Source organism: Bacillus sp. JNUCC-21, assembly GCF_041222765.1.
In the GTDB taxonomy this organism is placed as follows: Bacteria; Bacillota; Bacilli; order Bacillales; family Bacillaceae; genus Bacillus; species Bacillus velezensis.
Window position 1 is genome coordinate 3,357,744 of sequence record NZ_CP166019.1, and the last position, 113,168, is coordinate 3,470,911.

118 protein-coding genes, 1 pseudogene and 2 riboswitches (2 of these 121 cut by a window edge) are annotated in these 113,168 nt (G+C 47.4%); of the genes and pseudogenes, 41 read left to right on the forward strand and 78 right to left on the reverse strand.

Going from position 1 to position 113,168, the window contains the following annotated elements:
* Positions 1–301, reverse strand: the beginning of a protein-coding gene (locus tag JNUCC21_RS17035; protein WP_122504183.1) for an ABC transporter ATP-binding protein. The gene continues 806 nt to the left of window position 1, outside the view; 301 of the gene's 1,107 nt are visible here — the first part of the coding sequence; it begins with the start codon at positions 299–301; its stop codon lies beyond the left edge, outside the window.
* Between the two features lie 155 nt (positions 302–456).
* Here JNUCC21_RS17035 and JNUCC21_RS17040 point away from each other — a divergent pair, with 155 nt between their 5' ends.
* Positions 457–1,185: a GntR family transcriptional regulator gene (locus JNUCC21_RS17040; protein WP_053574106.1), complete on the forward strand. Its 729-nt coding sequence runs from the start codon at positions 457–459 to the stop codon at positions 1,183–1,185.
* Positions 1,186–1,209: 24 nt separating this feature from the next.
* Here JNUCC21_RS17040 and JNUCC21_RS17045 read toward each other — a convergent pair whose 3' ends face one another.
* The 5 genes from JNUCC21_RS17045 to JNUCC21_RS17065 all read right to left on the reverse strand — a co-directional run bounded on the left by JNUCC21_RS17045 (position 1,210) and on the right by JNUCC21_RS17065 (position 6,206).
* Complete coding sequence (locus tag JNUCC21_RS17045) at positions 1,210–2,064, reverse strand: PfkB family carbohydrate kinase (RefSeq protein WP_032867112.1); 855 nt, start codon at positions 2,062–2,064, stop codon at positions 1,210–1,212.
* A 13-nt stretch (positions 2,065–2,077) separates the two neighbouring features.
* Complete coding sequence (locus JNUCC21_RS17050) at positions 2,078–2,962, reverse strand: carbohydrate ABC transporter permease (protein ID WP_043020728.1); 885 nt, start codon at positions 2,960–2,962, stop codon at positions 2,078–2,080.
* A 3-nt stretch (positions 2,963–2,965) separates the two neighbouring features.
* Positions 2,966–3,856 carry a carbohydrate ABC transporter permease gene (locus JNUCC21_RS17055; protein WP_012118373.1) on the reverse strand — a complete coding sequence of 297 codons (891 nt, stop codon included), beginning with the start codon at positions 3,854–3,856 and terminating at the stop codon, positions 2,966–2,968.
* 24 nt (positions 3,857–3,880) lie between these two features.
* On the reverse strand, positions 3,881–5,146 hold the full coding sequence (locus tag JNUCC21_RS17060) for an ABC transporter substrate-binding protein (RefSeq protein ID WP_150941580.1): 1,266 nt from the start codon (positions 5,144–5,146) through the stop codon (positions 3,881–3,883).
* 73 nt (positions 5,147–5,219) lie between these two features.
* On the reverse strand, positions 5,220–6,206 hold the full coding sequence (locus JNUCC21_RS17065; RefSeq protein ID WP_032867108.1) for an SIS domain-containing protein: 987 nt from the start codon (positions 6,204–6,206) through the stop codon (positions 5,220–5,222).
* Positions 6,207–6,401: 195 nt separating this feature from the next.
* Between JNUCC21_RS17065 and JNUCC21_RS17070 the strand changes: the two genes are divergently transcribed.
* Entirely contained in the window at positions 6,402–7,328 is a 927-nt protein-coding gene (locus JNUCC21_RS17070) for a MerR family transcriptional regulator (RefSeq protein ID WP_040238906.1), read from the forward strand.
* Positions 7,329–7,361: 33 nt separating this feature from the next.
* Here the strand turns inward: JNUCC21_RS17070 and JNUCC21_RS17075 are convergent, their stop codons facing one another.
* Genes JNUCC21_RS17075 through JNUCC21_RS17085 form a run of 3 tightly spaced genes read right to left on the reverse strand, consistent with a single transcriptional unit; the run spans position 7,362 to position 9,416 of the window.
* Positions 7,362–7,952: a sporulation delaying protein family toxin gene (locus JNUCC21_RS17075; protein WP_007410098.1), complete on the reverse strand. Its 591-nt coding sequence runs from the start codon at positions 7,950–7,952 to the stop codon at positions 7,362–7,364.
* Positions 7,945–8,889, reverse strand: coding sequence for a sporulation-delaying protein SdpB family protein (locus JNUCC21_RS17080; protein WP_053104626.1), 945 nt, complete (start codon positions 8,887–8,889; stop codon positions 7,945–7,947). Before JNUCC21_RS17080 ends, JNUCC21_RS17075 begins: the two co-directional genes overlap by 8 nt.
* Positions 8,886–9,416: an SdpA family antimicrobial peptide system protein gene (locus JNUCC21_RS17085; RefSeq protein WP_025285231.1), complete on the reverse strand. Its 531-nt coding sequence runs from the start codon at positions 9,414–9,416 to the stop codon at positions 8,886–8,888. The genes JNUCC21_RS17080 and JNUCC21_RS17085 overlap by 4 nt, the downstream gene beginning before the upstream one ends.
* A 124-nt stretch (positions 9,417–9,540) precedes the next feature.
* On the opposite strand from JNUCC21_RS17085, the gene JNUCC21_RS17090 reads away from it, so the two are divergent.
* On the forward strand, positions 9,541–9,813 hold the full coding sequence (locus JNUCC21_RS17090) for a DUF1648 domain-containing protein (protein ID WP_015240532.1): 273 nt from the start codon (positions 9,541–9,543) through the stop codon (positions 9,811–9,813).
* A gap of 38 nt (positions 9,814–9,851) precedes the next feature.
* Here the strand turns inward: JNUCC21_RS17090 and JNUCC21_RS17095 are convergent, their stop codons facing one another.
* The 3 genes from JNUCC21_RS17095 to JNUCC21_RS17105 all read right to left on the reverse strand — a co-directional run bounded on the left by JNUCC21_RS17095 (position 9,852) and on the right by JNUCC21_RS17105 (position 12,146).
* Positions 9,852–10,226 carry a nucleotide excision repair endonuclease gene (locus tag JNUCC21_RS17095; RefSeq protein WP_007410094.1) on the reverse strand — a complete coding sequence of 125 codons (375 nt, stop codon included), beginning with the start codon at positions 10,224–10,226 and terminating at the stop codon, positions 9,852–9,854.
* A gap of 65 nt (positions 10,227–10,291) precedes the next feature.
* A complete protein-coding gene (locus JNUCC21_RS17100; RefSeq protein ID WP_069007328.1) occupies positions 10,292–11,407 on the reverse strand; it encodes an FAD-binding oxidoreductase in 1,116 nt (371 codons plus the stop codon).
* 37 nt (positions 11,408–11,444) lie between these two features.
* Positions 11,445–12,146: a class I SAM-dependent methyltransferase gene (locus JNUCC21_RS17105; protein WP_136396588.1), complete on the reverse strand. Its 702-nt coding sequence runs from the start codon at positions 12,144–12,146 to the stop codon at positions 11,445–11,447.
* 77 nt (positions 12,147–12,223) lie between these two features.
* On the opposite strand from JNUCC21_RS17105, the gene JNUCC21_RS17110 reads away from it, so the two are divergent.
* Positions 12,224–12,685 carry a DUF2691 family protein gene (locus JNUCC21_RS17110; protein WP_020956308.1) on the forward strand — a complete coding sequence of 154 codons (462 nt, stop codon included), beginning with the start codon at positions 12,224–12,226 and terminating at the stop codon, positions 12,683–12,685.
* Positions 12,686–12,821: 136 nt separating this feature from the next.
* A complete protein-coding gene (csn, locus tag JNUCC21_RS17115) occupies positions 12,822–13,658 on the forward strand; it encodes a chitosanase (RefSeq protein WP_003151879.1) in 837 nt (278 codons plus the stop codon).
* Positions 13,659–13,693: 35 nt separating this feature from the next.
* Here csn and sufB read toward each other — a convergent pair whose 3' ends face one another.
* From sufB to JNUCC21_RS17210, 19 genes are all read right to left on the reverse strand, one after another.
* Complete coding sequence (sufB, locus tag JNUCC21_RS17120; RefSeq protein WP_007410090.1) at positions 13,694–15,091, reverse strand: Fe-S cluster assembly protein SufB; 1,398 nt, start codon at positions 15,089–15,091, stop codon at positions 13,694–13,696.
* 19 nt (positions 15,092–15,110) lie between these two features.
* On the reverse strand, positions 15,111–15,554 hold the full coding sequence (gene sufU / locus JNUCC21_RS17125) for a Fe-S cluster assembly sulfur transfer protein SufU (RefSeq protein ID WP_003151877.1): 444 nt from the start codon (positions 15,552–15,554) through the stop codon (positions 15,111–15,113).
* Complete coding sequence (gene sufS / locus JNUCC21_RS17130; protein WP_007410089.1) at positions 15,544–16,764, reverse strand: cysteine desulfurase SufS; 1,221 nt, start codon at positions 16,762–16,764, stop codon at positions 15,544–15,546. Before sufS ends, sufU begins: the two co-directional genes overlap by 11 nt.
* Positions 16,764–18,077 (reverse strand): Fe-S cluster assembly protein SufD, encoded by a 1,314-nt coding sequence (gene sufD, locus JNUCC21_RS17135; RefSeq protein ID WP_076424492.1) that lies wholly within the window; start codon positions 18,075–18,077, stop codon positions 16,764–16,766. Before sufD ends, sufS begins: the two co-directional genes overlap by 1 nt.
* A gap of 17 nt (positions 18,078–18,094) precedes the next feature.
* The gene (gene sufC, locus JNUCC21_RS17140; protein ID WP_003151872.1) at positions 18,095–18,880 is read right to left on the reverse strand and encodes a Fe-S cluster assembly ATPase SufC; all 786 of its coding nucleotides are present in this window, start codon (positions 18,878–18,880) and stop codon (positions 18,095–18,097) included.
* A 176-nt stretch (positions 18,881–19,056) separates the two neighbouring features.
* On the reverse strand, positions 19,057–19,209 hold the full coding sequence (locus tag JNUCC21_RS17145; RefSeq protein ID WP_003151857.1) for a hypothetical protein: 153 nt from the start codon (positions 19,207–19,209) through the stop codon (positions 19,057–19,059).
* 192 nt (positions 19,210–19,401) lie between these two features.
* Entirely contained in the window at positions 19,402–19,779 is a 378-nt protein-coding gene (locus tag JNUCC21_RS17150; RefSeq protein ID WP_369878835.1) for a carboxymuconolactone decarboxylase family protein, read from the reverse strand.
* A 93-nt stretch (positions 19,780–19,872) separates the two neighbouring features.
* Entirely contained in the window at positions 19,873–20,688 is an 816-nt protein-coding gene (gene metQ / locus JNUCC21_RS17155) for a methionine ABC transporter substrate-binding lipoprotein MetQ (protein ID WP_012118382.1), read from the reverse strand.
* 13 nt (positions 20,689–20,701) lie between these two features.
* Positions 20,702–21,370 (reverse strand): methionine ABC transporter permease, encoded by a 669-nt coding sequence (locus JNUCC21_RS17160; RefSeq protein ID WP_012118383.1) that lies wholly within the window; start codon positions 21,368–21,370, stop codon positions 20,702–20,704.
* Entirely contained in the window at positions 21,363–22,388 is a 1,026-nt protein-coding gene (gene metN, locus JNUCC21_RS17165; RefSeq protein WP_003151850.1) for a methionine ABC transporter ATP-binding protein MetN, read from the reverse strand. The genes JNUCC21_RS17160 and metN overlap by 8 nt, the downstream gene beginning before the upstream one ends.
* Positions 22,389–22,493: 105 nt before the next feature.
* A riboswitch (SAM riboswitch) is annotated at positions 22,494–22,600 on the reverse strand.
* Positions 22,601–22,710: 110 nt separating this feature from the next.
* Positions 22,711–23,061, reverse strand: coding sequence for an SCP2 sterol-binding domain-containing protein (locus JNUCC21_RS17170; protein WP_007410085.1), 351 nt, complete (start codon positions 23,059–23,061; stop codon positions 22,711–22,713).
* Positions 23,062–23,157: 96 nt separating this feature from the next.
* Entirely contained in the window at positions 23,158–23,478 is a 321-nt protein-coding gene (locus JNUCC21_RS17175; protein ID WP_003151847.1) for a thioredoxin family protein, read from the reverse strand.
* 2 nt (positions 23,479–23,480) lie between these two features.
* Positions 23,481–23,846, reverse strand: coding sequence for a toprim domain-containing protein (locus tag JNUCC21_RS17180; RefSeq protein ID WP_032869737.1), 366 nt, complete (start codon positions 23,844–23,846; stop codon positions 23,481–23,483).
* A gap of 69 nt (positions 23,847–23,915) precedes the next feature.
* Positions 23,916–24,152: a YusG family protein gene (locus tag JNUCC21_RS17185; RefSeq protein WP_003151845.1), complete on the reverse strand. Its 237-nt coding sequence runs from the start codon at positions 24,150–24,152 to the stop codon at positions 23,916–23,918.
* A gap of 54 nt (positions 24,153–24,206) precedes the next feature.
* Positions 24,207–24,590 carry a glycine cleavage system protein GcvH gene (gene gcvH / locus JNUCC21_RS17190; RefSeq protein ID WP_003151844.1) on the reverse strand — a complete coding sequence of 128 codons (384 nt, stop codon included), beginning with the start codon at positions 24,588–24,590 and terminating at the stop codon, positions 24,207–24,209.
* 59 nt (positions 24,591–24,649) lie between these two features.
* Positions 24,650–25,006, reverse strand: a complete 357-nt coding sequence (locus JNUCC21_RS17195) for an arsenate reductase family protein (RefSeq protein ID WP_003151843.1) — start codon at positions 25,004–25,006, stop codon at positions 24,650–24,652.
* A 113-nt stretch (positions 25,007–25,119) separates the two neighbouring features.
* On the reverse strand, positions 25,120–26,904 hold the full coding sequence (locus JNUCC21_RS17200) for an acyl-CoA dehydrogenase family protein (protein ID WP_021494004.1): 1,785 nt from the start codon (positions 26,902–26,904) through the stop codon (positions 25,120–25,122).
* Positions 26,905–26,922: 18 nt separating this feature from the next.
* Positions 26,923–28,098, reverse strand: coding sequence for an acetyl-CoA C-acetyltransferase (locus tag JNUCC21_RS17205; protein ID WP_003151841.1), 1,176 nt, complete (start codon positions 28,096–28,098; stop codon positions 26,923–26,925).
* 10 nt (positions 28,099–28,108) lie between these two features.
* A complete protein-coding gene (locus tag JNUCC21_RS17210; protein WP_369878357.1) occupies positions 28,109–30,478 on the reverse strand; it encodes a 3-hydroxyacyl-CoA dehydrogenase NAD-binding domain-containing protein in 2,370 nt (789 codons plus the stop codon).
* Between the two features lie 190 nt (positions 30,479–30,668).
* On the opposite strand from JNUCC21_RS17210, the gene JNUCC21_RS17215 reads away from it, so the two are divergent.
* Positions 30,669–30,809, forward strand: a complete 141-nt coding sequence (locus tag JNUCC21_RS17215; RefSeq protein WP_003151836.1) for a YuzL family protein — start codon at positions 30,669–30,671, stop codon at positions 30,807–30,809.
* Positions 30,810–30,838: 29 nt separating this feature from the next.
* On the opposite strand, the gene JNUCC21_RS17220 is transcribed toward JNUCC21_RS17215, so the two are convergent.
* Positions 30,839–31,747, reverse strand: a complete 909-nt coding sequence (locus tag JNUCC21_RS17220) for a proline dehydrogenase family protein (protein WP_080130059.1) — start codon at positions 31,745–31,747, stop codon at positions 30,839–30,841.
* An 88-nt stretch (positions 31,748–31,835) separates the two neighbouring features.
* On the opposite strand from JNUCC21_RS17220, the gene JNUCC21_RS17225 reads away from it, so the two are divergent.
* From JNUCC21_RS17225 to JNUCC21_RS17240, 4 genes are all read left to right on the forward strand, one after another.
* Complete coding sequence (locus tag JNUCC21_RS17225; protein ID WP_150941397.1) at positions 31,836–32,093, forward strand: hypothetical protein; 258 nt, start codon at positions 31,836–31,838, stop codon at positions 32,091–32,093.
* 11 nt (positions 32,094–32,104) lie between these two features.
* A complete protein-coding gene (locus JNUCC21_RS17230) occupies positions 32,105–32,437 on the forward strand; it encodes a spore coat protein (RefSeq protein WP_007613617.1) in 333 nt (110 codons plus the stop codon).
* 138 nt (positions 32,438–32,575) lie between these two features.
* Positions 32,576–33,037, forward strand: coding sequence for a MarR family winged helix-turn-helix transcriptional regulator (locus JNUCC21_RS17235; protein ID WP_015418172.1), 462 nt, complete (start codon positions 32,576–32,578; stop codon positions 33,035–33,037).
* A 20-nt stretch (positions 33,038–33,057) separates the two neighbouring features.
* The gene (locus JNUCC21_RS17240) at positions 33,058–34,653 is read left to right on the forward strand and encodes an MDR family MFS transporter (RefSeq protein ID WP_007410079.1); all 1,596 of its coding nucleotides are present in this window, start codon (positions 33,058–33,060) and stop codon (positions 34,651–34,653) included.
* A 113-nt stretch (positions 34,654–34,766) separates the two neighbouring features.
* Here the strand turns inward: JNUCC21_RS17240 and JNUCC21_RS17245 are convergent, their stop codons facing one another.
* Complete coding sequence (locus JNUCC21_RS17245) at positions 34,767–35,654, reverse strand: LysR family transcriptional regulator (RefSeq protein WP_031378373.1); 888 nt, start codon at positions 35,652–35,654, stop codon at positions 34,767–34,769.
* A 143-nt stretch (positions 35,655–35,797) separates the two neighbouring features.
* Between JNUCC21_RS17245 and JNUCC21_RS17250 the strand changes: the two genes are divergently transcribed.
* Both JNUCC21_RS17250 and JNUCC21_RS17255 read left to right on the forward strand, forming a co-directional pair.
* Positions 35,798–36,544 (forward strand): acetoacetate decarboxylase, encoded by a 747-nt coding sequence (locus tag JNUCC21_RS17250; RefSeq protein ID WP_150941401.1) that lies wholly within the window; start codon positions 35,798–35,800, stop codon positions 36,542–36,544.
* Between the two features lie 12 nt (positions 36,545–36,556).
* Positions 36,557–37,597, forward strand: coding sequence for a ketopantoate reductase family protein (locus tag JNUCC21_RS17255; RefSeq protein WP_150941402.1), 1,041 nt, complete (start codon positions 36,557–36,559; stop codon positions 37,595–37,597).
* A 191-nt stretch (positions 37,598–37,788) separates the two neighbouring features.
* Here the strand turns inward: JNUCC21_RS17255 and JNUCC21_RS17260 are convergent.
* The 4 genes and pseudogenes from JNUCC21_RS17260 to JNUCC21_RS17275 form a co-directional block, all read right to left on the reverse strand.
* A pseudogene (locus tag JNUCC21_RS17260) lies at positions 37,789–38,101 on the reverse strand (YusU family protein).
* Entirely contained in the window at positions 38,059–38,883 is an 825-nt protein-coding gene (locus JNUCC21_RS17265) for an ABC transporter ATP-binding protein (RefSeq protein ID WP_012118397.1), read from the reverse strand. The pseudogene JNUCC21_RS17260 and the gene JNUCC21_RS17265 overlap by 43 nt, the downstream one beginning before the upstream one ends.
* A 155-nt stretch (positions 38,884–39,038) precedes the next feature.
* The gene (locus JNUCC21_RS17270; protein WP_076851275.1) at positions 39,039–39,476 is read right to left on the reverse strand and encodes a YusW family protein; all 438 of its coding nucleotides are present in this window, start codon (positions 39,474–39,476) and stop codon (positions 39,039–39,041) included.
* A 118-nt stretch (positions 39,477–39,594) separates the two neighbouring features.
* Positions 39,595–41,376: a M3 family oligoendopeptidase gene (locus JNUCC21_RS17275; protein ID WP_150941403.1), complete on the reverse strand. Its 1,782-nt coding sequence runs from the start codon at positions 41,374–41,376 to the stop codon at positions 39,595–39,597.
* 132 nt (positions 41,377–41,508) lie between these two features.
* Here JNUCC21_RS17275 and JNUCC21_RS17280 point away from each other — a divergent pair, with 132 nt between their 5' ends.
* Both JNUCC21_RS17280 and JNUCC21_RS17285 read left to right on the forward strand, forming a co-directional pair.
* Positions 41,509–42,351: an oxidoreductase gene (locus JNUCC21_RS17280; RefSeq protein WP_150941404.1), complete on the forward strand. Its 843-nt coding sequence runs from the start codon at positions 41,509–41,511 to the stop codon at positions 42,349–42,351.
* Positions 42,352–42,439: 88 nt separating this feature from the next.
* Positions 42,440–42,904 (forward strand): Dps family protein, encoded by a 465-nt coding sequence (locus tag JNUCC21_RS17285; RefSeq protein WP_038459773.1) that lies wholly within the window; start codon positions 42,440–42,442, stop codon positions 42,902–42,904.
* A gap of 47 nt (positions 42,905–42,951) precedes the next feature.
* On the opposite strand, the gene JNUCC21_RS17290 is transcribed toward JNUCC21_RS17285, so the two are convergent.
* The gene (locus JNUCC21_RS17290) at positions 42,952–44,313 is read right to left on the reverse strand and encodes a S1C family serine protease (protein WP_025285242.1); all 1,362 of its coding nucleotides are present in this window, start codon (positions 44,311–44,313) and stop codon (positions 42,952–42,954) included.
* A gap of 276 nt (positions 44,314–44,589) precedes the next feature.
* Here JNUCC21_RS17290 and JNUCC21_RS17295 point away from each other — a divergent pair, with 276 nt between their 5' ends.
* A complete protein-coding gene (locus JNUCC21_RS17295) occupies positions 44,590–45,267 on the forward strand; it encodes a response regulator transcription factor (RefSeq protein WP_007410069.1) in 678 nt (225 codons plus the stop codon).
* Entirely contained in the window at positions 45,264–46,619 is a 1,356-nt protein-coding gene (locus JNUCC21_RS17300; protein ID WP_007410068.1) for a cell wall metabolism sensor histidine kinase WalK, read from the forward strand. The genes JNUCC21_RS17295 and JNUCC21_RS17300 overlap by 4 nt, the downstream gene beginning before the upstream one ends.
* A gap of 27 nt (positions 46,620–46,646) precedes the next feature.
* Here JNUCC21_RS17300 and spxO read toward each other — a convergent pair whose 3' ends face one another.
* Complete coding sequence (spxO, locus tag JNUCC21_RS17305; protein WP_003151811.1) at positions 46,647–46,811, reverse strand: anti-adapter protein SpxO; 165 nt, start codon at positions 46,809–46,811, stop codon at positions 46,647–46,649.
* A 178-nt stretch (positions 46,812–46,989) separates the two neighbouring features.
* Between spxO and JNUCC21_RS17310 the strand changes: the two genes are divergently transcribed.
* Entirely contained in the window at positions 46,990–47,865 is an 876-nt protein-coding gene (locus tag JNUCC21_RS17310) for a TetR/AcrR family transcriptional regulator (RefSeq protein WP_369878359.1), read from the forward strand.
* A gap of 36 nt (positions 47,866–47,901) precedes the next feature.
* Here the strand turns inward: JNUCC21_RS17310 and fumC are convergent, their stop codons facing one another.
* Together fumC and JNUCC21_RS17320 are read right to left on the reverse strand one after the other, a co-directional pair.
* A complete protein-coding gene (gene fumC, locus JNUCC21_RS17315; protein WP_007410064.1) occupies positions 47,902–49,290 on the reverse strand; it encodes a class II fumarate hydratase in 1,389 nt (462 codons plus the stop codon).
* Between the two features lie 67 nt (positions 49,291–49,357).
* Positions 49,358–49,543, reverse strand: a complete 186-nt coding sequence (locus JNUCC21_RS17320) for a YvzF family protein (protein WP_003151806.1) — start codon at positions 49,541–49,543, stop codon at positions 49,358–49,360.
* Between the two features lie 116 nt (positions 49,544–49,659).
* Between JNUCC21_RS17320 and JNUCC21_RS17325 the strand changes: the two genes are divergently transcribed.
* Genes JNUCC21_RS17325 through JNUCC21_RS17335 form a run of 3 tightly spaced genes read left to right on the forward strand, consistent with a single transcriptional unit; the run spans position 49,660 to position 53,289 of the window.
* A complete protein-coding gene (locus JNUCC21_RS17325) occupies positions 49,660–51,102 on the forward strand; it encodes a spore germination protein (RefSeq protein WP_063094414.1) in 1,443 nt (480 codons plus the stop codon).
* Entirely contained in the window at positions 51,077–52,177 is a 1,101-nt protein-coding gene (locus tag JNUCC21_RS17330) for a spore germination protein (RefSeq protein ID WP_061047093.1), read from the forward strand. Before JNUCC21_RS17325 ends, JNUCC21_RS17330 begins: the two co-directional genes overlap by 26 nt.
* Positions 52,174–53,289, forward strand: coding sequence for a Ger(x)C family spore germination protein (locus JNUCC21_RS17335; protein WP_369878360.1), 1,116 nt, complete (start codon positions 52,174–52,176; stop codon positions 53,287–53,289). Before JNUCC21_RS17330 ends, JNUCC21_RS17335 begins: the two co-directional genes overlap by 4 nt.
* Positions 53,290–53,331: 42 nt before the next feature.
* Here the strand turns inward: JNUCC21_RS17335 and JNUCC21_RS17340 are convergent, their stop codons facing one another.
* From JNUCC21_RS17340 to JNUCC21_RS17390, 11 genes are all read right to left on the reverse strand, one after another.
* The gene (locus JNUCC21_RS17340; RefSeq protein WP_059367854.1) at positions 53,332–53,964 is read right to left on the reverse strand and encodes a response regulator transcription factor; all 633 of its coding nucleotides are present in this window, start codon (positions 53,962–53,964) and stop codon (positions 53,332–53,334) included.
* Positions 53,942–55,024, reverse strand: a complete 1,083-nt coding sequence (liaS, locus tag JNUCC21_RS17345; RefSeq protein ID WP_003151796.1) for a two-component system sensor histidine kinase LiaS — start codon at positions 55,022–55,024, stop codon at positions 53,942–53,944. Before liaS ends, JNUCC21_RS17340 begins: the two co-directional genes overlap by 23 nt.
* Positions 55,021–55,752: a cell wall-active antibiotics response protein LiaF gene (liaF, locus tag JNUCC21_RS17350; protein ID WP_032876580.1), complete on the reverse strand. Its 732-nt coding sequence runs from the start codon at positions 55,750–55,752 to the stop codon at positions 55,021–55,023. The genes liaS and liaF overlap by 4 nt, the downstream gene beginning before the upstream one ends.
* Positions 55,753–55,778: 26 nt before the next feature.
* Complete coding sequence (locus tag JNUCC21_RS17355; RefSeq protein WP_012118410.1) at positions 55,779–56,648, reverse strand: DUF4097 domain-containing protein; 870 nt, start codon at positions 56,646–56,648, stop codon at positions 55,779–55,781.
* Positions 56,649–56,752: 104 nt separating this feature from the next.
* Positions 56,753–57,430, reverse strand: coding sequence for a stress responsive protein LiaH (gene liaH, locus JNUCC21_RS17360; protein WP_007410057.1), 678 nt, complete (start codon positions 57,428–57,430; stop codon positions 56,753–56,755).
* Positions 57,431–57,443: 13 nt separating this feature from the next.
* Positions 57,444–57,824, reverse strand: a complete 381-nt coding sequence (locus tag JNUCC21_RS17365) for a protein liaI (RefSeq protein ID WP_369878361.1) — start codon at positions 57,822–57,824, stop codon at positions 57,444–57,446.
* Positions 57,825–57,990: 166 nt separating this feature from the next.
* Positions 57,991–59,259, reverse strand: coding sequence for an MFS transporter (locus JNUCC21_RS17370; RefSeq protein ID WP_012118411.1), 1,269 nt, complete (start codon positions 59,257–59,259; stop codon positions 57,991–57,993).
* Between the two features lie 164 nt (positions 59,260–59,423).
* Entirely contained in the window at positions 59,424–59,993 is a 570-nt protein-coding gene (locus JNUCC21_RS17375) for a cob(I)yrinic acid a,c-diamide adenosyltransferase (RefSeq protein WP_007410054.1), read from the reverse strand.
* Entirely contained in the window at positions 59,990–61,216 is a 1,227-nt protein-coding gene (locus JNUCC21_RS17380) for an ATP-binding cassette domain-containing protein (protein ID WP_199022144.1), read from the reverse strand. The genes JNUCC21_RS17375 and JNUCC21_RS17380 overlap by 4 nt, the downstream gene beginning before the upstream one ends.
* Complete coding sequence (locus JNUCC21_RS17385; RefSeq protein ID WP_025285248.1) at positions 61,213–62,259, reverse strand: iron ABC transporter permease; 1,047 nt, start codon at positions 62,257–62,259, stop codon at positions 61,213–61,215. Before JNUCC21_RS17385 ends, JNUCC21_RS17380 begins: the two co-directional genes overlap by 4 nt.
* On the reverse strand, positions 62,222–63,166 hold the full coding sequence (locus tag JNUCC21_RS17390) for an ABC transporter substrate-binding protein (RefSeq protein WP_012118415.1): 945 nt from the start codon (positions 63,164–63,166) through the stop codon (positions 62,222–62,224). Before JNUCC21_RS17390 ends, JNUCC21_RS17385 begins: the two co-directional genes overlap by 38 nt.
* A 187-nt stretch (positions 63,167–63,353) precedes the next feature.
* Here JNUCC21_RS17390 and JNUCC21_RS17395 point away from each other — a divergent pair, with 187 nt between their 5' ends.
* Positions 63,354–64,145, forward strand: coding sequence for an SDR family NAD(P)-dependent oxidoreductase (locus JNUCC21_RS17395; RefSeq protein ID WP_150941411.1), 792 nt, complete (start codon positions 63,354–63,356; stop codon positions 64,143–64,145).
* Positions 64,146–64,196: 51 nt separating this feature from the next.
* Here JNUCC21_RS17395 and JNUCC21_RS17400 read toward each other — a convergent pair whose 3' ends face one another.
* The 5 genes from JNUCC21_RS17400 to JNUCC21_RS17420 form a co-directional block, all read right to left on the reverse strand.
* Positions 64,197–65,075, reverse strand: a complete 879-nt coding sequence (locus JNUCC21_RS17400; RefSeq protein WP_150941412.1) for an SMP-30/gluconolactonase/LRE family protein — start codon at positions 65,073–65,075, stop codon at positions 64,197–64,199.
* A 63-nt stretch (positions 65,076–65,138) separates the two neighbouring features.
* Positions 65,139–66,881, reverse strand: a complete 1,743-nt coding sequence (locus JNUCC21_RS17405; protein ID WP_369878362.1) for a sensor histidine kinase — start codon at positions 66,879–66,881, stop codon at positions 65,139–65,141.
* Positions 66,878–67,597: a response regulator transcription factor gene (locus tag JNUCC21_RS17410; protein ID WP_003151779.1), complete on the reverse strand. Its 720-nt coding sequence runs from the start codon at positions 67,595–67,597 to the stop codon at positions 66,878–66,880. Before JNUCC21_RS17410 ends, JNUCC21_RS17405 begins: the two co-directional genes overlap by 4 nt.
* A gap of 173 nt (positions 67,598–67,770) precedes the next feature.
* Positions 67,771–68,007, reverse strand: a complete 237-nt coding sequence (gene rsoA / locus JNUCC21_RS17415) for a sigma-O factor regulator RsoA (RefSeq protein WP_003151778.1) — start codon at positions 68,005–68,007, stop codon at positions 67,771–67,773.
* The gene (locus tag JNUCC21_RS17420; protein WP_087920805.1) at positions 68,004–68,540 is read right to left on the reverse strand and encodes a sigma-70 family RNA polymerase sigma factor; all 537 of its coding nucleotides are present in this window, start codon (positions 68,538–68,540) and stop codon (positions 68,004–68,006) included. The genes rsoA and JNUCC21_RS17420 overlap by 4 nt, the downstream gene beginning before the upstream one ends.
* A 242-nt stretch (positions 68,541–68,782) precedes the next feature.
* On the opposite strand from JNUCC21_RS17420, the gene JNUCC21_RS17425 reads away from it, so the two are divergent.
* From JNUCC21_RS17425 to JNUCC21_RS17435, 3 genes are all read left to right on the forward strand, one after another.
* A complete protein-coding gene (locus JNUCC21_RS17425; RefSeq protein WP_012118419.1) occupies positions 68,783–68,938 on the forward strand; it encodes a YvrJ family protein in 156 nt (51 codons plus the stop codon).
* A gap of 117 nt (positions 68,939–69,055) precedes the next feature.
* Positions 69,056–70,216 carry an oxalate decarboxylase family bicupin gene (locus JNUCC21_RS17430; protein WP_150941414.1) on the forward strand — a complete coding sequence of 387 codons (1,161 nt, stop codon included), beginning with the start codon at positions 69,056–69,058 and terminating at the stop codon, positions 70,214–70,216.
* 66 nt (positions 70,217–70,282) lie between these two features.
* Entirely contained in the window at positions 70,283–70,705 is a 423-nt protein-coding gene (locus JNUCC21_RS17435) for a regulatory YrvL family protein (RefSeq protein ID WP_015240564.1), read from the forward strand.
* 37 nt (positions 70,706–70,742) lie between these two features.
* Here JNUCC21_RS17435 and JNUCC21_RS17440 read toward each other — a convergent pair whose 3' ends face one another.
* Genes JNUCC21_RS17440 through JNUCC21_RS17450 form a run of 3 tightly spaced genes read right to left on the reverse strand, consistent with a single transcriptional unit; the run spans position 70,743 to position 73,612 of the window.
* Complete coding sequence (locus JNUCC21_RS17440) at positions 70,743–71,546, reverse strand: ABC transporter ATP-binding protein (protein WP_150941415.1); 804 nt, start codon at positions 71,544–71,546, stop codon at positions 70,743–70,745.
* Between the two features lie 18 nt (positions 71,547–71,564).
* Positions 71,565–72,575, reverse strand: a complete 1,011-nt coding sequence (locus JNUCC21_RS17445) for a FecCD family ABC transporter permease (RefSeq protein WP_369878363.1) — start codon at positions 72,573–72,575, stop codon at positions 71,565–71,567.
* Positions 72,575–73,612 carry an iron ABC transporter permease gene (locus JNUCC21_RS17450; protein ID WP_031378357.1) on the reverse strand — a complete coding sequence of 346 codons (1,038 nt, stop codon included), beginning with the start codon at positions 73,610–73,612 and terminating at the stop codon, positions 72,575–72,577. The genes JNUCC21_RS17445 and JNUCC21_RS17450 overlap by 1 nt, the downstream gene beginning before the upstream one ends.
* Positions 73,613–73,859: 247 nt before the next feature.
* On the opposite strand from JNUCC21_RS17450, the gene JNUCC21_RS17455 reads away from it, so the two are divergent.
* Both JNUCC21_RS17455 and JNUCC21_RS17460 read left to right on the forward strand, forming a co-directional pair.
* Positions 73,860–74,798 carry an iron-hydroxamate ABC transporter substrate-binding protein gene (locus tag JNUCC21_RS17455; RefSeq protein ID WP_012118425.1) on the forward strand — a complete coding sequence of 313 codons (939 nt, stop codon included), beginning with the start codon at positions 73,860–73,862 and terminating at the stop codon, positions 74,796–74,798.
* 145 nt (positions 74,799–74,943) lie between these two features.
* Complete coding sequence (locus tag JNUCC21_RS17460; protein WP_369878365.1) at positions 74,944–75,858, forward strand: class I SAM-dependent methyltransferase; 915 nt, start codon at positions 74,944–74,946, stop codon at positions 75,856–75,858.
* 52 nt (positions 75,859–75,910) lie between these two features.
* On the opposite strand, the gene JNUCC21_RS17465 is transcribed toward JNUCC21_RS17460, so the two are convergent.
* Positions 75,911–77,323: an amino acid permease gene (locus tag JNUCC21_RS17465; protein ID WP_007613722.1), complete on the reverse strand. Its 1,413-nt coding sequence runs from the start codon at positions 77,321–77,323 to the stop codon at positions 75,911–75,913.
* 110 nt (positions 77,324–77,433) lie between these two features.
* Positions 77,434–77,614, reverse strand: a riboswitch (Lysine riboswitch).
* A 122-nt stretch (positions 77,615–77,736) separates the two neighbouring features.
* Entirely contained in the window at positions 77,737–77,877 is a 141-nt protein-coding gene (sspJ, locus tag JNUCC21_RS17470) for a small acid-soluble spore protein SspJ (protein WP_007410034.1), read from the reverse strand.
* Between the two features lie 183 nt (positions 77,878–78,060).
* Here sspJ and JNUCC21_RS17475 point away from each other — a divergent pair, with 183 nt between their 5' ends.
* Together JNUCC21_RS17475 and JNUCC21_RS17480 are read left to right on the forward strand one after the other, a co-directional pair.
* A complete protein-coding gene (locus JNUCC21_RS17475; protein ID WP_003151759.1) occupies positions 78,061–78,543 on the forward strand; it encodes a metal-dependent hydrolase in 483 nt (160 codons plus the stop codon).
* Between the two features lie 41 nt (positions 78,544–78,584).
* Complete coding sequence (locus JNUCC21_RS17480; protein WP_369878366.1) at positions 78,585–80,441, forward strand: LTA synthase family protein; 1,857 nt, start codon at positions 78,585–78,587, stop codon at positions 80,439–80,441.
* A 30-nt stretch (positions 80,442–80,471) separates the two neighbouring features.
* Here the strand turns inward: JNUCC21_RS17480 and JNUCC21_RS17485 are convergent, their stop codons facing one another.
* Positions 80,472–81,398, reverse strand: coding sequence for a substrate-binding domain-containing protein (locus JNUCC21_RS17485; RefSeq protein WP_043020702.1), 927 nt, complete (start codon positions 81,396–81,398; stop codon positions 80,472–80,474).
* 117 nt (positions 81,399–81,515) lie between these two features.
* Here JNUCC21_RS17485 and modA point away from each other — a divergent pair, with 117 nt between their 5' ends.
* The 7 genes from modA to JNUCC21_RS17520 all read left to right on the forward strand — a co-directional run bounded on the left by modA (position 81,516) and on the right by JNUCC21_RS17520 (position 88,148).
* Positions 81,516–82,313, forward strand: coding sequence for a molybdate ABC transporter substrate-binding protein (gene modA / locus JNUCC21_RS17490; RefSeq protein WP_059367842.1), 798 nt, complete (start codon positions 81,516–81,518; stop codon positions 82,311–82,313).
* Entirely contained in the window at positions 82,294–82,977 is a 684-nt protein-coding gene (gene modB, locus JNUCC21_RS17495) for a molybdate ABC transporter permease subunit (RefSeq protein WP_039063632.1), read from the forward strand. Before modA ends, modB begins: the two co-directional genes overlap by 20 nt.
* Before the next feature lie 94 nt (positions 82,978–83,071).
* Positions 83,072–83,719, forward strand: coding sequence for a response regulator transcription factor (locus JNUCC21_RS17500; protein ID WP_007613734.1), 648 nt, complete (start codon positions 83,072–83,074; stop codon positions 83,717–83,719).
* 5 nt (positions 83,720–83,724) lie between these two features.
* The gene (locus tag JNUCC21_RS17505; protein ID WP_369878836.1) at positions 83,725–84,828 is read left to right on the forward strand and encodes a sensor histidine kinase; all 1,104 of its coding nucleotides are present in this window, start codon (positions 83,725–83,727) and stop codon (positions 84,826–84,828) included.
* Positions 84,829–84,947: 119 nt separating this feature from the next.
* Positions 84,948–85,883 carry an ABC transporter ATP-binding protein gene (locus tag JNUCC21_RS17510; RefSeq protein ID WP_012118433.1) on the forward strand — a complete coding sequence of 312 codons (936 nt, stop codon included), beginning with the start codon at positions 84,948–84,950 and terminating at the stop codon, positions 85,881–85,883.
* A 23-nt stretch (positions 85,884–85,906) separates the two neighbouring features.
* Complete coding sequence (locus tag JNUCC21_RS17515; RefSeq protein WP_012118434.1) at positions 85,907–87,001, forward strand: ABC transporter permease; 1,095 nt, start codon at positions 85,907–85,909, stop codon at positions 86,999–87,001.
* Between the two features lies 1 nt (position 87,002).
* Positions 87,003–88,148 carry an ABC transporter permease gene (locus tag JNUCC21_RS17520; RefSeq protein WP_150941418.1) on the forward strand — a complete coding sequence of 382 codons (1,146 nt, stop codon included), beginning with the start codon at positions 87,003–87,005 and terminating at the stop codon, positions 88,146–88,148.
* Positions 88,149–88,180: 32 nt separating this feature from the next.
* Here the strand turns inward: JNUCC21_RS17520 and JNUCC21_RS17525 are convergent, their stop codons facing one another.
* Positions 88,181–89,011: an aldo/keto reductase gene (locus tag JNUCC21_RS17525; RefSeq protein ID WP_150941419.1), complete on the reverse strand. Its 831-nt coding sequence runs from the start codon at positions 89,009–89,011 to the stop codon at positions 88,181–88,183.
* A 221-nt stretch (positions 89,012–89,232) separates the two neighbouring features.
* Between JNUCC21_RS17525 and JNUCC21_RS17530 the strand changes: the two genes are divergently transcribed.
* On the forward strand, positions 89,233–89,718 hold the full coding sequence (locus JNUCC21_RS17530; RefSeq protein WP_007613741.1) for a hypothetical protein: 486 nt from the start codon (positions 89,233–89,235) through the stop codon (positions 89,716–89,718).
* 39 nt (positions 89,719–89,757) lie between these two features.
* Here JNUCC21_RS17530 and JNUCC21_RS17535 read toward each other — a convergent pair whose 3' ends face one another.
* From JNUCC21_RS17535 to JNUCC21_RS17555, 5 genes are all read right to left on the reverse strand, one after another.
* Complete coding sequence (locus JNUCC21_RS17535; RefSeq protein WP_039253862.1) at positions 89,758–91,773, reverse strand: Na+/H+ antiporter; 2,016 nt, start codon at positions 91,771–91,773, stop codon at positions 89,758–89,760.
* Between the two features lie 348 nt (positions 91,774–92,121).
* Entirely contained in the window at positions 92,122–93,837 is a 1,716-nt protein-coding gene (cysI, locus tag JNUCC21_RS17540; RefSeq protein ID WP_095352662.1) for an assimilatory sulfite reductase (NADPH) hemoprotein subunit, read from the reverse strand.
* Between the two features lie 27 nt (positions 93,838–93,864).
* Entirely contained in the window at positions 93,865–95,673 is a 1,809-nt protein-coding gene (locus JNUCC21_RS17545) for an assimilatory sulfite reductase (NADPH) flavoprotein subunit (protein ID WP_369878367.1), read from the reverse strand.
* A 174-nt stretch (positions 95,674–95,847) separates the two neighbouring features.
* On the reverse strand, positions 95,848–98,163 hold the full coding sequence (gene helD / locus JNUCC21_RS17550; protein WP_256683634.1) for an RNA polymerase recycling motor HelD: 2,316 nt from the start codon (positions 98,161–98,163) through the stop codon (positions 95,848–95,850).
* Positions 98,164–98,334: 171 nt separating this feature from the next.
* Positions 98,335–98,943 (reverse strand): trimeric intracellular cation channel family protein, encoded by a 609-nt coding sequence (locus JNUCC21_RS17555; protein ID WP_007410017.1) that lies wholly within the window; start codon positions 98,941–98,943, stop codon positions 98,335–98,337.
* A gap of 222 nt (positions 98,944–99,165) precedes the next feature.
* Between JNUCC21_RS17555 and JNUCC21_RS17560 the strand changes: the two genes are divergently transcribed.
* Positions 99,166–99,966 (forward strand): zinc-dependent metalloprotease, encoded by an 801-nt coding sequence (locus tag JNUCC21_RS17560; RefSeq protein WP_015418210.1) that lies wholly within the window; start codon positions 99,166–99,168, stop codon positions 99,964–99,966.
* Between the two features lie 33 nt (positions 99,967–99,999).
* Here JNUCC21_RS17560 and JNUCC21_RS17565 read toward each other — a convergent pair whose 3' ends face one another.
* The 6 genes from JNUCC21_RS17565 to csoR all read right to left on the reverse strand — a co-directional run bounded on the left by JNUCC21_RS17565 (position 100,000) and on the right by csoR (position 106,561).
* Complete coding sequence (locus JNUCC21_RS17565; RefSeq protein ID WP_007410015.1) at positions 100,000–100,419, reverse strand: disulfide oxidoreductase; 420 nt, start codon at positions 100,417–100,419, stop codon at positions 100,000–100,002.
* Positions 100,409–101,080, reverse strand: coding sequence for a DsbA family protein (locus tag JNUCC21_RS17570; RefSeq protein WP_369878368.1), 672 nt, complete (start codon positions 101,078–101,080; stop codon positions 100,409–100,411). The genes JNUCC21_RS17565 and JNUCC21_RS17570 overlap by 11 nt, the downstream gene beginning before the upstream one ends.
* Before the next feature lie 117 nt (positions 101,081–101,197).
* Positions 101,198–103,309, reverse strand: a complete 2,112-nt coding sequence (locus JNUCC21_RS17575) for a heavy metal translocating P-type ATPase (protein ID WP_105322143.1) — start codon at positions 103,307–103,309, stop codon at positions 101,198–101,200.
* Between the two features lie 151 nt (positions 103,310–103,460).
* A complete protein-coding gene (locus JNUCC21_RS17580) occupies positions 103,461–105,890 on the reverse strand; it encodes a heavy metal translocating P-type ATPase (protein WP_369878369.1) in 2,430 nt (809 codons plus the stop codon).
* An 83-nt stretch (positions 105,891–105,973) separates the two neighbouring features.
* Positions 105,974–106,180: a copper chaperone CopZ gene (gene copZ, locus JNUCC21_RS17585; RefSeq protein WP_015240581.1), complete on the reverse strand. Its 207-nt coding sequence runs from the start codon at positions 106,178–106,180 to the stop codon at positions 105,974–105,976.
* A gap of 75 nt (positions 106,181–106,255) precedes the next feature.
* A complete protein-coding gene (gene csoR, locus JNUCC21_RS17590; RefSeq protein WP_003151723.1) occupies positions 106,256–106,561 on the reverse strand; it encodes a copper-sensing transcriptional repressor CsoR in 306 nt (101 codons plus the stop codon).
* A gap of 138 nt (positions 106,562–106,699) precedes the next feature.
* On the opposite strand from csoR, the gene JNUCC21_RS17595 reads away from it, so the two are divergent.
* Complete coding sequence (locus JNUCC21_RS17595; protein ID WP_253600392.1) at positions 106,700–107,740, forward strand: oxidoreductase; 1,041 nt, start codon at positions 106,700–106,702, stop codon at positions 107,738–107,740.
* A 63-nt stretch (positions 107,741–107,803) separates the two neighbouring features.
* Here JNUCC21_RS17595 and JNUCC21_RS17600 read toward each other — a convergent pair.
* From JNUCC21_RS17600 to JNUCC21_RS17610, 3 genes are all read right to left on the reverse strand, one after another.
* A protein-coding gene (locus tag JNUCC21_RS17600) for an IS3 family transposase (protein ID WP_369878370.1) occupies positions 107,804–108,954 on the reverse strand; the annotation gives its coding sequence in 2 pieces (ribosomal slippage) (positions 107,804–108,681 and positions 108,681–108,954; 1,152 coding nt in all).
* Between the two features lie 119 nt (positions 108,955–109,073).
* Positions 109,074–109,709 (reverse strand): FMN-dependent NADH-azoreductase, encoded by a 636-nt coding sequence (locus tag JNUCC21_RS17605; RefSeq protein WP_072589564.1) that lies wholly within the window; start codon positions 109,707–109,709, stop codon positions 109,074–109,076.
* 354 nt (positions 109,710–110,063) lie between these two features.
* On the reverse strand, positions 110,064–110,915 hold the full coding sequence (locus tag JNUCC21_RS17610) for a helix-turn-helix transcriptional regulator (protein ID WP_072589565.1): 852 nt from the start codon (positions 110,913–110,915) through the stop codon (positions 110,064–110,066).
* A 103-nt stretch (positions 110,916–111,018) separates the two neighbouring features.
* On the opposite strand from JNUCC21_RS17610, the gene JNUCC21_RS17615 reads away from it, so the two are divergent.
* The 3 genes in view from JNUCC21_RS17615 to JNUCC21_RS17625 are tightly spaced (at most 3 nt apart) and all read left to right on the forward strand, a layout consistent with a single transcriptional unit that may run on beyond the window.
* Entirely contained in the window at positions 111,019–112,236 is a 1,218-nt protein-coding gene (locus JNUCC21_RS17615) for an MFS transporter (RefSeq protein ID WP_369878371.1), read from the forward strand.
* Complete coding sequence (locus JNUCC21_RS17620) at positions 112,236–112,652, forward strand: carboxymuconolactone decarboxylase family protein (protein WP_369878372.1); 417 nt, start codon at positions 112,236–112,238, stop codon at positions 112,650–112,652. The genes JNUCC21_RS17615 and JNUCC21_RS17620 overlap by 1 nt, the downstream gene beginning before the upstream one ends.
* Positions 112,653–112,655: 3 nt before the next feature.
* A protein-coding gene (locus tag JNUCC21_RS17625) for an amidohydrolase family protein (protein ID WP_094031284.1) crosses the window boundary here: on the forward strand, positions 112,656–113,168 show its 5' portion. It continues 273 nt past the right edge of the window; only the first 513 of its 786 coding nucleotides appear in the window; the start codon lies at positions 112,656–112,658; the stop codon falls past the right edge of the window.

The following is a 113,168-nucleotide window of genomic DNA, read 5'->3' on the forward strand; positions in this document are numbered from 1 at the left end:
AACCGAAGGCCATATTATCAAACACCGTCATGTGGGGATACAGCGCGTAATTCTGAAAAACCATCGCGATATCGCGATCCTTCGGGGGCAGATCGTTCACCGCGTCTCCATCGATATAAAGCTTCCCCTCAGAAATGCTCTCCAGTCCGGCAATCATTCTGAGTGTCGTAGATTTGCCGCAGCCGGAGGGCCCGACAAGCACCAGCAGCTCCTCATCTTTTACATCTAAGTGAAAATCCTTCACTGCCGCCGATTGGGCGCCGTATGTTTTTTTGATATGGTCAAATGTTAATGATGCCATTCGAAACCTCCTCCAATACTGGAAACCGCCACATCTTTCTGTTATGTTAAAAATGTTCGGGGTTTCTGAAAGATTCATAAATGAAAAGCAAATTTGTATTATAACGTCATAATACATATAATAGTACTACTACTTGACAAAGGAGGTCCGTCCCATTGTTAAATAACGGGAGCTCGAAACCTTTATATATTCAGCTGAAACAAATTATCGCGGACGATATCAAGAAGGGCGTTTATTCGCCGTCCGTAAAACTGCCGACCGAAAATGAGCTGTGCGAAACGTACAACGTCAGCCGCATAACGGTCAGGAAGGCCATCCTTGATCTTGTGGAAGAAGGCTGGCTTGTCCGGCAGCAGGGAAAGGGAACGTTCGTTAAAAGCCCTAAACTGAAGCGGGAGCTCATCGCGGTCAACGGCTACTCTGAATTTATGGAATCAACGGGGAAAAAACCGAAACACCAGATCCTTTCCCATGAAATCATTGAAGCGCCTAAATCCATCGCCCAAAAACTTCGCGTCGCTTCCGAAAGTCCCGTTCTTGAATTAAAACGCATTTTATTTCACGACGACCAGCCGCTCTCATTCGAAATCGCTCACTATCCGCTCAGTTTATTTCCCGACATCGGCAAGCATATTAAAGGCGGCGTGTCGATGCATGACATTTTGAAACAGCACTATCAGGTGGTGCCCACCCATAATACGAAGCTGTTAAATGTCGTATACGCCAAGCAGGAAGAAAGCCGCTATCTTGCTTGTGATATCGGGGATGCGCTTTTTGAAATTGATAAAACCGCATTTATGTCAAAAGACAAGCCGATATACAGCTCGCTGTTTTTAATGCATACCGACCGCGTTACGTTTACCATTAACAGTCCCTATGCGTAACAAGTATAAAAAACGAGACAATGCTTATCGTATTCTCGTTTTTTCACTGCTTTTCCCGCCGCCCGGCCTGTAGGGATGCCCGTAACCGAACGCTCCGAACCCTCCGCATGTTTTGGCAGCCGTCCCGGCGGCCGCAGTAAGCGCTCGCCGAATATCCTGATGCTCGAAGAAATCGGTAAGAAACCCGGCGATAAAAGAATCACCCGCGCCCAATGTATCTATTATATCAGCTCTTACCACCGGCTGATGATAGACGCGTTCCCCATCCGATAACACCGCGCCATATTCCCCCCTTGTCAGACAGACGATTTTCGCTCCGAAACCGCGGGCTTTTTCGGCAAGCCGCATACATTCACTTTCACTCAAATCACTCCCGGAAAAAAACGCATACGTCACGTACGGACAGACCGCTTCTAAATAGGCTTCGTCACGTTTTACAGAGAAGTCAAAGGAAATCGGCACATGGCCGCTCAGCATCGGGAGGTCACGTTCTATCCTGCTGTATACGCTCGTATGCAGCAGATCATGTCCGGCGATAAATGAGATGTCATTCTCCTGAAAAGCGAGCGTCAGACGCGATTGCACGCCGCCTTTATTTGATCCGGCAAATATCCTGTCCCCTCTTTCATCAAGCGTGACGACCGCCATCCCGTTTTCGCCGTATGCCCGGCGGATCAGATCGGCATTCACCTTTTCCAGTTTCAGCACATTCAATACGTGATCCGCCGCTTCATCACTGCCGAGAATCCCGATATAAGAAGTTTCGTGGCCTAAGCGCCGGGCAAGCACGGCTACGTTTAACGCATTTCCGCCCGGGTAAAACGTCTCCTGATCCTGATAATAATCTACTACATTATCTCCGGCCGCTATCAGTTTCATCTTTTCATCCTCCTTATCCTTTCACGCTTCCCGCAGCAATGCCGCGGATAAAATATCTCTGCATCAATAAAAACAGCGCTATGATCGGAGCAGCAGAAATCGTCAGCCCGGCCAGCAGCACGCCCCAATCCGTCTGCAGCGCATCTCTGAACTGCATCAGCCCGGCCGGAATCGTCCGTAAATTTTCATCATCGATAAAAATAATCGCAAACATAAACTCATTCCATGTATGGTAAGCCGTCAAAATGCCTGATGTCACCAGAATCGGCACGCTCATAGGTAAGAATATTCTGAAAAATATTCCGAAACTTGTACATCCATCCAGATAGGCAGCTTCCTCAAGCTCTTTGGAAATCGACAAAAAATAGGAACGGATCAGAATCACGGTAAACGGAATACGGTAGGCTGCGTACGGAAGAATCAAAGCCCAATACGTATTGTACAGTCCCAATGACTGGATAATGGAGTACAGCGGCACAAGACTGACCTGCGGCGTCAGCATCAAGCCGCCAAGACAAATGATCAGCACAAACCCTTTTCCTTTAAATTGAAAACGGGCCAGCCCGTATGCCGCCCAGGCGCTCACAAATACGGTGATGAGACAAGTCAGCACGGTCACAATGACGCTGTTCATAAAATAAGCGGAAATCCCTTGGTTCCATGCGGATACGAAGTTTTCGGGATGCCAGACAGAGGGCAGCGACCAGCTGTGCTCAAAAATCTCATCCGAGCTTTTAAAGGCGCTGACCGCCATCCATAACAGCGGATATGCAACGGCAATGAGGTAGATAAAGAGAAACAGCCACACAGACGTTTCCCCGACATACCATTTTCTCGGTTTTCCGCCTGTTCTGACGGCCTGACGGGCATGATGCAAGTCCGTCTTTTCAGGAAGCATCGGCTACTCCTCCTTTCCGGTCTTAAAGAATTTCATCTGAATAAGCGACAGAGCAAGCGTCAGCAAAAGCACCACCGTCGCGATCGCAGAAGCGTAGCCCATCATATCCTTTGTAAAAGCGCTCTTATACAAAAATGTGCTCAGCACTTCTGAAGCATTGCCCGGCCCTCCGCCGGTCAGAATATACGGTTCATTAAATACGGTAAATGCGCCGGTCAGCGTCATCACCACGGCAACAAACGACATTTCTTTCGTCTGCGGCACCGTAATGTGAAAAAACTGCTGGATTTTTCCGGCTCCGTCCAGCTGCGCCGATTCATATAATTCAGCGGGAATGCTCTGAATCGAGACAATGTACAGCATGGCGATGTAACCGACAGACTGCCATTGAGACACAAAAATGACAGACAGCATAGCGGTGTTTTCATCGCCCAGCCACGCCCGGGTCAGTTCATCAAGTCCGACGGCTTCCAGCAGCTGATTCAAAAGCCCGATTTCCGGGTTATAAATAAAATCAAACAACAGCGCAATGACGGTCATGGAAATGACGACCGGAAGAAAAAAGACCGTGCGGAAAAACGGCGACCATTTTCTTACCAGTCTGTCTTCCAGCACGGCCGCCAGAATTAAGCCGCCGCCAACCTGGCAAATCAGCGATATGACCGCATACAGCACATTGTTGCGGAGCGCTGTAAAAAACACGGGATCGTGAAACAGGTCAATATAATTTTTCAAACCGATAAACGTCTTTTCGGGTTGAAATGAGCTCCATTCAAACAGACTGAAAAACACATTCTCAATAATCGGAATGTAAACGAACAGCAGAAAAATCAGCGCGGGCGCGAGAAACAGATACGGAATGAAACGTTTTCGGCTGACCAAGGAAATCCTCATCTCCTTTCTCCAAAGAAATCTGTTCTATTCAGATGACGCTTTGACCTGACGCGCCGCTTTCTGCACGGAATTCATCACCTCGCGCGGTGTCATTGTGCCGCCGAGCATCTGCTGAACGCCTGCCGCATACACATCGGCGATTTCAACGTCAACATCCATATCAAACCACGGCACCATTGTTTCGGCGCGGACGATATCCTGCACGGCTTCACGCTGGATCGGGGCGGAATTGTTTTCTGTCGCCGTTCCTTGAACCGCGCTGTATTTACCGACGTCTTTTATCAGCTTCTCCCCCATTTTTTTCGAGGTTAAAAACTGAAGAAATTCCATGGCTTCTTTCGGGTGCTTCGTTTTTGAGGAAATCATAAATCCTTCCGGAGATCCGGTCAGTGCACGGGGAGATCCCTTTTCGCCGATGATTTTCGGGAAAGGAAACAAGCCCAGATTGACCGGTTCGACGAGCTTAATTTCTGCCGTTTCCGCATAAATCATCGCCGCTTTGCCGCTCGTAAACTGCTGGCGCACGTATTCGTGATCGACGGAGTTCACGTGCTTTGTAAAGTACGGCAGAAGTTCCTGAAGCTTTTCAAGCGCTTTGACATAGCCTTCGTCCGTAAACTCCCCGGTTTCCGGGCTGTAATCTTTCGCCCGCGTTTTTTCATCCACCATACGCTGGTTCAGCGTCCCGATATAATGAGAAATGGTCCAAGGCGCTTTTGTGCCGAAACTGATCGGAATATATCCGTTCTCTTTCAATTTCTCAGAGACTGTGATCAGTTCATCCCATGTCGCCGGGGGCTTCAAATGTAATGAATTAAAAATGTCCTTATTATAAAAGAATGATTTAGCGTCCATTTGCCACGGAACACCGTACTGTTTTCCGTCATGCGTAAAGGGTTTGATTTGTGACTGCACCAGCTGTGAGGACCAATCTTTATCCTGCTGATAGTAAGACGACAGATCGAGGGCTTTGTCTCCTTTGATGAATTTATAAGCAAACCGGTCGCTCCATGAAAAGAAAATATCAGGGGGGCTCGTTGTTCCGAGCATGACTTTCACCTTGTCTTTATAAGAATCGTTTAAGACCGCTTCCGTTTGGATATGAATATCCGGATGAGCGGCTTCAAATTCTTTGACCGCTTCTTCAAAATAGCTTTTTTCCGGCTCCTTCGGCCACCTGTGAAAAAACTTCAGAGTCACTTTTCCGTCAGAGGAACTGCTTTGGCTTGAACAGGCGGCGGCTGACAGACATACGGCTAACAGAACGAACAGGCAGATGAGCTTTTTCAGATGCTTTTCCTCCTTTGTCACCGGACTATAACGTTATATATCATTATAGTCCGGTGAAATATAATGCGCGTTCTTAATATTCGACTTTCCACATGTAACGCCGCTGGCTTAACGGATGGTTCCTTGCTTCCGCCAGCGCATCCGCATAGCTTCTGAGCACCCGGTTTAATACGAGAGGAGCCAGATAGCCTTTTACAGAATCGTCAATTCCGGAAAAATCATATGCTGCCGCATCAAGCACAGTCAGTTTTTTGCCGTATCTTTTTGAGAAGGAAAGCGCCCGCTCTTCAAGGGGTCTTGTTTCGTCTAAGCCGAGCAGGATAATAAATGGAACGGATTCATCAATGATTTCGAACGGTCCGTGAAAATATTCTCCGGCATGAATGGCATGGGAATGAATCCATTGCATTTCCATGAGAATGCAGATGCTGTAGGAGTAAGCGACACCGTAGTTCGCACCGCTTGCCATCGTGTAAATGATATCTTCTTTTTCGTGGGCTTTCGCGAATGCCTTTGCGTGATCCGCTTCTTGTTTAAGCGCTTTGTCATATACGGTCTGGAGCTTATTGAGTCCGTCGATCGCCGGCTCAAACGCGGGATGGTTTTCCAGCACGTGTAAAGCGCCGAACACGATTTGATACAGAACCCCGTAATTCGTATTTATCGCCTGTGCGTTCTCACCCCAGTCATACACCGCGACATATTCGGCTTCTTTCGCTAGCGGCGAATCAGGCTCAAAGGTCATCGCAATCGTAAGCGCGCCTTTTTTTCTGGCGAAACCGGCGGCTTTCACCGTTTCCGGCGTATTGCCTGACTGAGAACATAAAATCACGAGAGAGTTCTCTCCGAGCTGAACGGGATTGCGCTGAATAAATTCATTTGAACTGTAGAGATCAGAGCTGATGGCTTTCGCCTCTCTGTCAAACACGTACTTGCTCGGATACATAATGGCTGAAGAACCCCCGCAAGCGACGAAAAAGACGTGATCAATCGTTTTTCCTTTCAGATCATCCAAGAAAGCCTGAACCTTGTGATTCACTTGTGCGGCAGTTTGACTCAAATCCTTCACTCCTCAGTGTTTTATTATATAACGTTATATAACATTATATAACGTTATATTAATCGCACAAAGGTGCGTTGTCAATCATATTTTCTGAAATTTCTAAAATATAAAATAAACCCGTCTTATTTCCCGCCCTCTCTTGACCTGACCCTTAGAGACACGTTTAGAATGAAAAACAGGGAGTGATTCAGAATGAATATAAAAGAAGCCGCCAGACAGACGGGTCTCACGAAAAAAGCCATCAAATATTATGAGCAGGAAGGTTTAATCACCGTCAGCAAAAACCCTGATAACGGATACCGTGAGTATTCCGCTCAGAACGTGAATACGCTGAAAATGATTGCCGCCCTCCGAATGCTGGCACTGTCTGTAAGCGATATTAAAGCGTTCCTCTTAGAGGGCAGCAGTCTGCATGATATACTGCGCCGGCAGCATCAAAAGCTCAGCCGGCAGATTGAAGAGCTTGAGCAGGAACGGAAACTGACTGAAATGCTGATCAAGCGCGTGGAAGATGCGGAAAATGTCGATTCAATTCTGCATGATATCGGCGAGGTCAAAATAGATGAACCGAAGTATATGGGACTTCAGCTGAAAAAACTGTTCCCGGGAGATTTCGGAGAATTTATCGCCGCGCTGTTTGAACCGTTCCTCGACTTTTCTATTGATACAGATGAGAAAAAAACGATATGGGCGGAGCTTATTAAAGTATTGGATGATATGGAAGAAGTTCCGGCTGCACACCCGATGATGCAGCTGGTCGGCAAGGAGGATCCGGCTCAGCTCCAGCAGCACAAAGTACAGCATGATCAATTTATCGAGCGGATTTTGGAGAGAGACCCCGCCACTTGGGACACTCATAAAAACATCATCATTCAGCTTGTGAAAAGAGTGCAGACAGATGAAGAATACAGGGAAAGCCTGATCAAGGTCGGAGAATCAGCTTCTGATCTGCCCGCGCTGAAGGAGGGATCGCCTTTCAGCAATCTTCTTCAAAAGCTCAGCCCGAAATATGACACGTACGTGCGACTTCAGCTTGAACTGAAAAAAGAAGCCGACGAGGAACTCGGCTTTGATTCAGAAGCATATTTAAAACAGATGCTTCAATCAAAAAAACGCTAAGGTTCGTCTCCTTAGCGTTTTCTTTCTTCAGCCTCAGTGCTGCGCGTTAATGCGGTCAACGACATTAGCGATGAGCTGCTCTTTTCCTAAGTCGGAATCTTCGTCAACGCTTGCTACTGTCAAAATGATGGCCGCTACCGCAAGAGCGATCGTCTCAATGGCGGCCGCCGCGTTTAAAAATACCCATACAGCCGTTGCGCATTGGCCGATGGCCGTTGATTTTCCTTTGTCCATGCTCTTTTTGTCAAACTCTTCTTTCAGCACTTTCGCCATAATCTGCGAACCTTGATCAATGACGCTGTTCACTTTCTCATAATCGCCGCTGTAGACCGCCGCTTTCAACTCTTTAAAATAATCCGGCGATGACTTTTTAATATCAGCGATCACCTGATCGGAAACTTGCTTTAATTCATCCTGATCAATCTTTTTGACAGCCTTGGTATCCCATACTTCAGGAAGGAGTTTTGCGACCTCACCTTGTCCGAAAAAGATGCCGGAAAAAATGTCTTCACCCGAATAAGAGACCGACGGCTCAGTTTTCGCCGCGGCATGCGGGCCGACTAATGCGACCATTAAAACAAACACCAGCATCATGGCAGCTGCGGACTTCTTGCTTTTAACCAAATAATTTCCTCCTTTTCCTTTTATTTAAAAAATTGTATCTGATAAAAAGGGGATTGTAATGGTTCAAAGCTACTGTTTTCTCTGCCGGCACCAAAAACAGGACCAAAATACCAGCCACCGTAATGGAAAACGAGGTAAGCCCCAGCATAACGGCAAAGATTTCGTGCATAAAAATGGAGATAAACAATATCAGACGCCAATATGTTTTCGGAGCGAACAAAGCGCAGAACATAATGGTTTGCACAATGAGCGTGCCCCAAGTCGGGATGACGACAAGCTTGGACTGCAGGATAAAGTCAAACAGACCGTGAAGCGCATCCGGCAGACCCAGCATCGGATCGTTCAAATAGTAATAAACGGCGGTTCCGTTCTGCCACTCTTCTTCCATCAGTTTGGCAATGACAGAGTTAAAGTACAGCATCGCGACCTGTATTCTGATGATTGTCAGTGTCGCCCAGCATAAGGAGCGGTAATAAGGCTCAAGCGGTCTTTTCTCAAAAGACGCCTCGTACGGAGACCAGTGCCATTTCCGCGGATCGGTTAATGTCAGCGGGAGCAGCAGCAGTGTAAAAACGGCAGCCACCTGATCTCCTCCGTCAAGGGTAACGGCGGAGTTTTGGAAGCTGTACGAAATCCACCAGTGAAAAAAACCGGTGATTCGCGGCCGCCAGCCAATGACGACAAGGATTAACATACAGATACAAACGGCTTTGACGATCTCAATGTAACGGAAATCGGGAAACAGCAGAAACAGGCTGAACGTGTCGGAAAAACTGAGCATTTGATTTTGCGTTTTGAAGAAGACAGACGCCGGATTGAACAGCAATGTCAGCAGCGTGCCGAGCGCGATTAAGCTTCTGGCAAGCCCGTACACATTTGTCCAAGGCGGATTCTTCATCATCCATAAGGTGAGCTGCTTTTTTGCATCCTGAATCAATTGACATCCACTCCGATGTATTTTTTGATGGTTCTTTTCGTTTCGGTATGTTGGCTCCATGCCCATGGGGTAATGCGTTCATATGTAATGATCATTTTCCCTTTCAGCCTTGGGGAGGGAGACTCATTTTTCATTTTCAAAAATGTGGTATCCTTAATGTCTTGGCCAGTCGTGAAGTCGTTCCACTTCTCTTTGGAAGGCAGCTTTTCCAGCATAAGGCCGAGCTCTATCCCTTGCGTCCGGCCGTAGCGGTTTAAGCCGATGACATTTTTCAGAGAATTATTCGGCCATCTGAGCTCCTCATCGGCATCAAGAAGATAGATGTTCAAGCTGTCTTCTCTCGGATCTTTACTGAAAAATCCCCAGCTTTGCGGATAAATCATGGAAACGGTTTTGGATTGATGCTTGGTTAATTGGATGGCGGAGCTTGGCAATGCCGCGATGATGGTAAAAAACAAAACGATGATCCAGGCGGCCATGATAAAAAGAAAGAATGAAAACATGCTGGTTTGCTTCTTGTCAGTCAATTGAAACCCTCCTAGCGTATGGAAATTTCATTGACATGATTATACACCATTCAACAAGTAAAATATTGATAAATTAGATTTTTCAGACTAATATACTATTATATGTAAAAAAGGGAGTGTTCATATGTTTTTGATGAATGATAAAGTGCTGTGGGGAGCTGTGGTTCTCGCCTTTATTCTGTCGATTGTGTTTTATCCGTTTCTTCCTGCTGATATGGCCATTCACTATGACGTGTCGAACCGTCCGAATACATCAATCAATAAAACGGCCGGCGTCCTGATTTTTCCCGTGCTCATGATGATCTGCATGTTATTCAGAAAAAAGGTCGTCCAGCTATTCCTCATCGTTTACTGTCTGCTGATCGTGCATATTGCAGTGATGTGGCTGGCACTGTAAACATAAAGAAAACCGGAGCCCTTAAGCTCCGGTTTTTCTTATTTATAAAATACTTTCTCAATGTTGTATTTCGACTGAAGGGTATTGATCGCGTACGTTTCGTAAATCTCCCTTTCCATCGGATCATTTACGACACATACTTCAATTTTATACACTTCGTCTCTGTGATGTTTAACAGGCGACACATTGTCTTCAAAATGCTTTTTGATTCTTTGTCTTAATTTACGGGCTTTCCCGACAAACAGCAGCTCATCATGAATGTTATAAAACATAAATATGCCGCCTTTGTCTCTCGGAATTTGGTGAAAATCAATGAAACCGTAAATCGCTTTAATCGCCGGTTCATTCTCCGACGGTGACTGCTGCCGTTCCGTAATGGTTACATCAGGAGCAGGAAGGTTTATTTTTATCAAATGGGTCACGTCCTCTTATTCATTAAAGCTCCATCCTATCATAAGAATGCGCCAAAAGCTATTTTTTATTCAAGCGCCCCGGCCGGATCATAAAGGCTTAAATCAATTTCCGTCTGCTGCCCGAGCGCGAGTTTCGCCAGTTCAGCCCCCAGATACGGCCCGCTCGTCAGTCCTGAGGCGCCCAGCCCGTTGGCAACGAGGAGTCCGCTGATATTCGGCACTTTGCCGATGACGGGAAGAAAACCGGGAGTAAACGGCCTGAAACCGACTCTTGTCTCTATTACAGTACTGTCTGAAAGGCCCGGCGCCACGGTTAATGCTTTGTCAAAAATCTCGCGGAGACCGCCGGCCGTCACCCGCAAATCCATGCCGGTATCGTTTTCATGAGTCGCGCCCGCTATGATTCTGCCGCTGTCAAAGGCGAGAATGTATTGATCGTTTGGAGGCATGACGACGGGCCAGCCGCCCGTATCCTCTCCCTGAAGCTCTAAATGAACGATCTGCGCCTTTTGGTATGATACTGAAAAACGGATACCGAGCGGCTCAAGCAGCTCTCTCGCCCAAGCGCCGGCCGTTACGAGAACCTGGTCGGCAGTAAGCGTGCGTTCTGCGGTTTTCACACCGATGACGGCACCGTCCTCTGTCAATATTGACGCTTCTTCATTGTAAACCGCCGCGCCGTGCTTAACGGCCGCGTTCAACAGCGCCTTACGAAGCGCCCTCCCGTTCACCCGGGCCGCGCCGCTGACATGAACCGCCCCGTATTCCTCCGACAGCGCGGGGAACAGCGCCTTCGTTTCTTCCGGAGTCAGTCTTGTAATGTCACCGATTTCAGGGGCGTCCTCTCTTCTTTTATAAGCTCTTTCCTCCATTTGGCTGAGCTTTTTTTCATCCGTATGGAGGCTGACGGCTCCGACCTTTTGATAACCGGTTTCTGTTTCTCCGTCAGCTTCAAGCTGCTGTATCAATCGTTCATAATAACGGGCTCCGCCTTTTGCGATCGCATACCATGCCTGATTGCGGCGCTGCGACAGCCACGGGCAGACGATCCCCGCCGCGGCGTCAGTCGCCTGCCCCGGGTGTTTCCGGTCAATGACCGTTACTTCCGCCCCGGCCTTTGCGAGATGATAAGCCGCGGACGCACCGAGAATGCCGGCCCCGATAATCAAATAAGACTTCATGTATAACACCTTTTCTATCTGTTTTGTCTTATTTATTTTAACAAATGGAGCGCCCGGTTCCTACCGGAGTCCTGACGGCAATGATGAGTTTCGAAAACGGAAACGTATAATAAAAGGAATACGTTCTTGTCTGAAAGCCGTTTTCCTCAAGAATTGCTCTGTATTGTGATGTATTTTTTATATCTGACACGGCCAATGTGCCGCCAGGCTTCAGCACCCTCACCATTTCCGCAATCGCCCGTTCCCTCTTTTTTCTGCCTGAAATGTTGTGTACGACAAAATGCGAAATGACAAGGTCAAACGTCTCATCAGGAAACGGCATGTCTTGCGCCAGTCCGTCATACAGATCAATTTCCGGCGCTCTTTCAGCCTGTCTGTTCTTTTCAAATGCGTCTCTTCCGTTTCCGACCAGGTCCCAGCTTGACCATTTGTCAATCGCTGAGACGTCAGCGCCTTTTTGAGCCGCGGCGATGGCTAATAGCCCCCGCCCCGTACCGACATCAAGCACCTTCATGTCCGGCTTTAAACCGGATAGCGCAAGAATGCGATGGCGGTGTAAAAGTTTAATGGCCGTTGAATACAAGAGCATCCAAAGACCGAGCAATAAAAACAAGGTGCCCGTCAGCCAGCCCCAGTAAGGAGGAATCATGCCGTATAACGTGGCTGCGGCATAAAGGAGCGCAATAAAGATAAATCCAAACGCTCCATAAGGCGCATCAATTCCGTATCGTGTTGTCATAACACCCACCCCTTTCAATATTTATCCAAATGGTATACCATATTATTCTAGCAAAAGCTGAAAGGAGATACGACCATATGAAACGCGGCATTACATTTAACATCCCAAATCAATTCGGACGGTTTGCGGCAGATATATTACAACCGTTCCCCATCTCTTCCTATACGTGGTTTATCGGTGATGGAGAGGCGTATACGGAATTCAAAGAAGGCATCGATACAGACCTGTTTCCGCAAAATCAGCGTATCATTCAGGGTCAAGAACTCCGTCAGCGTCTGGAAGGAAACCCTTATTATATGATTTTTGCTGAATTGAAAGCTTTCCCGGGCGGGATGGTAACGGAAATCAATACGTACGAGGAGTATTTGGAGAGTTCCTGTGAGCTTGTGCTTCTCATTGCAGATTGCTCGTATGTAACGTTATATTGCAAAGATCCGGATATGCTCGAAGCCCTTTATCAGCAGGCTGTACAATGCGGATTTCTCCGCGTTGACTATGTTACAGATGAGAATGACGCGAGAACGGGATTGTCTGTCTGATGAAGGTGCGTTCTTTTTATGAAGCGCCTGATAGGGCTTAGGATTCAAAATATTGACAAATTCGTGTGTTTTCAACAAAAAAACAACCCCCTCATGTATACTGAGTGCGTAACTTACATATGAAAGGGGTATGGCAATGAAAATCAGCTTGAAGAAAAAAGCAGGTTTTTGGAAGAAGACGGCGGTTTCGTCACTTATTTTCACCATGTTTTTTACCCTGATGATGAGCGGTACGGTTTTTGCGGCCGGGCTGAATAAGGATCAGAAGCGCCGGGCGGAACAGCTGACCAGCATTTTTGAAAACGGAAAGACGGAAATCCAATACGGATATGTTGAAGCGTTGGATGACGGAAGAGGTTACACTTGCGGGCGGGCCGGCTTTACGACGGCTACCGGAGATGCGCTGGAAGTAGTCGAAGTATACACGAAAGCGGTGCCAAATAACAAATTGAAAAAGTATTTGCCTGAATTGCGACGTCTTGCGAAGGACGAAAGCGATGACATCAGCAATCTGAAAGGATTCGCTTCTGCCTGGCGCTCACTTGGCAATGATAAAGCCTTCCGCGCTGCCCAAGATAAGGTAAATGACAGCTTGTATTATCAGCCGGCGATGAAACGTTCAGAAAATGCCGGACTGAAAACGGCCTTGGCAAAAGCAGTGATGTACGATACGGTGATTCAGCATGGCGACGGCGATGATCCAGACTCCTTTTATGCCCTGATTAAACGCACGAACAAAAAAATGGGCGGGTCACCGAAAGACGGTACTGACGAGAAGAAATGGCTCAATAAATTCTTGGATGTGCGCTATGACGATCTGATGAATCCGTCAGATGAGGACACCCAGGACGAATGGAGAGAATCGGTTGCCCGTGTCGACGTTTTCCGCGATATTGTCAAAGAGAAGAACTACAATTTAAACGGCCCGATTCATGTCCGGTCAAGCGAATACGGAAATTTCACTATTCAATAAACAAAAAAACCCCGCCATATGGCGGGGTTTTACTATTAACCGATGGAGCCTTCCATTTCGAACTTAATCAAACGGTTCATTTCAACTGCGTATTCCATCGGAAGTTCTTTTGTGAACGGCTCGATGAAGCCCATAACGATCATTTCTGTTGCTTCTTCTTCAGAAATACCGCGGCTCATCAAGTAGAAAAGCTGTTCTTCAGAAACTTTTGATACTTTCGCTTCGTGCTCCAATGAAATGTTGTCGTTCAGGATTTCATTGTAAGGGATTGTATCAGAAGTTGATTTGTTATCCATAATGAGCGTATCACACTCGATGTTTGAACGGGCGCCGTCCGCTTTTCGTCCGAAGTGGACGATACCGCGGTATGTTACTTTTCCGCCCTGTTTGGAAATCGATTTTGATACGATTGTGGATGACGTATTCGGTGCAAGGTGAATCATTTTCGCGCCTGCGTCCTGATGCTGTCCTTTACCCGCAAGAGCGATAGAAAGCGTCATGCCGCGTGCGCCTTCACCTTTCAGAATGACAGCCGGATATTTCATCGTCAATTTAGAACCGATGTTTCCGTCAACCCATTCCATCGTCGCGTTTTCTTCACAAACCGTACGTTTCGTTACTAGGTTGTAAACGTTGTTCGCCCAGTTTTGAATTGTTGTATAACGGCAGTAGCCGCCTTTTTTGACAATGATTTCAACAACTGCGCTGTGAAGCGAGTTTGTTGTGTACACAGGAGCCGTACAGCCCTCTACGTAATGAACGCTTGCTTCTTCGTCAACGATGATCAGCGTACGTTCGAACTGACCCATGTTTTCGGAGTTGATGCGGAAGTAAGCTTGAAGCGGTGTTTCAACCTTCACGCCTTTAGGCACGTAGATGAAAGATCCGCCGGACCAAACAGCTGAGTTCAGCGCCGCAAACTTGTTATCAGTCGGCGGAATGACTTTCGCCCAGTGCTCGCGGAAAATGTCTTCATTTTCTTTCAGCGCGCTGTCTGTGTCTTTGAAGACGATGCCTTGCTCTTCAAGATCTTCTTTCATATTGTGGTAAACAACTTCGGATTCGTACTGTGCAGAAACACCGGCAAGGTATTTTTGCTCAGCTTCAGGAATACCGAGTTTGTCGAATGTCTGTTTAATTTCCTCAGGCACTTCATCCCAAGAACGCTCTGAACGCTCAGACGGCTTTACGTAATACGTAATTTCGTCAAAGTTTAAAGAGTTTAAATCCCCGCCCCACTGCGGCATCGGCATGTTGTAGAAATGCTCAAGAGATTTCAGGCGGAAATCAAGCATCCATTGAGGCTCTTCTTTCATGCGTGAAATTTCTTCTACGATTTCTTTTGTCAATCCGCGCTCTGAACGGAAAATGGAAACGTCCTTATCGTGAAAACCGTACTTGTATTCACCAATTTCAGGCATTTTTTTAGCCATCCATTTTCACTCCAATCTTTTAATTGCCGCCTTTTTCGCCAGCGACTCCTTTTTCAAGTGCTTTCCATGAAAGGGTGGCACATTTAATCCGGGCCGGGAATTTCGAAACGCCTTGAAGAGCTTCAATATCCCCGAGATCTATCGAGTCGTCATACTCTTTCCCTTGCATCATGTCTGAGAAAATCTTAGACATGGAAAGGGCGGTATCAATATCTTTTCCTTTAATCGCCTGCGTCATCATGGAAGCTGAAGCCATGGAGATAGAACAGCCTTCTCCTTCAAACTTCGCTTCCTGAACGGTATCGCCGTCAAGCTTCATTGTCAGTCTGATCCGGTCGCCGCAAGTCGGGTTGTTCATATCGACGACGATGCTGTCATCCAAAACCCCTTTGTTGCGCGGATTTTTGTAATGATCCATGATCACTTGTCTGTATAATGTATCTAAATTTGCATTAAAAGACATTTGTAAAGTACTCCTTTGTCTTTTGGAGGGCTTCCGCGAGCTTATCGATCTCTTCCTCTGTATTATACAGATAAAAACTCGCTCTCGCAGTAGCAGATACATCCAGCCATTTCATGAGCGGCTGGGCGCAATGATGGCCGGCTCTGACCGCAATGCCCTCAGCATCGAGGACAGTCGCGACATCATGAGGGTGAACCTCATCAAGATTAAATGTCACAAGTCCCGCCCGCTCTTTCGGACCGTATACCGTCACGCCGTCTAGCTGCTCGAAACGGTCAAGCGCATAGGCTGCAAGCTTATGCTCATGCCGGGAAATCTCGTCGAGTCCGATCTCTTCAAGAAAATCAATCGCGGCTCCCAATCCGATCGCGCCTGCGATAATCGGTGTGCCTGCTTCAAATTTCCACGGAAGCTCTTTCCAAGTTGATTCATAAAGCCCTACAAAGTCGATCATTTCGCCGCCAAATTCGGCCGGCTCCATATTCTCAAGCAGTTCTTTCTTGCCGTACAGCACGCCGATTCCCGTCGGGCCGCACATTTTATGGGAAGAAAGCGCGAAGAAGTCGCAATCCAAGTCCTGAACGTCGATTTTCATGTGCGGTGTGCTTTGCGCCCCGTCCACCACGATGACCGCGCCATTGTCATGAGCGATTTTGGCGATCTCTTTAATCGGGTTGATCGTGCCCAGCACGTTTGACACATGAGCGACTGCCACGATCTTCGTATGGCTTGTGACAGTCTGCCGGACGTCATCTAACGAAAGCGTGCCGTCTTCCTGCATCGGGATATACTTTAAAGTCGCGCCGGTTGCTTTTACAGCCTGCTGCCACGGAATGATATTCGCATGATGCTCCATTTGGGTGATGACCACTTCATCACCGGGTTTTAAGCTGGCGCGGGCATAGCTTAGCGCCACCATATTCAGTGAAGTTGTCGTGCCTTTTGTGAAAATGACCTCAGCCATTGATTTCGCATTGATAAACTTACGGACTTTTTCACGCGCACCTTCATAGCCGTCTGTCGCTCTCGTGCCAAGAGTATGAACGCCTCTGTGGACATTGGAATTGTATTTGCTGTAATACTGATCCACTGCTTCAATGACAGCACGCGGCTTCTGGGAAGTCGCCGCGCTGTCAAGGTACACGAGGTCATGTCCGTTCACTTGCTGATGAAGGATCGGGAACTGTTCACGAATATCGGTGATATTCATTATTTTACTTTCCTTTCGATGACGGAGACGAGCTGTTTCTTAACTCCTTCAATCGGAAGCTCTTTTACCACCGGAGCAAGGAATCCGTAAATGACTAAGCGCTCCGCTTCTTCTTTCGGAATTCCGCGGCTCATTAAGTAGTAAAGCTGGATCGGGTCCACACGGCCGACAGATGCCGCATGTCCTGCAGTTACATCGTCTTCATCAATTAAAAGAATCGGGTTTGCATCTCCGCGTGCTTTTTCACTCAGCATCAGAACGCGGGATTCCTGTTCAGCGTTTGCTTTAGACGCGCCGTGCTCGATTTTGCCGATTCCGTTAAAGATGGAAGATGCGGCATCTTTCATGACTCCGTGCTTCAGGATATAGCCTTCAGAAGCCTTACCGAAGTGGATGATCTGCGTCGTAAAGTTTTCCGTCTGTTCTCCTCTTCCGACAACTACGGTTTTCGTATCGCCGTATGTGCCGTCTCCGTAGAGGTTTGTCGTATTTTCAGAAATCGTGTCGCCGTCGTTCATCAGTCCGAGCGCCCACTCGATTCTGCTGTCGCGTCCGCGCGCGGCTCCGCGGCGGTTGACGTATGTTGTGACACCTGCTGACAGGTTGTCAACGGCACCGTACGTCACGCTGGCATTATCACCTGTGACCACTTCACTGATAATGTTGAATACCGCTTCTTTCGGGTTCACCGTGCTGATGTAGTTCTCAACGTAAGTGACGGAGCTGTGGCCTTCAGCGACGATCAGCACGTGGTTGAACAATGCCGTGTCATTGCTTTCATGAACGTAAACGGCCTGAACAGGCGTCTCCACCTGAACGTTTTTAGGAACATAAAGGAATGCCCCGCCGTTCATTAATGCTGCATGAAGCGCAGTCAGTTTATGTTCGTCGACCTTAACGCCGTCTTTCATGAAATACTTCTCAACGAGGTCGCTGTGCTCACGGGCAGCCGTTAAGATGTCCGTAAAGATGACGCCTTTGTCTTTCAGTTCTTTAGAAAGAGAAAGGAAAGCGGGCGTTTGGTCACGCTGCACGTATAACGTTTTGTCTTCGTTTTCGATATCGATCAGCGCTTTTGCTTCATCAGCTAAATCTTCTAAAGAAGCAAGCGGCGCATTTTCTACTGTATGCTTGTTGAACTTTGTAAAGTTCCAATTTGTGATTTTTGTTTTATCAGGCTTAGGCAGCGGCAGATCGTCAGCTTTTTCAAGAGCCTGTAAGCGCAGGTTTTTCAGCCAGGCAGGTTCTTGATGCTTTTCGGAAAAGCCTTTGACATATTCCTGATCTACGGATAGTTTCGTTTCCAATGTCATGATTATCCCCCTAACGCTTACGCTTCTTGGCCTACAGTTTCGTCTTCAATGCCTAGTTCTTGTTTAATCCAGTCATAACCTTCCGCTTCAAGGCGCTGTGCAAGCTCCGCGCCGCCGGATTTCACTACGCGTCCCTGCATCATAACGTGAACGACATCAGGCGTGATGTAGTTCAGGAGGCGCTGGTAGTGAGTGATCATTAAGCAGCCGAAGTTTTCGCTGCGCATTTTGTTGATTCCTTTAGAAACGACTTTAAGCGCATCGATATCAAGACCTGAATCGATCTCGTCAAGAATGGCGATTTTCGGCTCGATCATCATAAGCTGAAGGATTTCGTTGCGTTTTTTCTCCCCGCCTGAGAAACCTTCGTTCAGGTAACGCTGCGCCATTTCAGGGTCCATTTCAAGGAACTCCATGTTTTCGTCCATTTTGCGGATGAATTTCATAAGAGAAATTTCATCGCCTTCTTCACGGCGTGCGTTAATCGCAGAGCGAAGGAAATCGGCATTTGTCACACCGCTGATTTCGCTTGGGTACTGCATCGCCAGGAAAAGACCCGCCTGAGCGCGCTCGTCCACTTCCATTTCCAGTACATCCTTGCCGTCAAGCGTGATGCTGCCTTTTGTAACTTCGTATTTCGGGTGTCCCATAATCGCTGCTGAAAGCGTGGATTTACCGGTACCGTTCGGCCCCATGACAGCGTGGAATTCGCCGCCTTTTATTTCAAGGTTTACACCTTTTAAGATCTCTTTTCCTTCGATTTCAACGTGAAGATCCTTGATCGTTAATGTTGAAGCAGCCATATCTATACCTCCAAAATATATAATCATTATTCTCAATTTATTCTCATTCTAATTTTATAACAAATGAAAAGTAAATACAACTTTTTATATTACCCGGAACATTCCTAAAGTTTATCAAAGATCAAGGCGTAATTAAAGCTGTTTGAAACAGAAAAAGGGCGGAAATCCACCCTTTTTTACTGACCGATTTTCTCATTAAGCTGCGCTGCGAGGAACTTGCTTTTTTGATATTCAAGCTCCCTCTGCCGTTCGACTTCCATCCTTTTTGAAAGACGCCGTCCGTATTCCTCGTAGCCGATGCCGTGTGACTTCTGCATCGCTTTTTCCATTTCAGGCGTATAGTCAAGGTCCAGTCTCTCGTGGCTGGTGCAGATAATGAATCAATCCCTTCATATATTTGTTTCTATTGTAACAATGATCCCCTGCTCCGGCCAAAGAGAGTGTGCCCCTGAATCCTTTCGAATGTGCCGGAAACCGGCGCTCACTTTATCTGAAAAACGGTATTCACACGATTGCTCATTCTAATGCGTCGTATGTCCGAATTCCTGAATGCACTGCTGCACGAGGGTCACTCCCTGACTGAGAGCCGCGCCGCCCCCGAATGCCGCCGCGACGCTGATGACCTCAAGGATGTTTTCTTCTGTGGCCCCTTGGTCAAGGGAGCCCTTCGTATGATAAATCATGCAAAATTCATCTTGAGCGCTGATGCTGATACCCAGAGCGATTAATTGTTTCTCTTTTTCAGTTAATGAATCCGCTGAGAAACACTGTTCAGTAAATTCATTAAACTTCCGCCCCATCATCGGCATTTTTTGTTCAAATATGCCTAAACCTTCTTTGTATTGTTTTAACGCGTCATGCACGCTTTTGCCGTTATCCTGGTATTGAGCCACTGCCATTCCCTCCAATAAGTTAACCTTCCCTTTTATTATGGACAGTTCTCCGATTAATACCCGAAAAAAACCCCGGATGATTCATCCGGGGTTTTTGCTTTATTCAGATACGGGAAGCACGGCTCCGTCGTATTTTTTCTCAATAAAGTCTTTGATTTTCTTAGAGTGAAGCACTTCCATAAGCGCTTTGATTTTCTCTGATTTTTCGTCACCTTTGCGTACGGCGATGATGTTTGCGTACGGGTTGTTTTTCGTTGATTCCACTTGAATCGCATCTTTTAACGGATTCAGTTTGTTTTGAATCGCATAGTTGACGTTAATGAAGACTGCATCGCCTTCTTCTTCATTATATGCTTTCGCCGTTAATTCAGGGGCGATTTTTTTGAATGTCAGGTTTTTCGGGTTTTTCGTAATGTTTTTCGTAGTGGCTTCAATCGTTTTTACCTTCGGATCAAGTGTGATCAGTCCGGCTTTTTCAAGCATCGCCAGCATACGGCCTTGTTCAGCGACATTGTTAGTCATGATGATGGTCGCGCCTTTAGGCAGGTCTTTCAGTGATTTGTATTTTTTCGTGTAAATTCCGAATGGCTCAAGGTGAACGGCTCCGGCATTCACGAGTTTGTAATCTTTATTTTCTTTCATTTCCTGTTCAAGGTAAGGAACGTGCTGGAAGTAGTTCGCATCCACTTCATTATCAGCTAACGCTTTGTTGTACATTTTGTAATCGTTCAGCACTTTTACTTTTAATGTGTAGCCTTTTTCCTTCAAGAGCGGTTCCGCTTCTTTTAAGATTTCAGCATGCGGTGTTTTTGTCGCGGCGACGACGATTTCCTTTTTATTTGAGCCGTTTGATCCGCAGGCGGCCAAAACTCCCGCGAACACAAGCAGCAGCGCACTTAATACAATCTTTTTCAATGTAAATCCTCCCTTATCTTTTGTCTATTATATTTGTAATCACATCACCGATAATCTGAATGATAAAGACGATGATGAGTATAAATACTGTCGCTACAAACGTTACATCCGTATTATTGGACTGGTAGCCTTCTACATATGCAAGGTTTCCGAGTCCGCCTGAACCGATGGCGCCGGCAATGGCGGTAGATCCGATCAGGGCGATGGCTGTAACGGTGATGCCTGAAATTAAAGCAGGCATTGATTCAGGAATCAGCACTTTGAAGATAATCGTCGATGTCTTTGCTCCCATTGATCTGGCAGCTTCGATGACTCCTTTATCGACTTCCCGGAGCGCAATTTCCGCAAGACGGGCGTAAAACGGCGCGGAGCCGATAATCAGCGCCGGCAATGCGGCGTTCGGTCCTAAAATCGATCCGACCAAAATCTTAGTGAAGCCGAGAAGCAGAATAATTAAAATAAGAAACGGAATAGACCTGAAAATATTAACGACCGCCGCAATCACGGTGTTAATGATTTTATTTTCCCATAAGCTTCCCTTGCCCGTTAAAAAGAGCAGAAGACCGAGAATCGCTCCAATGACAAATGAAAAAACTAATGCGATGACCGTCATATAAAGGGTCTCGTATGTGGCCGTCCACAGCTCGGTTATATCAACGTTCGGGAACCATTTTTCAAACATTTGTGATCACCTCTGCTTCTACCTGTTTGTCTTTGATGAACCGGATCACGTTTTCTACTTCTTTTTCCTGACCGTCAATATGAATGAATAAAGAACCGTAGGCTCCGTCCTTCGTCTGTGAAATTTTCCCCTGCAGAATATTGACGTCCACATCAAAGTTTCGGATCATTTCCGTAATGAGTGGCTGCTCGGCGGCCTGCCCGACAAATGAAAGCTGAATCGTTTTTCCTGTAGCTGTTTCCTGCAGAAAATGCTGGATGGTTTCTTTCGTCTCCTCCGGTTCTGTCACCTGCTGAACGAAACGCTTGGTCATCGGTTCGCGCGGGTTTCTGAAAACTTGGAGTACTTCGCCTTCTTCAACGACTTTCCCGTTTTCCATGACGGCGACTCTGTTGCAGATTTTTCGGATGACGTGCATTTCATGGGTAATGAGCACGATCGTCAGGCCGAGTCTGTCATTTATATCGGATAAAAGATCCAAAATTGAATCGGTCGTCTGCGGATCAAGCGCTGATGTCGCTTCATCGCACAGAAGGACTTTCGGATTATTGGCGAGCGCCCGGGCGATGCCGACACGCTGCTTTTGACCGCCGCTCAGCTGCGACGGATAAGATTTTTCTTTCCCCTCTAATCCGACCAGTTTAATCAATTCATCAGCGCGGCGGACCCGTTCGCTTTTTTTCACGCCGGCGATTTCCAGCGGGAACATAATGTTCTCCCGAACGGTGCGCGACCACAGAAGGTTAAAATGCTGGAAGATCATGCTGATTTCCTGGCGCGCTTTTCTCAGCCCGCGGCTGCTTACTTTATTTAATTCCGTCCCCGCGACTTCCACGGTTCCCGACGTCGGCTTTTCAAGGCCGTTCAGGAGACGGATTAAGGAACTTTTACCAGCTCCGCTATATCCTATAATTCCAAATATTTCGCCCTTTTTGATATCAAGAGTGACATCTTGGACAGCATTGACATCCCCATGCTTCGCTTTGTAAATTTTTGAAACATTTTGAAGATGGATCAAAGCAATCACCCGCCTTACACTATTCTAAGAAATCTTCCGGGTTTCTCCGCAAAAGAAAAGCCTTTCTGCAAAAATGAGCAGAAAGGCTTATTGAAAAAGGCCTTTCTCTCATCTTTCAAAGCAGACCGCTTCGAGTGAATTGGCACCATTTCAACATTGTTGATGGTTGCCGGGCTTCATAGGGCACTTCCCTCCACCTCTCTTGATAAGAGAAAACATATCGTATTTTCGTCCGGAAATTCTTACTGTAGAATAGCACGGCGAATGATAAAAAGTCAATAAAATAAATATTGGAAGCTATTGTCACATAGTAGATTGGCAGTTACGGCCGTTTACTGATCGCCTGAAAAAATCCGTTTGTCAGCCAGAGGATGGCCTCCAGCTTCAGCAGAGCTCTGAATGATCCTTTCACTTTGAGTTTTCCGCTTTGGATAAGCTTTTGCAAAGAGACATCACCATGCAGGAGATGGATGATTTCCGTCTGGTTTCCGTAAAAGGTCAAATTAGATTTTTCCTTTGAAACCGACGTTTTTCTCATTTCTCCCTGTCCGTTAATTGAGACCGTTAAGGCTTCTGTTTCTCCTTGGAATGTAATCAGCAGCGTTGAGGCGTTTAATAGCGGTTTCAAAAACAGATGCTGTCCGTCATTCTCTGAAACTTCTATTTTCTCCACTCGTATAACCTCCCGTTTTAATGGCCATACATACACTTTCTCTTTTTAACGGACAGAACCCTTTATAAACCGCACGACATTTTCCTGTAAATATTGTCACATCGGGAACGTTTGCGATGTTTTTTGTTTAATCAGCTCATATAAATAGGAAACGGAGCGGAAGGCGTATCCTTTCTCAACAAGCTCTCCGCCTTTAAACAGCAAAAAGCACGGAACGCTTTCAATCTGATAGGCTTTGGCGAATGCGGGGGAATAATTCACGTTGTTTTTATAGAAGGCGGCGCCGGGCAGCATTTCTTCGACGACAGTAAGCATTTTGGACGCCAGCTGGCATGTGCCGCAAAACGGGGTGTACAAATACAGGAGATAAACGTCATCCTGAATCGATTCGAGTTCATTTTCTTGGAGTTCTTTCATGATTACCACCTCAGGTCGTTCTTTTTCAAAAATACAGTGTCAGCATCAAAGCCGGCTCTGATCAGCACAGATGCGAGATGATGGCCCGGGCACGACTCGACTTGCCTGTATGTTCTGTCTATATAAATATGGCGCGCTTCGGGAAGCTCCCGTTTCAGCTGTTTTCTTAATTTTTCTCCGGAGTCATCTGCGTCCGTTAAAATATAGACGTCTCTGTCAAACAGGCGGTCCGCCAAATCTTCCAGTTCGGTTTGGCCGATCGTCCCGTTTGTACAGATGATTTCCGCGGGTTCGATGAGCACTTCCCTGACTTTGATTTTATCAGATTTTCCTTCTACGATAATGACCTTTTCATCTCCGTTGTACATAAGCGCGTCACCTGCCGATTGTTTTAGCGTCAGATTGAAAAAGAAGGCAGTGAAATTCACCGCCAACTGTTAACACCAGCCATTCTCATAATCGCAATCGACATATTTCGGATCGCTGCCGTTTATGACATCGGCTGTTTTATAAAATTTTTGATTTTCAAATGAAAAGCCCTGTTTGAGCTCGTACTGGTCCATGCCTGTCATCTCGCCGATGGCTTCATTTTCATGAAATAAGGAAAACCGGCCGTTTTGAAAGCGGCCCGTAACGTTCTCCGTCACATCGACCTTTTGTTTATCAAAAGCCATTTTAGACACCTCCCGTTACAGATAGAATGTCCAAATGGCCCCTTTGCTATCCGATCAGTCTTCCTGTGTCATTTCGTCATATTGCTCGGAAGTCATGAGGTTTTCGATTTCTTCAGCATCAGCCGGTTCCACGACGATCATCCACGCTTTTTCATACGGAGACTCGTTTACGAATTCAGGACTGTCATCAAGGTCTTCGTTCACTTCCGTCACCGTTCCGTTAATCGGTGCGTACAGTTCGGAAACGGTTTTGACGGATTCCACGCTGCCGAATGGCTCGTCCGCTTTAATTTCGGCGCCGACTTCCGGAAGCTCGACAAAGACGATGTCGCCAAGTTCGGCTTGCGCGAAATGTGTAATCCCGATGCGGGCTTTTCCGTCCTCAACTTTGACCCATTCGTGCTCTTTGGAATAACGCATATCTTTCGGTGTGCTCATCTAAATCCCTCCATTTTTTTCTTATAATAAGAAGATACCATAATTCTTTGAACCTGGCATTACATCCAATATTTTTCGAATTGGTCTTCTTTAAAGCCGACAGTGACTTTTTCGCCGTCTGTCGTAATCGGGCGTTTCAGGAGCATACCGTCTGATGCCAGGAGTTCGAGCTGTTCATCCTCTGACATATGGTACAGTTTTTCCTTTAAGTTCAGCTCGCGGTATTTCATTCCGCTCGTGTTGAAAAACTTTTTGAGCTCAAGACCGCTCTTTTCATAGAGGTCTTTAATTTCTTCTTTCGACGGAGTTTCCTCCGCGATATGTATTTCGTTTATTTCCTTACCGCGGTCTTCCAGCCATTTTTTCGCATTACGGCACGTTCCGCATTTAGGGTACCAGTAAAAATTTAACGACATCTTCTTCACCCCTTGTAAATGATCGTCGTTATTTTAACACAATCACTTGTAAAAACCTATAACGTTGCTTCATGAAAAAGCGCCCCTGATGAAGGAGCGCTTTCAGCATGTGATCAGACCGTATATTTTTCTTCACGGAAGACGGCGGCTGCCGCTTCACGTTTTTTCTGAATGAGGTTTTTCGGCGTCAGGCGCGTCAGTTTGCGCAGCACGGAAAGCATCATCCGGAGGGAATCTCCTTCCTCCATGGCGATCAGTGATTCTTTGGCGTGCGCTTCAATGTTCTGAAGGGCTTCCTGGGCAAAGATTTCCGTATATAACAGCTTCTGCGCGGCTTTTTCGGCACCGTCTGCCGCAATTGCTTTTTCCGTTCTGAGGACGGCTGATTCCAAAGCGTACAGCGCGCTGACAATATCGGCAATGTTCACCATGATTTCCTGCTCGCCTTCGATCTCTTTGCCGTATTTCTGCGCCGCGAGACCCGCTGTCAAGAGGGCGATCTTTTTCGCCTGTCTGACAATGTATTTTTCCTGTTCAAGAGGTTCTGATCCCGGCTCTTCAGGCATCAGCATCATGAGTTCTTCTTGGAGCGCTTTTGCTTTTTCAAAGAGCGGCAGCTGACCTTTTACGGCTTTTTTCAGGAACGTGCTCGTTACGATCAGGCGGTTGATTTCATTTGTGCCTTCAAAAATTCTGTTGATTCTTGAGTCGCGATAAGCGCGCTCCACTTCATATTCCTGCATAAATCCGTAACCGCCGTGAATTTGAACGCCTTCGTCGGCAATATAATCAAGCGTTTCAGAACCGCACATTTTGTTGAGCGAGCATTCAATCGCGTACTCGGCGATTGACTTCGCGACTTCGCGTCCGTCTTTTTGCTCCTCTTCCGTCAGTCTGCTCATATTATCTTCGAATAAGCCCACTGTTCTGTATACAGAGCTCTCCATCGCGTAAAGCCGAGCTGACATCGTCGCAAGCTTTTCCTGAGTAAGCGTGAAGCTTGAGATCGGCGTTTTAAATTGCCGGCGCTGGTTTGCATAAGCGGCAGACAGCTCAATCACCCGTTTTGAAGCGCCGATTGTGCCGACGGCAAGCTTGTAGCGCCCGATATTCAGGATATTAAAAGCGATGACATGGCCTTTTCCGATTTCGCCGAGAAGGTTTTCTTTTGGGACTTCCGCCTGATCTAAAATCAGCGTTCTTGTCGATGAACCCTTAATCCCCATTTTTTTCTCTTCCGGTCCCGTTGACACGCCCGGATAGTTCTTTTCTACGATAAATGCAGAAAACTTATCTCCGTCCACTTTAGCGTAGACGACAAAGACATCTGCAAAGGCGGAGTTTGTAATCCATTGCTTTTCTCCGTTAAGAATATAGTGTGTGCCCGCTTCATTCAAAACAGCCGTGGTTTTCGCGCCGAGGGCATCTGAACCTGAACCGGGCTCAGTTAAGGCGTATGCCGCGATTCTTTGTCCTGAAGCCAAGTCCGGCAAATAGTTTTTTTTCTGTTCTTCCGTTCCGAAGAACACGATCGGCAATGAGCCGATCCCGACGTGAGCGCCGTAAGACAGCGAAAAGCTGCCGGCACGTGAAAACTTTTCCGTAATGAAGGCTGAACTGATTTTATCCAGACCGATTCCGCCGTACTCTTCAGGCACGTCTGCTCCGAGGAGGCCGAGATCTCCGGCTTTTTTCAGCAGTCTGACCGAATGCTCGAACTGATGGTTTTCAATTTCATCGATATAAGGAAGCACATCGTTTACGACATAGTCTTCTGTCGTTTTGCCGATCATTTTGTGTTCGTCTGTAAAGTCCTCCGGAGTGAATATTTGATCATATCCCGTCTCTTCAATCAGAAAGCTGCCGCCTTTTTTGACGTTGACCGTTTCCTGTTTCATGTTCGTTTCCCCCTTTTTTTAAATGAGTTCAAATACGCCGGCAGCTCCCATGCCGCCTCCGATGCACATCGTCACCACGCCGAATTGCTCGTTTCTCCGTTTCATTTCATGAATGAGTGACAGGGTCAGCTTCGTTCCCGTGCATCCGAGCGGATGTCCGAGCGCGATGGCGCCTCCGTTGACGTTCACCTTTTCTTCATCTATCCCAAGCGATCTGATGACTTGAATGGCCTGTGAAGCAAAGGCCTCATTCAATTCAAAAAGCCCGATATCCTGTAATTCGAGTCCGGCAAGCTTGAGCGCCCGCGGGATGGCTTCAATCGGACCGATCCCCATTACCTCAGGCGGAACGCCGCCTACGGCAAAGGAACGGAATTTGACAAGCGGCGCCAATCCGAGCGACGAAGCTTTTTCGCGATCCATCAGCATGACAGCCGCCGCGCCGTCACTTGTTTGTGAAGAGTTCCCGGCCGTCACGGTTCCCGTTTTAGAAAAAGCCGGACGGAGCTTCGCCAAGACGTCAGCCGATGTGCCGGGACGAACGCCTTCATCTTGAGAAAAGGTAAATTGTTTTTTCCGCGGCTTATGGTCATCACCGACTTCTGTCAGCGATACTTCAACCGGCACGATTTCGTCATTGAATTTCCCTTCTTTAAGGGCTTTTGCGGCATTCTGATGGCTGCGGACGGCAAATGCATCCTGGTCTTCTCTGGATACGCCGTACGTTTCGGCTACCTGCTCCGCTGTGTGCCCCATGCTCATGTAATACTCAGGCGCATGCTCCGCCAAAGCGATATTCGGGCGGGTCACATGCCCCATCATCGGAACTTGCGACATGGATTCCGCACCGCCCGCAATGACGGTGTCACCCGCGCCGATCATGATTTTTTCAGCACCGTAAGCGATGGATTGGAGCCCGGAAGAGCAGTAGCGGTTCACCGTAATGGCCGGCACCGTATGAGGAAGCCCCGCCAGCGCACCGATATTCCGCGCCATATTTAATCCTTGTTCGGCTTCAGGTGTTGCACATCCGATAATTAAGTCATCGATATTTCCTTCATATCCGCCTGCCCGTTTCAGCGTTTCTTTTACACAAAGCGCGCCTAAATCATCAGGACGAACGGCTGCAAGCGATCCTTTTTTCGCTTTACCGACCGGAGTTCTCGCACCGGCCACAATGACTGCTTCTCTCATAAACACCCTCCTAGTTCCGTAAAGGTTTGCCTTTGACGAGCATATGCTGCATTCTCGCTTGAGATTTCGCCTCGCCAGCGAGGCTTAAAAAGGCTTCTCTTTCAATCTCGAGTAAATATTCTTCTGAAACCTCCGTGCCGAACGGGACTCTTCCGCCGGCAATGACATGGGCCAGCTTCTTCGCAATCTTCATATCGTGATCGGATAAATAACCCGACCGTCTCATTTGGTCTGCTCCGAGCAGTAATGCCGCACATCCGGTTTCTCCGGTGACTTTCACTTTTTTGCGGGCAGGCGGGCGGTATCCGCTGTCATATAAGGAAGCAGCCAGCTGTTTCGCATCGTGCAGCAGGTGATCCTGATTCATGCTGATACGGTCTGCCGCGGACAAAATCTTCATATCACGGGCTTCGTGTCCCGAACCGGACACTTTGGCAAGCGCGATTGTTTCGAAGGTTTTAATCGCCGCGTCCATCAGTTCACTTCCGCCGTCCAAATAATTCATGTACAGCTCTTTGTTTCCTCCGCCGCCCGGAATAAGGCCGACGCCGGTTTCAACAAGACCCATATACGATTCGCTCGCCGCCTGAACGCGTGCCGCCGGGAGACAGACTTCCGTGCCGCCGCCGAGTGTCATCCCGAATGGCGCCGCGACAACGGGTTTAGCGCTGTATTTGATGTTCAGCATCGTCTGCTGAAAACGGCGGATGACAAAATCGACTTCCATGAAGTTATCATCCTGAGCTTCCATCAAAATCATCGCAAGGTTTGCCCCCGCGCAGAAATGTCTGCCTTGGTTACCGATGACAAGACCTTTATAATTCCGCTCCGTTTCCTCAAGCGCATTGTCAATCATCTGAATAATGTCTAAGCCGATCGCGTTGCTTTTCGTATGAAATTCCAGCAGCGCGACATCATCGCCGAGATCAATCAGACTTGCACCGCTGTTTTTAGTGATAACGCCTTTTGTTTCTTTTAACGTCTGCAGGCTGATCCGTTTCGGATTTTCTTTCACAGCCCTGTATTGGCCGTCTGAATAATAAAATTGTGTTCCGTTTTCCTTCATATAAAATGTTTCATGACCCTGATCAAGCATTTCTTTCACCCAGCCGGGGAGTGCTGCGCCTTCTTCTTCGAGCCGCTCCGCTGATTTTCTGACACCAATGGCATCCCACATCTCAAACGGTCCGAGCTCCCATCCGAAGCCCCATTTCATGGCGTCGTCAATTGCTTTGATATCATCAGCGATCTCACCTAAAAGCCGGGCTGAGTATAAAAGTGTTTGCGATGTGATATTCCAAAGCAGGCGTCCGGCGCGGTCATCAGAGTATATAAGCGCTTTCATTTTGCCTTTGGCACCCTTTGCCTGTTTGGCGGCTTCTAACGCAGGTGTCTTCATTTTCGAGCGCTCACCGTATGTCATGGTCAGCGGATCGAGTTCATATATTGTTTTACCTTCTTTTTTGTAAAAACCTTGGCTTGATTTGCTGCCCAGCCAATTGTTTTTCAGCATGTCATTCATAAATTCAGGAAGCTTAAACATGTCTTTTTCAGCGCCGTCGGCTTTATCATATACGTTTTTTGCCACATGAGCGAAAGTATCAAGCCCCACAACGTCAAGGGTTCTGAAGGTCGCGCTTTTCGGTCTGCCGATCAAAGGTCCGGTCACCGTGTCCACCTCGCCGATGCGGCAGCCGGAAGAAAGCATTTCTCTTACCGTGACCAGCAGGCCGTACGTACCGATGCGGTTGGCGATAAAGTTTGGCGTGTCTTTTGCGATGACGACCCCTTTCCCAAGCGTGTTTTCTGCAAATGAAGTCATAAACTCCAGCACGTCAGGATCTGTTTCCTGAATCGGAATGATTTCCAGAAGCTTCAAGTAGCGGGCCGGATTAAAGAAATGGGTTCCTAAGAAATGAGCCTTAAAATCGGCAGATCGGCCTTCCGCCATTTTTGTGACGGAGATACCGGACGTATTGCTCGACACGATGCTTCCCGGTTTCCGGTATTCATCAACGAGTGAGAAAATCTGTTTTTTTACGTCAAGATTTTCGACGACGACTTCAATAATCCAATCAGCATCCTTCAATTGAGCTGCGTCATCCTCCAAATTCCCCGCCGTTATATAGTCGAGATTGGCAGCCGAAGTCAGCGGCGCCGGTTTTTGCTTCAGCAGCTTTTGCATGGCCGATCGGCTCAGTCTGCTGCGGACATCCGGGCTTTCTAATGTCAGCCCTTTTTTCATCTCATCCTTTGTCAGCTCGTTTGGCACAATATCAAGCAGCAGGACGGGAATTCCGATGTTAGCCAAGTGCGCGGCAATTCCGGACCCCATGACGCCTGATCCGAGAACGGCTGCTTTCTTTATAAACTTGTGCATGAGTCATCCCCCTTGAACTTTGAATGAATAGTCATTCATTTTTTCGGCAAAAAAAATGAAACCCTTTTCTTCTTTCATCTTAAAAGATTTTCAGGATGACTTCAATAGCAAATATGGAATTTTTTTAAATTTTTCTGCTTCCGCATGTTCCATGGCGCGGGCGGGAAACTTAAACCCGGAGGTGAAGGGAATGGTGCGAGGGAGAAAAGATCCGTCTTCTGCCGCAGTGAGCGCGGCCAGCATGAAAGGAAATGCGGGACCGAAACAAAAATACGGCGGCGGCAAACGGACGAGCCAAAATCAGCAATATAAAAAAGACAACATGGAATAACATGCTGCGGCTGCTTTTTGGAGCAGCCGTTATTTTTTGAAGATCCCTTTCAGCACAAATGCCGCATTTGCCGGGCGCTCGGCAATTCTTCTCATCAGGTACCCGTACCAATCGGTTCCGTACGGGACATACACCCTCATCCTGTATCCTTCTTCGGCAAGCTCCTTCTGGCGCTCCGTTCTGATGCCGTACAGCATTTGGAATTCAAACTGCTCCCGGGGAATCTGATGTTCGCTGATGAGTGTTTTCGTATAAGAAATGATGTCATCATCATGTGTCGCCACCGCCGTTTCATGGCCGCTCAAAAGCTGCAGCTTAATCAGCTGCTGAAAATGAAGATCGGTTGCTTTTTTATCAGGGAATGCAACGGCCGCCGATTCTTTATAAGCGCCTTTTACAAGCCTTAGCCTCGGCTTGTATGGCATCAGACCGCTGATGTCTTCAGCTGCGCGGTACAAATAAGCCTGAATGACGGTGCCGAGCATCGGGAAATCCGGCTTGCACCGCTTATACAGCTCAAGTGTACGGCCGCATCTTGAATAGTCCTCCATATCAATCGTTACAGGCACGCAGCGTTCTTTTGCCTCCGTCAATATGTCTCTGACATGCTGTTCCGCGAGCTTCTCGGAAATATCCAGACCGATGGATGTTAATTTCAGCGACAGCTCACAATCCAGTTGATTCTCGGCAATCGCCCTGATTGCTTTTTTACATTCTTCCGCCGTCCTTCTCGCATCCTTCTCTGACCCCGCATATTCACCTAGATAATCAATCGAAGCCGACAGCCCTTTTTGGTTCAGCCGCTTTACCGTTTTCACAGCTTCCGTGAGTGTTTCCCCTGCAACGAACCTTCCCGCGCCGAAGCGGATTCCGTAAGCCTGGGCGAATTTTGTAAGCATTTTATTTTTCGACAAAAATAAACATATGCTCCGCAGCAAAGATGAACTCCCTCCTTTTCTTTTATTCGTGTATGAATTTCCGATCGCAGAGAAAGCTAAAAAGAACAGAATTGAAGGAGGCGTTTATATGAACAACCAAGAGCAGAACGGAAACTTGCCGCCTGCCGTCATCTCAACGAAAGACCATTTGTATCTTGAGGACATGCTGAACTGGAATCTGCTTGCCATGAAAAAAGCGCATTTTATGGCGGAACACTGCCAGAATCAGACGTTAAAACAAGAGCTTGATCAAATCGGCCGGATGCATCAGAAGCATTATCAGCACATATTGGGCCGCTTGAACCCCGATCAAGGCGGGCAGACAACAACAAGCTATATGCAATAGGAGGACAATACATGGAACAGCAAAATCAAAAAATCACGAATCCGCAGACGCCCGTGCCCAATACGGCGCAAATGAATGACAGAGACTTGGTGAATGAGCTGCTGACGACGGAAAAATACATCACGGCTTCATATTGCACAGCCCTGCACGAGTTCAGCCACGAGTCTCTTTATCAAGATATTCAGGCGATTTTCGATGAGTCACAAAAAGCGCAAAGAAGATTATACGATGTGATGTTTCAAAATGGCTGGTATTCCATTGAAGCAGCCGATACCCAAAAGCTTCAGCAATCGTATCAGAAGTTCCAGCAGACTATTCAGCAGCAGTCTCCCTACCAGCAGTAAAACGAAGAAGGATTTGATGTTTTCGACAAGCATCAATCCTTTTTTTATTTTTGCACAAAAAGATTGACTTGTCATTAATCCTTATTTATATTTAACTAATGTTAATTATTTTCTCAAGGAACAAGATGAGGAGGAGTTATGAAAAACGCGGATCAATATGTGTCTGACATCCAGAAATCTCTTCAGACGCTGCTGCAAAACATACAGCCTGAAATGGTGGAAAGCATGGCAAAACACGAGGTGACGCCTGCCCAATTATTTGTTTTAGCCAGCCTGAAAAAACACGGGAGCTGCAAAGTTTCCGAAATTGCAGAACGCATGGAGGTAAAGCCGAGCGCAGTGACGCTGATGGCCGACCGCCTCGAACAAAAAGGACTTATCGTCCGCAAACATAACCAGCAGGACAGACGCGTCATCGACATCAGCCTCACCAAAAAAGGCGAAACAAAATTCGAAGATGTTGTGGAAGGACGGAAAGCGATACTGGCGCGAAACCTATCCGTTCTGACTGACGATGAACTGATTCAGTCCGTGAACATCATCCGCAAAGTAGCGGAAGCCGCCGAGAAATACGCGGCTGAGCAAAAAGAAAACGAATAGAAAAGAGGAGCTGCCGAAACATGAGCATTGAAAAGAAAGATCCAAAACGCACATTATTAATAACCGGCTTAATCATCGCCATGTTTTTCTCAGCCCTTGACGGCACCATCGTAGGAACGGCGATTCCTAAAATCGTGGGTGACCTCGGGGGATTAAGCATGATGACGTGGCTGACCACGGCATATCTTTTAACTTCGACGACGATCGTTCCGATTGCGGGGAAACTTGCAGATTTATTGGGGCGCCGCGTCGTCTATGTATCAGGTTTATTGATTTTTATGGGAGCTTCCGCACTGTGCGGAATGGCCAGCAACATGACGGAACTGATTATTTTCCGCGGACTTCAGGGAATCGGCGGCGGTGTCATGATGCCGATGGCTATGATCGTCATCGGGGATTTGTTCACAGGGAAACAGCGTGCCAAGTTCCAAGGGCTTTTCGGGGCAATTTACGGGCTTGCTTCCGTGATCGGCCCGCAAATCGGAGGATGGATTGTTGACTCATTAAATTGGAAATGGGTTTTCTATATCAACCTGCCTGTCGGAATTTTAGCCGTGATCTTTATCGCAAGAGGACTTCAAGGCAGAAAACAGACCGGGCCGATTAACTTTGACATCGCCGGCATTTTCACAATGATCGTCGGAATCGTCAGCCTCCTCCTCGCGCTCAGCTTCGGAGGAAAGGATTACGCATGGGGCTCTTGGCAGATTCTCGGTCTCTTTGCGCTTGCACTTGCCGGGATTGTCGGATTCATTTTCGCTGAAATCAAAGCAAAAGAACCGATTCTGCCGATGTACCTGTTTAAAAACAGAACGTTTACCGTACTGAATCTGATCGGCTTTTTCATGAGTATCGGCATGTTCGGCGCCGTTACGTTCGTTCCTTTCTTTATGCAGGGAATTATCGGAGTCAGCGCCACCGCGTCCGGCACGATTATGACGCCGATGATGGTATCTATGATTATCACAAGTATTATCGGAGGCCAGCTGGTTTATAAGATCGGTATTAAACCGCAAATCATGATCGGCATGCTGATCATGGCCGTCGGCTTCTTCTTATTAACGACCTTGCAGCTGGATACAAGCAAGCTCGCGGCTACATGCTATATGGCCGTGATCGGTCTGGGAATGGGGCTCGTCATGCCGCTTCTCACGCTCGCTCTGCAAGAAACGTTTTCAAAAGAAGAGCTGGGTGTTGTGACCTCTTCAAGCCAATTTTTCCGGATGATCGGGGGAACGTTCGGCATTACGGTGCTCGGCGCTGTCATGAATGCCAGATCAGGAAGCCTTTTAACCGACAGACTGGTGCCTTACTTAGACTCACTCCCGAAACAGGCAAGTGCCTTTGCCGCCCAGTTTAAAGGTATGATTGACAAGAATCCTGAAGGGCTGCTTCAATCCTTGTTCAGCCAGGAATCGATTAAGCAGATTCCGGCCGCATTTTCTTCCCATATCGTGCCGGTTTTGAAAACGTCACTGATGGATTCGCTTCACAGCGTGTTTTTCACAGGCCTGGCCTTTATCGCTGCCGGATTGATCCTCACACTGTTTGTTAAATCAATTAAACTGACTAACAAAAAAACAGGCAAACAAGAAGAAAAGGCGAAAGCCGTTTAACAAAGAAAAATCCCGCGGATGCCGCGGGATTTTTTTATATCATCTGGGAATGACCAGTCTTCCGCCTCATTGGAAATGGGGGGTAAAAATTCAAAAAATAGTGATGGAATCCTTTAATAAACCTTAAACATTTCATAGTTATCTTTATAGTACGACATAATAAAGTCACGAAAATTTCTTACCGAAGAAGATAACAGCTTATGTCTCATCCAAGATAAGCCGACTGGATATGAAGCAGAGTGATCAGTCACTTTTATAAAATTCAGCCCCAATGTTCTGCAAACTGAAATAGGAAGCAACGCAACACCTTGATCCAGCTTTATAATCTCGACCAGTAAATGAGAATCTGCCTCAAACGCAATATTTGGGGTGAAACCGGCTTTCTCACAAAGCGAGGCTGTAAAACCGCTATACTCTTCATTATTAGCAAGGGTAATAAATGGTTCATCGGCGACAAGGCGTAAAGAAATTTCTGTTTTACCCGTAAATCGGTGGTTTGAGGGCAAAGCCAGAACAATATCTTCATTTACCAGCACCCAACTCTCTATCTCTTCATCTTGAATCGGATGACCTGTTATTCCTAAATCAATGTCCCCTTTTTTTAAACTTGTTATGATCTCGCTTTTAACTCCGATTGCTTGGAGAATTTTTGATTGAGGGGAGCGGTTGATATATTCACTCATCAGTCCTGCAAGGAATCTTGGATTGGAAATAGATATTCTGATGGTGTCAGAAATTTGATGTTCCTCCAATTGAATTTCCGTTTGTGCATTTTCAATCTCAGTAAAAATCCTGTTTACATGTTTTAAAAGAATTTTCCCTGCTGAACTCAGCTTAATATTTCTGCCTTTTCTCTCAAACAAGGTTGTTCCCAGTTCATTCTCAAGTCTTTTTATAGTGAGACTTAAAGAAGGCTGGGCAATCTTTAATTGTTCTGCCGCTTTAGAAATATGTTCAGTATAGGCAACTGTCTGAAAGTATTTTAGCTGCAGCAATTCCATCTGTCTGCACCCCCTCATTTATTTCAATAAATATATATATATATACCTTATTATGTATTGGATTAAATGTAAATGCGAATGTAAGATAATAGCATAGTTAAATTGAAAAAACATAAAAAAGAAAAAGAAAGGGGTCTCATACTATGAAAATTGATGTGAATAACATTGTTAAAAATTTAAACACACCTTTAACATCACCTGCTTACCCCGTGCCAACCTATAAATTTGTTAACCGGGAATATCTTAATATTATTTACCGAACGGATGAAAAAGCTTTACGTGCGGCAGTGCCAGAACCTCTTGAAATTACTGAACCTTTAGTGAAATTCGAAGTGATGTGGATGCCCGATGTTTCCGGACTTGGCGCCTATACAGAGGCAGGACAAGTCATCCCTGTCAGCTTTAATGGTGAAGAAGGAGATTATGTACATTCTATGTATGTTGACAATTTCCCGGCTATTGCAAGCGGACGGGAACTTACTGCATATCCAAAGAAATTGGGTGCCCCTAAGCTGTATATAGACTCTGATACTCTTGTTGGCACATTGGATTATGGCAGTCTTCGTGTGGCAACTGCGACTATGGGATATAAACATTTCGAAATGGACAAGGAAAAAGCGAAAAGAGAAATTTGCCGACCTAATTTTATGGTTAAGATTGCTACTGATTACAATGGTGATTTAAGGGTTTGTGATTTGGTGCGAACGCAAATAACGAATATAGAAGTTAAAGGTGCCTGGGCTGGACCGGCGCGGCTTCAATTATTTGAACATGCTCTGGCACCTCTTGCAGATTTGCCTGTATTAGAAGTCGTTTCAGCATCTCATATCCTTACAGATTTAACCTTAAATGCAGCACAGCCGGTTTATAACTACTTAGAGGAAAAATAAGGAGCGTTTACAATGAGAATTGCAGTTTTAGGAGCAGGTTCTTTAGGAACCATAGTTGGAGCATATCTGTCTGCTGGCGGAATGGATGTCGAATTGATTGATTCGTACAAAGAACATGTAGATACTCTAAATCAAATAGGTGCTAAAGTAGTTGGTACAACGGAATTTCAAGCAAAGGTGAAAACCATTACCCCTGAAAACAAGTCAGGCAAGTATGATTTAATATTACTTCTGACGAAACAATTATATAATGACTCCATTCTTAAAGAGTTGCTGCCTTTTTTAAAGGATGACAGTGTAGTATGTTCCTTGCAAAACGGTATACCTGAACAGAAAGTTGCTTCGATCGTTGGTGATGAACGTGTTATTGCAGGTTCTGTTGAATTTGGTGCTACGTTTATTGAGCCGGGCGTATCCAGACTTACAACTGAGTATACTCAATTTAAAGAGTACGCTTTTCAAATTGGAGAATTACATGGTGAAACAACAGAAAGAATCCAGCGTATTAAATCGGTTTTAGACCTTATCGGCGGAACACATATTTCCGATAATTTAGTTGGAACGAAGTGGTCAAAATTACTTATCAATAATGCATTCAGTGGTTTATCAGCAGCATTAAACGGAGAATACGGAGACATTCTTGACCATGAAATCGGCATTGTTAGTGCAGTCCATATCGCAGATGAGACGATTAAGGTTGGACACGCCAATGGTGTCAAATTTGCGAAAATGGGCGGCCTTGATTTAGAATCTTTGGAATTAAGAAGTGAAAATGATATTCCTGAACGTATCCAAACATTTAGGTCAGCCATGGAACCATCCAGGCTGCTAAGAGCAAGTATGCTTCAGGATCTTGAGAAAAAACGCAAAACTGAAATTGATTATATTAATGGAGTTATTCCCAAAATGGCAGAAGGTACTGGAATTCCAACACCTTTTCATGATTTGGTTGAAGCACAAGTCAAATGTGCCGAAGAATCTCAAACAGTGCCCAATTTTGATACAAATATAAAAGCATTTGAAGAGTTATTACGTATCCGAAAGGAAATGTGATATATAGGAAAGAGAGAAAGGGATTGCTGCGGCGGTCCTTTTTTCTTGGTTCAGCAAGCGGAAGACATATACGTTAACAAACGGGTGCGTTAGTTATACTAAAGTTCTTCGCTATGAATTGAATGGCGCCTTTATTGATTCATTTTCAGCAAAAAAAGCTTCCGGCACCTCTCTTTGATGCCGAAAGCTTTTTATTGTTTTTTTCTGTGTGCTTCATTGAGCTGTTTAATATGCTGTATCGCAGCTTTGATGCCCTCTTTGGCGTCCGGGTAGGATTGATTCCAATGTTTGACGAGCGGAGGCATGCTTTTTGCGATATGTGTATACAAAATCCACTGCCTGACTTCTTCCTTTACATCCGGGTTTGTTTCGCCAAGCAATAGTTCCGTGTATTTCTCAAGCAGGCCGTCCAGCTGCTGCTGCAGTTTCTCTTCCATACCGTTCCCTTCCCTTTTTCATGACTATGACAATCGGGCGGTGAGGGCCGCTTCCTGCACGATACATCTGCCGCGTCCGTGCGGAATGCAAAGCGGCGTGCCGAACAGCGGATCTTGCGTTACCTGGCAGTTCATCGCAAAGACCTGCTGTACAAGCTCGCAAGTGATGACTTCTTCGGGACGGCCCTCTGCGTAAATCTGTTTATCCTTAATGGCGACCAGATAATGGGCATAACGGCATGCCAGATTGAGGTCGTGCAGCACCATGACGATTGTGCGTTTTTCTTTTTCATTTAATTCAAACAGCAAATCAAGAATTTCAATTTGATGCGTCATGTCGAGATAAGTTGTCGGCTCATCAAGCAGAATGATATCCGTATCCTGAGCGAGTGTCATCGCAATCCATGCGCGCTGGCGCTGTCCGCCTGACAAGGAATCCACAGGACGGTCGGCCATTTCCTCAAGCTTCGTCGCTTTAAGCGCTTTTGCCACTGCGTCTTCGTCCTCTTTGGACCATTGCTTCAGCCAGCTTTGATAAGGGTATCTTCCCTGCTTCACAAGCTGATGCACCGTCAGGCCTTCGGGAGCTGACGGACTCTGCGGCAAAATAGCGAGCTCTCTTGCCACTTCCTTCGTCGGAAGCTTAGCGATGGCTTTTCCTTCTAAAAGCACAGAACCGCCCCTCGGTTTCATCAGCCGGGCCAATGAACGTAAAAGCGTCGATTTTCCGCAGCCGTTGCTTCCGATCAATACAGTGATTTCGCCTTTTGGAATCGCGACATCCAATTCGTCAATGATAACAGTTTCTCCGTACCCTAAGCTCAGCGTCTCTGTAGAAATTGCACTCATACCGCTAACCGCTCCTTTTTTGAGTTTCCCAACACTATGTATATAAACAAATTGCCTAAACATTCAACGTGAGATCATGATTATATTGTAACAGAAATTAATGACTCTGAATATCATTATCAATTAGTTTTGGGCAAAAAAGCAGCGGACGGCGGTTATTTTTTTATTTCCGTCATTTCTCCATCGTTCTTTTTCAGTTTCAGATAAAAATGGTCATAGCGGCTGTCCAAATTAAAAGCCGAGAGCACCTGCCGGACGACCTCGCTTTCCTGCATCCGGCTGTTTACGGCAAGTTCTCCGAGGATCATCTTCATTTCATCAAGCGCTTCCTCGCCCTCTCTGTGAACCCCTGAGAGCTTGTCCCGGATGTCCGCCTTTTCATGACCGCCTTTTCTCTCATACAAACCTTCATAGCGGTTATGCTCCCCGGCTCCGTAGCTGACGCGAAGGGCAAAGCTGCTGTAAGGAACCGGCTTCGCGGATGACACGGGTGTGCTGTCTTGTTCCGCTTCCCGTTTTTCTTCATTCAATCGGCAGCCGGCAATCAGCATCAGCGTAAGACATAAAACGCCCGCCGTCCTGAACCATTTCATGCGATTCACTCCCATTCCATTCCGATCGTTTTTAGGTATTTCCAAGGAATGCGGCTGTCATTCATTAAACAAAAAAGAACCGGAGCGGTAACACTCCGGCCGGTTCATCTCAAGATTATCATTCAGTCAGCTCTAAAAATTCCTGCACATCCTGTACGGCAAGGCGGACCGCGTCTTCCCAAAACGACCGTTCCGTCAGATCCGCTCCAAGGTGCTTCATCGCCAAATCCTCAACAGTCATCGAAGCCGTGTCACACAAAAGCGCGATATATTTTTCTTCAAAATCCGCTTTTTCCCGAAGAGCTCTTGCATATATTCCAAGCGAAAATAAATAACCGAACGTATACGGAAAGTTGTAAAACGGCACTCCCGTAATATGAAAATGCAGTTTTGACGCCCAGAAATGAGGGTGGTATTCCCCTAATGAATCGCAAAACGCTTCTTTCTGCGCCGCTTCCATCAGTTCATTCAGTTTCTCAGCCGGAACGACGCCCTGCTTCCGCTCTTCATAAAAACGCGTTTCAAATAAAAATCTCGCATGAATATTCATAAACATGGCTACGCTTCTTTGAATTTTATCTTCAAGCAAGAACACCTTTTCATCCTTTGTCGCCGCTTGTTTCAAAGCGGCGTCGGCGACGATCATTTCCGCAAAGGTCGAGGCTGTTTCAGCCACATTCATGGCGTAGGCTCTGTTCAGCTGCCGCACTTGAAGCATGGCCTCCTGATGGAACGCGTGACCGAGCTCATGCGCCAGCGTCGATACATTCGAAGCGCTTCCGGAAAACGTCATAAAAATCCGGGATTCTCCGCTGTCGGGAAAGCTGGTGCAGAAACCGCCGACCCGTTTGCCGCTGCGGTCTTCCGCTTCTATCCACCGATCACGGAACGCTTTTTCCGTAAATGCGGACAGCTTTTTGCCAAACGTCGAAAATTGGCTGACGATCAGATTGGCCGCTTCATCATATGTATATTCTTTCGGAGCCTCGCCGATCGGCGCGTCCACATCATACCAGTTCAGCCGCTCAAGCCCTAAAAGAGACGCCTTTCGATTCAGGTATTCGGCAAAAGGCTTTTTATGATCGGTAATGACCTGCCACATGACATCCAGCGTTTCTTTTTTCATCCGGTTGATCGCAAGCGGCTCTTCCAAAGCGCTTTTCCAGCCCCGCGCTTTATAGATTTCCGTGCGGAAGCCGGCCAGATGGTTCAGCGTGCTGCCGAAAAGCTCCTCTTCTCCTTTCCACGCTTCATTAAGCTCTTTGAACACTTGATGTCTGATGCGGCGGTCCGGGTGCGCCATCATATTTTCCGCTTGGCCGACCGACAGCTCTTTATCCTCAAACGGAATCTTCATTCTGCCGACAGCCGCATTATACAGGTCGCCCCATGCGTGATAGCCGTCAACGGCCAGGCCTTCAATCAGCCTTTCTTCTGAAGCGCTGAGCTTCTCTTTGACACGATCTCTTCTCTCATTTAAAACATATGTGAGATCCTGAAGTTCCGGTTTTTGCAGCAGCTCCTCCCAGACCGGCTCGTCAATCCGGGCAAGTGTATCGTCAAGGGTGACCAGAGCGGATTTAAAATCACTGCTCAGCTGATTGATCCGCGCCCTCCATTCATTCGCTTTCTGATCATGAGTGTTCTGAGCCTGAAGACAGCCGACGAACGCTCCCGCCTGCCTGATCATGATCGCTGACCGTTCAAACCTATCAATCAGATTGATCATCTCCCGGCTTTCATCCGCATGCGTCGGAACCGTAAACGCTTCAACCGCATGTTGAAAAGCGCTTAGATGCTTTTTGAGCTCTTGTATGTATTGCTGAAACTCTTCCGACCGGCTCCCGCCCTCAAAAATGGAGTTTAAATCCCATGTTTCCTTCAATCCCTCTAATGCCATCTTTTCTTTACCCCTTTCTATCCGAAGCTGACTCCATTATAAAACAATTCTGACATATTTCCGAACGATTTCTCCTTCTTTCCGCGAGATGTTATACACTATGAGATAAGAACAAACGGGGAGGATTATAAGATGAACAGAAAAATTGCCATTGTAACCGGCGCGACGAGCGGATTCGGGCTGCTGACAGCGCTGAGGCTCGCCCGGTCTTATCACGTCATCGCAACAGCCAGACAGCCGGAGAAAGCTGAAATACTGAAAGAGGCCGCCGCTCAAGCGGGTGCATCCGAACATGTTACGGTCGTTTCTTTAGATGTGACAAATGAGCAGTCGGTGTCTGACTTCGGGAACACCATCAGCGGTTTCGGACCGGTTGACCTGCTCGTCAATAACGCCGGCACTGCGTACGGGGGATTTATTGAAGATGTGCTGATGGAACATTACAGACAGCAGTATGAAACGAATGTAGTCGGTCTGATTCACGTCACAAAAACCGTGCTGCCTTATATGCGAAAACATGGCGGGGCGAAAATCTTCAATATCAGCAGTATCAGCGGACTGACCGGTTTCCCGGCTCTATCTCCGTATGTCTCTTCCAAGTTCGCGGTTGAAGGGTTTACAGAGTGTCTGCGCCTCGAACTGCTGCCTTTAGGGATTGATGCCGCTTTAATAGAACCGGGCTCCTATAAAACGTCTATTTGGGAGACGTCTCTCTCCAATCATCTTACGGCACCCGGCAAAGATTCGCCTTATTACCGCTATTATCAGCAAATCGAAGCTTACTTCAAAGCCAACGCATCCAAAAGCGGCGATCCTGATGACGTAGCGGAGCTGATTTATCAATTGGCACAAAGGAAACGGCTGAAGAAACTGCGGTATCCGATCGGCAGGGGCGTTAAGCTGACATTGGCTTTCCGCTCACTCTTTCCGTGGTCCGCCTGGGAATCGATTATAAAGAAAAAGCTGTTCACTTAAACTAAATTATAATAATTATAATTTAGTATTGATTTTTAATTGATATGTGGTACAATTAAATTAACAGATCACAGGGAGGACGATGAATATGAATACACAAAACGCGAAAAAAACTGAAACTCTTGTTGAGAAATCAATGAACACACAATTATCAAACTGGTTTATCCTTTACTCTAAACTGCACCGCTTCCATTGGTACGTAAAAGGCCCTCATTTCTTTACGCTTCATGAAAAATTTGAAGAACTGTATAACGAAGCGGCGGAAACGGCGGATGCCATCGCAGAGCGTCTTCTGGCCATCGGCGGACAGCCTGCGGCGACTTTGCACACTTACCTTGAACAAGCTTCCATTACGGATGAAGGCCAGGAAAAAACGGCTGCTGAAATGGTGGAATCACTGGTTCAAGACTATAAACAAATCAGCCGCGAATCAAAATTTGTCATCGGCATCGCCGAGGAACAAAATGACCCGTCAACTGCCGACCTGTTTGTCGGATTAGTTGAAGAAGCGGACAAGCATGTGTGGATGCTGTCAGCCTACTTGGGAGAATGACGAAAAAAAGCTGAACCTCAGTTGAAGGTTCAGCTTTTTTTATGCGTTCAGCTTGCGCTTTCGGTTTGTTTCGTTAATGTGACGTTCAGCGTCTTTTTGCTTCCGCTTCTGAGCACTTGAACAGTCGTTTTATCTCCGATTTTCAGCTGATTATATAAGATCTGTCTGATATCGGCGCTGCTGCCGACATCTTTGCCGTTCAATTGTACAATGACGTCATTGGATTTAATGCCCGCTTTCGCAGCCGGTGAGCCGGATTGCACTTCTTTTACGTAAACACCCTTAGACAGCTGGTCGCCGAACAGTCCGAGCGTGTTTTCCTGATAGGTTTCCGGCACTTGCGCCATGTCAATCATCTGCACACCTAAAAATGGGCGCTCGACTTTTCCTTTTGCAAGCAGCTGGTCGACTATCGGTTCTACATCATTGCTCGGAATGGCAAAGCCGAGTGACTCCACGCCGTTTTCACTGACTTTCATGCTGTTGATCCCGATAACTTGGCCGCTTGAGTTGATTAACGGGCCGCCGCTGTTTCCGGGGTTAATCGCCGCATCCGTCTGAATCACGTTCATTTCCACTGTGCCTTGGGATGTATCGGCGTCTACCGTTCTGTTCAGCCCGCTGATGACACCTTGTGTGACGGTGCCGGAAAACTGCTGGCCGAGCGGGTTGCCGATGGCAATCACTTTATCGGCAATGCGGAGCTTGGAGGAATCCCCGAAGCTGGCCGCTTTTTTGACATTGGACGAGCTGATTTCCAATACAGCCAAGTCACTGATGGCATCCTTTCCGACAAGCTTTGCCGTTTCGGTTTTCCCATTGTAAAGAGTGACCGACAGTTTGTTCGCACCTTCTACGACATGATTGTTTGTAATGATGTACGCTTTTTCGCCGTCTTTTTTGAAGATGACGCCTGACCCCGTGCCGCTCTCCGTTTCAGAGCTTGAACCGCCGTCAAGTCCGAACTGGCTGCTTTGCGAAGCTTGGTAGTTGGACACTCCGACAATCGCAGGCTCCAAATCTTCTACCATATCCGCTACACTTGAGGTATTTTTCAAAGGCGTTGACGTAAAATTCGAAGACTGAACTTGTTTCGTATCAGAAACGGCTTCTGTCTTATGCTGCTCACCCGGCAGGTTTGGCACAATGCCAAGCACGAGGCCGCCGCCGATAATGCCGCCTAAAATCGGGCTCAGCCAAGCGGCTCTCCGTTTTTTTTCTTTTTTCACGGCAGCCGTTTTTTCAAATTCCGTACCGGCCGCCGTCTCGTTTTCCGCTTCTTTCGAGACGGGCCCTTCGAGTAGCTCCGGCTCCTGATGGCTGATCTGCTGCTGTTCATTTCTGTTTTGTTCCGTATGTGAAAGATCTGACTGATCGCGGCTTCTGCCGTCATCTCGATGATCATTCATATTCACGCACACTCCTTCAGCATGTTTTCATTCTATCGATTACATATTCATCGCATGTACAAGTTCTATTGTCCCAATAATAAGGAGAAAAGCAAAGCTCCAAAACAAAATGTGTTTGAACATGTTATCTTCCCCGCTTTTTTTCTTCCTTTCTTCCCTTATACACATCATAAACAAACATTGTGGGATAAAAATGAAAAGAATATGTGAAATTATGAAAATGCGGCTTGAGTGTGTTAAAACTAGTATAATGACGTTGAAAGGATGTGAAATGCCTTGTCATACACCATTTATCTAGTTGAAGATGAGGATAACCTGAATGAACTGCTCACAAAATATTTAGAGAATGAAGGCTGGAACATTACATCTTTCACAAAAGGCGAAGATGCCAGAAAGCAGATGCAGCCGTCTCCCCACTTGTGGATTCTTGACATCATGCTTCCGGATACGGACGGCTATACATTGATAAAAGAAATAAAAGAAAAAGATCCCGATGTGCCGGTTATTTTCATTTCCGCGCGGGATGCGGATATTGACAGAGTCCTCGGGTTGGAGCTCGGAAGCAATGATTATATCGCCAAGCCCTTTTTGCCGAGAGAACTTATTATACGGGTCCAGAAACTGCTCGAGCTCGTGTATAAAGAACAGCCCGCCGCAAAGAAAACCGGCATCACCGTTTCTTCCTACAATGTGATCGAAGATGCCCGAGAGGTTTATGATGAAACCGGCAGCCTGGTCAATTTGACGTCTAAGGAATTTGATCTGCTGCTTTTATTTCTTCACCATAAAGGACACCCCTTTTCCAGAGAAGATATCCTGCTGAAAATATGGGGCCATGATTATTTCGGCACTGACCGGGTGGTCGATGATCTTGTGCGGAGGCTGCGGAAAAAAATGCCCGGGTTAAAGGTTGAAACCATTTACGGATTCGGCTACAGGATGATGACGTCATGAAAAATAAGCCTCTTGCTTTTCAAATATGGGTGGTCATTTCAGGCATCCTCTTAGCCATTTCGATTCTGCTTCTCGTGCTGTTCTCAAATACGCTGCGTAATTTTTTCACGGATGAAACGTATACGACCATTGAAAATGAACAGCATGTACTGACGGAGTACCGGCTGCCCGGATCGATCGAGCGGGGATATTACAGCGAGGATGCGACCGCGCCGACGACTTTCCGATCCGTTCAGCACGTTCTTCTGCCGGAACGGGAGGAATCGGCCAGTGACAAAGACTTGAACTACTTTTCTTCTTCCTTTATCCATAAGGTGTACAAGCTCGCGGGCCGCCAGCACAGCGTCACGAAACGATACAGCGCGGATATCAGCGGTGAAAAAGTATTTTTCGTCATTAAAAAAGGCCTCACCATTAACGGCCAGGATGCGATGATGCTGTCTTACGCCCTTGATTCTTATCGTGATGATCTGGCATTCACCCTGTTCAAGCAGCTGCTCTTTATCATTGCCGGCGTGATTTTGTTAAGCTGGATTCCGGCGATTTGGCTTGCCAAATATCTCTCGCGCCCGCTCGTTTCCTTAGAAAAGCATGTCAAACGGATTTCAAAACAGGATTGGGATGATCCGGTCATCGTCGACAGAAAAGACGAAATCGGAAAATTAGGCCATACCATTGAAGACATGCGGAGCAAGCTGGTGCAAAAGGATGAAACGGAAAGAACGCTCCTGCAAAATATCTCTCATGATTTAAAAACGCCTGTCATGGTGATAAGGGGCTATACTCAATCAATAAAGGACGGGATTTTTCCTAAGGGGGATCTGGAAACCACAATTGATGTCATTGAAGGCGAAGCAGAAAAACTCGAGAAGAAAATTAAGGATTTATTATATTTAACGAAGCTTGATTATTTAATGAAGCAGCGGGTGCACCATGAGACATTTGACATTGTGAAGGTCACGGAAGAAGTCATTGAACGGCTCAAATGGGCCCGGAAGGAATTATCGTGGACCGTTGAAACAGAAGATGCATTAATGATGCCCGGTGATCCGGAGCAATGGAGCAAACTTCTTGAAAACATTCTCGAAAATCAAATCCGCTATGCAGAAACGGCGATTCACATTCGGATCAGCCAAAATCAGCAGCAGATTGTCATGACGGTTAAAAATGACGGGCCTCCGATTGAGGATGAGATGCTATCCAGCTTGTACGAGCCTTTTAATAAAGGGAAGAAAGGCGAGTTCGGCATAGGACTCAGCATCGTAAAACGGATTTTAACCCTGCATAAAGCATCAATTTCAATTGAAAATGACCAATCGGGTGTAATCTACCGAATTATCATACCAAAGTAGACTGTAGTGTTTCATTGCAGTCTTTTTTTATGTGAAGGAATAGCCGTTAAAATCTCTGTAGTTTGCTTTCAGCGGTTTTTGGCATTGATGAACCCATTTCTTTTCACAAATTGTCTTTTTCGGATATTTCACCTTTTCGACTTTAATTCCTCTGTTTCGCAAGCGGCTGATCATTTCATCTAATTCTTTCATTTTCAGATTCACCCTTTCGCCAGAACTTTGACCATTCGGTCAGCTCACTTTATAATATAAATAAAACAAAACAAAAAAACAAGTTACAATCAGGTTAAATTTACGGAATATCAATATGACCATATAGTCATACATGAGAAGCACAAGCCAGCCTCCTGGCTCCGAAAGGGTGGAACCATTGAAGGAAAAAGAAAAGCTGATCATTGAAGCAGCAATTAAACTGTTTGCCCGAAAAGGGTACAAATCTACATCGGTTCAGGAAATCGCCGATGAATGCAAAATCTCAAAAGGCGCTTTTTATCTTTACTTTCCTTCCAAAGAAGCACTGCTTCTATCCATGCTGAATTACTACTATGATAAAACGTTTACCCGAATCACGACGATCCAAACGGAGGGTGACAGTCCGAGAGCCGCTTACCAAAAACAGCTTGCGGTGTTTTACGAATCGATTCTCGCCCATCAGGATTTTATTACCGTGCAGATGAAAGACGGTTCACTTCCTTATACCGAAGAAGCGGCGCAGTGCGGAAAGAGAATCCGCCGGTCGATCCTGCAGTTTCATATCGACAGTCTTCTTGCGATTTACGGAGAAAAAGTTGAACCATACACAGCCGAGCTTTGTTTTTTAATAGAAGGAATCAGTCAGATGTATCTTGAATATCTCATTCTGACCGGCCGGTCCGTACAGCCTTCGCTTTTGGCAAATACCGTGATTCACAGAATTGATGACATCGTAAACGGAATGGCGGACAGACATGATGTAGCGTTTATTTCTCTTGATGAGGCAAGCTCACTGTTTGGCCCCCTTCATAACGGGCAGCCCGATCCTTTAAGCCAATCGATCTTGCAGACCCTCCGCACGCGCATCGGCACGATGGACAAGACGCAAGCATCTGAATTCACCGAGAGCTTGGATATTCTGGAAGCGGAAATGAAGAAAAAGTCGCCGAAACCGGCAATCATCAAAGGAATGATTTTGAATTTGAAGGAATCCGACCTGCTGGCTGAAGATGCAGAACAGCTCAGATTTTTACTGAAACAGCAGTTTATTTAGAAGAACGGCCGCAATGACTGCAGCCGTTCTTTCTTTTTATGCTTTCGGGTGCACCATATCTTCCGGACGCACCATTTCATTAAATTGTTCTTCTGTCAAAAGGTTCAGCTGTAATGCCGCTTCTTTCAGCGTCAGGCCTTCTTTGTGGGCAAGCTTGGCGATTTTCGCGGCGTTTTCATAACCGATGTGCGGGTTAAGCGCCGTAACAAGCATTAATGAGTTAGAGAGATTTTCCTGAATCGTCTCTTGGTTCGGCTCAATACCGACAGCGCATTTGTCATGGAAGGAATTCATTCCGTCACTGAGCAGCTGCACGGTCTGCAGGAAGTTATAAATGATAACCGGTTTGAAGACATTCAGCTCGAAGTTTCCTTGGCTGGCCGCAAATCCGATTGTCGCGTCATTTCCCATCACTTGCGCGGCGATCATTGTCAGCGCCTCACTTTGCGTCGGGTTGACTTTGCCCGGCATGATAGAGCTTCCCGGCTCATTTTCAGGAATGACGATTTCGCCGATTCCGCAGCGCGGGCCGCTTGCCAGCCATCTGACATCGTTGGCAATCTTCATCAGGTCGGCAGCCAATGCTTTTAACGCGCCGTGAACGTGAGTGATTTCATCATGACTTGTGAGCGCGTGGAATTTGTTAGGCGAACTCTTGAATGTCTGCCCCGTTACTTTTGTGATTTCTTCCGCGACGAATTCACCGAACTGCGGGTGGGCGTTGATTCCCGTGCCGACTGCCGTGCCTCCGATGGCAAGCGCGCGGATTTTTTCCGTTGACTCAAGAATCATTTCTTTCGAACGGTCAAGCATGTATACCCAGCCGCTGATTTCCTGTCCGAGCGTCAGCGGAGTGGCGTCCTGCAAATGCGTGCGTCCGATTTTCACAATATCCTGATAAGCTTTCGCTTTTTCATCAAGCGTCGCGCGCAGCTGATCAAGCGCCGGAACGAGCTGCTCATATACGGCAAGAACCGCCGCAACGTGCATCGCCGTCGGGAATGTATCGTTTGAGCTTTGGCTGCGGTTGACGTCATCATTCGGATGAATCTTCAGCTCGGAATTTTTTTCTTTCAATAAAGCAGTCGCGCGGTTGGCCACCACTTCATTCATGTTCATGTTGCTTTGCGTGCCGCTTCCCGTCTGCCAGACAACGAGCGGAAAGTTATCGTCGTATTTGCCGTTTAAAACATCGTCACATACAGCGGCAATCGCCTGTGCTTTTTCAGACTCTAAGTTGCCGAGGCGTTCGTTGGCGATCGCTGTGCTTCTTTTCAATATTGCAAACGCCTTCACAACACGCTGAGGCATTTTTTCTGAACCGATTTTGAAGTTCTCTTTGCTGCGCTGTGTCTGAGCGCCCCAAAATTTATCTGCCGGAACTTTAACTTCTCCCATGGTGTCTTTTTCAATTCTGTAGTCCATTTATGTATCCCTCCATAACAGTTGCTTCACCCTGAGTATTATTCGCCAGTAACAGATGAAACCCTTTTTATTTTTCGGCCTTGGCCGTTTTTAATTTCAGCTCAAGATAGACGCGCGAATCCTTAGAGTATTTATACTTCGGATTTGTTTTACGGTATTCTTTCGACGTGTAAGCCACTTCGTAATGCGCTTCAAATGATTTGATGAGCTGTTCAATTTCTTCGGCATTTCCTGCCAGTCTGACTTGTGCCACATCTCTCCTCCGCTTTCATAAAAAAACTTGTACCATTAAATACTTTATCATAGTATATCATTTTTTTAACAGGAAAAGATAACCTCAATTAAGGATTGGAAGGCGGGTGACTGTCGATGGCGCAATCGGAATTCAAGGAATATATACACGTTAATCTGGCACTGGTGCTTCCCCACGTAGAGCAGAATGATGACCTGGTTCAAAATAAAAAGATGCTTCCGAACGGGCTTGTTTTTTATTATATGTATCTGAGTGAAATGAACGACGAAGACAAAATAAAAGAGGCGATTGAAACGCTGCTTCAGGAGGAAGACACTCTGACGCTGGATACGGTGACGAGACGTCTTGATAAGATCGACGCCCGTCCGGTCTTTACGTCGAAGGAAGCCGTCATCTCCATTCTGCGGGGAAAATGCGCCGTGTTTATTAACGGACTTGACAGCGTATACATTTTGTCTACGGGAAAAAGAGAAAAAAGAAGCGTGAATGAACCCACATCCGAAAAGGTCGTAAGAGGTCCGAAAATCGCCTTCATAGAAGATTCTGATACAAACGTCGCCATGATCAGGCAGCGCACGAACCATCCGAAGCTGAAAACGAAAAAGGTTCCGATCGGAGAAAATAAGTTAAAATACGCCACGGTCATGTACATAGATGATAAGGCGGACCCGTCTGTCGTCAGCGATGTTGTAAAGCGCCTCAGCGAAGTGAAGATGGACGACATCCAGGATTCCGGAACGCTTGAGGAGCTTATTGAGGATAATAAGTATTCGCCCTTTCCGCAAATACAAAATACGGAACGGCCTGATAAAGTCTCTTCCGCCTTGTTCAACGGCCGCGTCGCCATCCTTGTCGACAACTCGCCGTTTGCGCTGGTGGTTCCGGCTTCTTTAGGAATTTTAATGCAGTCTCCCGATGATTATTATGAACGGTGGATTTCCGCCTCGCTCATCCGGGTGCTGCGGTTTACGTCTATTTTTATTACGCTGTTTTTTTCGTCCATTTATATCGCCCTCGTTTCGTTTCACCAAGGGCTGCTGCCGACATCGCTTGCAGTCACCATCGCGGCGAACAGAGAAAACGTTCCCTTCCCGCCTATCATTGAAGCGATGGTAATGGAAATTACGATAGAGCTGCTGAGAGAAGCGGGCTTGAGGCTTCCCAGCCCGCTCGGCCAGACGATCGGATTGGTGGGCGGAGTCGTCATCGGCCAGGCGGCCGTTGAAGCGAATATTGTCAGCTCCATCATGGTCATCGTGGTCAGCATTGTCGCGCTTGCTTCATTTACGGTGCCGCAGTACGGGATGGGTCTGTCATTCCGTGTGCTCCGTTTCATTTCGATGTTTACCGCCGCAGCTTTCGGGCTGTACGGCATGATTTTATTTATGCTGGCGATCTACACTCATTTATCGAGACAGCGAAGCTTCGGTTCTCCGTATTTCTCGCCGAATGGATTTTTCAGCTTAAAAAACGCAAACGACTCTATTCTCCGTCTCCCTATTAAAAATCAACCAAAAGAGGCGAAAAACGTAAATGAGCCAGAAAACAACTCTCAATAAGCTTACAAGCTATCAAGGGACGGCATTGATTTCCAACACGATGCTCGGGGCGGGACTCCTTACCATGCCGCGGTCGCTGTCATCAAGGGCGAATTCGCCGGACGGCTGGATTGCATTATGTCTGGAAGGCGTCATCTTTATCTTTTTGATTTATCTCAATACGCTCATTATGAAAAAGCATCAGTACGGATCATTGTTTGATTATATGAACGAAGGCCTCGGCAAATGGGCGGGAAATATCGTCAATCTTATGATCTGTCTCTATTTTATAGGAGTCGCCAGCTTCGAAGCCCGGGCGATGGCGGAAATGGTCAAATTCTTTTTATTGGAAAGAACGCCTGTGCCGGTTACGCTGTTTATCTTTATCGCCTGTTCCGTTTATTTGATTATCGGCGGCATGAGCGATATCGGCAGGCTCTTTCCTTTCTATTTAACGATTACCATTATTATTTTGCTGGTGGTGTTTTCCTTCAGCTTTAAAATATTTGATATCGACAACCTGCGGCCGGTGCTTGGACAGGGGTTTTCTCCCGTTATGGCTTCCTTGACCGTCGTTTCTGTTTCATTCTTAGGAATTGAGATTATGCTGTTTCTCCCTGAGCACATCAAAAATAAAAAGCACACGTTCCGTATGTCGGCCATGGGCTTTGGCATCCCGATTATTTTATACATCATTACCTACGTGCTCGTCGTCGGCGCCTTAACCACCCAGGATGTCAAAACAATGATCTGGCCTACGATTGCGCTTTTTCAATCATTTGAAATCAAAGGGCTTTTTATCGAAAGATTCGAGTCTTTTTTGCTTGCCGTCTGGATTATCCAATTTTTCGCCACCTATGTATCGTACGGATATTTCGCGACATCGGGTCTTAATAAAATTTTCGGGCTGAAGCACAAAAAGGGCATCATTTTCGTAGGCATTGCGACATTCTTCGGATCATTGATGCCCAAAGACGCTAACAAGCTGATGCTGTTCAGTGATATTCTAGGCTATATCTTCTTGGTTTTCTTTTTGCTGCCTTTACTGATGTTTGCAGTCGTCGCTGTGAAAAGGAAGGTGAAAAAAGCGCAATGAAGAAATATATCGTAATCATTCTTTGCACATTGCTTTTAGCCGGATGCTGGGACAGCCGCAATATAGAAGATTTGAGTCTCGTTATCGGCGTCGGGCTCGATAAACCCGAGGAAGAAAACGTGGAAGTGACGCAGCAGATTCTGGTTCCGCAAAAAGCAAGTTCCCAGCAGTCGTCGTCAGGGAGCGACACGACAAAGGTGACTTCCACTTCCGGAGAAACCGTCCATCAAGCCTTACGAACGGCATCATTAAAAAATCACCCCGCTTTCTCCCAGCACTTGCGTATCATGCTGTTTTCCGAGGCGCTGTTAAAGGACGACATCCCGCTTGACGCATTAATGAACCAATTTATCAGGGACAACGGTACGAGAAGAAGCTGCAATGTGATGACGGTGCCGGATAAAACGAAAGATATTTTCAAAATCAGTGACCAAGGAGAACCTGCGTCAAATACGATCTATGACTTAACGGAGAATAATTCGGTCACCATCCGGATGATGGCGCCCGTGACATTGGGGGAAATATCAGAGAAAATCGCCAAGGGCGAGACCTTTGCCCTTCCTCAAGTGCGCCAAGTGGGCAGCAGACTGGAAATCTGGGGCGCTACCATTATTAAAAATAAATTCTGGTATGCGAATTTAACGCCTTTACAAGTCCAGAATATGAACCTGTTCACAGGCACGGTAAAGGGAGGCGTCACGTTTGCAAAGCATGACAATCATTATTTATCCTTCGAAGTATTTTCCAGCAAATATAATGTAAAAACAAAATATAAAAATGGAAAATTCAAGTTTATCGTAACCCGGTTTGTTGAAGGCCGTCTGTCTGAGGATTGGAACCCGAAAGAAGATTCTTTCAAGGAGTCTTATATAAATGAAATCAAAAACGCGGTAAAACGCAGCATTCATTCAGATGTCATGGCATTCATTGATTACATGCAGCATGAGTTGAAAGTGGATATTACCGGGTTAGGCGATCAAGTCCGGATTCATTATCCCGATAAATGGAAAAAGATATCCTCTGACTGGGATCATCATTTCAGTGAATCGGATATTGAATACAAAGTCAAAGTCGCCATCAGGGATTTCGGAACAAAGGGAATGTCCCAATGACCCCGTCCCTCGGGAGAGTGTGCTGGCGCCGCTCTCCTTTTCTTATGTCACGAGATGATTGCGGTGGGCATATACGGCTGCCTGCGTGCGGTCACTGACATCAAGCTTTGACAATATATTCGTAATGTGGGTTTTCACCGTTTTAATCGTAATGAACAGCTCTTCACCAATCTCTTTATTCGTCTTGCCTTCCGCGACGAGACAGAGGATTTCCAGTTCTCTTTTTGTCAGCGTTTCATGCGGAAGCTGATTCTCTGAATGGCGCAGCCTTGACAGCACTTTTCCAGCCACCTTCGATTCAAGCTTCGGTTCGCCCTTGGCAGCCGCTCTGATGGCTTCGGCTATTTCTGCCGCCTTGGACGTTTTCAGCAAATAGCTGAGCGCTCCCGCTTCGATCACCGGATACACTTTGTCGTCATCAATGAAGCTCGTCAGCACGATGATTTTCGGATCATTGAGTGTCGCGCAGATCTGTTTTGTCGCTTCGATGCCGTCCATGCCGTCCATGACAAGGTCCATTAAAATCACATCCGGCAAAAGCGCTGCGGCCAGATCGACGCCCTGCTGCCCGTCTGATGCTTCACCGGCGACTTCAATGTCCGGCTGTGCTTCTAAAAATGCGGCCAGACCCATCCTGACCATTTCATGATCATCAATCAGTAACACTCGAATCACTGTCGTTCTCTCCTTTTGTTTTCTGATAAATCGGGACTTTCACGTCGATCTGCGTGCCTTTTCCCTTTACGGAGATAATTTCCGCTATGCCGCCGATTTCACTCGCTCTTTCCTTGATGGAATGCAGGCCGTATGAGGATGCTTTCACTTGATCCATCGTAAAACCCGCCCCGTTATCAATGACTTTAAGCTGAAGTTTTTGATGTTTCGCGCCGAGCCTGACGGTGACCTTGGTCGCCTTTGAATGTCTGAAAACGTTGGAAAGCGCCTCCTGCACGATGCGGAACAGATGGTCTTCAACGCCTTTTGACACACCCGTATCGCTGATGTCCCACTCAATATCCAGCGGCTGCTTCGCTTTGAACTCTTTTAACAGCTCAATCAGCCCTTCTTTTAAGCCTTTTCCTTCTAAAGTGACGGGCCGCAAATGCAACAGCAGCGCTCTCATCTCGTTTTGCGCTTCCCCCGCCATATGTTCAACCATGCGAATCCGTTTGACGATTTTGTCATCCGCATCTTTCACCTGCTCTAAGACGGCGGATGTCATCATAGAAATGGCAAAGAGCTGCTGGCTGACGGCATCGTGCAGATCGCGCGCCAGCCGCTGGCGTTCTTCAGTGATGACTGATTTTTTCATTTGATCCTGCCATTCCGCCCGCTCGTTGGAGAGCTTTTGCAGCGATGTGACCTGGAGCTCGACCCGCTTGGCCATTTCGTTGAGCTGGTCTGCCGCCAGACCGATTTCATCATCGCCGAGCGGCGGCACCCGATAAGCAAAATTGCCGTTTTCAAATTTCAAAACCGCTTCAATCAGTGTATCCATTCTTGTTTTCAGGCGGCCGCCATATACATAACCGGAAATCAACCCCGCCGAAAGAGACGCCAGAAGCAGGATGACCACAAACGGAATACCGAACCAGCCGGAAGAAAACAGCAGCATCGGGTCAAGCCCGTAATACAGCAGCATCAGCGTAATAAACACCGCGCAAAGGAGCAGACTGAGTCCCGCGGTCATCCGCATGGCGCGCCACTGAATATTGGCGAGTAATTTTTTCCTCATAAATACTTCACATCCACATCGCCGATGAATAACGAAATTGAAATTTTAATCCGCCGCGGCGAGTCGCCGTACTCAGACGATACTTTATACAGATTCGGGCTCATGCCGCTTTTCTTAGAGCCGAGCAGGTTCATATCGCCGATAAAAGCCGATGAACTGACGGACACTTCGATATCCGGCGGGACGTACACATCGACATTGCCGATGACACCGCTGATGGTCATCGTGCTTTCTCCTTCGGGAATCATCGCTTTTGACAAATCAATTTTCACATCGCCGATGAATCCGGAAACATTTAAATCATTCAGCTCAAACGGGTCCTTCATCATCCGGAGCTCGCCGATAAAAAAGCTGCGGAGGTCCGGCTGTCTGCTTTCCGTCTGGGCGGAAGACTTTGGCTGCTCTTCTTTTTCAAGATTGATTTTCTTCTCTTTATGTTCATACACGCGCTTTCCTTTCAGGAGCCTGTAGCCCGCGTATATGAGAAAGGCGGCGAAGGCATAGCCGAACAGGTTAAAGGTGGCGCTGAACAGGTTCCTCAAAAATAAAAAAGCGGCAAAGATATACAGGACGGAGCCGAGCCAGCCGCGGGAATATTTATTAAAAATATAACCTGTAATCAGAAAAAAGAGCGGCCAAAACAAGAAGTCGCCGATGCCGATAATACGCAAAAACATGCTGACGCCTAATAAGGCGATGATAAGTCCGAGAATCTGTTTTTTTGCCATCAGCTGCTTGCCCCTCCTTTCCTTGACTATTGCAGTGCAATATTGCCGCTCGTCACTTTTATATCAATCGGCCTGGCGCCGCTGCCTTTCATGCCGGTAAATGCCCCGCCTTCCTTACTCGTTTTCTCAAAGGAATAAGACGGCCGGATCCTTCCGCTTGCCGTCTCGGCGTTCACCGTAAAACTTCCGTCTTTCGGCAGGCTGATCGCTGCGCTGCCGCTCGCAAGCCTGACGGATACGGGAGCATCCGCCGTCTCAAGCGAGGCGTCGACACTGCCGGAAGCGACCCGCACGTCAAGGGCGCCCGCCACATGTTGAAGCCCGACATGTCCCGAGGATAAGCGGACAGCCCCCGTTTTTGCCGCAAAGCCTGCTGCTGTGAGATTGCCCGACAGCCCCTTCGCTTCAAACACATCCGTCTTCACGTGCTTCAGCGACATATTCCCGCTTACAGAACGGACGCCGAGGTGCGCAAGAGACAGCCCCTTGTTTCCGTCGACGGCAATGCTGCCGCTTGATGTATGGACGGTGATGTCCCGATGATAATCATACGGAATGCGGACAATCAGCAGAGGGCGCTGAAAGAGATTCAGAAATTGGAACCCTTTCTCCTTCGCTTTGAGATTGAGGGTCTTTCCCCTGCTTTGGACAAACATTTTCCCCGCCGGTCCCGTCATGTTTGCCGCGATATCATTCCGCGCTTCCGCGATGATTTTTACATCCGTCTGTTCCGATGAAACCGACAGGCTGTTGACGGCACGCGGCGGTATGCTTGCCGATTCCGCTTCTGTTTCGTACAGCGGAAAAAAACGCCCGGCAAACACTTCTTTCACCAAAAACAGACAGCAGATCAGAACGGACGCCGCCATCAGTCCTTTGGCAATCTTACGCTTCATTACGTTCCATCCTTTTCATTCATTTTATTATAAAGGAAAAGCCGGAGAATTGATACGTGCGTATAGGGAAGAGGCGTAAACGCGCCGATCTTCCCTTGTGCACATTATTCATGAGCCGCTTTTTGACGCTCTGTTTTTTCCAGAGAAAGCGAGCGCATTTTTTCAATCTCAGCTTCCACCTCGTCTGAATATTGGGAGCGGCTGTATTCTGTGTTCGCCTCAGCTGAAGTGCCGTATTTGACGCGGACTTCCATTTCTTCAATGCGGCTTTCCATTCGAAGGAACTCTCTGTAGGCGCTTTCGCTGTCAATTTTGTCGAAAGAAGCGTTCATATGTTCCTTCGCATTTGCCGCGTTCGCGCGGGCGATGAGCGCCTGTTTTTTATCCTTTACGTCGCGAAGGCGCGTTTCTAAAGTTTCCAGCTGCTCTTTCAGCTCTGCCAGCTGTGTTTTCGCCTGCTCATACGCTTTTTCATGTTCGGCCGCTTTTCCCTCAAGGTATTTCATTTCAGTCAGCGCCTTTTTCGCCAGCTCCTCTTCCCCGGCGTCAAAAGCAAGCTGAGCCTGGTTTTTCCGTTTTGCCGCCGTTTCGGAGGCGTCTTCCTGTTTTTTCTTAAACTGATGGACGATCGTATGCTGTTTGACAATCGTTTGTTTCGCTTTAGCGATGTCACTTTCCATATCACGCACATATTGATTCAGCATGACTTTCGGATTTTCTAATTTATCAAGCCCTTCGTTAACAGATGCGACGAACATATTTCTTATTCTTTTTAAGACCATTTTGTCTTCCTCCTTATTTTTTCTTCAGAAATTCTTCCCATTCAGAGTCAAATCCGGATTGATAGCCCGGTGATGCCGCTTCCGGTTCATACTGGCGGGAAGCGGTGTCTGAGCCGCCCTGCTTCATCATCTTCCACCCGAAATACACCATGGCGCCGGCCAGTCCGATCGCAACGATAAATGGAAGAGAACCGACGAGAATCATAGCTCCGATGACGCCCGCGATGATACCCGATACCGCCCGGCTTTTTGAAAAACGTTTGATTCCCCAGTAAAGCATCAGGCCTCCGATCGCCAGCGGGATGATAAATGCGAAATGGCCTCCTCCGAAAAAGACAGAAAGTCCGAACACAATCAGCAGAAAGCCGCCTGCCGTTTTACCATTTATATTCATGCAGATCCTCCTTTCGTTTTCCTTGTCTTTACTATAAACAAATGCCGCGGCCGGCAAAACGAGTCAGAGATTGATTTTCATATCAGACCGGAGTCGTATAAGCCCCCGGACCTTCGCATAAAAAAACGCCGCTGCACCGGACGGCGCAGGGCGTTTTATGAAAAATCTATATTCTGATGCTCGCTTCTTTTTCCCTGATGAGATCTGAGCGTTCGGCTTTGGCCAGCTTCGTAAAGAACAATATTCCGAGACCGGACAGGACTTCAACGAGACCGCCTGCGGCAATGACTTTTCCAGGACCGAAGGCGTTAGCCGCGTATCCGCAAAGAACCGCGCCGAGCGGAATGGATATGTTTGAGATCATATGGATGACGGCATAGACTTGCGGCTGGTCATCATGGTCCACAGATGTCTGAATAATCGTATATTCCGGCACATTAATAGCGCTGACGGCAGATCCGAACGCAAATGCGGCGAGGAAGACGAGCGGCAGAAAAGTGTTGAGGCCGGTGATGAAAAATGCCGCTCCTTCTATGATTCCCGCTGACACAAACAGGAGACCGTATTTGTTCACCTTCACCTTAGCCAAAATAAAACCCATTAAAAAGGCTCCGCCCGTGCCTGTCGCTTTCAAAAGCGAGTAGATGATCGGCGGCATGTTTAAATCTTCGGCGACATAAACGGCAGAGAGCGCCTCCCACGGAGCGGCCGCAAAATTCATGAAGATACAATAGATGGCGAGCGGGTATAAAATCTGGTGTTTCCTGACAAGAACGAAACCCCGTTTGAGCCTTCCGAAATACGTCCCGCGCTGTCTGACGGCGACTGGATCCTGTTTGGCATGCTGGACTTGGTATGACATAAAGAGTACGAGAAAACCTGATAGAAGATAGAATATAAGAGCGATAAACAAAGAATAAGCGGGACTGATAAATGTTAAGAACACCCCGCTCAGCGTAATGGCGGCAAGCCTGACGATCTGGCCTGATGACTGGATGACCGCATTCGCTTTCTGCAGGCTGCTTTCTCCGACAATATTGGGGATTAATGAGATAGATGCAGGATTATAAGCGGCTCCCGTGGCTGAATGCACAATCATGAGAAGCATGACAAACCATAAAGGAGAAAAACCGTTAAAGTAACAGACCGGAATGATCAACACGACCGCCGCGCGCGTCAGGTCGGAGAAATACATCCAGAATTTCAGCGTATGCTGCTTCATAAAAGGCCCGGTAATCGGCGCCAGCATCGCCTCCGGAAGGAACGTGACCGCAATGAGCAGGGACGTGCCGATCGCGCCTTCCCCGTCAAAAATCAAAAACCACAGAATGGAATTAAAGGCAAAACCGTCGCCTGACAATTTAACCAGCCTTGAGATAAACAGAAGGGTGAAATTTTTATTCCAGATGCTCTCGCTCTTATTATATGTATCCATCTATCAAATCCCCCATTATTTTACAATGTTTCTTATAATATCTCATTTTTTAATTTTTCAGTCAATAATGCATAAGATACATTTTCCTCTTGTCAATAAAGGTTCAATTGATGGATATCTCTATAAAAAAACAGCCGGCTTGCAGCTGCCGGCTGAACAAAACGTTATTCATCATCACGGAATACCGCGGCGCTTCTTTCATATTCTATATCCTGAACGCCCTGTCTTGCGTTAACCGCTCTTGCCGCCGCGAAAAAATAATCAGACAGGCGGTTCAAGTAACGCATCACCGTATCGTTTATCTCTTCTGTTTTGCCGAGTTTCACGATGAGACGCTCAGCCCGTCTCGTGACGGTCCGCGCGATGTGAAGCTGAGCAGCCGCCTTATGCCCGCCCGGAAGAATAAATTTCTCAAGCGGGGGCGCTTCAGCCGTGTAACGGTCTATGCAGTCTTCCAATGCGGAAATAGATGTCTCTCTTAATGTATAGCTTCTATGTTCAGTGACCGTCGCCAAGTCGCCGCCGCAGTCAAACAGCTCATGCTGAATGTTTCGGAGTTCGGCTTTCACATCACCGCAATTCTCACAATCATCAAGCTCCGCAAGCGCAAGCCCGATAAAGCTGTTCAGCTCATCGATCGTCCCGTAGCTTTCAACCCGCAGACTGTCTTTATCCGTTCTGCCGCCGATCAGGCTTGTCTGTCCTTTATCGCCGGTTTTCGTATACAGCTTCATCGTTGTATTCCTCCTTCTTCCGCCGCTTTTACACATGCCGCGGTTCCTCTTCTGACGGCTCTTTCCGCGTGAGGGACGTCTATTGCCTCTCCTGTCTGCAAGACACAAATGACAATGTCGCCTTTTGCCTGTCTGCCGGAAAGAGCCTGCATTCTCGCTTCAGCCGCTGCCGTTAACAGCCGTACAAATCCCTGTTCCGATAAACGTCCGCTGATCAGCACCCAAACGGTATGCTGCGCAGTCACGGCAATTGTGACCGAATCAAACGTACGGCAGATCAAACCAGCGGCAGCTGAGCCGGAAAGCCGGCGGCTCCACGAAAATCCCGGGCCGTCAGATGCGGTTGACAACATTCTGAACGGCCGTTCTGTATGAAGCGTTACGGTATTTCCGCTTTTGTTTATCAGAGAGGCGAACGGAACGTTGACAGGCTCTCTTTCCTCCCGCGCTTCCGGCATGAAAGCGATCAGCGGTTTCGGCGACGATAGCTGGGCAACAGCGCTGACGGTGATGCCGTAAATGTCTTCAATCGTCTCTTTTTTCAAAGCCTGATCCGGCGTCTGCTTCGGAAAAGCGCGTCCGTCTTTCATCATCAGGAGCTGATCACAATATTGGCCTGCGGCATTTAGGTCGTGAAAAATACTGATGACCGTCAGGCCTCTTTCTCTCGTCAGCCGCTTCACCGTATCAAGCAGGTCTTTTTGATATTTGAGATCAAGAAAGGTCGTCGGCTCATCCAGACACAGCACCTCAGGCTGCTGAGCCAGCGCCTGCGCCAGAAAGACGCGCTGCCGCTCCCCGCCGCTCAGATTGCGGACGGATTGCTGCGCATATCGGTCGATGCCCGTCATTTCCATCGCTTCCCGGACAATGTCTTCGTCATGTTGATCCATCTGTCTGAAGAGTCCTTTTTGATACGGGTATCTGCCGAAAGACACTGTTTCCTTAACGGTAAATGTAAAAGCCTGCTCCGTATGCTGCGGCAAAACGGCCATGATTTTCGCAAGTTCCCGCGGCTTGTATCCGCCGACGGGCCTGCCTGCTACGAGCGCCTCGCCTTTTGACGGAGAGAGCATTCCCGTCAGCAATTTCAACAGCGTTGTTTTTCCCGAGCCGTTCGGACCGAGTATGCCGACAAATTCACCTTTTCCGGCGGTAAAGCTGACATCTTCCACAATCATCCGGCCTCCGTACCCGCCGGACAGGCTGCTCACCCTGATCATAAGCGTTTCCCTCCATGATGCTGGCGAAGCAGAATCAAGGCAAACACAGGCGCTCCCGCCAAAGCCGTCATAATGCCGATCGGCAATTCGACAGGCTCAATGACGGTGCGGGAAAACAAATCTGCCAAAATGAGAAACCCGGCGCCCGTCAATGCTGACAGCGGCAGTAAATGGCGATGATCCGTCCCCCACAAAAGCCGTGTCACGTGGGGAATGACAAGGCCGACAAATCCGATCGTCCCCGAGACGGCAACCGCTCCTCCCGTCAGCAGAGATCCGGCGGCGATCATCAGCCATTTTCTTTTTCCCGTACTGACGCCTAACAGCCTTGCCTTTTCTTCTCCATAAGTCATAATGTTTAATTCTCTGCCATTGATAAGCAGAAGCGCCGTCCCGGCCAGAAAAAAAGGCAGAAACAGCGCGACATAGCCCCAGCCCCTCATTGACACGCTTCCTAACAGCCAGCGGACAATCGGGAGCAGATCATTGCCCGTTAAAGCGATCACAAGCGATATGAGAGCCCCGAGAAAAGAATTCATGATGATGCCTGTCAAAATGAGCGTCGAAACCGACATCGACGCATGAACGAGGCGGCTGAAAAACAGAACCGCCGCCATGACCGCAATGGCTGCGGCGATGCTGACAACCGGTAGTGTGAACCGGCCGATGACGGGAATCTGAATGCCGAAAAACAAGGTGATAACGGCTCCCGCCGAGGCTCCCGAAGATACCCCGAGTGTATAAGGGTCGGCGAGCGGATTTTTCAGAAGTCCCTGAAACGCCGCTCCCGCAATGGATAACGCGGCTCCGACAAGGGCAGCCAGAACGACTCTCGGCAGGCGGATATTCATCATAATATTTACATTCATAGGGTCAGCCGAGGATGTCCGGCCGATCCCGATCCAAAAAACGTCGGATAAAGGAATATGCAGACTGCCGATTGAAATGCCGAGTGCCGTACAAACGGCTAAAAACAGCAGGCTGACCGTGTAGGCCAGCGGGCGGTTACTTTTTAAACGTTTCAGGATAAACGCTTTCTGCAAGCTTCTCGACCCCTTTGACAAGGCGCGGGCCTGAGCGTGTGACAAGGTCGGGATCAACAGAATAGACATTGTGGTGTTTGACCGCATTGACGGCACCCCAGCCGGCGCGTTTTTCCACTTCAGCGGCCTTTACGCCGTCTGTCGTAATGATGACGTCCGGATTCATTTTGACAATCGCTTCATCCGTAAGCTGAACCCAGCCGGTCTGGCTGCCGGCGGCGTTTTTCGCGTGTATATCTTCAAGCATTTCGTTCATAAACGTGCCTTTCCCCGTCGTGTAGCCGTCAGGAGACACTTCGACGAATACTTTCTTTTCGTCTTTTTCAGAAATGGCCGCCGCTTTCTTTTCTATGCCGGAAAGGTCGGATTTCATCGATTTGATCAGCTTATCCGCCTGCTTTTCTTTGCCGGCCGCTTTTCCGATCATGCTGATTGATTTGTACACATCTTGGAACGATTGCGCATCATTGACCGTTAAGACGGTGATGCCCGCATCTTTCAGTTGCTTCATCGCATCGGCGGAAGCGGACATAGAGGACGCGTGGGCAAGCACGAGATCCGGCTTCAGCGCGATGACTTTTTCAGCGTTCACATTCATATCTCCGACTTTCGGTTTTTTTACCGCTTCTTTCGGATATGTATCATTTGTCGTGACGCCTGCGACCTTATCTCCCAGTCCGAGCGCGTATGTAATTTCCGTATTGCTCGGCATGAGGGAAACGATTTTTTCCGGTGCCTGCTTTATGGTTACTTTTTCGTTCGCGGCATCCTTAATGGTTACCGGGAATGCTTCGGTTGAGACGGCTTTTTGTTTGGCCGCGCTTCCTTCTTCCTGTGCGCCGGAACAGCCGGCGATCACAAAGGCGGTGACCAAAAGCGCCGCCCAGACGGCAGTGATCTTCTTCATTCTTTTAACTCCCCCTGATTATGGTAAACGATTGTCTCTTTGACATTCGTATCCTTTTTTCGCAGTAATTATACTATAAGTCTTTAAGGCTTGTATATCCGGCCTTTTTGCATGAAAGCAAATTGTTCGTACACACTAAAATTCATCATGTATACTGTTACACAATGGTGTGAAAAGGAGGATTATTATGGAATTACAGCTTGAACGAAAGCTCGTGTTGATTACAGGATCAACCTCAGGCATCGGAAAAGCTGCGGCAAAAAGCTTTTTAGCCGAAGGCGCCGAGGTGATTATAAACGGAAGAAAAAAAGAAACTGTGGAACAGACGGTTGAGGAGCTTTCCGCTTACGGAACGGTTCACGGCATCGCTGCGGATTTATCGCGTCAGGATGAGGCGGATGACTTGATAAAGCGCGCCGGCGGAATCGGGGAAGTCGATATTCTCGTCAATAATCTCGGTTTTTTTGAAGTAAAAGACTTCGCTGAGGTGTCTGATGACGAATGGACTCGGTATTTTGAAGTGAATGTTATGAGCGCCGTGCGCCTGTGCCGGCGTTTTCTGCCGCAAATGCTCGAGAGAAACAGCGGACGGATTCTGAACATCTCCAGTGAAGCCGGTGTCAAACCGCTTGCGCAAATGATTCCGTATTCAATGACGAAAACGGCGTTAATCAGCTTGTCCCGGGGAATGGCGGAAATGACGAAAGGTACAAATGTCACGGTCAACTCCGTGCTGCCGGGACCGACATGGACCGAAGGCGTCGCTTCTTACATGGAAGGAGCCGCAAAGGCTGCCGGAGAAGACACAGACAGCTTCGTCCGGGATTATTTTAAAGTGAATGAACCGACATCATTGATTCAGCGCTATGCAACCCCGGAAGAAGTCGCCAATACGATTGTATTTCTCGCTTCATCAGCGGCTTCTGCCATTAATGGCACCGCACAGCGGGTTGAAGGCGGCATCATCCGCTCCATTTAACACGAAAAAGCCCGGCACAATGGGGACTTCCCCATATGCCAGGGCTTTTTTTTACATCATGCCTGCAAACGGAACCGGCTCCCAGCCGCCCGTCTCAAGCTCTGCTGAAAACAGGCCGCCCGCATGCGGCTGCTCAAGTCTTTCGGCTTCCGTCAATTTTTCCGTCGCGGTCGTAATGTATAACGTGTTCAAGTCTCTGCCTCCGAACGCGCAGCAGGTGACGTATTTCGCCGGAACTTCGATAGATGCAATTTCCTTATGCAAAAACGGGTCAATCCGGACGGCACGGCCGCCTCCGAACAGAGCCACCCACAGCATTCCGTCACGGTCAATGGTCATTCCGTCGGGAGATCCTTGCGACTTTGGAAAGCGGTAGACCGTTTTCGGATCTGATACGGCTCCGGTTTCAGGATCGTATGCATAACAGACGATTTCCTGCGTCGGAGTGTCGATATAGTACATCAAGTTTCGGTCCCGATCCCAATCCAAACCGTTCGAGGTGGAGACCTGGTCTTTTATTTTGGCAAGGCTGCCGTCCGTATTCAGACGGTACAGCGAAGCCTCCTCTTCTTTGCCTTCCATGCTCGTCGTTCCCGCCCATAATCTGCCGGACGGGTCGCATTTTGCGTCATTGAAACGGATATCTTCCCGCATGTCTCTCGGCTGCTTCATCTTCGTCAATGTATCTTCCCGAAGATTGTACAGGTAAAAACCGTCTTTCATCGTCATCACCAGCTCTTCCTTTGAATACAAGGCCAGAGCCGTGACAAATGATTTGAATTTAACGGAACGGTTGATTCCGTCAGCCGGAGTGAAGATATGCAGCTGGCTGCCCAGTATATCCACCCAGTACAGGCATTGCTTGTCCTTGTCCCATAAAGGGCCTTCTCCGATAACTGCTCTCGTATCTGCTCGTAATGCTGCTTCCATGTGTGAACACCTCTTTTGCTTGTCAGTCTTCTATTGTTATTCCCGACAAAGCGGCGTCCAAACTCAATCTTTTTTAAAAAGAATCGTAATCACCGTTCCGGCGCTGATTCTGCTGTTGACATGGATGGTTCCGTTATGAAGGTGAACCAGCTCCTTGGCAATGGCGAGCCCGAGTCCCGTTCCTTCTGACGGTCCCTTCGTATTCGTTCCCCGATAATAACGGTTAAACAGCTGGTGAATCGTTTCGTCGTCCATTCCTCTTCCGTTATCTTTCACCTTCAGAATGAGCTGTTCGGCTGATTCCTCAAGCACGACCCGAATGGCGGTCCCTTTCTTATTATGCTTAACCGCGTTTGCCAGCAGATTCTCCAGAATACGTCGGAACCACGCTTCATCAATGGCGAAAAGAATGTCTTCCTTTTTGGTTTCAAAGGCGATGTCATAGCCTTCCGAGAACGTGTTTTTCGTGAAATCGTTCGTGACGTTTCTGATAAACGGCACGACGTTGATCAGCCGCCGTTCGATCGGGAGGGCCGCGTTTTTGAGACGGTATGTTAAGTTTAAGTCCTCAATCAGCTTGGACATATATTCTGATTTTTCCCGGACGATCTGCCCCATTTCTTTGACTTCTTCCGGGGTCCAGTCGTATTGCTTCGATTCAAGCATCATGCTGTAGCCGTAAATCGTGCTCAGCGGGGTTTTTAAGTCATGGCTCAGCCCGGCGATCCATTCTTCCCTTGTCGCCTGGATTTTTTCTCTGTTTTTCTTATCCCGCTTCAGCGTGTCGGTCAGCTGATCCATCGATTCGAAAATCTCGGCGAAAAAGCGGAACGGCTGTTTTGTTTTGCCTTTTTTGTTTTTGCTGACCGGCTGTCCTTTGCGGTTCTTCGGCTCTTCAAGCCGGCCCTTTGATAAATTGACAAGCCATTTGATGGTATGAAACAGCGGCCAGCCGAAACGGAAAGAGTACCAGATGGTCAGGATGCAGATCATAAATACTAAGATTCCGATCAAGAGGAAGAGTGTTTTCATCACATTTCTCAAAAATGATTTGTTAAACTCGTGATCGGGGATGTACACGGGGTTCGGCACCGACGCGACCATCCATTTCGTTTTATCGAGTCTTTTAAAAGAAATTTCCCGTTTGTAATTCCACGGCTTGGAACTGTATTTCAGCAATTCAAGCTCATTGACGGTGTTCCGTTCTTTTTTCGTGCTGTTGATATCCCCGAGCAGTCTGCCGCTGTCTTCGAAAAGGTAGACCGCCCCTTTTTCCCGTTTAATATAATCAACCGTGCTCTTTTTATATTGAGAAAGGGAAGCGAGGGATGGCTCCTGTGATTCGATGTAAGTGAGAAGCTGCTCACTGGCGGATTTCCAGCCGAACAGAATCAAATAGGTCTCATCATTTATCGTGACCGTCCAGTAATTCAGCTTGTAGTTGTCAAAATTCCGGTACTGGTAAATGGATAAGAGATCTTTTCTGCTGTAATGGCTCGGGACGTCTTTCGGCACTCTGTACGCGTAGTCCGTTTTTTCATTATCATTAATGATCTGCAGCCAGCCCTTCTGCTTTCGGACCGACATCTTTAAAAATTCATCGACATCCCATGTGCCGTCTTCGTTTTTATCAAGCCACGCTTCAAACGAGTCCGCGGTCGCTTTGGTCAGTCCCGCATTGGCTTCCGCTTCGCTGAAACGCCAATCCAAATAGAAGAAAGAAGCGACGGCCAAAACGGACATCAGCAGGATGACAAGCAGAAGCTGTCCGAAAAAGTGGAGCAGAAATTTTCCGCGCATTCTCATGAGCGGGTTCCTTTTTCTCCTTGATCGGGAATAAACCGATAACCGAGGCCGCGCACCGTTACAATATAAGACGGATTGCTGGGGTCTTTTTCAATTTTTTCTCTGAGCTTGCGGATATGCACCATGACGGTGTTGTTGTCGCCGTAAGACGGATATCCCCATACTTTTTCATAGATCTGATCTTTTGAGAGCACCACATCAGGGTGTTCACAGAAATATTGAAGCAATTGCAGAAGCTGTGCGGAGCAGCTGACGGGCTCGCCCCCGACGATCAGCTCGGCGTTTTGCGGTGAATAGGAAAAATGGCTGTATGAATACGTCTTTACCGCCGTTTTCTCTTCGCGCTTATAGGTTCTCTTTAACGTCGCTCTGATCCGCGCCGCCAATTCGAGCGGATTAAACGGCTTTGTTATATAATCGTCAGCTCCCAATGCAAATCCTGACAGCTTATCCGCATCAGAAGAACGGGCGGTCAGAAAAAAGATCGGAGCGTCGGTATAGTTCCGGATTTCGGTGCATGCTTCAAAACCGGACATGCCTTCCATCATCACATCCAGCACGAGCAGATCCGCGGTTTCATGTTTAACAAACTCGATCGCTTCCTCAGCGCTTCCGGCTGTCTTAATGTTGTGATAGCCTTCTTTGACGAGAACGCGTTTGACCATATCAACGATCGCCTTCTCATCGTCTACAATTAAAATTGACGCATTTTCCACCTTGGACGTTCCTTTCTCTTTGTTTTTTTCATCATATCATTATATGGATAAGATTTGGTACTTTTTTAGTGCGGAGGTCTTGCGGGGAAACAGAAAAGAAAAACGAGACCGGACATCTCTTCTCGTTTTTCTCATGTTGTCAGAGCGGAATATCCATCATTCCGCCGCTTTTGTCAGGAGCTTTCATTTATAAGATGAAGTATAAATTCCCAAAAACCCGGCACTTCCTGGCATAACAGCATGTCCGCTTTTTCAACTATTTTAATCTTCAATTCTTGTTCAAGATCTTCTCTTTCCTGGTATGATGTATTGCTCAGTTTTTTTTTTATCATTGGCGAAAAACGCGAAATCAAAAGTTCCATTTCGTCGGTATCTGTGTTCTCTTTGTTGAAGTCAAATGGCCCGTTCACTGCTTATTTTCCCCCTTTTTTTGCTTGTCCAGCTGCTTTCTGAGATTGTCGAGCCCTTTTTTATGAATATTGGAAATGTTCTGCCGTGATTCACCCAGCGACTCGGCAATCTCCTTCATCGTCGCTCCGTGAAGATAAATATTCGTCAGCACGCTTTTTTGTTTATCGGTTAACGTCTGAAGCGCTTCGTATAAATCACGGTTTTGGACATGCTGGCTCAAATCCCCCTGCTTCCGCAGAAACTCTTCATACGCGTCTTTTCCCATTTCATAGGGAAGCGCTTCACCTCCCTCCGGCTGATCCACCGTCAGCGGATAGCGCTTCTGATTTTTACGGATGCGCTTGTCAAAATCGATGGAGAAAATCCGGATCATAGAGTTCATATATTTGATGATCCGGATTTCCTTATAAAACTGTTTAAAATGGTCGTCCAGTGATTTTGCATCCTTCTCGTCTGAATGTTCCAGCACATTTTTAAATTTCTCGTAATGCTTTGGGTCACTTAAAAAATGTTTAACGATCGGATGTTTCATAATTTCCTTGCATTTTGACCGTAAAAGAACTTGATAGTCCATAAAACCGCCCCCTATTTAAATTAAATGAAAGAAAGCAAAAAAAAGTAAACTACTCCTTTCCGACTAAGATTCCGCACTCCTTATGTCCCGGTTTTGCCGGAATAAAAAAAAGACCCTCAACTGCGATATCAGGTTTACAGGAGCCGCTCTTTCTTTCACTTATATACATGACTGCAGGTCAAGTCAGGAGGTGGCTGATAATGGATCAGGTTTTTATAGAAGAAGCGGTCAGACAGATCGGCAATCTCGGCTTTCCGGCTCTGATTGCCATGTATCTTCTCACACGGTTTGAGAAGAAGTTTGACGCCCTGATCGAACTGATGACGGAACTGAAAGATCAGAAAATGAAAAATTAATTTTCACACGAAGTTGACTTTTCATCGGAACGCATCACTTAACAAAGCAGAAGGGAAAACGAAAGGCCTTTCACATTCTCTTTCTGAAAAAACAAAGCTTGAGAGGAGACGATTTACATGTCAAAAGAAAATAACTGCAATATCCCGCAGCCGATCAGAGGAGACAAAGGGGCGACCGTCACGATTCCGCGCAACCTTGAAAGAGACCGCCAAAACCCGGATATGCTGACGCCGCCGGAAACGGATCACGGCACAGTGGATAATATGAAATTCTCTTTCTCAGATGTGCACAACCGGCTGGAAAAGGGCGGATACGCGCGTGAGGTGACCGTTCGCGAGCTGCCGATTTCTGAAAATCTGGCATCTGTCAACATGCGTTTAAAACCGGGCGCCATCCGTGAGCTGCACTGGCATAAAGAAGCGGAATGGGCATATATGCTGACGGGCAAAGCGCGGGTCACGATCGTTGATGAACAGGGACGCAGTTTTATCGATGACGTGAAGGAAGGAGATCTGTGGTACTTCCCGTCAGGCCTGCCGCACTCCATACAGGCGCTGAAAGAAGGCTGTGAATTCCTCTTGGTTTTTGATGACGGTTCCTTCTCAGAAAACAGCACATTCCAATTAACTGACTGGCTTGCCCACACGCCGCTTGATGTCATCGCCAACAATTTCGGTGTTTCAGAAAAAGACCTCGCCGGCCTGCCCGGGAAAGAAAAATACATCTTTGAAGAGCCTGTTCCCGGCAAGCTGAAAGATGACATTGTGGAAGGACCGAACGGCGAAGTGCCTCACCCGTTCACTTACCGCCTGCTCGATGAAGGTCCGACTGCTGAGACGGACGGCGGCAAAGTATATATCGCGGATTCCACAAACTTCAAAGTGTCCAAAACGATCGCTTCAGCGCTTGTCGTGGTCGAACCGGGCGCAATGAGAGAGCTGCACTGGCATCCGAATACGCATGAATGGCAGTATTATATTTCCGGTAAAGGACGGATGACGGTTTTTGCATCGGACGGCCATGCAAGAACATTTAACTATCAGGCCGGGGATGTCGGTTACGTCCCGTTCGCAATGGGCCACTATGTGGAGAATTTGGGGGATGAGCCGCTCGTCTTCCTGGAAATCTTCAAGGATGACCACTATGCCGATGTGTCCCTGAACCAATGGCTTGCCATGCTTCCTGAGAAATTCGTCCAGCAGCATCTGGATCTGGGCAAAGACTTTACGGATATTCTTTCGAAAGAGAAACACCCTGTCGTCAAAAAGAAATGCTGAAGACACACACCGGCTTGCAGAGTTCCGTCTCTGCAAGTCTCCTCTGTGTGAAAAGGAGCTGAACAGATGATCAATCAAAACGGGACGAAAATGTTTTTTCTTCATGTGCTCCGGTATGCCCTGGCAGCCGCTGCCGTATTATTCGGGTATTTTATCGTGATGATGGCTGTATTTTCATTAGCCGGGACGAGCTACGGATCGATGGCGTACGTCCTGCTTTTTTCCGTGCTTTTTATTCTTCTCGGTTTATGTTTTGAACCGCTTGAGCGGCTGATGATACATAGCTTTACCTTTTTTGGGACGGGCAGGCTGCCTTTTCTCCTTTTAGCCAGCACCGTTCAGCTGCTGTTCCTCTGGATGACCGCGTATACGACGGATAAACTGATTGAAAAGATTTGGCTGTCAACGACGGAGGAGCTGATTGTGGCGGGGGTTTTTTTCGTTTTGGATAAATGCGTCTCCGGACAAAAGCAGCCCCGGGCGCAATAAAAAAACGCAGGCCGGAATGGCTCTGCGTTTTTTTTCATTATACCGTTGCGTTTTCATTCCGGATTAAATCGTAGGTTAAGCAGACCGGTTTGTTCGTGCGCGGATCTTTTACAATCTGTGCGTCAATCTGAAAAACGTCTTCCAATATGCCGGGAGTCATGACTTCCTCCGCCGTTCCTTCCTTGATGACGCGCCCTTTTTTCAGGGCGATCATGTAATGGGAAAAACGGGCGGCATGGTTCAGATCATGAATGACCATTAAGATGGTGCGGCCCTGCTCCTTGTTTAATTTGTCCAGCAGCTGCAAAATTTCAAGCTGATGAGCGAGATCTAAATAAGTGGTCGGTTCATCAAGAAGCAGCAGCTCCGTTTCTTGAGCGAGCGCCATGGCGATCCACACACGCTGCCGCTGCCCCCCGGAAAGCGCTTCGATCGGCCGGTCGTAAAATTCGGCCATCCCTGTCTCTTCAAGCGCCCATTTGATCATGTCACGGTCTTTATCACTCAAACGGCCCATTCCGGACTGATGTGGAAACCTGCCGTAAGAAACAAGTTCGTACACCGTCAGCCCGCTCGGCGCTTCAGGCGTCTGCGGAAGAATTGCCATTTCCTTGGCGATGTCTTTCGTGGATTTTTGCATGATCGCCTGTCCATTTAAATAGACGGCGCCGGATTTCGGTTTCATGATTCTTGACATCGTTTTGAGAACCGTCGATTTTCCGCAGCCGTTCGGACCGATCAGCGTTGTAATTTTTCCTTTCGGGATGGCGATATCCAATTCTTTCGCTATCAAACGGTCACCATAACCGACAGTAAGCTGTTCCGCCGATAATGAGTTCATCGCGGCAGTCTCCTTCCTCTATTTCGTTTTCATCAGCAAATATACAAAATACGGCGCTCCGAGCACGGAAATCACCAGGCCGACGGGAACTTCGGACGGTGCAAGCACATTTCTCGCCAGCGTATCGGCAAGCAGAAATAAAAATGTTCCGATTAAAGCCGAAACCGGGATAAGCGTCTGGTGGCGCGGTCCGGTAAGCCTTCTGGCCAAATGCGGCGCAATGAGTCCGAGAAAAGCGATTCCGCCGGCTGCCGCAACACATGACGCGGTCAGGGCAACGGCGCACATCAGCAGAACGCGCCGCTCCTTTTCAACCCGGGTGCCAAGCCCCGCCGCCAGCTGATCACCGAGCTGAAGCACATTTAAATACCTGGCTTTATAGAGGCTGAACGGTAAAAGAACCAGCAGCCACGGCAAAATAGACAGCACCATTTTCCAATTGGCGTTCCAAATCGAACCGGAAATCCATACAAGCGCCTGCATGAAATCCCGCGGGTCCATTTTCAGCTGAAAAATCAAGAGCAGCGCATTAAACCCCGCATTGACGCCGATCCCGACCAAAACGAGCCGGACAGGTGAAACGCCTTTTTTCCAAGCCAGCACATAGATGAGCAGCGCAGCCAGAAAAGCCCCCGCCAAAGCGCTCACCGGAAGCAGCCATGTACCGGCCATGCTTAAATCAACAGCTGATCCTTGGAAAAAGAAGATAAACAGAACGACCGCCAAAGACGCCCCGGCGTTAATACCGAGAATGCCCGGCTCCGCCAAGTCATTTTGAGACACGCTTTGAAAAATCGCGCCTGAAACTGCGATTCCGGCGCCGACCAGCAATGACAGCACCATGCGCGGCAGTCTGAATTCAAATAAAACGAGCTGATCCCGGGCATCCCCCTGTCCGAAAAAGACACGTAGCGTATCAAGAGGCGCAATCCGGATCACGCCCATGTTTAAGCTGATAAAAAAGACGATGCATATGAGCAAAAACGTAACGGCCATGACCGCCAGCGGTTTTTTCGATTTTACATTCATTACAGCCCTCTCCTTTCCCTGCGCGCCAAATAAAAGAAAAAGGGAACGCCGATAAGGGCGGTTAAAGCGCCGACCGGTGTTTCAAACGGCGCATTGACGAGTCTTGCGGCAATATCACTGAAGACTAACAGAACGGCGCCGAATACCGCCGAACAGGGAATGATCCACCTGTAATCTACCCCGACTAAAAATCGGGTGATATGCGGAATCACCAAGCCGATAAAAGAAATGGCTCCGGCGACTGAGACTGAAGCCCCCGTCAAGAGGACAACGACAAACATTCCGATTACTTTCACAAGCGATGTGTACTGCCCGAGCCCTTTGGCCAGCTCCTCACCCAAGCTCAGCACCGTCACTGAGCGCGCAATCAGAAATGCCAGCAAAAGTCCGATAACCCCGACCGCCAACAGCAGCTGCACGCCTTCCCATTTCACGGAAGCAACTCCTCCGGCATACCAGAACTTCACATCCTGGGCGACATCAAAACGGATCGCAATCGCGCTTGAAAGCCCCGTTAAGAAATAGCCGACTGCCGTACCGGCCAGCGCGAGCTTCACCGGTGTCAGACCGCCTTTTGAAAACAGGCCGATGCCAAACACAATAAGCGCTCCGATTCCCGCTCCCGCAAAGGACCACAAAACAAGCCCAGCGGCAGAGAGCCCCGGAAAAAAAGCAAACGCCAATGCGATCGCAAATCCTGACCCCGACGTCACGCCCATAATGGAAGGCTCAGCAAGCGGGTTCCGCGTCAGCCCCTGCATAATCGCCCCGGACACAGCTAAAAAAGCCCCGACGAGCGCGGCGGCGGCAGTTCTCGGCAGCCTCAGATCGCGTATGATTTGATGAGATGTATTTTGCGGCTGAAAGTGAAAGAGAGCATCCCACACCGTCCGCAGATGAATATCGGCAGCTCCGATGGAAACAGACAGAGCCGCGCCGATCAATAAAACCGCAATCCCGGCACACAGCAGCACAGCCGCTCTGAATGAACGCGCCGTCCACTGGATTTCACTCCCTGATGCCCCTAGAGCCGTCATTGTCTGTTTCTTTTTCAATAGACCCAACACTCGTTCTTCCTTTCTCAAAACAAGAATGGTAATGATAATGATTATCAATGACTTGTTTCAGTATAGCACTTTTATCTTCTCTTTTAATAGACCTAATTTCATATAAAAAAAGAAAGTTTTTCTTAAAAAAGAGGGTGCTTCTCTATGAAAGCAGTGATATAATCACACTGATAATGATTCTCTTTATCACTAATTTTTATGAAAGTAGGAATGTCAGATGTTCCATACATACAAGAAAATCGGCGCAGCGCTGATTGCCATGCTGCTCATCGCCGCTTTGGCCGCATGCGGCAATTCTTCAGACACGAAAGGTTCTTCTGAAAAAGAAGAAACCATCACGTATAAAGCCGAAAACGGCAATATTAAAATTCCGAAGCACCCGAAACGGGTCGTCGTCATGGCTGACGGCTACTACGGCGACTTTAAACAGCTCGGCATCAATGTTGTCGGCGCGCCGCAAAACGTATTTAAAAACCCTTATTACAAAGGGAAAACAAAAGGTGTGACAAACATCGGCGACGGCACGTCCGTTGAAAAAATCATTGACTTAAAGCCGGATTTAATCGTGGTCTGGACGACACAAGGCGCCGATATTGAAAAACTGGAAAAAATCGCGCCGACCATCGCCATTAAATATGACAAGCTCAGCAACATTGATCAATTCAAAGAGTTTGCGAAAATGACAGGCACTGAAGATAAAGCAGACAAATGGCTGGCTGAATGGGATAAGAAAACCGCTGCCGCTAAAACAAAGGTTCAAAAAGCGGTCGGCTCAAAAACCATCTCCATCATGCAGACAAACGGAAAAGACATCTATGTATTCGGTAAAGACTTCGGCCGCGGCGGAAGCATCATTTATGACAAACTCGGGCTGAAGGCCACAAAACTGACGCAGGAAAAAGCCATTAATCAAGGGCCGGGCTACGCCAGCATTTCACTCGAGAAACTGCCTGACTTCGCGGGAGACTACATCTTTATGGGGCCATGGCAGGCCGGCGGTGATGACAAAGGCGTGCTTGACAGCTCAATCTGGAAGAACCTCGATGCCGTCAAACAAAACCATGTCTACCGCATTGATCCGATCGGCTTCTATTTCTCAGACCCGATCTCACTTGAAGGCCAGCTCGACTACATCACAAAAAGCTTAACGAAGTAACCCCGAAGCCGCTGTCACAGCGGCTTTTTATTACGCTTAAAACTTGACAAAAAATTTATTTATGCTATAATTTACATTTTTGGATTAACATGTATAATAAGATTCTCCCGGCCGGAGATTGATGTAAATAACGGAGGATCTTTATATGAAAGAAAACAAGGCGAGTATGACTTCCCTGCTGTCCGCTTTCGGAAGGGCGTACCACAGTAAATACGACACCCCGGTGATATTTGATGATTTTATGGCACAAGATCTGATTTCCGAAAAAGAGCATTCGGACATCCGCGATCATCTGACTCAAGGTATATCATTTTTCAGTAAAGACATGGCACAGAGGCTTCAAGGCCAACCGAATGACATCTTAAAATGGGTGACTCAAGTACAGCTGTCTCCTACACCGTTAGCCCGTGCCGCATATTGTGAAGAAGTGCTTTTGAATGAAGTGAAGCTCGGGGCCAAACAGTATGTTATCCTTGGCGCGGGGCTCGATACTTTCTGTTTCAGGCATCCTGAGATGACAAACGCCTTAGACATATTTGAAATCGATCATCCCGCTTCACAGGAAGACAAAATAAACAGATTGAAACATCTGAATCTCGACATTCCCCATCATCTTCATTTTGTACCGATGGACTTCGCCGCTTCGCTTTCTTTCAGCCGTCTTTATCAGGAAGGTTTTTCACGCCAAAAAACCTTTTTCAGCCTGCTCGGTGTGTCATACTATCTTACGAAAGAGCATCTCGCCCGCCTGCTCACACAATTATTTGCCAAAGTCCCGCCAGGAAGCTCTATCGTGTTTGATTATGCAGATGAGTCCCTTTTTGAAGAAAGAGGACTGTCAAACAGAGTGGAAAACATGGTGAAAATGGCTGCAGCAAGCGGAGAACCGATGTTATCGTGTTTCAGTTATAAAGAAATCGAAAAAATATTAGAATCATCAGGTCTGCTTATTTATGAACATTTATCTCCGGCGGACGTCAATGACCGTTTTTTCAGCGGACGCACTGACCATTTAACCGCATTCGAGACCATTCATTATATACATGCCGTCAAAAAGTAATCAGCTGCCGCAAACAAAAAAAGACATCTCACAGACGTGAGATGTCTTTTTGTCATACCGATTGTCTGTTGTTTGCAAATTTCTTTGAGACGAAAGGATATAACAGCAAACCGACGAAGAACAGCCCGATACCGAGAATAAAGGTCGTTAAATCGGCCGTTCCGGTAATAATGACATAAAAAGAATAAATGCAGGCAAGGATGGCGATGATACCGTCTCTTACTCTTGAACCCTTTATCTCGTCATACGTTTCACCCGTAAAAATGAGCTTCAGGCTGTAAAACGCTGAAACGAGATACGGAATCAGATAAGCGAGCGTCGCCGCCGTCGTTAAAAACGTAAACGCGTCACTGATCGTCCGGGAAATAACTGAAAAGATAAAGATCTGTGACATCACGTTCGTTACGATTAACGACACAACCGGGCTGCCCTGTTTATTCGTTTTTGCAAAAGCAGCGGGAAAGTCTCCTGATTTCGCCGCTTGATACGGAACTTCAGAGCCGAGAAGAATCCAGCCGAGCATCGTTCCGAACAGACACAAAATCGCCAGAATCGCCATGATGACGCTTCCCGCATTGCCGACGATCGCGTACAATACGTCAACAAACGGTTTTTCCGAGCCGACAAGCTTACCATGCGGAAGCACGCCCATCGTAATCAATGTCACGATGATATAGATGCCAAGCGCGATCAATAATCCGGTAATGGTGGCGCGTTTCACGTCGCGCTGCGAACGGGCGCGCCCGGATAAAATGACTGCCGATTCAATTCCGACGAACGCCCATAATGTTGAAATCGCCGCATTGTGGATCTGTCCGCCGATTCCCTCAACTGTGTGAGGACCTGTTTGAACCGGAAAATAAAAATGATCGAAAAACGACGTTTGAAACACAAATAAACCTGCAATGATAAAGAAGATAAATCCTAATACTTTTGAAAACGTCGTGACGAAATTTAATTTACTCGCACCGTTAATGCTGGTGACGAGAATCGTGTGAGTGCCCCATAATAAAACCGTACATACGGCAAACGTCAGCAGCTGGCCGAGCGTAACCGCCTGACCGCCGATCGAAAACATTTCACGCTTATCCGTTAAAATCGGGAAAAATGATGTTAAATATCCGGCAAGGCTCGTGATGATCGCCACGTTGCTGATCCAGCTCGCCACCCAGTAGCCCCACACCATCGTGAAGCCCGCTGCATTCCCTTTTTTCCGATCGCTGAACAGCGCACGCGCATAGCTTTGCGGCCCCGCCGTCAGCTCAGGCTTGCGGATGGATAAGTGGCCGAAGACCAGCGCGATCATTAACACACCGGCTCCCGTTAAAAGCCATGCCGATGTGGCGCCGAACGGGCTCGCGATTTTTGCGAGCGAACTCGGAAGCGAAAAGATGCCCGAGCCTACCATATTTCCTACGACAAACGCCGTTAATAACCAAAAACCCCATTTTTTCGTCTGTTCCATTCCTGTACCTCCTGGTTGTTCATTCGTACGGACCAGACCCCGAGATCATATTTACACGCAAAAAAAGCCTGAACAAAAGTCCATGCTTAAAGAAACACACACACCCTTGATCTCCGGATAGCCCTCCGCGAAAAAGCACGCGGCAGTCCTGCACTTATTCAGATACAGTCCCAGCATAAAGAAGGATCGGCTTTCTTTACACTTCGGCGCTGATGCCTTTAACACATGTTTTGCGGCCCCTATCAGCCTGGCATGTGCGACTCATCATCAAGCGCAACCTCTACCTCACCGAGAAAGAGTGAGGATTTTTATCATTCAATTCTACTCAGAGGTTATCAGAGATAAAAAGATCTGTCAAAGGGAAAAATTAGATGGAAAACGGATAGAGCGTTCGCCCTACCCGTCTTATATGGTCAGCGGTTGTTTTTTTTCTTTTGAACAGCTTCTTGAAGCGGATCGTCTTTCAGAGCTGCACCGGCGTCTTCAAGCGCGCCTTGAATGACGTTTTTGTTTTTATCGCTGTTTTTTCCTTTTTCTTTGTTAAAGAAAGCCATCTGTATCACCTCTTTATCAAATATAGGTACACCTATAATGTGTCTTTTTCCGCGGCAGAATATGCGGAATCCGCGTCTCCTTCCTTTTGGCGGAACAGGTAAAGTTTGTTGATCAAACATGCATTCTCTTGATATATTTGTAATTCAGGGGATTTTGGCAAAAATAAAAAGGAGAAGCGAAAAATGACAGGAAAAACACACATCATGGGAGGCATCGCTTCTTGTTCCGCAATTGCGTATTATTACGGGTATGATCCGGTCCTTATGACCTCAGCGGGTGCCCTCGGGGCGCTGATTCCCGACATATGCCATACGAAAAGCAAAATCGGCAGGACGCTGCCCGTTCTGTCCAAAATCGTAAGCACGGTGTTCGGCCACAGAACGTTTACACACAGCCTGCTGTTTATGCTTATTATGTTTTTCATTACGGCAACCTATATTCCGAATCCGAGCATTTCCGCCGGACTGATGATCGGAATGGCGAGCCATCTTGTACTTGACGCATGGACCGTCAACGGCATTAAACTGCTGTTTCCGTCCGCCATCCGCTTCCGTCTGCCCCTTTATATGAGAACGGGGAGCTTTTCGGAGCAGCTTGTGCTGGCCGGCCTAACGATTGTATCCTGCTATTATTTATACGAACTGGTTCACGGCCGCATCTCTTAAACAAAAAGCATCTTTCGCTTTTAGGGTGAGGAGTCATACATATGAAGAAAACCTTTTTCAGCAATCATCGGTTTTTATGCCTGTCCATCCTGTTCATGTGGATGAAAACCTATGCCGTTTATAAGCTCGGTTTTGATCTGCAGAACAATTCGGTTCTTGAGGAATGTCTGCTTCTCATTAATCCGCTGAGCTTCATTGTGCCGCTGTTCGGCATCGCCCTGCTGCTGACGGAAAAAAAACAGCGGATCTTTCTGCTTTCGGCGAATGTGATGCTGACGGGGATTTTAATCGCGAATACGGTGTTTTACGGGTTTTATATTGATTTTATCACCATACCGGTTTTGTTTCAGGCGAGCAATATGGGCGATATGGGAAGCAGCATCCAAGAGCTGTTTCACCCGCTTTATATCGCTTTATTTTTGGATATTGCGGTTTTGTTTTATCTTGGTAAAAGGCATAAAGCTGGTAAAGGAAAAGCCAGCACCCGTACCGTTAAAGCATATGCGTGGGCATCAGCCGGCCTCATGCTGTGCAACCTTGCGCTGTCTGAGGCCGAGCAGCCGAAGCTGTTCAAGCACCCTTTTGATCGTGAAGCGCTCGTAAAAGGAATCGGCCTGTTCCACTTTCATTTGTATGACACCATTTCGCAGACGCTGAATGCAGGGGCTAAAGCGTTTGCCGACGAAGGCAGCCTTGCGGCGGTCGCGAATTACACTCAAGCCGACTACAGCAGGCCGTCCGAATCAAAGTTCGGGCTGGCGAAGGGGCGCAATGTGATTTTTGTTACGCTCGAATCAACACAGCGTTTTGTAATGGATGAGCGGGTCAACGGACGGGAGATTACCCCGTTTTTAAATAAACTGCGGAAAAAAAGTTATGACTTCACTCATTTTTATCAGCAGACTGAACAGGGAAAAACCTCAGATTCAGAATTCATTACTGCGAATTCGCTGTATCCGTCTTCAAGCGGCGCCGTTTTTTTTACAAAAAGCGGCCACCGGTTCAATACGATGTACCATATGTTAAAAGACCGTCAATACTATTCAGCCGTTCTGCATGCCAATCATAAGGCCTTTTGGAACCGGGATGAGATGTACAGGGCATTCGGTATCGACCGTTTTTTCGACGCGGATGAATTTAAGGTGACACAGGAAAATTCAACAGGCTGGGGCCTGAAGGATAAGGAATTTCTAGAACAGTCAGCGGAAAAATTAAAGAAGCTTCCGCAGCCGTTTTACGCGAGCCTGCTGACTTTGACCAACCATTTTCCTTTTGAAATTGATAAACAGGATCAGCTCATTGAGGAACCGGACACAAGCAGCGAGTTATTAAACCGCTATGTGACGACGGTCCGCTATGAAGATGAGGCCCTGAAACACTTTTTCAAGAAGCTGAAAAAAGAAGGACTGTATGACAACGCGATGATCGTCCTGATGGGAGATCATTACGGTATATCCGAAGCCCATAATCAAGGACTTGCCGAATTCTTAGGGAAAGAGGAAATCACTCCGTTTGATACGGTTCAGCTTCAGCGCGTGCCGTTTATCATTCATATTCCCGGGGTGACCGACCGTGCGCCGGAAACGATTGCTTCGGCCGCGGGACAGGTTGATGTAAGACCGACGCTGCTTCACCTGCTCGGCATTGAAACGAAAGGCAGCATTCAGTTCGGCAATGATCTGTTTTCCGGAGAGCGGACCCCGTTTGCGGTGCTGAGAAACGGCAGCTTTATCACGGATGATCATATTTATACGAAAAATACGTGTTACAGCCGTAAAACGGGTGAACCGCTTTCTGACATGAGCGCGTGCAGCGATGAGAAAGAAAAAGCGGAACAAGAGCTGATGCTTTCCGATAAAATATTAAACGGCGACCTGCTGCGGTTTTATAAGCAATAAAAAAATCCCTCCGTTATATGGAGGGATTTTTCATGTTTCATATATGAGCCGTCCGGTCATTTTCGTATCATATCCGGATAATTGAGAAAGCTGGGACTTGAATTCCTCAGAATTAAGAATGTCCTGCACGCTTTGAACAAGCTCCCGGTTTTGTTTTAAGACGACCACATCGTACTGCTCACTGATCACCGGGATAAAGTCCGTGCCCGCCATATGCGCCGCATGCTGCGACCCGACTCCGATATCCGCCTTTCCGCTTGATACTTGTGAAGCCGCTGACAGATGATCCGTGACAATGTCATGATAGCCGGCGACATCAGACGGCGTAATGCCGAAAGATCTGAGCTGTTCATCCAGCAGCACCCTCGCGCCTGATCCTTTTTCGCGATTGACGATGCGGACATCCTTTCGGCTCAAATCCTGAAAGCCCTGAATGTTCAGCGGATTGCCCTTTTTCACATATAATCCGGCTTGCCGCAGCACGACATGAAAAAGCGCAAACGGCTCCCCTGAAAGAATGCGCTTCACATACGGGATGTTATACTGCCCCGTCTCCCCATCGTACAAATGCAGACTGACGATGTCACAAGCTCCGCGGTACATCTCGATCAGGCTGTTCAAACTGCCGCTGTACTTGCGGAGCGGAGCCGCCTGTATTGTTTGTTCCAGCTGTTTGCTGAGGAGGTCCATCGACACATCCTGCCCGCTGATGATAACGGACTGCCTTTTTTCCGGCTCCCGCCCGCGGGACGGGTCAGGCGCTTCTGCTGCGGATGGCTTTTTTGACATTCTCATGTTTGCTTTATATTGTTTTAAGTCCTCTTCATCGACCCTCATCTGTCTTCCGACCCTGTACGCCGGAATGAGTCCTTTTTTTATCAAATCATATACTGTCAGTTTGGAGACCTTCAAAAGGCCCGCAACTTCTTCTATTGTATAGGAAGTGGCTTCTGTCATATTATCACGCTCCGTTTTTATTATAACTGTTCAGATATTGAAAAAAAACCGCACCATCACGTACAATTGCGTTATAATTAGTTTGATCTAATGATATTTAGCTATAAGGGGTGCACAATGTTGAAAAAGAAAGCGACACTACTCACAACTGCGGCTATGGCCGTTTTCCTGGCAACTGCGGGCTGCTCATCCGGACAATCGTCCAAAGGCGGACAAAACGAAAAAGTCACGCTGACCGTTTCTGCGGCAGCCAGCGCTCAGGATGCACTTGAAGAAATCCAGACCAACTACGAAAAATCACATTCAAACGTAACCATTCAAGACAACTTCGGATCATCAGGCACATTGCAAAAACAAATTTCACAAGGCGCGGGAGCTGATTTATTCTTCTCGGCAGCCGAAGATAAATTCGAAAAGCTCGTTCATGACGGAGATATCGACAAAAAGGACAGCACGGATCTTTTGAAAAATGATCTCGTCATGATCGTACCTGAGAAAAACAGCGCACACCTGACACATCTGAATGACCTGAAAAAAGACAGCGCGGAAAAAATTGCGCTCGGCACGCCTGAATCCGTTCCGGCCGGACAATACGCCAAACAGTCATTGACGGCATTATCCCTGTGGGACAAGGTAAAAGATAAAGTCGTCTATGCAAAAGACGTTCGCCAGGTGCTTTCTTATGTTGAAACCGGAAATGTCGATGCCGGGCTTGTCTATAAAACAGACGCGCTGATTTCGAAAAAGGTGAAAATCACCGATGAAGCGCCGGCGAAAACGCACGATCCGATCGTTTATCCTGTCGGCATCGTCAAGGATACAAAGCACCGTAAAGAAGCAGAAGCGTTTTATCAGTATCTGCAGTCAGATGAAGCAATGAAAGTGTTTAAGAAATATGGATTTACTGCCAAGTAACATTACGGCTTCGGAGTTTTTCACTCCCGTCGTACTGTCGTTTCAGGTGGCTTTGGCATCGGGCATCGCCGTCATCATTCTCGGGACGCTTGCCGGCGCCTGGATGGCGAAAGCGCGATTTCCCGGAAAAACGGCTGTGGAGACCCTGTTTATGCTCCCGCTCGTTCTTCCGCCTACCGTTGTCGGCTTCATTCTCATTATTATTTTCGGGAAACACAGCTTTATCGGCCGGACGATCGAGCGGATTTTTCACCAGCCCGTCATTTTCACGTGGTCGGCCGCGGTGATCGCTTCGGCCATTGTCGCCTTCCCGCTTATGTATCAGTCCGCTAAAACGGGCTTCGCCGCGGTTGATGCCGACATTGAGGGAGCGGCGAAAGTAGACGGAGCCGGCAGGTGGCAGGTGTTCACCCGTATTTCCGTCCCGCTTGCCTTTCCCTCCCTCTTGACCGGAAGCATTCTCAGTATTGCACGTGCGCTAGGTGAATTCGGGGCGACTTTAATGTTTGCGGGAAATATTCCCGGTGTCACCCAAACGCTGCCGACAGCGATTTACGTCGCGATGGACTCCGGCAATGAAACACTCGCCTGGGTGTGGGTGATCTGTATTGTGATCATTTCTTTCCTGATGCTGTTTTTCATCCAATTGAAAAAACCCGCTTGACCGATCCGCCTTCCGCGCACCTTTCGCCGGGAGGCTTTTTGATTTAAAATCGGATGGTATATAATGAAACAAAAAACACACAAAGGGTGCGGCCATGAAGATTAATGTCATTATCGCGGATGATAATTCTTTCATCAGAGAAGGAATGAAAATCATTTTGCATACATATGAGGAATTTACTGTATCGGCAACGTTGGAAAATGGCCTCGAGGCGGCAGAGTATTGTAAACACAATCCCGTCGATATCGCCTTGCTGGACGTCCGCATGCCGGTGATGAACGGCGTCGAAGCCGCAAAACGGATCGCTGAGGAAACGGATACGAAGCCGATGATCCTGACGACATTTGACGACGATGAGTATATTTTAGAAGCGATTAAAAACGGCGCGAAAGGATATTTATTAAAAAATACCGAACCGGAACGGATCCGCGATGCGATCAAAAGCGTTTTCAACGGGCACAGCATTCTTCAGGACACCGTGCTGGATAAAATAAAAGACAGCCTTTCCCGGCCGGCTGAAGCCGCGCATCAGATTGATGAAAGCCAGTTTACTGAAAGAGAGCTCAGCATCATGTCGCTTATTGCGAAAGGATTCTCGAACAGGGAAATTTCAAAACAGCTTTTCATTTCTGAAGGGACGACGGCCAATTATATTTCATCTATTTTAGGGAAAACGGGGCTTGAGCACAGAACGCAGATCGCGATTTATTATATCACCGGGAAGGTGGATAACGGGCGTTGAACGGTATGGATTTTTGGATGCTGATGAGCAGACTGATCGCCATTTTTTATACGGCTTTTTTGTTCGTATCGGCAGACCGCCTTTACACACCGTACGCCGTCTTGTTTCTGCTGCTTTATCTATCTTTGGGCATTGCGGTCTGCATGATCAGGCTGCCCGCTTGGAGGCGCGGGATCACCCTCATGGCGCTGGCATTGACCGCCTGGCTTTCCGCCTTAGGCCATCCGGCGTTTCTGTTTCTTTTGCCGCCCGCCATTTTTGCCGTTCTTGCCGAATATCCGGTTCACCGCTATGTGTTCTGCCTGCTCGTGTTTTTGCCGTTTTTATTTATCCCGTACGGCGACCTTCCGACTTATATCGTCATGACCTTGTTCTGCTTGGCGATATTCGTTTTGGCCGCCCGTTCCAGCGACCGGCTGAAAAAATATGAAGAGCAGTCAGACAGCATGCGCTCAAGCATTGAAAAACTGACGAAACAGCTGCACAGCAGCACAGAATATATCAAACAATCGGAGTATACCGGCAAACTCGAAGAAAGAAACAGATTGTCCCAAGCCATCCATGACAAAATCGGCCATTCCATGACAGGCGCGCTCATTCAGATGGAAGCGGCGAAGCGGATGCTCGGCTCCCATCCGGACAAAGCGGCTGAACTGCTCCAAAACGCCATTACCATTTCCAAAGAGGGCATTGAGGATATCCGCATAACGCTGAAAAATATGAAACCGCCCGCTGAACAAATGGGCATTCACAGATTAAGAACGTTTATTGATGAATTTTCGGCCAAAAACGGGATGCCGGTTCCGTTTACGCATCAAGGCGATTTGGACAGACTGACGCAAATGCATTGGAGAGTCATTCAGGAAAACGTAACCGAAGCCTTGACCAATGCAATGAAATACGCCGATGCCACACAGATCTTCATTGATATCCATGTGCTGAACAAAGCCGTGAAAGCGGAAGTGAAAGATAACGGAAACGGCGCCGTCCGCTTTAAAAAAGGCCTCGGCATGCTCGGTATGGAAGAACGGGCGGCCGTCTTGCACGGAACCGTTATTTTTGACGGCACGGCCGGTTTTTCCGTCACGACATTGCTTCCGGTTGAATAAGTGAATGTTTTCATGTGAAAAATATGAAGATTCTCATGTCAAAGGAATGAACAGCTGCACTAACGGCCGTTCATTCTTTTTTTTATAATAAGAGCATCATAAGACATAGAGGTGGAAACATGAACATTTTGGAGCTCAAACAGCTGAGTAAGAAATTCGGTGATTATGCCGCCGTTGACCAGATGTCGCTTGCCGTAAAAGAAGGTGAGATTTTCGGGTTTCTCGGCGCAAACGGAGCCGGAAAAAGCACGACGATCAATATGATCTCAGGCCTTTTAAAACCTTCAGGCGGAGACATTCTGTTTCTCGGAAAAGATATTTTCAAATATAGCAAAGCAGCGAAAATGAATATCGGCATCGTCCCTCAGGACCTCGCGATTTACGAAGAATTAAACGCCTATGAAAATGTGAAGTTCTTCGCCGGGCTGTACGGCCTGAGAGGGGCGGCTCTGAAAGAACGGGTTGAGGAAGCCCTGACATTCGTCGGCTTGAGCGATAAACACAAATATTTGCCGAAGCATTTTTCCGGCGGAATGAAGCGCAGGCTCAATATTGCGTGCGCTCTTGCCCACCGGCCGAAACTGATCATCATGGATGAACCGACAGTCGGCATTGACCCTCAATCAAGAAATTATATTCTGCAATCAGTGAAAAAGCTGAATGAAATGGGCTGCACGATCATCTACACGAGCCACTACATGGAGGAAGTGGAAGAAATATGCACGCGCATCGCCATTATCGACCATGGAAAAGTCATCGCAGAAGGCACAAAAGAACAGCTGACCTCCATCATTACCGACACGAAGGACGTCGTGATTGAGCTGTCATCCGGAAACGGCATCAGCCTCGGCGATATTCAGGAGCTGCCCGGCGTCAGAGCCGCCACACTGGAAGAAAACAGCGTGAAAATCAGCTCTGACACAGGGGTCAACAATTTAAACCGCCTGATCCGGTACTTCATGGACAAAGGAATTGAAATCCGCTCCTTGCAGGAACAGGCCCCTGACTTAGAAACGGTATTTCTCACGCTGACAGGCAGAAGCCTGCGCGACTGACCCCACTGAAAGGAGGATTGCAAATGAATATTCTGCACATCGCCGGGAAAGAAATCAAAATCAGTTTCCGCGACAGACGGACTTTTATTTTCATGCTTGCTTTTCCGATCGTCTTCATGCTGATTTTCACTGCGGCATTATCAAACGCCTTTGATTCAGAGGTGACGGTCGGGAACATCAAGGTCGTATATACGGACCAGTCAAACGGCCCTCTTTCTCATGATTTCACTGAGTTTATGAAAGCCGCCAAAAAAGAGCATGTCTATTTTCAAAAAGCGGACACGGAGGCAAAAGGCAAAAACGAGGTTCGAGAAAATCAGGCGGATGCTTTCGTCACTGTAAAAAACACCGGTTTTCAAGTCTATACAAATGACCGGAGCGGCATAAACGGCACGATCGTCCAAGGCATGCTGACCGCTTTTACCAATCAATACAAAGCAGGCGCCGCCGCTTACAAGGCGCATAAGGCGCCTTCCGCCGGACAAATCAAAAGCGATTATATGAAGCAGACGTCTTTACACAAAGCGAAAGAACCGAAAGCGAAAGATTTTTACGCGATATCCATGACGACGATGATCGGGCTGTACGCCTCGATTTTTGCAAGCAGCTTATTCCGCGGGGAAAGAATACGGCACACCGCAGATCGCCTGATCGCCGCCCCGCTCCGGAAAAGCGATATCTTTCTCGGAAAGATGCTCGGCATTTTGGCTGTGAATGTTCTGACGATTCTTGCCGTTGTCGCCTTCAGCAAATTTATCTTAAAAGCGAATTGGGGCAGCCACATGGGACTTGTGCTTTTGATTCTCGTTTCTGAAATTCTTTTGGCCGTCAGCTTCGGACTCAGCCTGAGCTATTTGACCAGAAAACCCGAAAGCGCCAGATTAATCACCGTCATCATCGTTCAGGTGATGTCCATTATCGGCGGCGCCTATTACAAATATGAAGGCGGAGGAATTTCCGCCCTGTCGCCCTTATCCTGGATCAATAAGGCGATTAACAGCATCATTTACGCAAATGATGTATCAGCGGCATGGCCTGCACTCGGTTTAAATACAGCATTGGCGGCACTCTTTTTGCTGATCGCCGCATTTACGTTTCAAAGACGGGAGGGACTGTAATATGAAAAACTTCTGGTGGCTGTTTGCGCACACTCTCAAAGGGATTACAAAAAGCAAAAAACAGCTCATTCTTTATATCGGGGCTCCGCTGATCGGCGTCTTCCTCTCCTTCATGACCAATGCCAACGGCGGAGCCGAAACGCTCAATATCGGCATTCTCGATCAAGACGGCGGAGAAGTGGCGCAGGATACGGCCGCGTTTTTAAAAGGACTGGATCATGTGAGGATTTCAGAGGAAACGGCTGCGTCCGCCACATCCAAGATCGCTTCAGGAAAAATGGAGGCGCTCATCACGTTTGAAAAAGGCTTCTCCCAAAGCGTAAAAGACGGGAAACCGTCTCACATCGGCATGACCTCGCTGAAAGGCGCCCAGGTCACCGGATATGTCAGCTCTTATTTGTACAATTATATGAACAGCGCCGCCTCAATCGGCAAATCTTCCGGCAGAGACGCAAAGGCCTTTCAGGCGATGTACGCCGATTTCAAGCATTCTCCGATTCAAACGGAATCCGCTGTTTTACAAGATACATCGAACCATAAAGAAATGACTTACTCAGTCATCGGGTATCTCATTATCATTATGCTCTATTCCGCCGGAAACCTGACGGAACTGATGATTAAAGAGCGGGAAAACAGGACGTACTACAGGCTTCTGTCAACGCCGATCACATCAAAGCAGTATGTACTGGCAAACGCGGCGGTGAATATCATTATCATGGCCGTCCAAATTCTATTCGCCGTTTTCTTTATGGGCGCCGCTTTTCATATTCATCCGTCATTCCCGCTGTGGCAGCTGTTCGTCCTGATGATGCTGTTTGCATTAAGCGCGATCGGGGTCGCCTTTATTGCCGTCGGTTTTTCCAACAGCAGCGCTTCGGCATCGGCGCTTTTGAATTTGATCGTCGTGCCGACATGCTTGCTGGCCGGCTGCTTCTTTCCGGGCAATATTATGCCGAAAACGGTGCAGACAATCGCCGAATTTCTGCCTCAGCGCTGGGTGCTCGATACGGTGGATCAATTGCAGCAAGGCCGCACGTTCCAAAGCCTGATGCTGAACATCATCATTTTGGGAGCCTTCGCCGCCGCCCTGTTATTAATAGCCGCATACAGGTTCAGCGTAAAACGTCAGACACAGACATTTATGTAAAGAAAAACAGCCCCGTAAAGGGCTGTTTTTTCTTAGAACAGAAGCTCGTCCGGATTCGGGCCGACACGCGCGTCTTTGTTCAATGCGCTGATCTTTTCCATTTCTTCCTGTGACAGTTCGAAATCAAAAATATCGGCATTTTCTATGATGCGGTGCTCTTTAATCGATTTCGGAATGGTAACGACTTCGTTCTGAAGATCCCAGCGCAAAATCACTTGAGCAACCGATTTGTTATGTTTTTCCGCAATTTGTGACAGCACTTCGTTATCGAGAAGCTGTCCCTGCATCAATGGAGACCAAGCTTCCACTTGAATGCCCTGCGCTTTGCAGAAATCTCTTACTTCTTTTTGAGTCAGGCGCGGGTGGAATTCAATCTGGTTGACCATCGGCTTGATTTCAGCATCTTTCAGCAGTTCTTCTAAATGATGCACTTGGAAGTTGCTGACGCCGATGGCGCGGATTTTGCCGTCTTTGTACAGCTTTTCAAGAGCGCGCCATGTGTCTTTATATTTATCCTTGCCCGGCCAGTGAATCAGGTAAAGGTCGAGGTAATCGAGGCCGAGGCGCTCAAGGCTTTTCTCAAACGCGTCAAGTGTCGTTTCGTATCCTTGATCTTCATTCCACACTTTTGACGTGATGAACAGCTCTTCTCTGGCAACGCCCGCAGCTCTGATGCCTTCGCCGACACCCTCTTCATTTTTGTAAATAGCCGCCGTATCAATGCTGCGGTAGCCGTTTCTGATTGCCGCTTCGACGGAGTCCGCCGCTACGCTTCCGTTTTCCACCTTGAAGACGCCAAGGCCGAACCACGGCATTTCAACGCCATTATGAAGCTTTACAGTATCTTTTAAGCTTTTTGCCACGTTGAACCATCCTTTCTAGTCATTATGTAAACGGTTATTATTATCTCACATTTCCGCCGTAAGAAACCAATTATACGCTCATCGTCATCACAAAAACCATCTTTAGTGCCCAAGCACCACTTCCGTTATTATTTTCCTATTTTTCAAAAATTCCGGTTAACCGGGTAACTGTCCGGGTAAATCGCTACTGTAGCCACCACACACTTGAAGGAGGAAATCATATGAAACGTATGCGTATCCCGATGTCCGTTGCCCTTGGCGCCGCTTTGTCTCTGACTCCTCTGTCCTTTGTATCCGCAAAAGAAACCCCGGTCCCTCAAAACATGGCACAGCAATCATCAGATGTCTCAGCAAAAGATGTCGGATTAAACATTGACGTTGACCTGCTCGGCATCGGCAATTCGATTGCTGACGCGATTAAGTCGGCGCAAAACCGTGACGGCTTCGTCAAAAACTTAATGGAATCTTCATTCTACGCTTCCGGACAAAAATATAACGTCATGGTGTTTAATTTAAGCCAGGAATATGAAGATCATTTTAACGGCGTTCAGTTTTACGGTTCCGCCGTTTATGACGGCATCACGTACGGCATTTGGGTGTTTGAAGACGGAAGCTTCACCAATAAAGGTGATGGCGGCTGGATCAACTGGGCCTTCAGAGGCTGGTTTGACCGCGACGGCGATCACGTCGAATTCCATCGTCCGTAATCAAAAAAAGTCCGGCGACAGATGCCGGACTTTTTTGATTTATTCATCTCCGTCAAGCATGGCCGCTTCCACATCATTGATGTATTGGCGAAGCTCATGTGACATATCGCGGGAAATTTCCCGCTCTTCGAACAATGTTTGGATTTCGTTGCGGATGGCCTGCACGGCCCGCAGTTTGATTTCGAGTTTTTGATTTTCAAAACGGCGGCTCGGACTCTGTTCGTGATACGAGTGCCCCAGCCTGAAAATCAAGTGATTGTAAAAGGAAATGACGGCAAGCGTCACATCTTTATTTTCTTCGGTCATGTGTTTTTTCAGGCTTTCAATGGCCGCTTTTGCCGTTTTAACCCTTGTGGCGCGGATGAGGCCTTCTTCATTTAAAATCGTCATTTCCGGCTTTTTTTGTTCACCGAAAAAGATCCAGTACATCAGGCGTTTCAGCTTTTTCTTAGATAAGCCGACTTTAAACGGATTCGTATACAGCACTTCCAGTTCATCAAACCGTTCCTGAAGGCTGTCAGCCGTTTCTTCCGGTATGTCGCCCCGCTCAATCAGCCGCAGCAATTCTTCCTGTTCAGCCTGTATCCCTTGGGCGCGGACTTTCCGCTCATCTTTTTTCGTACGGTTTTTGACGGTGAACTGCTGAAATCTGAGATTTTTCATTTTCTCATTGTATTCGGCAATGACCGCAAAAGAAGCCGTTTTGTTTGTCTCATTCATATTTTCTTTAATGGCGGTTAAGGCAGCTTTTATCAGCTTCCGTCTCGCTGTCAGCAATTTGACTTTCTTCTCTTTCACATTGTCTTCCGGCTTATCTGTCAAAATCGGCAGTACAATTGTCGCCAGCACCAATGTGCACATAATAACACCCGCGGCTAAAAAGAGAATCAAATTCCGTTCAGGAAACGGTGAGCCGTCAGAAAGCACGTAAGGAATGGAAAAGGAACCCGCAAGCGTGACCGCTCCCCTGACGCCTGAAACCGAAATCAGCAGGGTCGAGCGCAGGCCGGGTTTATAAATGCTCTGATCCTTGTTAAAAAACCACTTGCCGTTCCAAAAAAACAGCACCCACAAAAACCTGAGAATCATTAACGTCAGCGTAATGACGATAATGTACCCGATGACCATCATATTGTTAAACGCGGTATCATTAAAGATGACGGAAACCACATCCGGTATTTGCGCCCCTAAAATAACGAAAACAAGACCGTTCAGAATGAACAAAATAATATTCCACGTACTTGAAGAGACGATTTGCAGTTTGACCATCGTTGATTCAAGACGGTCCTGCTCCACCGCATGCGTGATGCCGCCGGCCACAACAGCTAAAATGCCGGAAACGCCGATTTCTTCAGCCGCGAGATAGATGACGAACGGCGTCAGAATTTGAATCAGCATATGCATCGTGACATCCTGCATGCCGAGGCGGCGCAAAAACAGCCGGAAACGGATAATCAAAAAAGAAATGACGACACCGCTGAGTAAACCGCCGGCTGAAATCAGTACGAAACTGAAGGCGGCCTGCGCCAGCGAAAATGCGCCCGTCACGGCAGCCGCAATCGCAAATTTAAAAGCGACCAGGCCGGATGCGTCATTCATCAGTCCTTCTCCTTCAAGGAGACGCAGAATGCCTTTTGGCATCTTCACTCGCCCTGACAGCGCGCTGACCGCGACAACGTCAGTCGGTGACAGTATCGCCGCCAGCCCGAACGCGGCAGCCAGCGGAATGCTCGGAATCATCCAATGAATCGTGTAACCGCCGACAATCACCGTGGCAAACACGAGCCCGAGCGCAAGCAGCAGAATCGGCGCTCTTAAATTCCAAAGTTCCGCACGCGGCGTCCGTTTTCCATCGTTAAAAAGCAGCGGAGCGATAAACAAAACAAAAAACAATTCGGTATTCAGTTCAAAGTGAAGCCCCTGCGGAAATGACGCCGCAATGATACCGAGCGCCACCTGAATCAAAGGCACCGGGATAAAGGGGACAAACCGATTTACGATATTTGAGATCGCGATGATGGTTAAAAGTACGAGTACGACTAAAAATATGTCCAAAGCATGACCTCCTTCATCTGCTGCATCATATCATTATTGCCTGATCTCTGCCTTTGCCAAAGGCCGGAGCCGATGATCGGGCAGATTCAATATATTTTCCGCACGCAACCATTCTTCTTTTATTTTACCCGTTTTTATTTAAAATTTCTCATAACGTGCTCACGGGGAACTTTTTTTGCCTTCAGCTACATTTTTTCCGAAAAAAGAAAAAGCCTGTTTTCTCTGAAAACAGGCTTTTTCGCAAGGTGCGTCATCTGTTTCATGACGCGGTGCAGCGTTTATGCTTTTTAGTAAAGGATAGAGAACGCACCGTCAGTGTGTCTCTATCCTTGGTTTTAAGTGCTCATCTTATTCGTGAAAATTCATGCCGTCTGTCGTCGCTTTAATGATGCCCGCGCGGATGACGAAATCGCCGAAGTGTTCGCCTTCCTCACGCTCTTTCGCGTAGCGCGGGAGAATGGTGCGAAGCTCATTCAGAATTTCCTCTTCACCGATATTTTCCCGGTACATTTTGCTCAAACGGCTGCCGTCAAACGCCGCTCCTAAATACATATTATATTTTCCGGGCGCCTTTCCGATAAATCCGATTTCGCCGAGCGCATGGCGGGCGCAGCCATTCGGGCACCCGGTCATACGGATGGTGATTTCTTCATCCCGCAGCCCGTTTTCGTCAACAATGTCTTCAATCTTATCAATCAATTTCGGCAGATAGCGCTCGGCTTCGGCCATGGCGAGCCCGCATGTCGGAAGCGCGACGCAAGCCATTGAACTGCGGCGGAGGGCGGAATGCTGCCGGCCGTCTGTCAGACCGTATTGTTCGATTAATGCGCTGATTTGTTTCTTTTTCTGGCTTGAGACATTGCCGATAATCAGGTTTTGATTAGAGGTGAGACGGAAATCTCCCGTATGGACTTTGGCGATTTCACGTAATCCCGTCATCAGCTTATAATTCTCATAGTCCGTGACGCGGCCGCCTTCGATAAACATCGTAAAGTGCCATTTCCCTTTTACACCCTTCACCCATCCGTAACGGTCGCCGTTATGGTCAAAATGATAAGGTTTCGCTTCATCCAGCTGCCAGCCGAGGCGGTTTTCCAGCTCGGCTTTTACGTTTTCCAGCCCGAGACGGTCAACAGTGTACTTGAATCTGGCATTCTTTCTGACGGAACGGTTTCCGTAATCGCGCTGAATCGTAATGGTTTTTTCCGCTACATCATACAGCTGCTCCGGTTTGCAGAAGCCGATGACTTTTGAAAGCTGCGGATAAGTGGCCGTATCGCCGTGCGTCATTCCCATACCGCCGCCGATTGCCACGTTGAATCCGATAAGACTGCCTTCCTCCACGATGGCAATGAAGCCGAGATCTTGAGAAAAGACATCGATATCATTGGACGGAGGCACGGCGATTCCGATTTTGAATTTCCGCGGCAGGTACAGCGGCCCGTACATCGGTTCCGTTTCCGTGTCAGGAGTGCCCGCCACACGTTCCTCATCAAGCCAGATTTCATGATAGGCTCTCGTGCGCGGAAGAAGGTCATCGCTCAATTTCTTCGACCATTCGTATACTTCCGCATGAATTTCAGACTGGTGCGGATTTGAAGCGCACATGACGTTTCGGTTGACATCTCCGCAGGCCGCAATGGTATCAAGCAGCGCCGCATTGATTTTCTGAATCGTTTTTTTCATGTTCCATTTTAAAATTCCGTGCATTTGGAACGTTTCACGCGTTGTCAGCTTCAATGTATTGTTTCCGTATTTTTGCGCCAGTTCATCCATGACAAGCCATTGTTCCGGAGTTGACACGCCGCCTGGCATCCGGACGCGCAGCATGAACTGATAAGCCGGTTCAAGCTTTTGTTTTTGACGTTCATTACGGAGATCGCGGTCATCCTGCAAGTAGCTTCCGTGATGCTTCATCAGCCGGTTGTCATCGTCCGGGATGCCGGCTGAAATCCGGTCGAGCATGACTTCTTTCAATGTGCCGCGCAAATAATCACTTTTTTCTTTAATTTCCTCAACATCACTTGGAGGGCCTTCCGGCGCTTTTAAAATGTTGTTCACCATGCTGAATAAGCTCCTTTCAAACCAAAATCAATATACGTCACGCTGATAGCGTTTTTTCTGCTGCATGTCTGCCAGGAAGCTTTCCGCTTTTTCACGGCTCATGCCGCCTTCTTCCTGAATGATATCGAGAAGCGCCTGGTGCACGTCATGCGCCATATGCTGTTCATCACCGCAGATGTATACGGCGGCTCCCTGCTGCAGCCATTCATAAAGCTCTTTGCTTTGTTCTTTCATGCGGTGCTGCACATATACTTTTTCCTCCGAATCCCGGGAAAAAGCGACGTCCATTTTTGTGAGCACACCGTTTTGCAGCCATTTTTGCCATTCCGTCTGGTACAGAAAATCAGTGACAAAGTGCTGATCTCCGAAAAACAGCCATGTTTTCCCTTCAGCACCGGTTTCTTCACGTTCCTGCATAAAGGAACGGAACGGCGCGATGCCTGTCCCCGGCCCGACCATAATAATCGGTGTATCCGGGTTTTCCGGCAGCTTGAAGTTTTGGTTGTGCTGAATGTAAATCGGAAGCGTATCTCCCGGCTGGAGTCTTTCCGCACACAGAATGCTGCAGACGCCTTTTCGTTCTCTGCCGTGCGCGTCATATCTGACCGCTCCGATTGTCAGATGCACCTCTTCCGGATTCGCTTCTAAACTGCTTGCGATCGAATAGAGCCGGGCCGGCATTTTACGCAGGATGGAAATAAAGTCTCCCGCTGTCGCTTCCCACGGCCCGAAATCCCGGGCGAGATCAAGCAGATCACGGCCGTTGATGTACGCTTTCAGCTGCTCTTCGTTTCCTTCGGCCAGAAGTTCACTCAGCTTTTGGTCAGCCGTAAACTGTGCAGCCTTTTGCAGGAACGGTTTTGTTAAGACGGTTATTTCAAAATGAGAAGTAAGCGCATCTTTCAGCGGGAGGCGCTCTCCTTGTTTATTCACCGCCACTTCCTGTTTTGGGTTCCATTTCAGCTCATTGATCAGCTCATCAACGAGCGCCGGATCATTTTCCGGATAGATGCCGAGGCTGTCTCCGGGCTGATACGCGAGGCCCGATCCTTCAAGCGAAAGCTCGAGATGGCGTGTTTCTTTATTCGAACCGCGTCCGTTCAGATTGATGTTCTCAAGAACCTCCGCCCGAAACGGGTTCGTTCTGGAATAAACGGATTCACCGAGAGCCGGCGTCTCGGCAGGCGCTTCGGCTGTTTGATTTCCCGCTCCTTCGTTCAAACCGCCGATGACCGCGTCAAGCCATTCAGAAAACGGCTCATCATAATCAAGATCGCAATCAACCCGCGGCGCAAGCTGGGTGCCGCCGAGCTCTTGAAGACGCTCGTCAAACTCTTTGCCGGTCTGGCAGAAAAATTCATACGAGCTGTCCCCGAGCGCCAAAACGGAGTAACGGAGCGCTTCAAGCTTCGGCGCGCGTCTGCCGTGAAGAAATTCATGAAAGGCCAGCGCGTTATCCGGCGGATCGCCTTCTCCGTGCGTGCTCACCACGATCAGTAAATTGTTTACTTTTTTCAGATTATTCGGCTTAAAATCGTTCATTGACGCGACGGTGACCTGGAATCCCCGTTCCTCAAGCGTCTTTACCGTCTGTTTCGCAAGACCTTCCGCATTTCCCGTTTGCGATCCGTATAATACGGTCACTTCTCTTGAGACTGCCGGGCTTTCTGCAGGAACCGGAGCAGCGGGTGCGGCTGTTTCACCGGATTCGGACCGGGCCGCAGCCAAATAACCGCTCAGCCAGATTTTCTGTGATTCTGTCAAGGTCGGCAGAAGGCGGTTAAGGAGCTCTGCCTGCTCCTGATTAAACGGACTGTTCATGACCTGAAGTTGCAACGATATCCACCTCACAAGGAATTAAACGTAACGTACGTTATTTCTATAGGAATTGTCAAAATAATATTCTAATTGAAACTTTACCGAAAGTTTGTATGTAAGTAAAATATATAATCATGATGACAATGATTAAGATTACTAATGATAAAAAGCCCTTTGCACTTGGCAAAGGGCTTACACGAATAAGCCGGCGGGCACTTCTTTAATAAAAGGAGAGGGTTCTCCCGGAGACAATACGGTCAGATGATGCATCGCCCGTGTACAGGCCGTATATAACAGCTTACGGTCATGTTCGCTTTTGTACTGGACAGCAGAGGCGTCAGCAGCAATGACGGCGTCAAACTCAATGCCTTTTGCCAAATAAACGGGAATGACGCATACCCCTTTTTGAAAAGGCTGGTTTTCTTTATTGATCAAGCGGACACCGCTCTCGGCGCTGACCGCCTGAAACACTTTTTTGGCTTCCGCGGCCGTTTTGCAGATGACGGCGACCGTCTCCCAGCCTTTTTGTCTGAGCTCCCGGATTGTATCCGCCAATTGTTCCTGCCGCGCATTTTCTGTATCCGTCCGCAAAACACGCGGTTTTTCCCCGTTCCGGTTAAAAGGCTCAATGTCATCGCCGTCAGCCAGCAGCGCTTTCGTAAATTCAACAATCTGCCGCGTCGATCTGTAAGTCCGCTTCAGGCTGACATACTTTTCTGCACCATTGCGAAAGCAGCCGGCGAGGGAAGAAGGGCCCGTAATGGTGTGGGCATAAATCGACTGGCTGACATCACCGAGCACCGTCATCTTTGCCGCCGGGAAGATGCTTTGTATATACGTCAGCTGAAATGGGGAATAATCCTGCGCTTCATCAATGAAGACGTGCTTCATTTGTGTGTTTTTTCTTTTTCCTTCTAACAGATCCTGCAAATACAGATACGGAGCGGCATCTTCATACGGAAGTGACCGTTCTGCAAATGCGTTTCTGGTCAAAGCGCCGATGCTCTCCCAATGATCGGGCTTTTCATCAGCTCCCCAGTCTGAAAACAGCCGGAGATACATCCGTTTTATATCGAGAAAACCGAGCCGTCTGACGGCCTGCTTAATCGGTTTAAAGGCTTTGCCGACAATAATGGCGCCAAGCAGCCGCTGTTCGCGCTGATGGTCGTCAAATGCAGGTTCATCATCTGCCGCCTGCTTCTTGAGTGTTTGATAAACCTCAGCATAGTCTTCCTTATCAAGCAGCTCGCTCTCCTGCAAGACCCATTCCTTTTTACGCTCCTTTTTTTCGAGAGCGCTGATTTCCGCGAGAAGCCATTCCGCTGTCAGCTCCGCTCTGTTCGGAATCGGCAGCTGCTGATCAAGCGAATAAAAATAGGCTTCAATCCGCTCTTTTGAAATCAGGATGTCTCCCCGGAAGCTGATCTGTTTACACATCAGGCCCGAGCCAGAAAGCGAGCCGGCATAGCGGTCAATCATGGCCTGGAAAGCTGATGACGCTTTGTAAGCAATGGCTGCGAGCCTTACGGAAAGTGCGTCCTGATTTTGTTCAGTCAGGCAATATTCAAGCTGCTCGTACGGGCTTTCACAATCAAACTTTCGTCCGAGCCGGCGGATGATATATTCCTGAAAGGTGGCCTGCTCCATATTCTCTTCTCCCAATTCCGGCAATACGGCGGAAACATAACTGTTGAACAAAATGTTCGGGGAAAACAATACAATCTGACGGGCATCAAGCACCCCGCGACCGCGGTACAGCAAGTAAGCGGCCCGCTGAAGCGCCGCGGATGTTTTCCCGCTTCCGGCGGCTCCCTGAACGATGAGATATTTGCTTTTTTCATCCCGGATGATTTCGTTCTGTTCTTTTTGGATGGTTGACACGATGTTTTTCATATGCTGTCCGGAATGGCCGCTCAGCACCTCTTGCAGCATTTCGTCACCAATCGTCATATCCGTGTTAAACATCGCTTTAAGCGTCCCGTTTTTAATGATAAACTGCCGCTTCAGTGTGATGTCTCCTTCTATCGTTTCTTCGGGAACTTCATAGCGGGCTTTTCCCGGGGAATATCGATAGTAAAGAGATGAGATGGGCGCGCGCCAATCATAAATGAGAAATTGCTCGTTGTTTTCATCCATCAAAGAAGTCAGCCCGATATAAATCCGCTCGGAAGAGGACTCCCCTTTTTCCGTAAAATCGACACGGCCGAAGTAAGGAGAGGTTTTCAGCTTTTGGATTTTTTGAAGCTGCCGGTATTGAAGCCGATGCGTCCGTTCACGTTCTGAAAGCATTTCTGCCTGCTGTTTAATGCTTGAAAATGTCTCAGCCGCTTCATGGGCGTCATCCATATTCACGGTGACATCATCCCAAAACGTTTTTCTCAGCCCGACAATATCCTGCTTCAATCCGCCCGATGAGGCTTCAAGATGAGTTTGTTTCTGTTCCAGTTCCTTCATGACAAAATTGATTCTTTCCTGCTCTTCTTTCCACTCTTTATCACGTTTTGCCATCAGCGGCACCTCCGACATCAAGCTGACAAATCCGGCTTTCATCATACAAACATATATGCAACATATTATTCAGCATTATGGTCAAATACCCTTTTTCTTATCATATCGGGCGTCTTTTTTTATCAGAAGCCGTTATGCAAAAAAACCGATTTCGTTTGTGAAATCGGTTTTTTACTGATCTATATGATAGGAACGATTCGGCAGGCGCCACCTGAACACATAACTGCAGATGCGGCATGCCACAAGCACAAGAAACAGCACATACAAACCGGCGGCATCCCCGGCCCAGCCGAGGCCCACGATTAACCCTCCGAGCGCGGCCCAGACCGCGTAAATTTCCGCCTTGAGCACAAGCGGCTTCCTGCCCGCGAGCAAATCCCGTATGATGCCGCCCCCGCTTCCGGTCAGGACCGCTGCCGCAATCACCGCACTGAGCGGATGGCCCATTTTCACGGCATATAAAGCGCCTTGGATGGCAAACGCCGAAAGCCCGATGGCATCGGATAGGTTGCCCCATTTACTCCAATGCCTTAACAGCAGCTTCGGAAACAAAAAGACAATCGTAACTGATGCGAGAGCGATTTGAAAAAACGCGCCTTGCTCCCACAAGGCGGAGACCGGAACACCGATCAGCAGATTTCGGATCGCTCCTCCGCCGAACGCCGTTACAATCCCCAAGATATACACGCCTAAAATATCATACTCCTCTTCCATCGCAACAATCGCTCCGCTGACCGCAAACGCAATGATGCCGATTACACTAAGCAGCTCCCAGGCCATTCCATATGCTCCTTTTTATTTGTTAAATTTTCTGACGACCATTAGATTTTATAATCGCTTTCTCTTAAAATCAACCTTATTTTTGAAAGATTCTGATTCCTAACCCGGGACAACCTCACTCGCAACGGCTGGGAGCAAGAACATTTACCTATTTTATACTATTTTGGGAGGTTTATTGGAAGTTTCATTGAATACTTTCTCTAACAAAAAGGGGGTTATGAGATGAAAATCAGTTCACTTGTTTTTCCTGTTTTATTGGCCGCCGGATTAATTCCCGGCCTGCCGTCAGCCGAAAGCCATACGCATTCGCACACTCATGCGGAGCCGGCGAAAACGGTGTATACGGACCCGCTTCCGAAAGCCGATCATTTTAAAGATCTGAAGGGCCCGGTCCAAGTCGAACAGACGGTTGACACAAAAATTCTGGATGAAAACGGCAAGCAGGTCGGCACGAAACGATTCAATGCCAATGTCAGTCAGGATAAAGCCTCAACTAAAGCCAGCACGGGCAGCCAGAAGGTCAGAGTGCTGGCGGTGGCGGACGCTGAATACCGCGCCAAATACAGCGACTGGCAAACGCGAATCGTCCAGATCGTGGAGCAGGCGGATGTTGCTTTTAACCGTGATCACAACATTGATTTCGTCGTACAGGCTGTGCAGGCTTGGAATTCCTCCGGCTCAAACAGTTCTCAGATTTTATCGAATCTCCAAGGCAGCTTCAGAAATCAAAATTATCATTTTGTCGTCGGTTTTACCGCAAAATCAAGTTTTGACGCCGGCGGGATCGCGTATGTATATAACGGCAAACCGAGCGGCCCGGCTTTCAGCGTGAACCTTGATCAAGGAACGGCCAACACGGCGAAAGCGGCACAGCACGAGTTTTCCCATAACTTCGGACTTCAGCATGACGCCCAAGGCAGCGGCATTCGCTGCGTCATGAATTATGATTATGCCTATTCCGTGGATATTTGGGACAGCTCCCATAACAGACAGATTGAGACAAACAAAGCTTGGTACAAATAATAGAAAAAGAGCCGCTCCCATGGAGCAGGCTCTTTATTTTGCCGTGCGTTCCGTTTTGACAAAACACATACAGATAATAATGAGAATAAATGCCGTCAATGCCAGGAAAGGAATGGTAATGAAACCGAACCAGTTAATATATTCAGATGAACAAGGCACGCCGTAGACACACGGCTTGATGCCGCTGAAACCGGGCACCTTCTGCTCAAGGTAATGCATGATCGATATAAACGCGCCGATGACGGCCATCGGCAGCACGTATTTTTTTACGCGCGTGTCACCCTGGAAGGTGGCGATTCCTAAAATCAGGACAAGCGGGTACATGAGAATTCTTTGATACCAGCACAGCTCGCACGGTATGAATTTTCTGATCTCGCTGAAATATAGGCTGCCGAGCATGGCAGCAAGAGCTATCACCCAAGAAGCATATAAAAATACGATTCTATTTTTCATTTTTCAGCTCTTTCTTAATCGTTTTTGAAATCTCCTCATAATCAGAGAATTTTTTAATCACTTTGTCATTTACGTAAATCGTCGGTGTCGCCGTTATGTTTAATTTATCATTCAGGTCAGTGTCAGCTTTCAGCTCTTTTGCAAATGTCTCTTTATCAAGGTTCTCCTTCAGCTTGTCAGGATCAACCTTTTTCGCGGTGCTTTTGACCGTTTTTTCAAGCAATGCAGGCGTGACCCATTCCTGTTCGCTTGACGGCTGCTGTTCAAACAGCCTTTCATGGAATGCCCAGAATGATGCCGGGTCTTCTTTCCACACTTCTTCTGAAGCAAGAGCCGCCAGACGCGAGCCGCTTCCGTGGTACATGACGTTCACAAATGAAAATTTCACGTCGCCTTTATCGATAAAATCTTTTTTGATTTTCGGAAAGATATCGCTGTTAAATACTTTGCATGACGGACACTTGTAATCTCCGAATTCAACTACCGTAACAGGCGCGCTGTCTTTGCCGAGCACGGGCTGTCCTTTAATGGAAGGCTGTTCGGCGACTGTTTCGCCCGCTTTTTCCGTTTGGTTGTTAATAATTACGATGGCCGCAAATAAAACGACAACGATTAACGTCAGTATCACCGCAAATTTCGCAGACGATTGTTTCTTTTTCACTCAGACACCTCATTGTTTTTAAAATAAAAAAGAAGCGGATGCCGGATGGCCCGCTTCTCTATTTTACCAAGACAACCTTGTTTAAGAAAACCCTGAAAAACGAATTATCTTTGACAATTATTCCGCTTTCACTCTCATGACGCGCATCGCGTTGGCAACAGCGATCAGCGTGACGCCGACATCTGAAAAGACCGCTTCCCACATGGTGGCGAATCCGAATGCGCCAAGCAGGAGAAAAATCATTTTTACGCCTAAAGCAAATCCGATGTTCTGCCAGACGATCCGGCGTGTGCGGCGTGCAATCCGGATGGCTTCGGCTGCTTTTGACGGCTGGTCTGTCATCAGGACGACATCGGCCGCTTCGACGGCGGCATCAGAGCCGAGAGCCCCCATGGCAGCCCCGATGTCAGCTCTGGCAAGCACAGGCGTATCATTAATCCCATCGCCGACAAACATCAGTTTTTCATTCGGTGAAAGCGCCGCTTCAAGTTCTTCGACGCGGTCTACCTTGTCACCCGGCAAAAGCTCTGTGTACACATCATCAATACCGAGCTCTCGGCCGACAGCTTCTCCGGTCTGCTTTGAATCACCCGTCAGCATCACTGTCCGCTTCACGCCGAGCGCTTTTAAATTGGCAATGGCCTGTTTGGCGTCCTCTTTGATTTCATCGGCGATCACGATCGCCCCCGCATACTGCTGATCAACGGCGACATAGACGACGGTTCCGTTGTTTTCAGCTGTGCCGGAAGCGATTTGTTCTTTTGCCATCAGTTTTTGATTTCCGGCTAAAATCGTTGATCCGCCGGTTTTCACCCGAATGCCGTGTCCGGGTATTTCTTCATATTCTTCAATCTCGTCTGCCGCGAGCGGTTGATTGTAAGCTTCACGGATGGAAGAAGCAATCGGATGATTAGAATGGGCTTCTGCAAGCGCGGCCGCATGAAGCAGGCTGTCTTTCGTAAACCCCGCCGCCGGTCTGATATCAGTAACGGCGAAATTGCCTTTCGTTAAGGTTCCCGTTTTATCAAACACGGCGTATGCCACCTGATTGAGCGCTTCTAAATAGTTGCTGCCTTTCACGAGCACCCCTGCTTTAGACGCAGCTCCGATACCGCCGAAAAACCCGAGCGGAATGGAGACGACGAGTGCGCACGGACAAGAAATCACAAGGAAAATCAGCGCGCGGTACACCCAGTCGGATAGCGCGGCTGAAGGCACGAGAAGCGGCGGTAAAAAGGCGAGAAGCACCGCAACAATGACAACGGCCGGTGTATAATACTTGGCAAACTTCGTAATAAAGTTTTCCGTTTTCGCTTTGCGTCCGGCCGCATTTTCGACCAGATCCAATATTTTTGACACGGCAGAGTCTTCATATCCTTTAGAGGTTTCAATATGAAGCACGCCGTTCTGATTCATAAATCCGGCCATCACATCTTGCCCCGGCTCCGCTTTTCTCGGCACGGATTCGCCCGTTAAAGCGGATGTATCAACCATCGAAGAACCGCTCAGCACCTTTCCGTCCAACGGAATCCGTTCTCCGGGATTCACGACGATGACCTGTCCGACTTTGACGTCCTGCGGCGGAACGGCAGTCATGCCGTTTTCCGTTTTCACATTGGCGTACTCAGGACGGATGTCCAATAACGCGCTGATCGATTTTCTGGATCGGCTGACGGCCGCTCCCTGAAACAGTTCACCGATTTGGTAGAACAGCATGACCGCGACGCCTTCCGGATACTGATGAATCATAAATGCGCCGATCGTGGCAAGCGCCATCAGAAAATGCTCATCAAATACCTGGCCGCGGACAATGTTTTTTCCCGCTCTGGCTACGATATCGCCGCCGATAATCAAATATGATGCAAAAAAGAGCAGAAACTCAAGGACGGCGCCCGTGTGCGCGAAGTAAGCGATGACGGCTAAAACGGCTCCCGCTGCCAATCTCACTAACATCAGCTGCAGCTTTTTGCGGTATTCATCCTCGCCGGGTTTGTCTTCATGCTTCGAACGAACGGTCACATGAGGATCAATGGACTTTACTTTTTTCGCGACTTCGTCTTTCATCCATTGCTCGTTTTTGCCGCCGGCTGAGACCGTGATGGTGCTTGCCGCAAAATTGACAGCACAGCCGTCTATGCCGTCAATGGCTTTTACGCCGTTTTCTATTTTTTTTGCACAGTTGCTGCAATCAAGTCCGTCTAATACAAATTCACCTTTGGCTGCTTTCATTTTCGACTCACCCTACTTTCCGTAATAGGATTCCCATAACATCAATACAGCTAAACGAATTTATATATATATGAACATATACTCATATATGTGTTTTCTCTATTATATGCAGGCTTTGAATAAAGTGTCAATAAAAAAGACAAAACAGGCATCAGCCCATTTTGTCTTGTTTCACCTTCTGTAAACGCAAAGCATTAAGGACGACCGATACTGAGCTGAACGCCATGGCAGCGCCTGCCACCCACGGGGCCAGAAAGCCGGCCGCCGCAATCGGAATGCCGATGCTGTTGTATCCCAATGCCCAGCCTAAATTCTGCTTGATGTTTCTCATGGTCAGCCTGCTCATGCCGATGGCGTCGGCAATGCCGTTCAGGTCACCGCGGATCAGCGTAATATCCGCCGCTTCCATTGCGATATCTGTGCCGGTGCCGATGGCCATTCCGATATCAGCCACAGCCAGCGCCGGAGCATCATTGATGCCGTCACCGACCATCGCCACGCGCCGGCCTTCTTTTTGCAGCCGGGAAATTTCCGCCGCCTTTTGTTCGGGAAGCACTTCGGCGATCACGCTGCCGATGCCCGCGGCTTTTGCAATGGCTTCCGCGGTCTTTTTGTTGTCACCGGTCATCATGATGACGTCAAGCCCCATATCATTCAGGCGTTTCACCGCGGCCGGAGATGTGTCTTTGATTGTATCGGCGACTGCGATAAGCCCCGCCGCTTTGCCGTCTGCCGCAATAAGCATCACCGTTTTTCCTTCCGCCTCCAAGCGGGCCATGTGAGGAAGCAGCGCCTCATGTTCGATGTGTTCCGATTCCATCAGCCGTCTTGATCCGGCTAGAATCGTTCTGCCGTCAGCCTCGGCGTATATTCCGGAACCGATCCGGGCTTGGAACCGGGTGATTTTCGGGATGGCAATCCCCCGTTTTTCGGCTCCTGACACGATGGCTTCTCCAAGCGGGTGCTCTGATCCCGTTTCGGCGGCCGCCGCCAGCCGCAGGAGTTCCTCTTCGTTCATTCCCGCTGCCGGTACGGCGTCTGTCAGAACCGGTCTGCCGTTTGTCACCGTTCCTGTTTTATCCAGTACGATGGTCGTCAGACGCTGTGTTTTTTCTAAATGCTCTCCGCCTTTAAAAAGAATGCCGAATTCAGCTGCGCGGCCGGAGCCCGCCATAATGCTCGTCGGAGTGGCAAGCCCGAGTGCGCACGGACAGGCAATGACAAGCACGGCGATGAATTTGCCGATCGCTTCAGAAAACTGTCCCGGCGCGGCCCATACATACCAAATGAGAAAAGTCAGCATGGCCAGCCCCAGCACAATCGGGACGAAAATGCCTGAAATGTGATCCGCGAGCCGCTGAATGGGGGCTTTTGATCCTTGGGCTTCTTCCACGATTTTAATAATGTGTGCAAGCGCGGTATCTTTCCCGACATTCACCGCTCTGATTTTGAGAAAGCCGTTTGCATTGATCGTCGCCCCGGTGACGGTGCTTCCGGGAGACTTATCGACAGGCATGCTCTCCCCCGTAATCATCGATTCATCAATTGCGGAATGGCCTTCAATCACTTCGCCATCGACAGGAACACGTTCTCCCGGTTTCACATATACGATATCCCCCGTCCGGACCTCGTCAATCGGAATCACCTGTACCTTCCCTTCCCGCTCAACCGCCGCCGTCTTCGCCTGAAGCTTCATTAACTTTTTAATCGCTTCTGATGAGCGGCCTTTCGCTTTCATCTCTAAAAGCTTTCCAAGCAAAATCAAAGTCAGCAAAATGGCGCTCGTTTCATAATAAAGCCCCTCTACATGTCCGTCTCGTCCGAGAGACGCAATCGTCATGTACAGGCTGTATGCGTAAGCGGCCGTCGTTCCGAGCGCAACGAGAACATCCATATTGGCGCTTTTGTTTCTCATCGTCTTGTACGCTCCCATATAAAAAGGCCAGCCGATGACGAGCTGCACCGGGGTGGCAAGCGCGAATTGCAGCCACGGATTCATCAGGATATCCGGCATCCAGATAAAAGAAGTAAAAGAAAAATGGCTGACCATCGACCAGAGAAGCGGAAAGGAGAGAACGGCAGAAAATATCAGCCTGATCAGCTGCTTTCGCTGCTCTTTCTCCTTTTGGGATAATCTGCCGTCTTGGCCGTCCGCTTCCTTTTCTTCTAATCGGTAGCCGAGTTTTGCCACGGTCTCTTTCAGTTCTTTCGGTGTCACCTCTTTGGGGTTGTATTCAACGGAGACCGTTTCCAAAGCGAAATTCACCGGCGCGCCCACAACGCCCTCTGTTTTGTTCAGGCGCTTTTCAATCCGATTGGCGCAAGCGGCGCACGTCATGCCTTCAATCTGAAACTCGGCTTTTTCCGTCACAACATGGTAGCCGAGTTTTTCAATTTTATCCTTTATGGCGCCAGCTTCGATTTTGTCAGGCTGATAGGAAATATTTGAGGTCTCAAGCGCAAGATTGACGGAAGCGTCATTGACGCCGTCCATCCGTTTCAGCCCTTTTTCAATTCTTGAAGCGCAGGCGGCGCATGTCATGCCTCCCACTTGAATGGTCATCTCTTTCGGTTCACTCAATGCCCTCACCTCTTCTCACAAACCCCCAGGGGGTATCATTTTCATAAAAGAAAACCGCGCCCGTTTCCGCAGCGCGATAAATCCTATACGACGTCATACCCTTGATCTTCAATCGCGTCTTTTATATCTGATACGGAGACTTTGTTCTCATCAAACGTCACATCCACCTGTCCGGCTTCCAATTTCACCTGAACCGCCGTCACTCCGTTCAGTTCTCCTACTCCGGTCTCTACTGCTTTGACGCAGTGCTGACATGACATGCCTTCGACTTGCAGTGTTTTTTGTTCCATGATAATTCCCTCCACGTCTTGTTTTTTCTTCTTCATGTTACCATACCCCTGTAGGGTATTTCAAAACATTTTATTTTACGATTTTGCGATTTTTTTCACAACATCAAGCAGCTCGGCAATCGCCTGCTCCCCGTTTCCGCTCTCAATGGCGCCGGCTACGCAGTGATGGGCGTGATCTTCCAGCAGATGAAACGCGACTTTCTGCATGGCCGCCTGTACGGCTGAAATCTGCACGAGAATATCCACGCAGTATCGTTCGTTATCCACCATATTCTGAATGCCCCTGACTTGGCCTTCAATCCGTTTAAGCCGGTTCAGGATCTGGTCTTTTTCTTTGGCGCTTTTATGATTTAACGATTGATGCTCGGTATGTTTGTCCATTTTCCACCTCGGTTTTTTTCTTCGTTATCTTCATTATACAGACTTGAAAATCCGGTGTAAAAAATTTTCAACACACAAGTTTTACCAGTACACCCGCGGGGTATATAATGTTATCACTTATCAAGAGGGGGAAACTCATTGAAAACGATACAAGTCGGCATATTGGGATATGGTTTGTCGGGTAAAGTTTTTCATGCGCCGCTTTTGGACGTCCTTGATGATTATCAGATCAAAAAAGTCATGACGTCCAGAACGGATGAGGTCAAACGTGATCTGCCGGGAGTTGAAGCCGTGCGCGCGATTGAAGACATTATCGGTGATCCTGACATTGATCTCGTCATCGTCACGACACCGAGCGGAATGCATTATGAATCAGCGATGAAATGTCTCCTGGCGGGAAAACACACCGTCGTGGAAAAACCGATGACGGCGACTTCAGCAGAAGCGGAGGAGCTGAGAAGAACGGCTGAAAATAAAGGCGTCTTGCTGAGCGTGTATCACAACCGGCGCTGGGACAATGACTTTTTAACAATACAAAAGCTGATTCGGGACGGGGCGCTTCAAGACATTCATACATATCAAGTCAGCTATGATCTATACAACCCGGTTGTACAGGAAAAATGGCGCGAAAAGAACGGACCCGCCACGGGAACGCTGTATGATCTCGGTTCACATATTATTGACCAGACACTTCTGCTTTTCGGAATGCCGGAATCCGTCACCGCACATGTGATGAAACAGCGGGACAACAGTGAAACCGTTGATAATTTTCTGGCCGCGCTCCATTACGGCAAGCTTCAGGTCATTCTTCAATCCGGCTCCATGAATGCGGCAAGCGGCCCGCGCTATCAGATTCACGGACGGAATGCAAGCTTTATCAAATACGGAATGGATGGACAGGAAGATGCGCTTTCAGCGGGCAAAAAGCCGATTGACGACAGCTGGGGCGCCGATGATCCTGACAACTTCGGAGAGCTGACAATCGCAGCGGATGAAAAACGGCATACAGAAACAATCCCCTCTGAGAACGGCTCTTACCTTACGTACTACAAACTGCTGGCAGACAGCATCTTAAACGGAAAACCGCTTCCCGTTACGGCAAAAGAAGGCATCGATGTCATCCGTGTCATTGAAGCGGCGATGAAAAGCAGCGAACAAAAACGGACGATTGCCCTTTAATATGAAAAACCTCCCAGCCGTACGGGACTGACCCCCGTTTTTGAGACAGGGATCAAAACACCTTTAAGCAGCCAGCTGTCGGTATGTGACCGGCGGCTGGTTGTTTAGTTTCGTTTGAATACGAATGTTGTTATAATAGTATATATAGGTTTCGACAGTTTGCTCTACGATGGTCGTCGTAGTGCTTTCCAACCTGTCGAGGTAGAACGTTTCAGACTTTAGTGAGGAATGAAACGATTCGATGGAGGCATTATCAGCGGGTGTCCCTTTACGGGACATGCTCATGGTAATGCCTTTTGTTTTAACAGCTTTCTGATACTCATAAGATGTATAAACAGAACCTTGGTCACTATGTAACACGCAGTTCTCTGGCAGTACGGGCAGCTGATCAAGTGTGTCTAAGACAAAGGCTGTGTCCTGCTTATCCCCAATAGTAAAAGCAATCACTTCTCCATTGTATAAATCTAATATACTGGAAAGGTACAATTGTTTCTGTCCATAAGGCAAATATGTGATGTCCGTTACTAGTTTTTCAAGAGGACGATCAGACTGAAAGTTCCGATCCAATATATTATCGACCACGGCATATGGCTGCCCATCCTTCTTGCGCTTTTTCACCTTAACCCGGCACTGCCATTGATTTTTCTGCATAATACGTTGAACCGTTTTATGGTTAATACACATTCTCTTTTTTAGTATGGCTGTGATTTTTCGATATCCATATCGATACTTGTGCTCTCGGCACAACGTGCCGATTTGTTTTTCCAAATGGCGCTTGGGATGATCCTTCATCACATTCTTCTTCCAACGATAATAAGACGCTCGAGAGATACCTAAATGAATACAGATATCCTGTACGGTCATTGTGCTGTGCAATATTTCTACAAGTTCGACTGACGTTTCGCTATCAACTTCCTTTCCAATTCGTTGTACTTTTTTAAAACTTCATTCTGTTGTCTCAGGTAACGAATCTCTGCCTGCAGTTTCTCTAAATCGGAAGAATACTCCGGACCTTTTCCATAAGAATATTGCTTTCCGACAGGTTGTTCGAATCGATGTGTGTCCCCAGCTTTATACCACCTGACCCATGTCTGCACCTGCGTCTTATTCTTTATATTCAATTCCTGCAGGATCTCTTTCATAGGTACGCCTGCCAATCTCATTTCTACAGCCTTCTGTTTCACTTCAACCGGATAACTCACTCTTGTCCCCATAGAAAAAACACCTCCAAGTCTAATTTCGGATAACAATCATCCGTATTCAAACTTGAAGGTGTTTTTATTTGTCTCATCTTATGGGGTCAGTCCCGTACGGCGGGGAGGTTTTTTTAAGATCAGAATGATTTTCCGGCTTCTTTCGCGCGGTCAATCGCATCTTCTTTAATTTGCTGTGCTTTATTCGGTTCAGCATTATGGCCTTCAACGATTAATCCGTCGAAAGAAGGAACGCCGAAGAAGTTCATCATGATGCCGATGTAACGGTGGCCCATTTCCATGTCAGCCGCCGGTCCTTCAGAGTAATAGCCTCCGCGCGCCTGAATGTGGAGCGCTTTTTTGTCTGTCAACAGACCGATCGGGCCTTGCTCTGTATATTTGAATGATTTTCCGGCTACAGCCACAGAATCAAGGTACGCTTTCATAACAGGCGGGAATGAGAAGTTCCAAAGCGGTGTGACGAATACGTATTTGTCAGCTGCCGCGAATTGATCGCTCAGCTCGTTCAGACGGCTGACTTTCGCTTTTTCGTTTTCAGAAAGCTCTTCAAAACCTGTGCCGGATTGAAGTTTTCCCCAGCCGCTGAATACATCCGCGTCGATATGAGGAATGTTCTCTTTGTAAAGGTCGATATGTACAACCTCATCATTCGGGTTTGATTCTTTATAAGAATCGATAAACGCTTTTCCTGTCGCCATGCTGTAAGATGTCTTTTCATCATGAGGATGAGCAGTGATATAAAGTACTTTTGCCATTGTAAACAGCCCTTTCGTTTTCAGATTACACACACATTTATTATGAAATATGAATGTTTTTTTATACTGATCAGTTCTGTAATAATTATAGTTACAAAAAAATCTTTTCGCAACAATAATATCTCGAAATCAGTATATTTTTTTGAAAAGGCTGCAAGAAGTACCTCCAGCAAATCGAAAAAAACCCGCGTTAAGCAAATTTCGACAAAGAAAAGACCGATTTTGACCATGTTAAGCCTAAATCGGCTGTTTCATTTCAGACAGTTGTGTGGAATTTATCCATGCAAAATGTTCCTGCTCTTATATTAGAGACGAACGAATTCCGATTCATACGTTCGAATTTATCACACTCTTTTATTGCAGGTCTGCTTGCCAGTTTAACAAACGCTTCATTTTCTGTTCTGTTTCACCTTCTTGGCGGGGTTGGTAAATGGTTAATTTTAGTTCAGGGGCATCGTACACTTGAAGAGTAATATGATCCATAATCATTTCTCCAACTAAAGGATGCAGCAGTGTTTTTTTGCCGCAAGGAGTACCTAGAACTTCATGTTTGGACCACCAATTACGAAACTCAGAGCTCTTATTGGTAAGTTCTTTAATGATATCTTTAAACCACTCATCACCGACAAAACGTGTATAGGCTAAACGAAATTGAGCAATCAAGCGTTGCGCATGATCTTCCCAATTAAGAAAGAGGTCTCGGTATTCTTTAGACGTAAAACAACGCCAGACTGCATTACGATCTCGATCATTCATTTTATTAAAGTCACCAAAAACCACGGCAGCAGCTTTATTCCAGCTTACTATGTTCAATTTTTCGTCGGTTACATATGTAGGGCAGTATTCTAATTGACTCAATACATTTTTCAGGACGCTATTTACACTTTCAACGAGAGGTCTTCCCACCTTAGATAGCAATGGCCGATTTGCTAATAAAAATAGATGCTCTTTTTCCTCTTCATTTAACCTGAATACACGCGAAATAGCCTCCAATACGTCTGAAGATACCTGTATATCACGCCCTTGCTCTAACCATGTATACCAGGTTACTCCTATTCCTGCCAGCTGAGCTGCTTCTTCTCGGCGCAGTCCTTCTGTTTTTCTGCGCGGACCAATAGGTAAACCAAAGTCTTGAGGAGATAATCGCGCCCGTCGTGTTTTTAAGAAATCCCCTAGTTCTTTCCTTCTTTCTTTGTCACTTAACATGAACATCTCCCCTTATAAGTAGTAGTTTTAATAATAGGATAAACACACTCCTATTCCCATTATAAACCTTCATCTATTCTAATAAATGAAGGAGGTGAGTTTTATGGTTTTCAAAAATAGGGCTGAGCCTTTCCCAAAAGGATTAGTTCTCCTCATGGCTGCAGCATGTGGTTTTACAGTAGCTAATGTCTATTTAAATCAAACGCTCTTAGTCAGTATGGCAAATACTTTTCACGTTTCTGAAAACTATATAGGAATTGTAGCAACTTTAACTCAAGTGGGATATGCATTGGGAAATCTTTTATTGGTACCATTAGGTGACATTTTTGAACAGAGAAAATTGATCCTAAGTTTATTATCTATTGTATGTATAATTTTAGCCGCAACTGCTTTATCAATGAATGTAACGTGGCTGATTGCAGCAAACTTAATTCTTGGATTTGTTACCATAGTCCCTCAAATTATTGTTCCTCTTGCTGCTAATTTAGCTTCAGAAGAGAACAGAGGAAAAGTGTTAGGGAATGTTGCCATTGGCTTAGTGTGTGGGATTTTAGGCGCTCGATTTATCAGTGGTTTTGCAGATTCCCATTTTGGATGGAGATCAATGTATTGGGCTTCTTTTGCTGGCACAATGATAATGATCATTTTAATGGCAATGTATCTTCCAAAAAGCAAAGGAAATCATGCAATGCAGTATAAAACATTACTTGCATCTTTAGGCCCGTTATTTAAAAAAGAAAAAGTGTTGCAAAAAGCTTGCCTGAGTCAAGGAATGATGTTTGGTTCCTTTAGTGCCTTCTGGACAACTCTTATTTTTTTATTAAATACTTCTCCGTATTCTTATGGGAGCACCGCGGCAGGTTTAATAGGTTTAGTGGGAATAGCTGGAGCCTTTGCAACTCCCATGATAGGCCGGGTGATCGATAAAAAAGGATCAAAATTTGCTAATACCTTATGTATGTTTATTTCTTTAATCGCTTTTCTGACCTTAATATTCTTAGGATATTGGTTACCGGGATTAATTCTTGGCGCACTATTAGTAACAGTTGGCACGCAAGCAAATCAAGTTGCTTGTCAAGCTGCTATCTTTCAACTATCTCCTGAAAAGAGAAGCAGATTAAATGGTTTATACATGGTATCTACATTCTTAGGCGGATCTTTAGGATCATATCTAGGTGTACTTGCTTGGAGCAAATGGCATTGGTATGGAGTATGTACAGTTGGGATACTCATGATAGGTATTGCTTTTAGTTCCTTATTTAGCTTACCTAAAAAAAGAACAGTAAAAAATAGAGAATTCGAGAAAGGAAGTCATATTTAATGTCTGAAAATACAGAAAACTACAAAAAGGGATTGGAAGTTCTATCAAAAATAGATCCGGACAACTACCTAAACATCGTGAACAGTTTTAAAGATTCAGCAGCACCTGACTTGGGAACTTTGGCTGTGGAATTTAATTATGGTCAAATTTTTTCCAGACCGGGATTAGATTTAAAATCCCGCCTTCTTGCAGCAGTTGCTGGTCTGACTGCTTTAGGAAATACAGAACAATTAAAGTTTTATATTAACGGAGCTTTAAATGTCGGATGGACCGAAGAAGAAATTGTGGAAGCTATGATGCAAATGTTAATTTATGCAGGCTTTCCTGTCGCATTAAATACCATTTTAACAATAGCTACTGAAGTATTTTCTAAAAGACGAAATCAGCTGTCATCCAATTTATTGGAAGGAGAGTAAAAAATGATTATTGATAGTCATGCCCACGTAGTTCTACCTGTAGAAAAACACATTGAAATGATGGATTCAAGCGGGATAGATAAAACTATTTTATTCTCTACGCTTGTTCATCCAGAAAAAAGTGAAAGCTACGATGAATTTATTCAGGAAATGGATGTACTGAATCAAATTTTAAATAACGAAATAAATCCCCTAGAAGCACGATCAAAAGCTTTAGAAGAATTGAGGGATGCTATCGCAAAATATCCTGACCGTTTTATTGGATTTGGATCAGTTCCCCTTTTAAGTTCCTCCGGAGAACTGCATGATTGGGTTGAGAAGATTGTAAAAGATTATAAAATGAAGGGACTTGGAGAATTCACCCTTGGTTCAGGCCAAATTAAAATGCTTGAGCCTGTATTCCAGGCAGCTAGTGATTATAATTCCTTTCCGATTTGGGTGCATACATTCCATCCACTCAATTTAAATGATATTCAGGAATTGTTCGCTTTAACTCGTAAATATCCCACTGTCCCT

Coding starts and splice junctions, on each gene's coding strand:
- JNUCC21_RS17045 (WP_032867112.1), bottom strand. CDS start 2,064: ATGAAACTGATAGCGGCCGGAGATAATGTAGTAGATTATTATCAGGAT.
- JNUCC21_RS17050 (WP_043020728.1), bottom strand. CDS start 2,962: ATGCTTCCTGAAAAGACGGACTTGCATCATGCCCGTCAGGCCGTCAGA.
- JNUCC21_RS17055 (WP_012118373.1), bottom strand. CDS start 3,856: ATGAGGATTTCCTTGGTCAGCCGAAAACGTTTCATTCCGTATCTGTTT.
- JNUCC21_RS17070 (WP_040238906.1), top strand. CDS start 6,402: ATGAATATAAAAGAAGCCGCCAGACAGACGGGTCTCACGAAAAAAGCC.
- JNUCC21_RS17090 (WP_015240532.1), top strand. CDS start 9,541: ATGTTTTTGATGAATGATAAAGTGCTGTGGGGAGCTGTGGTTCTCGCC.
- JNUCC21_RS17100 (WP_069007328.1), bottom strand. CDS start 11,407: ATGAAGTCTTATTTGATTATCGGGGCCGGCATTCTCGGTGCGTCCGCG.
- JNUCC21_RS17105 (WP_136396588.1), bottom strand. CDS start 12,146: ATGACAACACGATACGGAATTGATGCGCCTTATGGAGCGTTTGGATTT.
- JNUCC21_RS17110 (WP_020956308.1), top strand. CDS start 12,224: ATGAAACGCGGCATTACATTTAACATCCCAAATCAATTCGGACGGTTT.
- csn (WP_003151879.1), top strand. CDS start 12,822: ATGAAAATCAGCTTGAAGAAAAAAGCAGGTTTTTGGAAGAAGACGGCG.
- sufB (WP_007410090.1), bottom strand. CDS start 15,091: ATGGCTAAAAAAATGCCTGAAATTGGTGAATACAAGTACGGTTTTCAC.
- sufU (WP_003151877.1), bottom strand. CDS start 15,554: ATGTCTTTTAATGCAAATTTAGATACATTATACAGACAAGTGATCATG.
- sufS (WP_007410089.1), bottom strand. CDS start 16,764: ATGAATATCACCGATATTCGTGAACAGTTCCCGATCCTTCATCAGCAA.
- sufD (WP_076424492.1), bottom strand. CDS start 18,077: ATGACATTGGAAACGAAACTATCCGTAGATCAGGAATATGTCAAAGGC.
- sufC (WP_003151872.1), bottom strand. CDS start 18,880: ATGGCTGCTTCAACATTAACGATCAAGGATCTTCACGTTGAAATCGAA.
- JNUCC21_RS17145 (WP_003151857.1), bottom strand. CDS start 19,209: ATGGAAAAAGCGATGCAGAAGTCACACGGCATCGGCTACGAGGAATAC.
- JNUCC21_RS17150 (WP_369878835.1), bottom strand. CDS start 19,779: ATGGCAGTGGCTCAATACCAGGATAACGGCAAAAGCGTGCATGACGCG.
- JNUCC21_RS17160 (WP_012118383.1), bottom strand. CDS start 21,370: ATGTTTGAAAAATGGTTCCCGAACGTTGATATAACCGAGCTGTGGACG.
- JNUCC21_RS17175 (WP_003151847.1), bottom strand. CDS start 23,478: ATGAAAGAACTCCAAGAAAATGAACTCGAATCGATTCAGGATGACGTT.
- JNUCC21_RS17180 (WP_032869737.1), bottom strand. CDS start 23,846: ATGTACAACGGAGATGAAAAGGTCATTATCGTAGAAGGAAAATCTGAT.
- JNUCC21_RS17185 (WP_003151845.1), bottom strand. CDS start 24,152: ATGGCTTTTGATAAACAAAAGGTCGATGTGACGGAGAACGTTACGGGC.
- gcvH (WP_003151844.1), bottom strand. CDS start 24,590: ATGAGCACACCGAAAGATATGCGTTATTCCAAAGAGCACGAATGGGTC.
- JNUCC21_RS17195 (WP_003151843.1), bottom strand. CDS start 25,006: ATGTCGTTAAATTTTTACTGGTACCCTAAATGCGGAACGTGCCGTAAT.
- JNUCC21_RS17200 (WP_021494004.1), bottom strand. CDS start 26,904: ATGAAACAGGAAACGGTCAACGTCAAAAAAGGCGGCAGCTTTCTGATT.
- JNUCC21_RS17205 (WP_003151841.1), bottom strand. CDS start 28,098: ATGAGAGAAGCAGTCATTGTGGCCGGTGCGAGAACTCCGGTCGGTAAA.
- JNUCC21_RS17210 (WP_369878357.1), bottom strand. CDS start 30,478: ATGCACAAGTTTATAAAGAAAGCAGCCGTTCTCGGATCAGGCGTCATG.
- JNUCC21_RS17215 (WP_003151836.1), top strand. CDS start 30,669: ATGGTGCGAGGGAGAAAAGATCCGTCTTCTGCCGCAGTGAGCGCGGCC.
- JNUCC21_RS17225 (WP_150941397.1), top strand. CDS start 31,836: ATGAACAACCAAGAGCAGAACGGAAACTTGCCGCCTGCCGTCATCTCA.
- JNUCC21_RS17230 (WP_007613617.1), top strand. CDS start 32,105: ATGGAACAGCAAAATCAAAAAATCACGAATCCGCAGACGCCCGTGCCC.
- JNUCC21_RS17235 (WP_015418172.1), top strand. CDS start 32,576: ATGAAAAACGCGGATCAATATGTGTCTGACATCCAGAAATCTCTTCAG.
- JNUCC21_RS17240 (WP_007410079.1), top strand. CDS start 33,058: ATGAGCATTGAAAAGAAAGATCCAAAACGCACATTATTAATAACCGGC.
- JNUCC21_RS17245 (WP_031378373.1), bottom strand. CDS start 35,654: ATGGAATTGCTGCAGCTAAAATACTTTCAGACAGTTGCCTATACTGAA.
- JNUCC21_RS17250 (WP_150941401.1), top strand. CDS start 35,798: ATGAAAATTGATGTGAATAACATTGTTAAAAATTTAAACACACCTTTA.
- JNUCC21_RS17255 (WP_150941402.1), top strand. CDS start 36,557: ATGAGAATTGCAGTTTTAGGAGCAGGTTCTTTAGGAACCATAGTTGGA.
- JNUCC21_RS17265 (WP_012118397.1), bottom strand. CDS start 38,883: ATGAGTGCAATTTCTACAGAGACGCTGAGCTTAGGGTACGGAGAAACT.
- JNUCC21_RS17270 (WP_076851275.1), bottom strand. CDS start 39,476: ATGAAATGGTTCAGGACGGCGGGCGTTTTATGTCTTACGCTGATGCTG.
- JNUCC21_RS17275 (WP_150941403.1), bottom strand. CDS start 41,376: ATGGCATTAGAGGGATTGAAGGAAACATGGGATTTAAACTCCATTTTT.
- JNUCC21_RS17280 (WP_150941404.1), top strand. CDS start 41,509: ATGAACAGAAAAATTGCCATTGTAACCGGCGCGACGAGCGGATTCGGG.
- JNUCC21_RS17285 (WP_038459773.1), top strand. CDS start 42,440: ATGAATACACAAAACGCGAAAAAAACTGAAACTCTTGTTGAGAAATCA.
- JNUCC21_RS17290 (WP_025285242.1), bottom strand. CDS start 44,313: ATGAATGATCATCGAGATGACGGCAGAAGCCGCGATCAGTCAGATCTT.
- JNUCC21_RS17300 (WP_007410068.1), top strand. CDS start 45,264: ATGAAAAATAAGCCTCTTGCTTTTCAAATATGGGTGGTCATTTCAGGC.
- spxO (WP_003151811.1), bottom strand. CDS start 46,811: ATGAAAGAATTAGATGAAATGATCAGCCGCTTGCGAAACAGAGGAATT.
- fumC (WP_007410064.1), bottom strand. CDS start 49,290: ATGGACTACAGAATTGAAAAAGACACCATGGGAGAAGTTAAAGTTCCG.
- JNUCC21_RS17325 (WP_063094414.1), top strand. CDS start 49,660: ATGGCGCAATCGGAATTCAAGGAATATATACACGTTAATCTGGCACTG.
- JNUCC21_RS17330 (WP_061047093.1), top strand. CDS start 51,077: ATGAGCCAGAAAACAACTCTCAATAAGCTTACAAGCTATCAAGGGACG.
- JNUCC21_RS17335 (WP_369878360.1), top strand. CDS start 52,174: ATGAAGAAATATATCGTAATCATTCTTTGCACATTGCTTTTAGCCGGA.
- liaS (WP_003151796.1), bottom strand. CDS start 55,024: ATGAGGAAAAAATTACTCGCCAATATTCAGTGGCGCGCCATGCGGATG.
- liaF (WP_032876580.1), bottom strand. CDS start 55,752: ATGGCAAAAAAACAGATTCTCGGACTTATCATCGCCTTATTAGGCGTC.
- JNUCC21_RS17355 (WP_012118410.1), bottom strand. CDS start 56,648: ATGAAGCGTAAGATTGCCAAAGGACTGATGGCGGCGTCCGTTCTGATC.
- liaH (WP_007410057.1), bottom strand. CDS start 57,430: ATGGTCTTAAAAAGAATAAGAAATATGTTCGTCGCATCTGTTAACGAA.
- JNUCC21_RS17365 (WP_369878361.1), bottom strand. CDS start 57,824: ATGAATATAAATGGTAAAACGGCAGGCGGCTTTCTGCTGATTGTGTTC.
- JNUCC21_RS17370 (WP_012118411.1), bottom strand. CDS start 59,259: ATGGATACATATAATAAGAGCGAGAGCATCTGGAATAAAAATTTCACC.
- JNUCC21_RS17375 (WP_007410054.1), bottom strand. CDS start 59,993: ATGAAGCTGTATACGAAAACCGGCGATAAAGGACAGACAAGCCTGATC.
- JNUCC21_RS17380 (WP_199022144.1), bottom strand. CDS start 61,216: ATGATCAGGGTGAGCAGCCTGTCCGGCGGGTACGGAGGCCGGATGATT.
- JNUCC21_RS17390 (WP_012118415.1), bottom strand. CDS start 63,166: ATGAAGAAGATCACTGCCGTCTGGGCGGCGCTTTTGGTCACCGCCTTT.
- JNUCC21_RS17395 (WP_150941411.1), top strand. CDS start 63,354: ATGGAATTACAGCTTGAACGAAAGCTCGTGTTGATTACAGGATCAACC.
- JNUCC21_RS17400 (WP_150941412.1), bottom strand. CDS start 65,075: ATGGAAGCAGCATTACGAGCAGATACGAGAGCAGTTATCGGAGAAGGC.
- JNUCC21_RS17405 (WP_369878362.1), bottom strand. CDS start 66,881: ATGAGAATGCGCGGAAAATTTCTGCTCCACTTTTTCGGACAGCTTCTG.
- JNUCC21_RS17420 (WP_087920805.1), bottom strand. CDS start 68,540: ATGAAACATCCGATCGTTAAACATTTTTTAAGTGACCCAAAGCATTAC.
- JNUCC21_RS17425 (WP_012118419.1), top strand. CDS start 68,783: ATGGATCAGGTTTTTATAGAAGAAGCGGTCAGACAGATCGGCAATCTC.
- JNUCC21_RS17430 (WP_150941414.1), top strand. CDS start 69,056: ATGTCAAAAGAAAATAACTGCAATATCCCGCAGCCGATCAGAGGAGAC.
- JNUCC21_RS17435 (WP_015240564.1), top strand. CDS start 70,283: ATGATCAATCAAAACGGGACGAAAATGTTTTTTCTTCATGTGCTCCGG.
- JNUCC21_RS17440 (WP_150941415.1), bottom strand. CDS start 71,546: ATGAACTCATTATCGGCGGAACAGCTTACTGTCGGTTATGGTGACCGT.
- JNUCC21_RS17445 (WP_369878363.1), bottom strand. CDS start 72,575: ATGAATGTAAAATCGAAAAAACCGCTGGCGGTCATGGCCGTTACGTTT.
- JNUCC21_RS17450 (WP_031378357.1), bottom strand. CDS start 73,612: ATGACGGCTCTAGGGGCATCAGGGAGTGAAATCCAGTGGACGGCGCGT.
- JNUCC21_RS17455 (WP_012118425.1), top strand. CDS start 73,860: ATGTTCCATACATACAAGAAAATCGGCGCAGCGCTGATTGCCATGCTG.
- JNUCC21_RS17460 (WP_369878365.1), top strand. CDS start 74,944: ATGAAAGAAAACAAGGCGAGTATGACTTCCCTGCTGTCCGCTTTCGGA.
- JNUCC21_RS17465 (WP_007613722.1), bottom strand. CDS start 77,323: ATGGAACAGACGAAAAAATGGGGTTTTTGGTTATTAACGGCGTTTGTC.
- sspJ (WP_007410034.1), bottom strand. CDS start 77,877: ATGGCTTTCTTTAACAAAGAAAAAGGAAAAAACAGCGATAAAAACAAA.
- JNUCC21_RS17475 (WP_003151759.1), top strand. CDS start 78,061: ATGACAGGAAAAACACACATCATGGGAGGCATCGCTTCTTGTTCCGCA.
- JNUCC21_RS17480 (WP_369878366.1), top strand. CDS start 78,585: ATGAAGAAAACCTTTTTCAGCAATCATCGGTTTTTATGCCTGTCCATC.
- JNUCC21_RS17485 (WP_043020702.1), bottom strand. CDS start 81,398: ATGACAGAAGCCACTTCCTATACAATAGAAGAAGTTGCGGGCCTTTTG.
- modA (WP_059367842.1), top strand. CDS start 81,516: ATGTTGAAAAAGAAAGCGACACTACTCACAACTGCGGCTATGGCCGTT.
- modB (WP_039063632.1), top strand. CDS start 82,294: ATGGATTTACTGCCAAGTAACATTACGGCTTCGGAGTTTTTCACTCCC.
- JNUCC21_RS17500 (WP_007613734.1), top strand. CDS start 83,072: ATGAAGATTAATGTCATTATCGCGGATGATAATTCTTTCATCAGAGAA.
- JNUCC21_RS17505 (WP_369878836.1), top strand. CDS start 83,725: ATGGATTTTTGGATGCTGATGAGCAGACTGATCGCCATTTTTTATACG.
- JNUCC21_RS17510 (WP_012118433.1), top strand. CDS start 84,948: ATGAACATTTTGGAGCTCAAACAGCTGAGTAAGAAATTCGGTGATTAT.
- JNUCC21_RS17515 (WP_012118434.1), top strand. CDS start 85,907: ATGAATATTCTGCACATCGCCGGGAAAGAAATCAAAATCAGTTTCCGC.
- JNUCC21_RS17520 (WP_150941418.1), top strand. CDS start 87,003: ATGAAAAACTTCTGGTGGCTGTTTGCGCACACTCTCAAAGGGATTACA.
- JNUCC21_RS17530 (WP_007613741.1), top strand. CDS start 89,233: ATGAAACGTATGCGTATCCCGATGTCCGTTGCCCTTGGCGCCGCTTTG.
- cysI (WP_095352662.1), bottom strand. CDS start 93,837: ATGGTGAACAACATTTTAAAAGCGCCGGAAGGCCCTCCAAGTGATGTT.
- helD (WP_256683634.1), bottom strand. CDS start 98,163: ATGGCAAAACGTGATAAAGAGTGGAAAGAAGAGCAGGAAAGAATCAAT.
- JNUCC21_RS17555 (WP_007410017.1), bottom strand. CDS start 98,943: ATGGCCTGGGAGCTGCTTAGTGTAATCGGCATCATTGCGTTTGCGGTC.
- JNUCC21_RS17560 (WP_015418210.1), top strand. CDS start 99,166: ATGAAAATCAGTTCACTTGTTTTTCCTGTTTTATTGGCCGCCGGATTA.
- JNUCC21_RS17565 (WP_007410015.1), bottom strand. CDS start 100,419: ATGAAAAATAGAATCGTATTTTTATATGCTTCTTGGGTGATAGCTCTT.
- JNUCC21_RS17575 (WP_105322143.1), bottom strand. CDS start 103,309: ATGAAAGCAGCCAAAGGTGAATTTGTATTAGACGGACTTGATTGCAGC.
- copZ (WP_015240581.1), bottom strand. CDS start 106,180: ATGGAACAAAAAACACTGCAAGTCGAAGGCATGTCATGTCAGCACTGC.
- csoR (WP_003151723.1), bottom strand. CDS start 106,561: ATGGACAAACATACCGAGCATCAATCGTTAAATCATAAAAGCGCCAAA.
- JNUCC21_RS17605 (WP_072589564.1), bottom strand. CDS start 109,709: ATGGCAAAAGTACTTTATATCACTGCTCATCCTCATGATGAAAAGACA.
- JNUCC21_RS17610 (WP_072589565.1), bottom strand. CDS start 110,915: ATGTTAAGTGACAAAGAAAGAAGGAAAGAACTAGGGGATTTCTTAAAA.
- JNUCC21_RS17615 (WP_369878371.1), top strand. CDS start 111,019: ATGGTTTTCAAAAATAGGGCTGAGCCTTTCCCAAAAGGATTAGTTCTC.
- JNUCC21_RS17620 (WP_369878372.1), top strand. CDS start 112,236: ATGTCTGAAAATACAGAAAACTACAAAAAGGGATTGGAAGTTCTATCA.